This is a genomic window from Paracoccus sp. MA, assembly GCF_020990385.1.
GTDB lineage: Bacteria > Pseudomonadota > Alphaproteobacteria > Rhodobacterales > Rhodobacteraceae > Paracoccus.
Genome location: NZ_CP087598.1, coordinates 2,193,238 through 2,303,958, shown reverse-complemented (window position 1 = coordinate 2,303,958; position 110,721 = coordinate 2,193,238). Strand labels below are relative to the sequence as shown.

The window sequence follows — 110,721 nt, the reverse complement described above, 5'->3', positions numbered from 1 at the left end:
TCCCCGGCGGGCCGTGCCAATTCGGCCTGCCGGCGCGCGGGCGCCGGATGCCCGCCGGGAATGACGATGACCCTACCGAGACGCCGTATCCTGACCTTCGTTCTGGCCGCCTTGGGCGGCGCGGCCTTCCTGCTGCTGCATCTGCCGCTGCCCATGCTGCTGGGGCCGATGCTGGCCTGCCTGATCGCGGCGCTGGCCGGCGCGCCCCTGGCCGGGGCCGGCCAGTTCGGCATCTTCATGCGCACCATCCTGGGGGTGGCGGTCGGTGCCTCGATCACGCCCGGCGTGCTGGCGGAGCTGCCGGATGTGGCGGCATCGCTGCTGTTCGTGCCGGGCTTCATCGGCGTGATCGCGCTGGTCGGCTATCCGCTGTTCCGCCGCGCCTTCGGCTTCGACCATGCGACGGCCTGGTATGGCGCCATGCCCGGCGGCTTGCAGGACATGCTGGTCTTTGGCGAAGAGGCCGGGGGCGACATCCGCGCGCTGTCGCTGATCCATGCGACGCGGGTGCTGGTGATCGTCACCGTCGCGCCGCTGATCATGACCGGCTGGTGGGGCGTGGACCTGTCGCAGCCGCCCGGCGCGCCGATGCGCGCCACCGGCGCGGCCGAGATCGCGCTGATGCTCGCCGCCGGGCTGGTGGGCTGGAAGGGGGCCGAGCGGCTGGGCGTCTTCGGCGCCTCGATCCTGGGGCCGATGGTGCTGACGGCGGCGCTGTCGCTGTCGGGCCTGATCACCCATCGCCCGCCGGCCGAGATGATCCAGGCCGCGCAATTCTTCATCGGCATCGCCGTCGGGGTGAAATATGCCGGCATCACCCTGCGCGAGCTGCGGCTGCATGTCACGGCGGGGCTGGTCTATGCGCTGCTGCTGGCCGCGATCAGCCTGGTCTTCATCGAGGTGATCGTGCATCTGCGGCTGGCGCCGGGGCTCGACGCCTTTCTGGCCTTCCTGCCGGGCGGGCAGGCCGAGATGGTGGTGATCGCGCTGATCGCCGGGGCGGACCTGGCCTATGTGGTCAGCCATCACCTGCTGCGCATGGTCATCGTCATCGTGCTGGGGCCGGTGGTGGGCAAGGTCCTGGGCCGGCGCATCTAGGCCCCGTGCCGCAACCAGAGGAGGAGACGCATGAGCCATCGCATCCTGAAAGCCGCCGACCATCGCCGCATGCCGTGGAAGAACGGCCGCGGCGAGACGGTCGAGATCGCGGTTTACCCTGAAGGCGCGGGTCTGGCCGATTTCGGCTGGCGTGTCAGCATGGCGGGCGTGACCGAGGACGGCGATTTCTCGCTCTTCCCGCAGATCGACCGCACGCTGGCGGTGCTGACCGGCGAGGGGATCGAGCTGCAGGTGCAGGGGCAGCCCACGCAGCGGCTGACCCCGGAAGCCGAGCCGCTGGCCTTTCCGGCGGATATGCCGAGCTCGGCGCGGCTGCTGGCGGGGCCGATCACCGACCTGAACGTGATGACCCGGCGCGGCGCCTTCACGCATCGGCTGGTGCGGTCGACCGAGGCGGACGGGGGCGCGGCGGAATGGCGGCTGTTGCTGGCGACCGCGCCGGTGGTGCTGGATTTCGCAGGCGAAACCGTGGTGCTGGAGCCGCTGGACGCGCTGTTCTGCGAAGGCCCCGAGGCGGCGCTGCCCCTTGGCCCGGTCCCGGATGCCTGGCTGATCGAGATCGACCGCGCCTAGTCCCGGCGGTTGCCGAGCAGCAGGTCGCGGCCGGCGAACAGGCCGCCGACGCATTCCATCTGAAACCGCTCCATGTCGCGGCCGCGGATCTCGGCCATGACCTCCTCGACCTCGTCGGGGTCGTCGCCAAGCTGCAGCAGCGCCTCGCGGCCCATGGCAAAGGCGCTTTCCAGCGTCTCGCGCAGCTGGTAGTCGGCGCCGGCCTCGATCAGTTCCACCGCGTGCTCGCGATCGAAGGCGCGGGCGATGACCGGAACCAGCGGGAATTCATGCTTGATCAGCTGGACGATGCGGGTGGTGGCCTGCCGGTCGCCGGGCACGGCGACGATCAGGCTGGCATTGCCGGCCCCGGCGGCATGCAGGATGTCGAGCCGCGCGCCGTCGCCATACCAGACCTTGAAGCCGAATTCGTCGGCATCGCGGATGGTCTGCGGATCGCTTTCGATGATCGAGATGGAATGCCCGCGCGCGATCAGCGGCTGGCTGACGATCTGGCCCATGCGGCCGAAGCCGATCATCAGCACCCGCGCCTCCAGCCCCTCGGCCGCCTCGACCCCGTCGAGCGAGGGGGCGGGTTTCGGCGCCAGCCGGTCGTGGAGGATGATCATCAGCGGCGTCAGCACCATCGAGACGATGACGATGGCGGTCAGCACGGCATTGTCCTGGCCGCTGATGATGCCGAACTGCATGGCGCTGGAATACAGCACGAAGGCGAATTCGCCGCCCTGCGCCATCAGCACCGCGCGCTCCAGCGCCTCGGCGCGGCTGGCGCGCAGCACCCGGCCGACGGTATAGATCACCAGCATCTTCAGCAGCATATAGGCCGGCACGCAGATCGCGATCAGCGCCCAGTTGGCGGCGATGATCCGCAGGTCCAGCGCCATGCCGACGCCCAGGAAGAACAGGCCCAGCAGCAGGCCGCGAAAGGGTTCGACATCCGCCTCGAGCTGGTGGCGGAAGCTGGATTCCGACAGCAGCACCCCGGCCAGGAAGGCGCCCATCGCCATGGACAGCCCGCCCCATTGCATCAGCAGCGCCGCGCCCAGCACCACCAGAAGCGCGGCGGCGGCCATCACCTCGCGCCCGCCGAACCGGGCAAGCAGGCCGAACAGCGGGTTCAGCAGATAGCGCCCGGCCGCCACCAGCACGGCGATGCAGCCCAGCCCGACGGCGATGCCTAGAAGGCGCTGGGGCAGGGTGACCTCCTCTCCCCCCGGCGCGAGAAAGGCGACCAGCGCCAGCAGCGGCACGATGGCCAGGTCCTCGAACAGCAGGATGGCGATGATGCGGCGGCCCTTGGGCAGCGCCATCTCGCCCCGCTCGGCCAGCATCTGCATGACGATGGCGGTCGAGGTCAGCACGAAGCCGGTCCCCGAGACGAAGCTGGCGGCGACCGGAAAGCCGAGCGCCAGCCCGACGCAGGTCAGCGCCGCGATGGCCAGCAGCACCTGGGCAAGGCCCAGCACGAAGATCTCGCCCCGCATGGCCCAAAGCCGCGAGGGCTGCATCTCCAGCCCGATCACGAACAGGAACAGCACCACGCCCAGTTCGGCCACATGAATGATCGCCTGCGGGTCGTGGAAAAAGCCCAGCCCGAAGGGCCCGATCGCCAGTCCCGCCGCCAGATAGCCCAGCACCGAGCCCAGCCCCAGCCGGCGAAACAGCGGCACCGCCAGAACCGCCGCCGCCAGCAGCACGACCACGCTCAGCAGCGGCACCCCGCCGCCATGTGCCGCCGCCCCGGCGGCGGCCGTCACCTCTGTCGCCATCCGTCCCCCGTTCGCGCTGGTTTCCGGGGCAAAGCCTATACCCCGTCCCCGCGATCACAAAGCCCCCCGCTCAGCGCCAGCCGAGCGCGGGCGCGACGTGTTTCAGCATCGCCTCGATCACATGGGCGTTGTAATCGACGCCCAGCTGGTTCGGCACGGTCAAGAGCAGCGTGTCGGCCTCGGCGACGGCCTCGTCCTCGCGCAGCTCCTCGACCAGCCGGTCCGGCTCGCCGGTATAGCCGCGGCCGAAGATCGAGCGGGTCTCCTCGATGAAGCCGATCTGGTCGCCTTCCTTGCCGCCGCGGCCGAAATACATCCGGTCGCGGTCGTCCATCAGCGGAAAGATCGAGCGGCTGACCGAAACCCGCGGCGCGCGCTCGTGCCCCGCCGCCGCCCAGGCCTCGCGATAGGCGCGGATCTGCTCGGCCTGCTGGATGTGGAAGGGCCTGCCGTTCTCGTCCGTCTTGAGGGTCGAGCTTTGCAGATGCATGCCCAGCTGCGCCGCCCAGCGGGCGGTGGCGTTCGAGGCCGCGCCCCACCAGATGCGGTCGCGCAGGCCCGGCGAATGCGGCTCGATCCGCAGCAGGCCGGGCGGGTTCGGGAACATCGGCCGCGGGTTCGGCCGGGCGAAGCCGTGCCCCTCGATCACGTTCAGGAACACCTCGGCATGGCGCCGGGCCATGTCGGCGTCGCTTTCCCCCTCGGCCGGGGAATAGCCGAAATAGCGCCAGCCCTCGATCACCTGCTCGGGCGAGCCGCGCGAGATGCCAAGCTGCAGCCGGCCCTGCGCGATCAGGTCGGCCGCCCCGGCATCCTCGGCCATATACAGCGGGTTTTCATAGCGCATGTCGATGACCGCCGTGCCGATCTCGATGCGGCTGGTGCGCGCGCCCACCGCCGCCAGCAGCGGGAAGGGCGAGGCGAGCTGGCGGGCATAGTGATGGACGCGAAAATAGGCGCCGTCCGCGCCCAGTTCCTCGGCGGCGACGGCCAGCTCGATGGATTGCAGCAGCACGTCCTGGGCGCTGCGGGCCTGCGAGGCGGGCTCGTCCGACCAATGGCCGAAGGACAGGAAACCGATCTTCTTCACGCCAGGTTTCATCAGGGGGCGACCTTTGGGGTTGTGGGTTCCCGGGATATGGGGTCGCGGCGGCCCGTTCCCCAGCCCGCCTGCCAGGCCGGGCTGTGCAGTTCCGCGGCCAGATGGTCGATGAAGCGGCGCAGCTTGGCCGGCATGGGCTGGACCGGCGGCCAGACCGCGACGATGGGCAGCGGCCTGGTGCCGAAGCCGGTCAGCACCCGTTCCAGCCGCCCGTCGGCCAGCGCGGGCGCGACGATGAAGCCGGGCAGGATGGCCAGCCCCAGCCCCTCGATGGCCATGTCGCGGATCGCCTCGCCGTTGTTCATCGACAGCCGCCCCTGCACCAGGGGCGAAACGAAGTGGTCGCGGTCCTGGAACTGCCAGAGCTGGCTGTTCGGCAGGTGGCTGTAGCCGATCACCTCATGCTCGCGCAGGTCGGCCAGGGTCTGCGGGCGGCCCCTGCGGTCCAGATAGGCGGGGCTGGCGCAGGCGACGCTTTCATCCTCGCACAGCTTGCGCTGCATCAGTGCCTTGTCGCGCATCTTGCCGATGCGGATGCCGATGTCGAAGCCCTCGCGCGCCAGGTCGCGGCTGCGGTCGTCGTAATCGACGCTGATCTCCAGCTCGGGGTTCTGGGCGGCGAAGCGTGCGATGATCGGCCCCAGATGCAGCACGCCGAAGCTCATCGGCGCGGCGATGGACAGGCTGCCGCGCAGCGGCGCCAGCCCGTCCATGTCCCAGGCGGTGCTTTCGGCGGCCGCGATCAGCTCGGCCAGCGCCGGGCGCAGCCGCTCGGCCAGGCGCAGCGCCGCCTCGGTGGGGGTGATGCGGCCGGCATTGCGGCGAAACAGCGCCGCGCCCAGCGTCGCCTCCAGGTCGGTGATGCGCTTGCTGACCACGGATTTCGACAGGTTCAGCCGCGCGGCCGCGGCGGTGACGGTGCCCAGCTCCATCACCGTCAGGAAGGTTTCCAGATCGTTCAGGTCGTAACGCATGGCCCAAGCTTACCCGGTCCCGCGCCGTTCGCAATCGGCGAACGCAAGGTTCGCGGCCGCTCCGGTGGCGGAAACGGCCGCGATGCCCGATATTGATGCCAAGAGAAAGGAGGCCCATCATGGAGCTGACCGGAATTCATCACCTGACGGCGATCACCGCCGATGCGCCCGGCAACAAGCGGTTCTATACCGACACGCTGGGGCTGCGGCTGGTCAAGAAGACCGTCAACCAGGACGACACCAGCGCCTATCACCTGTTCTATGCCGACGGGCTGGCCCGGCCCGGGACCGACCTGACCTTCTTCGACTGGCCGGCGGCGCCCGAGCGGCGCGGCACCCATTCGATCAGCCGCACCGGGCTGCGGGTCGCCGGCGACAGCCTCGACTACTGGGCCGGGCGGCTTGCGGATCGCGGCCTGACCCTGGGGCGGATCGCCGAGATTGACACCCGCGCCAGTCTCGATTTCGAGGACCCCGAGGGCCAGCGTTTCCGCCTGACCGCGGATGCGCCCGACGCCGAGCCCGCGCCCTGGGCGAAAAGCCCGGTGCCGGCGCAGCACCAGATCCACGGGCTGGGGCCGATCACCATCTCGGTGCCGGACCTGGCCCCGACCGAGTCGGTGCTGACCCAGGTCATGGGCATGCGCAAGGTCCGCGACTATGCCAGCCCCGACGGGCATGGCACCGTCCATGTCTACGAGATGGGCCGCGGCGGCCCCGCGGCCGAGCTGCATGTCGCGGTCCAGCCCGACCTGCCCACGGCGCGGCAAGGCGCGGGCGGGGTGCATCACGTCGCCTTTCGCGTGCCCGACAAGCCGGCCATTCACGAATGGGCCAAGCGGCTGACCGGGATGCGGGTGCCCAATTCGGGCGAGGTCGAGCGTTACTATTTCCGCTCGCTCTATTTCCGCGAGCCGGGCGGCAACCTGTTCGAGATCGCCAGCGACGAGCCCGGCTTCGCCGTGGACGAGCCGCTGGAGAGCCTGGGCGAGACGCTGTCCCTGCCGCCCTTCCTGGAAGGGCAGCGCGCGCAGATCGAGGCGCGGCTGAAGCCGCTGGACTGAGCCCTGCCGAACCGAAGGAAAGGCCGCCGGAGCGATCCGGCGGCCTTTTCCCTGCGCGCGGGAATCCGCCCGCAGCCGGCGGGCCTGTTGCCGCATCGGCGATTTCGCCCCATGCTCCCGACCGCGGCAGGACGGAAGGGAGCGACACGGCATGAGCCAGCCGGAAACGGAACAGCCCGCCTCGCAGCTGATCGATGCGCGGATCAAGGAACTGGGCGATTGGCGCGGCGAGACCCTGGCGCGGCTGCGCGCCCTGATCCACGAGGCCGATCCCGAGGTGGTCGAGGAATGGAAATGGCGCGGCGTGCCGGTCTGGTCGCATGACGGCATCCTCTGCACCGGCGAGACCTACAAGCAAGTGGTCAAGATGACCTTCGCCAAGGGCGCGGCGCTGGAAGATCCCGCGGGCCTGTTCAACGCCAGCCTGGAGGGCAATACCCGCCGCGCCATCGACCTGCACGAGGGCGACCGGATCGACGCCGGGGCGCTGAAGGCGCTGATCCGCGCCGCCGTGGCGCTGAACACGGCCAGCAAGAAAAAGGGGCGGTCGAAATGACCGCCCCGTCCTGCCGGCTGAGCTGCTTGCTTCAGGCGGTCCTGGCGCGCTGCGCCATGGTCGCCTCGGCCCACCAGCGCAATTCGTCCAGCATGGCGTTCAGCGCCGGCAGCAGGTTCGCCTCGACCTCGGCCATCTCGCCATTGGCGCCCAGCGGCGAGACCTTGAAGAAATCGCCGCCGCCCAGATGCACGGCATTGCGCAGCGGCACCATCTGCAATTCGACGGCGATGCCGCGCAGGTGCTCGATGGCGCGGGCGGCGCCGACGCCGCCATAGCCCATGGCCGCCGCCGGCTTGTGGTTCCACTCCTTGTAGGCCTGGTCCAGCGCGTTCTTCAGCGAACCGCTGACCGAATGGTTGTATTCCGAGGTCAGGAAGACATAGCCGTCGAACCCGGCCAGCTTCTGCTGCCATTTCACCGCCCGCGGGTCCTGCGACGGCACCCAGAGGTTCGAGGCGACCTCGTCGAACAGCGGCAGGTCGTAATCGCGCAGGTCCACCAGCTCGAAGCTCATGTCCTCGCGCTTTTGCGCGTTTTCCAGCAGCCAGGCGGCGGGCTTGTCGGCAAAGCGCGCGGCGCGGGTCGAGCCGATGATGATGGCGATATGCGGTTTCTTGCTCATGGGGTCAGGTCCTTCGTGATGGTCTTGCAGGCCGTCGCGGCCTCGGGATCGGACGTCGTGCCCTCAAACTGGCCCTCGCGGGGCTTTCGGGCAAGCCAACCGGAATCGGAAGCGGCGTTCGAAAATCGGAAACAAGTCCTCGGAAAGGAACAGGCGGGCCTCGCGACCCGCCTGTCCGCCTTCTCTGTTTCACAAATACCCATGCGGCAGCGCCGAGGGTCGCCGCGCTGCCGGTCCGGCCCTCAACCGCGGCCCAGCCAGTCGGCGGCCAGCGTCAGGTCCTCGGGCTGAAGCTCATGCCCCGCCTCGACGGCCCTCGCCTCCAGCGCCGCGCCGCCGTCCTGCAAGGCGCGCTCCAGCGCCGGGGCCATGCGGGCGAAGGGATCGCGGGCGCCGGTCAGCATCAGCACCCGGCTGCCGGCCAGGGCCTGCGGCTCCAGCGCCGGCGGCTCCTCCAGCACCTGCACGGCGCGCAGCAGAACCGCGCGGCCGATCAGGCCGGGATGCAGCTGCATGACCGCGCCCAGCAGGTTCGCGCCGTTGGAATAGCCCAGATAGGTCAGCGCCGCGGGGTCCAGCCCGTAGGCCCGCGCCGCCTCGTCGATGAAGCCGGCAAAGGCCTCGGCCTCGGCGCGGATGTCGGCCTGGTCATAGGTCACCGCGTCATAGCGGCGGAACCAGCGGTTGATGCCTTCCTCGGTCGAGCGGCCGCGGACGCCCAGCAGCGTGGCGCGGGGCGCGATCCGATGCGCCAGCGGCATCAGGTCGGATTCGTTGCCGCCGGTGCCGTGCAGCAGGACGATGGTGCTGCCGTCCGGGTTTTCCGGCCGGTGGAAGCGGTGGATGAAATGCAACTCGCGCATCGGGCTCCTTTCCTCGCCCGGCAGGGCGAATTGCGGCAGGATCACGCGCAGGTCCTCGGCGCGGGCCGCGTCATGGGGCGGGACGAACAGCGTTTCGCCCAGGTGCTCGGCCGCCTCGTCCACGGTGAAGCCGGGGGCGTCGGTGGCATATTCCAGCAGCGTTCCCGCCGGCTCGCGCACATAGAGCGACAGGAAATATTTCCGGTCATGCACGCTGGTTGCGTCGGTATCCTTCAGCGCCAGCCGCATCCGGCGCACGGCATCGGCGTCCGGCGCCCGGAAGGCGACGTGATCCAGGATGCCGGTGCCGGGAATGCCCGGAAAGAAGCCGGTGGCGTCGCGGATGGCGACGACATCCGTGTCGGATTCCATGCGCTGCACCGCGCCCTCGGCCGCGCCGGGGCGATAGCCGAAGCGGGTCAGGAAATCGCGCGTCGCCGCGGGCTGCTCGGTCAGGATGGTGACGCCGCGCAGCCGCGTCGGCGCGATGGGATCGGGCAGGGGTGCCGCGGCCGGCAGATCCGCCCCCACCAGCTTGACGATCACGCCGTCGGGGTCCTTGAGGCGCAGCACCGTCTCGCCCCGCTCGCGCAGCGGCCCCTCGACCGGCAGGCGGGCGGTCATGGCGCGGGTCAGCCAGTCGCCGATGCTGGCGGGTGGCACGGCCAGCGCGATCTCGGCAACCTGGCCATGGCCGACCCGGCCCGGCGCCCCATCCTCCCACACCAGGAAGGTGACGAGCGAGCCGGGCGAGCCGAGCGCGTCGCCATAGAACAGGTGCAGTTGCTCGGCATCCTCGAAGCCGCCGGTGCGCTTGACCAGCCGCAGGCCCAGGAAGCCGGCGTAGAAATCGACATTGGCCTGCACCCGGCGGGTGATGCCGGTGACGTGATGGATGCCGGTGGGCATGGGTCTGTCTCCTTATGCGCCCTCTTCGCGGGCAAGGACGGTCTGCACGGCCGGATCGGCCGCGATGCGGTCATGCAGGGCCTGCACATTGGCCCAGCCTTCGGTCCCCTCGGGCAGCAGCTTCGCCGCCCAACGCAGCATCGGAAAGGCATAGGCGTCGATCACCGAGCGGCGGCCCAGGATCCAGTCGCGCCCCTCCAGATGCGCGTCCAGCAGCGCCAGCCGCTTGCGGACCAGCTTGCGCGCGGCCTCCTGCACCGCCTCGCGGTCGGCCTGCTCGCGGCTGGTGGTATAGCGCTGCGGCGTGAACAGCGGAAAGAAGGCCGGATGCAGGTCGCCGGTGAAGAAGCTCGACCAGCGGTCGAGTTCCGCCTGCGCCCGCAACTCGTCGCCGCCGGCCAGATCGGCCTCGGGATGCTTGCGCGCCAGGTGGTGCAGGATCGCGCCCGCCTGGGTCAGGATCCAGCCGTCATCCTCGCGCAGCACCGGCACGGCGCCGGCCGGGTTCACCGCCAGCAGTTCGGCCGAGCCGAATTCGACCGCCACCGCCTCATAGGGTGCGCCGGTCCATTCCAGCACGATATGGGGCGCGAGCGAGCAGGCCCCGGCATGGTAGAACAGGGTGGGCATGAAATCCTCCGTCTTGCGATGCGTCCAAGATAGCGCCGCGCCGCGTTTCCCCAACCGGCAAAGCCGGGAACGCGGCGTTCTGCACTGTCGAACGCGCCGGGCGGAGGATCGGTTCAGGCGCTATGCGCGCCGCGCGCCAGATCGGCGACGAAGGACAGGATCTCGGGCACCGGGCGGCCCTCGCCGATCAGCTTGACGATGGCCGAACCCACGACGCAGCCATCGGCCACGCCCGCCACCGCCTGCGCCGCCTCGGGGGTCGAGATGCCGAAGCCTACCACGACCGGCAGTTTCGCGCTGGCGCGGATGCGGGCCACCTCGGGCGCGACCTCGGCTGCGTTTGCCGCAGGACCGCCGGTGATGCCCGTGACCGAGACGTAATAGACGAAGCCCGAAGTGTTCTTCACCACCGCCGGCAGGCGGCGGTCGTCGGTGGTCGGCGTTGCCAGGCGGATGAAGTTCAGCCCGGCCTCGCGCGCCGGCAGGCACAGCTCGGCATCCTCCTCGGGCGGCAGGTCGACGACGATCAGCCCGTCCACCCCGGCCGCGGCGGCCTCGGACAGGAAGCGGTCGACACCGCCCGCGCGGGCATAGATCGGGTTGTAATAGCCCATCAGAACGATCGGCGTGGCGTTGTCGGTTTCGCGAAAGGCGCGCACCATGTCCAGCACCCGGCTGACGCTGCCGCCCGCCGCCAGCGCCCGCTGGCCCGCCGCCTGGATGGTGGCGCCGTCGGCCATCGGGTCGGTGAAGGGCATGCCCAGCTCGATGACGTCCACGCCCGCGCCGGGCAGGCCGCGCATGATCTGCAGCGAGGTGTCGAAATCCGGGTCGCAGCCCATCATGTAGGCGACGAAGGCCTTGCCGCCGGTTTCGGCCAGCCGCGCGAAAGTGTCGTCGATTCTGCTCATGCGCCCCGTTCCCTCTTGTTCCGCCAAGCCCTAGCCCGCGCCCGGGGCAAGATCAACGGCCCGCCACTGGACTCGGGCGACGCCGCCCCATAATAAGCGCGGAAATCCGGGAAAAGGGGTGCATCATGGGCTTTCGCATGGGGATCGTCGGCCTGCCGAACGTGGGCAAATCGACGCTGTTCAACGCGCTGACGAAAACCGCCGCCGCGCAGGCCGCGAACTTCCCCTTCTGCACCATCGAGCCGAACGTGGGCGAGGTCGCCGTGCCCGATCCGCGGCTGGACAAGCTGGCCGAGATCGCGGGCAGCAAGCAGATCATCCCGACCCGCATCACCTTCGTCGACATCGCCGGGCTGGTGAAGGGCGCGAGCAAGGGCGAGGGCCTGGGCAACCAGTTCCTGGCCAATATCCGCGAGGTCGATGCCATCGCCCATGTCCTGCGCTGCTTCGAGGATGGCGACGTCACCCATGTCGAGGGCCGCGTCGATCCCATCGCCGATGCCGAGACCATCGAGACCGAGCTGATGATCGCCGACCTGGAATCCGTCGAGCGGCGGCTGGCCAATATCCAGCGCAAGCTGAAGGGCGGCGACAAGGAGGCCGTGGCGCAGGAAAAGCTGCTCAGGGCCGCGCAGGCGGCGCTGGAATCCGGCGAGCCCGCCCGGACCGTGCAGGTCGCGGACGAGGACCGGAAAGCCTGGGACATGCTGCAGCTGCTGACCGCCAAGCCGGTTCTGTTCGTCTGCAATGTCGAGGAAGACAAGGCCGCCACCGGCAACAGCCAGTCCGAGCGCGTGGCGCAGATGGCGGCCGAGCAGGGCGCCGGCCATGTGGTGATCTCGGCCCGGATCGAGGAAGAGATCAGCCAGCTTCCCGCCGAGGAAGCGACGATGTTCCTTGAGGAAATGGGCCTGCACGAGGCGGGCCTCGACCGGCTGATCCGCGAGGGCTACAAGCTTCTGGGCCTGGAGACCTATTTCACCGTCGGGCCCAAGGAAGCGCGCGCCTGGACCATCCACAAGGGCACGCTGGCCCCGCAGGCGGCGGGCGTGATCCATGGCGATTTCGAGCGCGGCTTCATCCGCGCCGAAACCATCGCCTATGACGACTACGTCACCTACAGGGGCGAGGCCGGCGCGCGCGAGGCCGGCAAGTTCCGCGTCGAGGGCAAGTCCTACGAGGTCAAGGACGGCGACGTCCTGCATTTCCTCTTCAACGCCTGATTGCCCGGATTTCCAGAAGACGCCGCCTAGGACCGGTCCTGCAAGGACGGGTCCTGTCGCCGCGCGTCCCCCGGGCCGTTCAGTGCAGGCCGAACTTGCCCATCAGCCGCTTGCGCAGCTGCACGAATTCGGCCGAGTTGCGGTCGCGCGGCCTGGGCAGCTCTACCGGAATCGTCGTCGGGGCCGCGCCGTCGGTGGACAGCACCAGAACCCGGTCCGCCAGGAAGATCGCCTCTTCCAGATCGTGGGTGACCAGGATCGTGGTGACGTTCTCCTCGGCCCAGATGCGGGTCAGCTCTTCCTGCATGGTCAGCTTGGTCATCGCGTCCAGCGCGCCCAGCGGCTCGTCCAGCAGCAGGATCTCGGGGCGGATGGTCAGGGCGCGGGCGATGCCCACGCGCTGCGCCATGCCGCCGGAAAGCTGGCGCGGATAGGCGTTCTGGAAATCGGTCAGGCCGACCAGATGGATGTAATGCCGCGCCTGCTCGCGGGCCCGGGATGCGGGCAGGCCGCGAACGTCCAGGCCGAAAGCCACGTTGTCCAGCACCGTCAGCCAAGGCAGCAGCCGCGGCTCCTGATAGATCACGGCGCGTTCGGTGCCCACGCCCGAGACCGGGCGGCCGTCGATCAGCACCTCGCCCCGGTCCGGGGTCTCCAGCCCGGCCAGCAGCCGCAGCAGCGTGGTCTTGCCGCAGCCGCTGGGGCCGACGATCGCCAGCGCCTCGCCGCTGCGGATATGCAGCGAGAGGTCGCGCAGGACCGGCCGCATCGCGCCCTGCAGCGGAAAGGATTTCGACAGGTTGCGCACCGCAACCTCGCCGCGGATGCTTTCGGCCGCCCGGGTCATTTCGCCGCCACCGTGCTGCCCGGCGCGAAGAGCACCTTTTCGGCCGAGAGCTGGCCGGGTTGCAGCTTGCCCTCGCGTTCCAGCACCTCGATCCAGAACTCGACGTCTCGCGGCACGGCGCGGCCGCCCTCGCGCACGCCGAACCCGGCGAAGAAGGCGGCGACGGCGGGATTCTCGCCGCGCTCCTCCAGCGCCCTGGCGATCGCGGCGCGGGTTTCCTCGGGATGCTCGCGGGCATAGTCCAGCGCCCGGGCGGATTGCTCGACATAGGTGCGGGCGGCCTCGGGATGGGCCTCGACCCAGTCGCGCCGCAGCACGGTGAAGCCGCCGGCGATCTCGCCCAGCACGTCGGTGTCGTCGAAGATCGCCCGCAGTCCGCCGGCCTCGCGCGCCACGCCCTCGAAGGTGGTCTGCCAGTAGCCGAAGGCGGCCACGTCGACCTGCCCCGAGCGCAGCACCTGTTCCAGCTGCGGCCCCGGCACCGTCACCAGATTGGCGGCGTTCTGCGCCAGGCCCTTCTGATGCAGGGCCTCGCGCACGGTATAGTCCAGATGCGCGCCCAGCGTGTTCACGGCGACGGTCTTGCCGGGCAGGTCCTCGATGCCTTGGATCGGGCTGTCTTCGAGCACGTAGAAGATCGACTGGACCTGATCGTTGATGCCGTTCGTCGGATAGGCGGCGACGAAATCGTTGCCGCCGGCGATCGAGTTCAGCACCGCCGCGGTCGCCGCGCTGCCGATCTCGATCGAGCCGCCGGCCAGTGCCATCAGCGATTCCGGGCCGCCCGAGGCATAGCCGACGTTTTCCAGCGTGATGCCGGTGCCCTCGAAATAGCCCAGCTCCCAGGCCAGCTCATGGGCGTTCAGCCCGCCATGGCTGGCCATGAAGCGCATGGTGACCTCTTCGGCATGGGCGGCCGTGGACAGAAGCGCGGCAAGGGCAGAGCCCAGGGCGATGCGGGTAAGGGGATGGGTCATCGTTTCGTTTCCTTGGAATTGCGTCGCGAGAGGGGGGTCAGGCCTGGTCCAGCGACCAGCGGCACAGCCGCCGCTGCAGCCAGATCAGCACCGCATTGGCGGCCAGCCCCAGCCCGGCCATCAGGAAGATCGCCGCGAACATCAGCGGAATCTGGAAATTGTACTGGGCATTCATTACCTGAAAGCCGATGCCCTTGTTCGCGCCGATCATCTCGGCCGCGATCAGCAGCAGCAGGGCGGTGGTGGCCGACAGCCGCAGCCCGACGAAGATCGCCGGCACCGAGGCGGGCAGCACGACGCGGCGGAAGATCTGCAACTGGCTGGCGCCGTAGCTGCGCGCCATCTCGATCAGCTTGCGGTCCACCTCCTTCACGCCGCCGATGGTGGCCAGAAGGATCGGGAACAGCGTCGCCCAGAAGATGACAAAGACCTTCGAGGCCTCGCCCAGCCCCAGCAGCAGGATGAAGACCGGATAAAGCGCCAGCGCCGAGGTCTGGCGGAACAGCTGCAGGATCGGGTCCAGCGCGCGCTCGGCCGGGCGCAGCTGGCCCATCAGCAGGCCAAGCGGGATGCCCAGCCCCACGGCGCCGAAAAAGGCCAGCCCGGCGCGCTGCAGGCTGATGGCGATGTCGTCGACCAGCGCCCCGCTGGCCAGCCCCTGCCAAAGCGCGGCCGCGATCCGGTCCAGCGGCGGAAACACCGCCGGGCTGATCCAGCCCAAGGTGCTGGAGAGCTGCCACAGCACCAGGAAAACCAGCACGAGGCCATAGCGGGACAGGAAGCCGGCCACCGGCGGCATGGGCAGGCCGCGGCGCGGGCTGCCGCTGCGGCGGCGGGGCAGGTCCAGGGTTTCCAGGCTCATGGTGCTACTCCGCGGCATTGGCGGCCGCGCGGATGGCGGCGTGCCGGTTGACGGGGAAGGGCAGGCCCAGGTTCTCGCGCAGGGTCCGGCCCTCGTATTCGGTGCGGAACAGGCCGCGGCGCTGCAGTTCGGGAATGACCAGGTCGACGAAATCGCTCAGCCCGGTGGGCAGCCAGGGCGGCAGGATGTTGAACCCGTCCGCGCCCTCGTTCTCGAACCATTCCTGCAGCGTGTCGGCGATCTGCACGGCGCTGCCGATGATGGTGAAATGCCCGCGCGCCGAGGCGATCCATTGGTAGAGCTGGCGGATGGTGAAGCCGTTCTCGTCGGCGATCTGCCGGATCAGCGCCTGGCGCGACTTCATGCCCTCGGTCGGGTCCAGCGGCGGCAGCGGGCCGTCGAGATCCGCCCCGGTCAGGTCCAGCGTGCCGCCGGTCAGCCCCCTGATCAGCGCGGTGCCGTCCTCTTCCAGGATCAGGCTGGTGAGACGCTCGTATTTCTCGCGCGCCTCGGCCTCGGTCCGGCCGACGAAGGGCGCGACGCCGGGCATGATGAGCACATGCCCGGGATTGCGGCCCTGCCCGCGGGCGCGGGCCTTGATGTCGCGATAGAATTCCTGCGCGGTGTCAAGGCGCTGATGGGCGGTGAAGATCACCTCGGCGGTGGCGGCGGCAAGGCCGCGCCCGTCCTCGGACTGGCCCGCCTGCACGATGACCGGATGGCCCTGCGGCGAGCGCGGGACGTTCAGCGGCCCCCTGATCTTGAAATGCTCGCCCTCGTGATCGGTGAAATGCACCTTGCCGGTGTCGAAGAACACGCCGGTTTCCTTGTCGCGGATGAAGGCGTCGTCCTCGAAGCTGTCCCACAGCTTGCGGACCACCTCGACATGCTCGGCCGCGCGGCGATAGCGCCAGGCATGGGGGTGCTGCCGGTCGAGGTTGAAGTTATGCGCCGCGCTTTCCGTGGCGGTGGTCACCACGTTCCAGCCGGCGCGCCCGCCCGAGATCAGGTCGAGCGAGGCGAACTTGCGGGCCAGGTTGTAGGGCTCCTCATAGGTGGTCGAGGCGGTGGCGATGAAGCCCAGGTTGCGGGTCAGCGGCGCCAGCGCCGAGAACAGCGTCACCGGCTCGAACCCGGCGACCTTGGCGTTGCCGCCCTCGATGCCGCCGCCGAAGGCGATGGCCAGGCCGTCGGCCAGGAAATAGGCGTCGAACAGGCCGCGCTCGGCCTCTTGCGCCAGCTTCACATGGAAGTCGAAGCTGGTCGCGCCCTCGGCCGGCTGGTCGGGGTGGCGCCAGGCGGCGATGTGCTGGCCGCCGCCGGGAAGAAAGGCGCCTAGGCGGATCTTGCGGGTCATCTCGTCATCACTCCTTGCTGCGGCCTTGGGCGCGGGGTTTGGTCAGGGCGGTGCTGGGCCGGCCGTCCGGTCCGACCGGAATGTCGCCCTGGATCGTCACCCGGCGCACGACGCGCGGCGCATCGCCGTAGTCGTTCACCGCGACATGCTGGGTGGCGCGGTTGTCCCAGATCACCACGTCGCCGGCCTGCCAGCGCCAGCGCACGGTGTTTTCCGGCGCGGTGACATAGGATTGCAGGATCTCCAGGATCTTCTGCGATTCCTCGCGCGAGAGCCCGGCGATGCGCTGCACGAAGCTGCCCAGCACCAGCACCTTTTCTCCGGTCTCGGGATGGATGCGGACCACGGGGTGCTCGGTCTCGTAGACCTCCGAGGCGAAGACCTCGGCATGGTGCCGCCTGTCGGCTTCCGAGGCGCGGGGGCGTTGCCCGGCATAGTCATAGGCGTTCGAATGCACGGCGCGCAGCCCGTCGGCCAGCACGCGCAGCGGCTCGGGCAGGTCGGAATAGGCGGTGGCGGTATTGGCCCAGATCGTGTCTCCGCCCACCGGCGGGATGACGACCCCGCGCAGCACCGATGCCTTGGGATAGGCCTCGACGAAGGTCACGTCGGTATGCCAGCGGTCCGCGCGCCCGCCGCCGCGCCGGGAATCCAGCTCCAGCACCGAATCCGTGCCGGTCACCGCCGCCTGGGTCGGATGCGGGACCAGCGCGCCCAGGCGCCGGGCAAAGGATTCCTGCGCCGCATTGTCCAGATGGGTCTGCCCGCGAAAGAACAGCACCTTGTGGCGCAGAAGCAGGGCCTCGATGGCGAGGACGGTTTCTTCCAGCAGGTCGCCGGCAAGGGCGACGCCGCGGATCTCGGCGCCGATGCGCGGGGTGACGGGATGCACCCGCTCGGCGGGGATGGCGAGGCTGAAGGTCTCGTGGCGTGTCATGGGAAATCCTTTCCAAAGCCATGCAGGGGCCGGTCCCGGTCCGGCCGGGCCTTCCTGTCAGGGCTCGTGTCTGTCAGTGCGAGGAGGTGGCGGCTCAGCGGATGCGACACCGGCGCGGGCCGGCCGGCATGCAGGGCATGGCCGGCATCGCGGGGCGCGTGGCGGGGGCTGGCATTCGGATGGACATGTCCGTCTCCTTATCACGACTGCGTTGGTAGATATTTAGGCTGCTTTGCGGCTTTCGCCGATTCCAAACTTCGCCGGGAAAAGAGAAACGATTGCTCGCAGACCCCCGCTGCGCAGCATGAAATTTCCGCCGACCTTCCGGCAGGTCCGGCCGCCGCGCGGCAGGACCGGCCTGCCGGGAACAGGGGGCGGGGCTTCGTCTCACCCCCATTCCGGGCCGAGAGAACCGGGCGGACAAGGCCCCTGTCGCGGATTTTTGCGGCGCGGGCCGTCCGGGGTTTCCTGAAGCAGGCAGCGACCGGCGTCGCCGGCGCAGGCCGCCCGAATCGGACCTTGGGCGATGAGCCCGGCTGACCGCGCTGCGCGACGAGTTGCGGCGCATGCTGGATCATTGCGCCAGCCATACCATCGCCGATTGCCGGGTGATCGAAGTTCTGGGCGACCACGCGCTTTGCGCCCACCACCACGACATGCCGCAAGAAGAGGGCATGGCCGGGGATTGAGCGCGGCGCCGCCTCCGGTCGCCTCTTCCCCCCGTCGCGCCGAAGCCCTAGATTGCCGCCATGCGCTGGACCTTGCCCAATCTCCTGACCGTTCTGCGACTTGCGGCCGCGCCGCTGGTGCCGCTGATGTTTTTCTTCCTCAGCCGGCCCTTCGCCGATTTCGCGGCGCTGGCGCTGTTCCTGATCGCCGCCGTGACCGACTGGTTCGACGGCTACCTGGCCCGGGCCTGGGGGCAGGAAAGCCGCTTCGGCGCCGCCATGGACCCGATCGCCGACAAGGCCATGGTCATCATCGCCGTGGTGGTCATCACCGGCTATTCCGGCATGAACCCCTGGCTGATCCTGCCTGCGACGGTGATCCTGTTCCGCGAGGTCTTCGTCTCGGGCCTGCGCGAATTCCTGGGCGACAAGGCCCGGCTGCTCAAGGTCACCAAGCTCGCCAAGTGGAAGACCACGGCGCAGATGGTGGCCATCGCCGTGCTTTTCCTGGGCACCGGCCTGAACTATTATGAGACCGGCCACCCGCCCCTGGTGGGCGAGACCAGCCTGCCCTGGTCCGACAGCTGGTCGGATCTGGCGACGCAGGCCGGGCTGGCGCTGATCTGGATCGCCGCGGTGCTGACCGCGATCACCGGCTGGGACTATTTCGCCAAGGCCCGGCCCTTCCTGAGGGATGACCATGGCGCTTGACGTGCTTTACTTCGCCTGGCTGCGCGAGCGCATCGGCCAGCCGCGCGAGCGGATCGAGACCGAGGCCGCGACCGTGCGCGAACTGGTCGCGCAGCTTGCCGCCATGGACGAATGGCACGCCGCGGCGCTGGCGGATCTGTCTGCGGTGCGCGTCGCCGTCGATCAGGAGCTGGCCGATCTGGACGCGCCGCTTTCCGGCGCGCGCGAGGTCGCCTTCTTTCCGCCGATGACCGGGGGCTGAGATGTCGGCCCGGGTCCAGAGCGCGCCTTTCGACCTTGGCGCCGAACTGGCGGGTTTCGGCGCGGGCTCCGGCGCGGTCGTCACCTTCACCGGCCTGGTGCGCGACGAAGGCGGCCGGCTGCAGGCGCTGGAGATCGAGCATTACCCCGGCATGACCGAAAAGGCGCTGGCCGCCTATGGCGAGCAGGCGGCGCGGCGCTTCGGGCTGGACGACTGGCGCATCCTGCATCGCCACGGCCGGCTGGCGGCGGGCGAACCGATCATGATGGTCGCCACTGCGGCCCGCCATCGCGAGGCGGCCTTCCAGGCGGCGGAATACCTGATGGACTGGCTGAAATCCCGCGCGCCGTTCTGGAAGCGCGAGATCGGTCCGGACGGCCCCGGCGCCTGGGTCGAGGCCCGCGCCGAGGACGAGGATGCATTGTCGCGGTGGCAAGGCTGACGTTGCAATCCGGGACTGCCGCAAGCATATAGACCGCAACCAGACCGGATGACAGCGCGGAGCCCTGAATGACTTACCTGGAGTTCGAGAAGCCCCTTGCCGATCTTGAGGGCAAGGCCGAGGAACTGCGGGCACTGGCCCGGAAGGGCGAAGGCGTCGATCTGGAGAAGGAGGCGGCGGCGCTGGACCGCAAGGCCGAGGAGATGCTGCGCGACCTCTACAAGCAGCTCGATCCCTGGCGCAAGACGCAGGTCGCCCGCCACCCGGAACGGCCGCATTGCCGCGACTATATCGAGCAGCTCTTCACCGAATACACGCCGCTTGCCGGCGACCGCGCCTTTGGCGAGGACCACGCGGTGATGGGCGGGCTGGCGCGCTTCAAGGACCAGCCCTGCGTGGTGATCGGCCATGAGAAGGGCAACGAGACCAAATCGCGGATCTTTCACAATTTCGGCATGGCCCGGCCCGAGGGCTATCGCAAGGCGATCCGGCTGATGGACATGGCCGACCGCTTCCGCCTGCCGGTGATCACGCTGGTCGACACGCCCGGCGCCTATCCCGGCAAGGGCGCCGAGGAACGCGGGCAAAGCGAGGCCATCGCCCGCGCGACCGAGAAATGCCTGCAGATCGGCGTGCCGCTGGTCTCGGTCATCATCGGCGAGGGCGGCTCGGGCGGCGCCGTGGCCTTCGCCACCGCGAACCGCATCGCCATGCTGGAACATTCGATCTATTCGGTGATCTCGCCCGAGGGCTGCGCCTCGATCCTGTGGAAGGATGCCGAGAAGATGCGCGAGGCGGCGCATGCGCTGAAGCTGACGGCGCAGGACCTGAAGAAGCTGGAGGTGATCGACCGCATCATCTCCGAGCCGGTGGGCGGCGCGCAGCGCGCGCCGGCCGAGACCATCGCGGCGGTGGGCGAGGCGATCGCCGCCATGCTGGGCGAGCTGGCCGGCAGGAAGCCGGCCGAGCTGATCAAGGACCGGCGGCAGAAGTTCCTGAACATGGGCGCGAAGGCCCTGGGCTGAGCGCCCGGCCGCTCCCCTCGCACGGGGATTCGGGAAACGGAAAAAACGAACGACGCTGCCCGGCGCGGTTGCGCAAGGATCCGGGCCTTTGCGTCTTCTCTGTTGCCCAAATACCCCTGCGACGGTGCAAGTCGGCGCTGCCGCATGGGTCTTTGTGCAGCGAAGAAGCGCCGGGCGCGCCGCGGTTTGCGTGGCGGTTCTTTCCGTTCTCCGAATACCCAAGCGACGTTTCCCCTGGGCGCGGCCGCGGGAGTATTTGCGAAACGGTGAAGACGCGCGATCAGCCGCGGGCGGCCCGGATCGACTCCTCGAGGATGTCGAGCGCCTCGTCGAAGACGTCTTCCTGGATGGTCAGCGGCGCAAGAAAGCGGATCACGTTGCCATGGACGCCGCAGGTCAGCAGGATCAGCTTGCGGGCGAGCGCCTCTTCGCGGACGCGGTTGGCGAAATCCGGGCTGGGCCTGTCGGTGCCGGCGATGTTGAATTCCACCGCGTTCATGAAGCCGGGGCCGCGGATGTCGACGATCTCGGGCACCCCGTCGGCGATGCCGGCCAGGCGCTGCTTCAGCCGCTGGCCGAGGCGGGTGGCGCGGTCGCACAGCCCCTCGTCCTCGATCACGTCCAGAACGGCATGGGCGGCGGCGACGGCCAGCGGGTTGCCGGCATAGGTGCCGCCAAGGCCCCCGGGGGCCGGGCTGTCCATCACCTCGGCCCGGCCGGTCACGGCGCTGATCGGCAGCCCGCCCCCCAGCCCCTTGGCCATGGTGGTCAGGTCGGCCGCCGCGCCGTGGTGTTCCATCGCGAACAGCTTGCCGGTGCGGGCGAAGCCGGTCTGCACCTCGTCGGCGATCAGCAGGATCGAATACTGGTCGCAGATCTGGCGCAGGCGCTGGATGAAGCCGGCCGGCGCCTCGTAGAAGCCGCCCTCGCCCTGCACCGGCTCGATGATGATCGCGGCGACGCGCGAGGGGTCGATATCGGCCTTGAACAGCCGGTCGAGCGCCGCCAGCGCCTCCTCGGCCGTGACGCCGTGCAGCGGGTTCGGAAAGGGCAGGTGCCAGATATCGTTCATCATCGGCCCGAACCCGGCCTTGTAGGGCTGGACCTTGCCGGTCAGCGACATGCCCAGGAAGGTGCGGCCGTGGAAGCCGCCGGCGAAGGCCACCACCCCGGCGCGGCCGGTATGGTGGCGGGCGATCTTGACCGCGTTTTCGATCGCCTCGGCCCCGGTGGTGTAGAAGGCGGTCTTTTTCGGTCCCTCGCCGGGGACCAGCCGGTTCAGCCTTTCGGCCAGGGCCACGTAATTCTCATAGGGCACGACCTGGTGGCAGGTATGGGTGAAGCGGTCGAGCTGGGCCTTGACCGCCTCGATCACCCGCGGATGGCGATGGCCGGTATTGACCACGGCGATGCCGGCGGCGAAGTCGATATAGCGGTTGCCGTCCTTGTCCCAGATTTCGGCATTCTCGGCGCGCTCGGCATAGATCTGGGTGGTCATCCCCACCCCGCGCGAGATGGCGGCGTTCTTGCGGTCGGTCAGGCTGGTCATCGGCCCCTCCTCGATGCGATTCGGGGCCGATGCTATACGCGGGCCAGCGATCCGAACAGGGCCGCTTGCGCGCGCCCATGCGATGCTTCAGGCTGTGGCCATGTTCCCGATCCGCGACCATAATCCTTCCGAGCGCACGCCCTATGTGACCAACGGGCTGATCTTTCTGAACCTGGTCATGTTTCTGGTCACCATGCCCTGGGCCGGCGGCCAGGTCGGGCTGTGGGACCGGCTGGCGCTGTATCCGGTCGCAATCATGCATGGCGAATGGCTCTGGGGCCTGGCCACGCATATGTTCCTGCATGCCGGGATCATGCATATCGCCGGCAACATGCTGTTCCTGTGGGTCTTCGGCGACAATCTCGAGGACCAGATGGGCCATGCCGGCTTCCTGGTCTTCTATCTGGCCTGCGGGCTGGCGGCGGCGGCGGGCCAGATCGCCACCGATCCGATGAGCGACATTCCCATGGTCGGCGCCTCGGGCGCCATCGCCGGGGTGATGGGCGGCTATCTGCTGATGTTCCCGCGCGCCCGCGTCGACGTGATCGCGATCATCATCGTCATCATCCGCCGCTTTACCATGCCGGCCTGGGTGCTGCTGCTGGCCTGGTTCGGCATCCAGCTCTTGTCGAGCGCCGGCATGGTCGACGACGGCGTGGCCTATGTCGCCCATGCCGCCGGGTTCCTTGCGGGGATGGTGCTGGCGGTGCCGGTCTTCCTGCGCCGGGGCGGGCCGGATTTCTGGCGCCGCACCCATGGCCGCCCGCCGCATGCGCCGACCTATGCGCCCTCGCGCATCCCGCCGGTCCGGCGCTAGAGCCGGCCGCGGCTCATGTGGCGCTTGCCCGCGAAACCGGGCGCGCGCGTGACTTCGAACCCCGCCGCCGCCAGCGCCCGGCGCACATGGCCCGCTGCCGTATAGGTGGCGAAGGTGCCGCCCGGCGCGGTGTGGCGGGCGACCTCGGCCATCAGCGCCTCGCCCCAAAGCTCGGGGTTCTTGGCGGGGGAAAACCCGTCCAGGAACCAGGCATCGGCAAGGCCGTCCCAGCCGGGCAGCGCCTTGCGGGCATCGGCCTCGATGATCTCGGCCTCGACCAGGCCCACGGAAAGGCGGCGTTGCGGCCATCCGTCGCGCAGCTGTTTCGCCAGCGGCGCCAGCTCGGGGAAGGCGGCATGGGCCCGGGCCAGTTCCCCGACGCCCATCGGGAAGGCTTCGAAGCTGGTGAAACGGACCGGCACCGTGGCGACCTGCGCCAGCGCCAGCAGGTTCAGCCCGGTGCCGAAGCCCAGTTCCGCCACATGGAAGCCGGGCCGCAGCCGCGCCGGCAGGTCATTGCCGGCCAGAAAGACATGCCGCGTCTCGTCCAGCCCGCCGTTCAGGCTGAAATAGGGATCGTCGAAACGGCGCGAGACCGGAATCGCCCCCTCGCGCCAATCCAGGTCGGCGCTGCTCTGGTCGCGCTCATCCATCCGCGCTAACTCCTTTTTGCAGGCAGATGCGGCAAGGGGCGGCGGAATGGCAAGCGAAATCACGGTGGCGGGTGCGGGCATCTTCGGCCTTGCCTGCGCATGGGAACTGGCGCGGCGCGGCGCCCGCGTGCGGGTGTTCGAGGCCGAGCGGATCGGCGCCGGCGCCTCGGGCGGGCATGTCGGCGCGCTGGCCCCGCATGCGCCGGAAAACTGGAACGCCAAGAAGCAGGTGCAGCTGGAGGCGCTGGTCGCGGCGGCCGGTTGGTGGACCGAGGTGGCGGCGGCGGGCGGCATCGACCCCGGCTATGCCCGCCATGGCCGCATCCAGCCGGTGCCCGAAGGGGCCGCGCCGCGCATGGCCGAGCGCATCGCCGCCGCCCGCGCGCATTGGCCCGACTGGGCCGGGATGGAACTGACCGACAAGCCGCAGGGGACGCTGGTGCCGGCCTCGCCCTCGGGCCTGTGGCTGGTGGACCGGCTGACGGCGCGGATCAGCCCGCGCCGGGCCTGCGCCGCGCTGGCCGCCGCGATCCGCGCCCTGGGCGGCGAGATCGCCGAGGGGCGGCCTGCCCCCGATGCCCCGGCGATCTGGGCCACCGGCGTCGCGGGGCTTGCGCCCTTCGGCGGCAGCGGCGTCAAGGGCCAGTCGGCGCTGCTGGCTTTCGCCGCCCCCGACGCGCCGCAGGTCTTTGCCGATGGGGTCCATGTCGTGCCCCATGCCGACGGCACGGTGGCCATCGGCTCGACCTCGGAACGCGACGCCATGGACACCGGCACCGACGCGCAGCTGGAGGCGTTGATCGACAAGGCGCGCGCGCTGTGCCCGGCGCTTGGCGATGCGCCGGTCCTGGACCGCTGGGCCGGCATCCGGCCGCGCGCCCGCTCTCGTGCGCCGCTGGTCGGACCATGGCCCGGACGGCCCGGCCATTACGTCGCGAATGGTGGCTTCAAGATCGGCCTGGCCATGGCGCCGGCCTGCGCGGTCCTGCTGGCGGACCTGATCCTCGACGGGCGCGACCGCATCCCCGAGGGCTTCAGGGTGCCCGAGCCTAAGGCCGGGGACTGACCCCGATCACCAGCGGATGCAGGTGGAACAGCGCCAGCCAGACCAGCACCGCCAGGGCCAGCCGCGGCCAGGTCCAGCGCAGCGCCACGCCGCGGCGCAAGCCGACCGCCAGCCCGAACAGCGCATAGGCCAGAAGCAGGCCGAACAGGATCACATGCGCCAGGTCGCCATTCGCGACCAGATGCGCGCCGCCCCACAGCGCAAAGCCCGCCATCAGCCCCGCCATGCCGCCCACCGCCGCCGCCAGCACCGCGACGGGCATGGCGATATTCACCAGCCAGCGCATCCAGCCCCATTGCGGCCACAGCTCGACATGGGGCGCCCGCCCCGCCGCCAGGATCAGCCAGTAAAGCAGCGCCAGCGACAGCAGGCTGTAGCCGATGAGATAGCCCCGCCGCCCCAGCGCCGCGACCAGCGGCTCGCGGAACCGCGCCGGGATCACATGCGAGCCCAGGAAGGCTGCCAGCGCCAGGATGAATTCGCCCCATTCCATGCCGGCAGCCTAGCCCCGGCCCGGCGCGGCGGCAATCCGCGTTGACGCGGCGCCCCGCTGCGGCATGATGGCGCAAAGAGAGGATGCCATGACCCGCCTTCAGACCGCTTTCGACGCCATCGACAAGGCCAATTCCGCCGATCCGCACCTGGACCCCGAGGGCCGGCCCGAGGCGCTGCTCTACGGCCAGCGCATGACGGCCGAACAGCAGGCGCTCTATCCCGACGCCTCCGAGCCTCTGCGCATCGCCTGCCGCGGCCAGCATGTCGAGCGTTTCCTGCTGCCCCGCGACGCCTATCCGATGGACCGCGCCGGCTATCTGGCCTGGCGCACCGAACAGGGCCGCCGCCACGCCGCCCGCATCGCCGGCATCATGCGCGAGGCCGGCTATGGCGACGAGGACATCGCGGCAGCCGGGAAGATGCTGACCAAGCAGGGCATCAAGCGCGACGGCGAGGTGCAGGCGCTGGAAGACGTGGCCTGCTTCACCTTCATCCGCTGGTATATGGGCCCCTTCGCCGAGGGCCGCGACCCGGACGAGCTGCAGCGCATCGTGGAAAAGACCGCGCGCAAGATGTCCGCCATGGCCCGCGCCCGGGCACTGGAGGAATTCGCCATCCCCGAGCCCTTCGCCGCCGCCTTCCGTGCGTAACGTCCTTATCGTCGCCCATGGCCAGCCCGGCGACCCCGCCCCGCAGCAGCAGGCCATCGAGGCGCTGGCCGCCCGCATCCATGTCCCCGCTGCGCAGGTCAGGGGCGCGACGCTGGCCATGCCCGGCGCGCTGGACCGCGCCGATGACGAGACGCTGATCTATCCGCTGTTCATGGCATCGGGCTGGTTCACCCGCAGCGAACTGCCCCGCCGCCTGCGGCTGGCCGGCGCGCCGAATGCCCGCATCCTGCCGCCCTTCGGCAGCGATCCGCGCCTGCCGGCGCTCTGCCTCGCGCTGGTCGTGAAGGCGGCCGAGGCGCAAGGCTGGCGGCTGGCCGAAACCCATCTGCTGATCGCCGCCCATGGCTCGGGCCGTTCGCGCGCACCCTCCGAAGCGGCGCGCGAGATGGCCGCCGCCCTCGCCCCCCATGCCGCCGCGACAAGTTGCGGCTTCATCGAGGAAGCGCCCTTCATCGCCGAGGCCGCCCGCGACCTGCCCGCGCAGGCGATCTGCCTGCCGCTTTTCGCCACCCGGGCGGATCACGTCACCGACGACCTGCCCGCGGCGCTGGCCGATGCAGGCTTTCGCGGCCTCCTCCTGCCCCCGGTGGGCCTCGCGCCGGATGTTCCGGCGATGATCGCCGAAAGCATCAAGGCCGCCCTGTCCGAGCGGCCCTGATCTTCTCTGTTTCCCAAATACCCTTGCGACCGCGCCACCGGCACGGCGCAAAAGCCAGGGGTCACATTGCCGCCAGCTGCGCCAGCGCCGCGCGGATGCGGGCCAGGTCGTCCTCCAGCGCGGCAAGCTTCTCGCGCGTCTCCTCGATCACCTCGGGCTCGGCATTCTCGACGAATTTCGGATTGCCCAGCCGCCCGCGCAGGCCCGAGGCGTCCTTCTCGGCCTTCCCCGCCGCCTTTTCCAGCCGTGCCGTTTCGGCCGTCACGTCGATCATCTCGCCCACCGGCAGCGCGAAGCTCGCCCCCAGTGCCGCGACCGAGATCATGCCCGGCCCCATGGCACCCTCGGCAGGCGCGTTCACCCGCGCCAGCCGCTCGATCAGCGGCGCGTTGGCGGCCAGCGCCGCCCGCGCCGCATCGTCGGCCTCGGTCACGATCAGGTCGGGACGGGCGCCGGCCGGCACGCCGATCTGGGCGCGGGCCGAGCGGATGGCCTCGATGAGCTGGATCACCCAGTTCATCTGCCGGTCGGCCTCGGCGTCGATCAGCTCGGGCCCGTATTCCGGCCAGTCGCCATGCACCAGCATCCGCTGGCGATCCCCGGTCAGCGCCCAGAGCTCCTCGGTGACGAAGGGCATGATCGGGTGCAGCATCGTGTAGCACTGGTCCAGAACCCAGCCCATGGTGGCCCGGGTTTCCTCGCCATATTCGCCGTCGAACAGGGGCTTGGAGAACTCGACATACCAGTCGCAGACCTTGCCCCAGACGAAGGCGTAAAGCCCGGTCGCGGCGTCGTTGAAGCGGAACGTTTCCAGCGCCTCGTCGGTGGCCTGCCGGATGCGGGCGACCTCGCCGATGATCCAGCGGTTCACCACATGCCGCGGCTGGGGCCGCGCCACGCCGCCGCGCACGCCGTTCATTTCGGCAAAGCGGGTGGCGTTCCAGATCTTGGTGACGAAATTGCGGTTCGCCTCGACATGCTTCGGCCCCAGCTTGGGGTCGCGGCCCATGGCGGCCATGCTGGTCAGGGTAAAGCGCAGCGCGTCGGCGCCGTATTCGTCGATCAGGGTCAGCGGGTCGATGACGTTGCCTTTCGACTTCGACATCTTGGCGCCCTTTTCGTCGCGCACCAGCCCATGCACATAGACGGTGCGGAACGGCACCTGCCCGACCACGGCCAGCTGCATCATCATCATCCGGGCCACCCAGAAGAAGATGATGTCGAAGCCGGTCACCAGCACCGAGGTCGGGAAATACCTGCGCAGCTCGGCCGTATCCTCGGGCCAGCCCAGCGTGCCGATGGGCCAGAGCCCCGAGGAAAACCAGGTGTCCAGCACATCCGGGTCGCGCCAGACCGGATAGACCAGCTTCGTCGGGTCCTGGGTCAGGTTGTAATCGGCCAGCCCCTGGGCGAAGGCATCCACCGCCGCCTCGCGGTCGGCGACCTCGACCACCCGGGCCATTTCCAGCGGCACCGGCAGTTCGGCGATGGAATCGCGGAACTGTTCGGCCACCTCGGCAAAGCTCGGGGCGGCGTGGTGGATCTCGTCGCGATGCACCAGCCCTTCTTCCAGCAGGGCGAAGATCTCGACCTCGTCCAGCACGCCGTCATGGTCGTCCTCGACCTGGCCCTCCAGCCGCAGGTCGAGGCCGTACCAGACCGGGATCTGGTGGCCCCACCACAGCTGCCGGCTGATGGTCCAGGGCTCGATATTCTCCAGCCAGTGGAAATAGACCTTTTCATGCTGCTCGGGCAGGATGCGGGTCTGGCCCGAGCGCACCGCTTCCAGCGCCGGGCCGACGATCTTGGCGGTGTCCACGAACCACTGGTCGGTCAGCATCGGCTCGATCACCACGCCCGAGCGGTCGCCGAAGGGCTGCATGATCGGCTTGGCATCGACCAGCGGCCGGCGTTCCAGATGCTCGGCGCCGGTCTCTTTGTCGATGGACTTGTGCAGATAGGTGACCGCCAGCCCTTCCTCGGTGATCGCCTCGACCACCCGCGCCCGCGCCTCGTAGCGGTCGAGGCCGCGCAATTCCTCGGGCACCAGGTTCACGTTCGAGACGTCGCCCACATCCTCGCCCCGTGCCGCGCGGGTAGCGATCTCGGCGCTTTCCTCGTAGCTCAGCCCGTCGGCGCGCATCTGGCCCTTGCCGTCCATCAGCGCGTAAAGCGGGATGCCGTTGCGCATGGCGACGGCATAGTCGTTGAAGTCGTGCGCGCCGGTGATCTTGACCGCGCCCGAGCCGAAATCCGGGTCGGGATATTCGTCGGTGATGATCGGAATCAGGCGGCGGTGTTCCTTGGGTCCGACCGGGATCTCGCACAGCTTGCCGACGATGGGGGCATAGCGGGCGTCGTCCGGATGGACCGCGACCGCGCCGTCGCCCAGCATGGTCTCGGGCCGGGTGGTGGCGATGCTGATATAGTCCCGCATCTCGCGCAGGGTGACGTTGCCGTCGGCGTCGCGCTCGACATATTCATAGGTCTCGCCGCCGGCCAGCGGATATTTGAAATGCCACATATGGCCGGGAACCTCGCGGTTCTCGACCTCGAGGTCGGAAATCGCGGTCTCGAAATGCGGGTCCCAGTTGACCAGCCGCTTGCCGCGATAGATCAGGCCCTTCTCATACATGTCCACGAAGACCTTGATGACGGCATCGTGGAAATTGCCCTCTTCGCCCGCGGGGGCGCCGGGGGCGCCGGACATGGTGAAGGCATTCCTGGACCAGTCGCAGGAAGCGCCCAGGCGTTTCAGCTGCTCGACGATGGTATGGCCGGATTCCTGCTTCCAGGCCCAGACCTTCTGCAGGAAGGCTTCGCGCCCGATCTCGCGGCGGTTGGGTTCCTGCCGCTCGGCCATGCGGCGCTCGACCACCATCTGCGTGGCGATGCCGGCATGATCCTGCCCCGGCTGCCAGAGCGTGTCAAAGCCGCGCATCCGGTGCCAGCGCACCAAGATGTCCTGCAGCGTGTTGTTCAGCGCGTGGCCGATATGCAGGCTGCCGGTCACGTTCGGGGGCGGGATCACCACCGAGAAGCTTTCCGCCCCCGGCTTCGCATTGGCGCCCGCGGCGAAGGCATTGCTTGCCGCCCATTCCCGCGCGATCCGCGCCTCGGCGGTCCCGGCGTCGAAATTCTTGTCCATGGCCATGTCGCTTACCCCTCGAATCGAAAAGGGGATAGCGAAACCACGGCGAAAGGCCAAGAGGCGCTAGAGAAACCGCGCCGCGATCCCGTCCTTGAACGGGAACCAGCCATAGAAGGGCCGCGCGCCCTCGATCACCCGCTGGACCGAGGGCCGCGCCACCAGCCGCTCGAAATACCCGGTCAGGCGCGGATGATCCGCGAAGGGATGGATGGCGCCGGCATAGAACAGCGCCGGCATGGCGGCGCAATCCGCCAGGCCGAAGCCGCCCGCGATCCAGTCGCGCCCGTCCAGACGGCGGTCGAGCGCGGCATAGGCCAGGTCCAGCTTGCCGCGGGCAAAGGGCGCGACCCGCTCCTCGGCCCCTTCGGCCATGAAGATGCGGGCATCGACGATCTGCTGCATCATCTGCATCACCTGGAAATCCAGGAAGCGGTCCCATTGCCGCGCCGGCAGCGAGGCGTCGGGGTCGGGGTCCAGCAGGCGCTGCGGGCCGGGATGGTGCCGGTCCAGCCATTCGATCATCAGCGAGCTTTGCGACAGCACCAGATCGCCCTCGCGCAGCGCCGGCATCCGGCCCATCGGCTCGACCGAGAGCATCAGCGCCCGGTCGCCCTCGTCACCCAGGTCGATATGGCGAAACTCGAAATCCGTCCCCAGCTCGTAAAGCGCGATCAGCACCTTCTGCGTATAGGAGGACAGCGGGTGGCCATAGAGCGTCAGCATCACGCGGCCTGCGCGAAATGCGCGAGCTGCGCGGCATGGGCGCGCCGGAAGGCCGGGCGGGTGGTGATGCGGTTCATGTAGGCGGAAAGCTCCGGATGGGCGGCCAGTTCGCCGACGCTGTCCACCACGCGCAGCACATCGGCCAGCAGGAGGTCGGCGATGGTGAAGCGGCCGGCGGCGATGAAGTCCCGCCCTTCCAGCACCGGGACCAGCTGCCCCAGACGCTCGTGCAGGCGCGGCAGGGCCAGTTCCTCGGCCCTTGCGTCCTGATCGAAGATCCGCGCCAGCACCATGGCCATCACCGCCGGCTCAAGGCTGTTGAGCGCGGCGACCAGCCATTGCTGCGTTTCGGCCCGCGCGGCGGCCTCGCGCGGCATCAGCGCCTCGGAGCGTTCGCCGAGATAGAGCAGGATCGCGCCGCTTTCGAACAGCGACAGTTCGCCGTCCCGCAGGATCGGCACCTGCCCGAAGGGTTGGCGGGCGAAATGCTGCGGGGTCTTTTCGCGCACGCTGGTGGTCTCGATTTCATAGGGCAGGCCGGCTTCCTCGCAGGCCCAGCGGATGCGCAGGTCGCGGACATAGCCGACGGCAAAGGGCGGCACCCAGTCATAGGTGGTGATCACGAATGTCATGGCTTACTCCTGCCGGGCGAACTCGGCGTCGATTTCGATGGTGATCGGATCGGTGAAGAATTCGTTCATGCCATGGGCCTGCGGGTCGATCTCGGTCCGGGCATGGATGCCGATCAGGTCGCGGATGATCGGATTGCCGGCTTCGTCGCCGGTATAGCCCTTGCCCGCGCCGATCAGCGTCACCTCGAATGTCGCGGGCTGGGTCTTGCCCAGCAGGGTCAGCTGGCCCGAAACCGTGCCCTTGGTCGGGCTTTCCGCCGTGAAGCTGTCAGCGGTGAAGCGCGCGGTGGGGTTCGCCGCGCTGTCCAGATAGTCCGGGCCGGTCAGGATCTCGGCAAAGCCCGCGACCGGGGTCATGACCGAGGCGATCTCGACCTCGGCTTCCAGCCGGCTTTGCGCCGGGTCGTCCGGGTTCCAGTCGAGCTGGCCCGAGACGGTGCCGAAGCGGAAGACGCTGACCGAAAAGCCCATATGCGGCACGCGGGCCTGCACCGCCGAATGCGCCGGGTCCAGGCGATAGGCCCCGGCGGCTGCGGCATGATAGTCCTGCTGGCCGCGGGGGATGCTCTCTGGTGTCACCTCCTGGGCCGCAGCGGGTGCGGCCCAGAGGGCGAGCGCGATCAGGGATGCGCGGATCATGACATTTCGTCCTTGGGCCCGACCACGGCGAAATGCGCGCCCTGCGGGTCGCGCGCCACCGCGATGAAGGCCGGCCCCGGCACCTCCATAGGGCCGTGCAGCACCTCGCCGCCGCCGTCGCGGATGCGGGCGATGGCGGCATCGACGCCGTTCACGCCGAAATAGGGCAGCCAGCAGGGCACCGGCGCATCGCCCAGGCCCATCATGCCGCCGATATCGGTGCCCTGCCAGGCGAACAGCTGGTAGGTGCCCATCTCGCCCATGTCCATGGCGGTGGACTTCGTCCAGCCGAACAGCTCGGCATAGAAGTCGAAGCCCGCGCCGGGATCGGTCGACATCAGCTCGATCCAGTTGCCGCGGCTTTCCTTGCCCTGGTTCCAGGCCCCGGATTCGACAGGGGGCTGGGGGTCCATCGGCGCCGGCTGCAGGATGCCGAAGGTGGCGCCCTGCGGGTCGGTGACGACGGCGAACCGCCCGGTGCCGGGAATGTCGGCCGGCTCGCGGAAGACCGAGCCGCCCAGCGTTTTGATCTTGGCCGCCGTGGCGTCGGCATCGTCCACGTCGAAATAGATCATCCAGAAGGGCGGCACCTCGGCGCAGTCCTCGGGCATCTCCATCAGCCCGGCGATCATGTCGCCGCCATGGCTGGCCAGGTGATAGGTAAAACCCTCCATCCCGGAATCGGCGGTCGTCCAGCCGAGCACCTTGTCATAAAAGGTCCCGGCCGCGTCGAGTCCGCCCCTTGCAGTGGAGAGCTCGAACCAGCAGGGTTTGCCGTGATACATGGCCGCCCCCTTCAGGCTTTCTCGTCCACGATGGGCTCGAAGCCGCCCCACATCATCCGCATGCCGTCGAAGGGCATCTCGGGCGGCCCCTGCATCTCGGGGTCGGACATCATCTTTTCGAAGCCCGCATCCGCGGTCGCCTTGTCGGGCCATTCGATCCACGAGAACACCACGGTCTCGTCGTCCTTGGCCTGGGTGGACATGTAGAAATCGTTGACCTTGCCGCGGGGCACGTCCACCCCCCATGCCTCGACCATGCGCAGCGCACCGTAACGCTTGAACATGGACCAGGCCCCCTGGGCCATGTCGATGTATTTCTGCTTGTTCGCCGTCGGAACCGGCAGCAGGAAACCGGAGTAGTAGGTCATGTCTCTTCCTCCTCATCGGGCGCGGCATGCGCCAATGAGTCGCAGGCTGACAGTTGCAGTATGAAAAAGCAACTGTTAATATCGAAACATGACTGACACTGGCAAGATCTCGCGACTGCGCTATGAAGAAGGGTGCCTTGGCGCCCATGCGCTGAATTTCATCGGCGACCGCTGGGCGCTTCTGGTGGTGCGCGAACTGATGTTCGCGCCCAAACGCTTCCAGATGATCCGCGCCGGGCTTCCCGGCGTCACGGCCAGCGTGCTGACCCAGCGCCTGACCCAGCTGGTGCAGGCGGGGGTGGTGACGCATGACGATGTGCTGGGGGTCTACGCGCTGACCGAGGCCGGCCGGGCGCTGCATCCGGTGCTGCGCGAGCTGTGCCGCTGGGCGCTGGTGATGCCGGGGCACGATCCGCGGAAATTCATCAGCCTTTCCGCGCTGATGATCTCGATCTCGGCCACGGTGGACCGCACGGCCGCCGCCGGGTCACCGCTGCGCGCCGGCTTCGTTTCGGGCAAGGAGGGGTTCGAGGTCACGCTTTCCGCGGACGGGATGCCGCTGGTCCGGGCGGCGCGGGCGCCGGCGGCGGATTTCGTGCTGGAGGGTTCGGGCAATGCGCTGGCGGCGGCGGTCTATGGGCCGGGGCCGGTGGCGCTGGCCTCGGCCGGGCTGATCGCGCTGCGCGGCGACCGCAGCGCCGCGCAGCAGTTCACGGCGCTGTTTTGCCTGGCGACTCAGACGAGGTCCAGGAGCGAATCGCCCGAGGAGACCGAGCAGGCGCCGGGCGTTTCCTCGACCTGAAGCTCCTCCACCGTGCCGTCATTGACCAGCATGGCATAGCGTTTCGAGCGGCCGTTGACCCAGCCCGCGCCCTCGATGTTCATCCCCAGCGTCTTGGTGAAGCTGCCATCGGCATCAGCCAGCACCTCGATCCCGGCATCGGTCGCGCCGGTATCCGCGGCCCATTTCCCGGCGACGAAGGGATCGTTCACCGTGATGCAGACCACGCGCGACACGCCCTTGTCGCGGAACTTGTCGGCGTTCTTCACGAAGCTGGGCATATGGGCATTGGTGCAGGTCGGCGTATAGGCGCCCGGCACGGCAAAGATCGCCACGCGGCCCTTGGCCAGATCGGCGGTGGCCACTTCCTCGGGGCCGTTGGCGCCCGGTTTCAGCAGCTTGCCTTCGGGCAGCTTGTCGCCTTTCGAGATGGACATGCGCGGTTCCTCCGTCAATTGCATCGTTCCGGGGGCGACTATAGGCTCTGCGCCGCAGGCAAACCAGCGAGGGCGAAGAATGAACATCGTGATCCTTGGCGCGGGACAGGCGGCGGCCTCTCTGGCGGCGAAACTGCGCGCGCTGGGGCACGAGGGCGGCATCGCCGTCATCGGCGACGAGCCCGCGCCGCCCTATCAGCGCCCGCCGCTGTCCAAGGCCTATCTGCTGGGCCAGATGGGGCTGGACCGGCTGACCCTGCGCACCGCGGACTGGTGGGAGGAGCAGGGCATCGCCCTGCATCTGGGCGAGCGCGCGACCCGCATCGACCGCGACCGCCGCGTGGTGGTGACGGATCGCGGCGAGCATCCCTATGACCAGCTGGCCCTGACGCTGGGCGCCGCGCCGCGCCGCCTGCCTGCCGCGATGGGCGGCGACCTGCCCGGCGTGCATGTGGTGCGCAACCTGGCCGACATCGCGGGGCTGCGGCCGGCGCTGGTCGCCGGGCGCCGTCTGGTGGTGATCGGCGGCGGCTATATCGGGCTGGAGGCCGCCGCGGTGGCCCGCAAGCTGGGGCTGGAGGTGACGCTGGTCGAGGCGGCGCCGCGCATCCTGGGTCGCGTCGCCGCGCCCGAAACCGCGGAGATGATCCGCGCCCTGCACCGCGCCCATGGCGTCGAGATCGTCGAGGGCACCGGCATCGCCCGCATCACCGGCGACACGGCTGCCGATGGGGTGGAACTGGCCGACGGCCGCCGCCTGCCGGCCGATCTGGTGATCTGCGGCATCGGCATCGCGCCCGAGACCGCGCTGGCCGAGGCGGCGGGGCTGGCCATCGACAACGGCATCGCCACCGATGCGCTTGGCCGGACCTCGGACCCGGCGATCTGGGCGGCGGGCGATTGCGCCAGCTTTCCGGCAGCGGGGGGAAGGCTGCGGCTGGAAAGCGTCGGCAATGCCATCGACATGGCCGAGGCGGTGGCGGCGAACATGCTGGGCGCGAACGCCGCCTATGTGCCGAAGCCGTGGTTCTGGTCGGACCAGTTCGACGCGAAATTGCAGATCGCCGGGCTGAACCTGGGTTATGACCGGGTGGTGACGCGGCCGGCGGCGAATGGCGGCTCGGTCTGGTATTTCCGCGACGGCCGGCTGATCGCCGTGGACGCGCTGAACGACGCCCGCGCCTATATGATCGGCAAGCGGCTGATCGAGGGCGGCCGCTCGCCCAGCCCCGGGGCCGTGGCCGAGGCGGTCGAGTTGAAGGCGCTGATGGCATGAGAATCGTGGGCGGCACCCTGCGCGGGCTGAAACTGGCCGAGATCGGCGCCGGCGATCCGGCGGCGCATCTGCGCCCGACCACCGACCGGGTGCGCGAGTCGATCTTCAACCTGCTCATCAACGGCACGCATGGCAATCCGATCCCCGGCGCGCGGGTGCTGGACCTGTTCGCCGGCACCGGCGCGCTGGGGCTGGAGGCGCTGTCGCGCGGCGCGGCCCGCGTGGCCTTCGTCGATGACGGCGTGGCGGCGCGCGGGCTGCTGCGCATGAATATCGAGAAGGCCCGCGCCATGGGCGTGACCGATGTCTGGCGCCGCGACGCGACAAGCCTGGGCGAGAATCGCGGCGCACCCTATGGGCTGGTGTTCCTGGACCCGCCCTATGGCAAGGGGTTGGGCGAGCGCGCGCTGGAATCGGCGCTGGCCGGCGGCTGGATCGCCCCGGGCGGCATGGTGGTCTGGGAGGAATCGGCCCCGCCCGGCCCGGTCGCGAGGCTGGAACGGATCGACCAGCGCAAATACGGCGACACGTTTGTCACATTGTTGCGCGCGGGACACGATCAGGTGGCGCGATCCAGCTTCGTGGACAGGTGAATCAGGCTCTCGCTGGAGCGCACGCCGGTCAATCCGCCGATCTGATCCAGCACATCGTCCAGCTGGCTGGTCGATATGGCGGCCAGTTGCAGCAAAAGATCGACGCGGCCGCTGGTGGTATGGATGCGCTCGACCTCGGGCAGGCTGCGCAGCCGGGCCAGGATCGCGGCCTGGGCGCGGGGTTCGATGGTCAGCATGCAGGTGGCGCGGATGCGATGCTCGCGCGCGGAATCGCCCAGCCGCAGGGTGTAACCGGCAATGGCGCCCGAGGTTTCCAGCCGCTCCAGCCGCGCCTGCACGGTCGAGCGCGCCACCTTCAGCCGCCGCGCCAGAACCGCGACCGACATGCGCGCGTCCTGCGCCAGATGGGCCAGAATGCCGCGATCAAGTTCGTCCACCTGGCCACCCGTCGATTTGCCGAAACTTTCGTCATATTAACGAAGCTGCGGCCCATTTCCACCCTTTTCATTGCAGCAATCGGAACCCATAGGGCGCAGACTTGTTTCCACCCACACGCGCACAGGAAGGATATGCCGATGGGACTGACCGAGGGCCGCGGCCCCAAGACCGTCTGGAACAATCCCGCCGAGATCATCCGCAGGCTGAGCCCGGAAAATCCGGTGATGGTCTTTGCCCCCTCGGTCCTGCGCGCCACGGCGCAGCGGTTCCTGCAAGGCTTTCCCGGCCTCGTGACCTATGCGGTCAAGTCGAACCCGGACGAGGCGGTGATCCGCACGCTTTCCGCTGCCGGGATCAAGGGTTTCGACGTGGCCTCGCCCTATGAGATCGACCTGATCGGCCGGCTGGCCCCGGATGCGGCGCGCCATTACCACAACCCCGTGCGCTCGCAGGCCGAGATCGTCCATGCGGTCGAGGCGGGGATCAAGTCCTGGTCGGTGGACAGCCGCTCGGAGCTGGACAAGCTTTTCGCCCGCGTGCCGGCCGAGAATTGCGAGATCTCGCCGCGTTTCAAGCTGCCCGTGCTGGGCGCGGCCTATGACTTCGGCTCGAAATTCGGGGCCACGCCGGAACTGGCGGCGGAGTTGCTGCGCGCGGTGGCGGATCGCGGCTACATCCCTTCGCTGACCTTCCACCCGGGCACGCAATGCACCGATCCGCATGCCTGGGAAAGCTATATCACCACCGCGGCCGAGATCTGCGCCATGGCGGGCGTCAAGGCGCGGCGGCTGAACGTCGGCGGCGGCTTCCCCTCGCATCGCGTGACCGGGGTCGAGCCCGACCTGGCCGCGATCTTCGCGCTGATCCGCCGCGTGACCGACGAGGCCTTCGGCCCCGAGGCGCCGCAGCTGGTCTGCGAGCCCGGCCGCGGGCTTTGCGCCGATGCCTTTTCGCTGATCACCCGCGTCAAGGCGGTGCGCGACGGCCAGAACGTGTTCCTGAACGACGGCGTCTATGGCGGGCTGTTCGAACTGCCCATCGTCGGCAATCTCGACCGGCTGCAGGTGCTGACCCCCGAGGGCACCCCGCGCGAGGACGAGCCGATGCCCCGCATCATCTTTGGCCCGACCTGCGATTCGGTGGACCGCCTGCCGGGCGAGCTGACTTTGCCCGCCAATATCCGGGAAGGCGACTATGTCGTCTTCCACGGCGCCGGCGCCTATTCGACCGTCACCAACACCCGCTTCAACGGCTTCGGGCTGATGGCACACCTGACCGTGAACGCGCTTGAATAGGCATTAATCGACGCTTCGCTTTTCCGTGCTAGCGTCGGCGCATGGAATCAACGCCTCCGCCGATATGCCAGATCGTCCTGATGGACGGCACCTTCGCCTCGCTGACCGAGGGGCGAAGGTCCTCCATCGCCCGCATCCATGCGATGCTGTCGGGCGAATACGGGGCGCTGCCGGCGCCGGTCCGGATGCATTACGCCCCCGGCCAGCAATGGGACGCCTGGCGCACCCTGCCCGAACTGACCATGGGTTCGGCGCTGGAGCGGCATATCTGCAACGCCTATGCCTGGCTCGCCCGCGAATGGCGGCCGGGCAATCCGCTGTTCTTCTTCGGCTATTCGCGGGGGGCCTTCGCGGTACGGTCGCTGGCCGGGATGATCGGCCGGGTGGGGCTGCTGACCCATGCCCATGCGACGCGCCGCAACGTGCAGCTGGCCTGGCAGCTTTACCGCAACGGCGGCGACAGCTTGGTGCGAAGGCTGGATCCCGGGCTGTGCCATCCGACGGTGCCGATCCGGATGATCGGGGTTTTCGACACGGTGATGGCGCTGGGGATCCGGCTGCCGCTGCTGTGGATCCTGACCGAGCCGCGCTTTCGCTTTCACGACGCGCATCTGGGGGCCGAGGTCGAGCACGGCGTCCAAGCGCTGGCGCTGGACGAGACGCGGGCCGCTTTCCAGCCCCTGATCTGGGACAGCGCCTCGGCCCCCGGCCGGGTCGAGCAGATGTGGTTTCGCGGCTGCCACCCCGATGTGGGGGGCCAGCTTTCCGGGCTGGAATATGCCCGGCCGCTGGCCAATATCCCGCTGGTCTGGATGATGACGCGGGCCGAGGCATTCGGCCTGCCGCTGCCCGAAGGCTGGGGCCGGCATTTCCCCTGCGACGCCACCGCGCCCTCGGTCGGGTCCTGGCGCAGATGGGGCAAGGCGTTTCTGGCCCGCGCGCCGCGGCTTGCCGGCGCCGACCCCTCCGAGATGCTGCATCCTTCCGTGCCGCGGCCCTATACCGGCCCGGCGCTGCTGGCGGGGGCGCTGGCCGAGGCGGCACCGCCGCGTCCGCATCGCCGGCGGCGGCTGGTGCGGTTCGGATCGCCTGCTCCGCCGGTTCCCGGACCTCCGATGCCGGGGCTGGGCGGGGAATCGGCCGGGGCTGCGCTGCCGGTCATGGTGCAGCCCGAAGGAATGGCTTCCGCCGGGCCGGCCGTTTCGCCCGCTCTGCGCCCCGAGCCTCCGGCGCAGGGCAGGGACGGACCCGAGCCGGCGGCGCCGGCCGACGGCATGGCGCAGACCGGCCGGAACGGCGATGGCTGATCCGTTGCCGGCACAAGGGACCACTGCGGGCCGGGAAACGCCTGCCGCTCCTGCCGGCCCGCGGCCCGACCCGGGGACGCTGGCGGCCCTGGCCGATCGCGGCCGGTCAGGCCACGCGCGAGAATTCGCCCTTGGGCTCGATCCCCAGCGCGGCGCAGACCTTCAGAACCAGTTCGGGCTTGTTCAGCGTGTAGAAATGCAGCCTGTCCACGCCGCCCTCGACCAGCCGCTCGCACAGGCGAACGCAGATATCCAGCGCCAGCTGGGCCTCGCCCTCCTTGCCGGCGGCGGCGAAGGCCTCCTCGGCCCATTGCGGGACCGAGGTGCCGCAGCGTTCGGCAAAGCGGCGGGTGCCGGCCCAGCTCTGGATCGGCAGGATGCCGGGGATGATCGGCGCCTCGATCCCCGCCGCGACACAGGCGTCGCGAAAGCGGAAATAGGTCTCGGCGTCGAAGAAGAACTGCGTCATTGCCGAGCTGGCGCCGGCATCCACCTTGCGCTTGAGCCAGGCCACGTCGGCGGCGGTGTCGGGGCTTTCCGGATGCGGCTCGGGATAGGCGCCGCAGCGAATGGTCATGTCGCCGCGGGCCGCGATGGCCTCGATCAGCTCGACCGAATTGGCGAAACCGTCGGCATGGGGGGTGAACCGCTCTTGCCCCTGGGGCGCGTCGCCGCGCAGCGCCACGATCTCATGCACGCCGGCGGCCGCGTATTCCTGGACGATCTGCAGCGTCTCCTCGCGCGTGGCGTCGACGCAGGTCAGATGCGCGGCCACGTTCAGCCCGTAATGGCTGGCCAGCGCCGTCACCGCCTCATGCGTCAGCTGCCGGGTGGTGCCGCCGGCGCCGTAGGTGACCGAAACGAAATCGGGACCCAGGGGGGCAAGCGCGCGCGCCGTTTCCCACAGTCGGAACGACTGGTCCAGGTTCCGGGGCGGAAAGAATTCGAAGCTGGTCGCGGGCACGGGCATGGCACTCATCCTTTTGTCGCAGGACTTGTGACATGCGCCGCGACGTGAGACAAATTCATAATCTTCAAGATCGTGATGAGCGCCAATCAAGATGCACCTCGAGCTTCGCCACCTGCGCAGCCTGCGCGCCATCCATGAGCAGGGCGGCCTGGCCCGCGCCGCCGAGGTGCTGAACCTGACGCAATCGGCGCTGTCCCATCAGATCAAGGCGCTGGAAGAGCAGGCGGGGGTCGAGCTTTTCCTGCGCAAGACCAAGCCCTTGCGGCTTTCGGCGGCGGGCATGCGGCTCTTGCGCACCGCCGAGCAGGTGCTGCCGCTGGTCGAGGCCGCCGAGGCCGAGTTCCGCGCCGTCGAGCTGGGCCGCGCCGGCCGGCTGCATATGGCGATGGAATGCCATCACTGCTTCGACTGGCTTCTGCCGGTGCTGGACCAGTTCCGCCGCGCCTGGCCCGAGGTCGATCTGGACATCCGCTCCAGCCTGGCGCTGAAGGCGCTGCCGGCGCTGGAGCGGGGCCAGGTCGATATGGTGATTTCCTCTGACCCCGAGGAGATCGCCGGCATCACCTTCCAGCCGCTTTTCGACTATGCCCCGACCATGGTGGTCGGCGCCGGCCATCCGCTGGCCGCCAAGGGCTATGCCGAGCCGGCGGATCTGGCGGGCGAGACGCTGATCACCTATCCGATGGACCGGGCGCGGCTGGACGTGTTCTCGCAATTCCTCGATCCCGCCGGGGTCGAGCCCGCCCATGTCCGGCAGGTCGAGCAGACGGCCATCGCCCTGATGCTCATCGCCTCGGGGCGCGGGGTGGCGGTGATGCCCGACTGGGTGCTGCGCGCCCAGGCCGGCAATCCCGAGCTGGCGCTGCTGCCGCTGGGCCGGCAGGGCATGCTGCGCCGGCTTTACGCCGCGCTGCGCACCGAGGATCTGCAGCAGCCCTATATGGCGCATGTGCTGCGCCTGGCCCGGACCGAGCCGGTCAGGATGATGCGGGCGCTGGCGCAGGGCTGAACGCGGCGGCGCAGGGGGCGGTCATCCTCGGGATCATCGTTACAATGGCACTCTTTGAGCCAGATCCCGAGGAGTCCTTCCCCAGGCAGGGCCTTGACCGGGCCATGCCGCAAGCGATTTTCTTCATCACGACGCGCGCCAGGATGCGTATCCGAAGCGGTTTCCGGGCCGGTCTGACCGGATGGCTGCCGCCATTCCTGCATGAAGAAGCAATGCGTGGCTAACTAAACCTTAACGTGCATTTGGTCAATATATCCAATGCGAAAATCTGTAACAAAAATCGTTGTAAATCCGCCCGCCCTCCGGGTTCCGGCAGCGGGCCTTCAGCTCGGCCCGCATGTTGCGGCGGGGGGCCGATCCGCCACAGCGGCGGGGCGGAAATGCTGCGCGGATTTGACAAACCCCCGCAATCGCCGGATGAATCCGATTCATCCGTTGCGATCAGGACCGTCATGGCCAGCCTTCCCGACGACCCCAAGCTTAGCGCCACCGTTTCGGACGGCGTGCTGCGGCTGTCGGGAGAGTTCAGCGTCTGGACGCTGGGCCAGCTGCCGCCCGAGGCCGGGACCGCGCCCCGGCTGGAGCTGTCGGGGCTGACCCGGCTGGACACCGCCGCCGCCTGGTATCTGACCGGGCGCGAGCGCGAGGGCGCGCGGCTGGACGGGCTGACCGAGGCGCAGGCCCGGCTGCTGGACACCGTACGGCAGGCGCTGCCCCGCCGCGATGCCGAGGCCGGGGGGCCCGCGGGCTGGCGGCTGATGCTGGAACAGACCGGCCGCCGCGTGGTCGCCGCGCTGGTGTTCCTGCGCGAGATCGCCGAGTATCTGGGCCGCTTCCTGGCCGCCCTGGCGCGCGGCCTGCTGCATCCGCGCGATTTCCGCTTCACCTCGCTGGTGTATCATTGCCAGGAAACCGGGCTGCGCGCCGTGCCCATCGTGGCGCTGATGTCCTTTCTGATCGGCGTGGTGCTGGCCTTCCAGGGCGCGGCGCAGCTGCGCCAGTTCGGGGCCGAGGTCTTTGTCATCGACCTGATCGCCATCTCGATCCTGCGCGAACTGGGCATCCTTCTGACCGCGATCATCGTCGCCGGACGCACCGCCTCGGCCCTGACCGCCTCGATCGGCTCGATGAAGATGAACGAGGAAATCGACGCCATGCGCACCCTGGGGCTGGACCCGGACATGGTGCTGATCCTGCCGCGGGTGCTGGCGCTTGTGATCACATTGCCGATCCTGGGGCTGGTCGCCAATCTTGCCGGGCTGGTCGGCGGCGCATTGATGTCCTGGATCGAGCTGGGCATCTCGCCCTCGATGTTCCGCTATCGGCTTTTGGCGGATACCAGCGTCGACCATGTCATCGTCGGCCTGTCCAAGGCGCCGGTCTTTGCGCTGATCATCGGCGTCATCGGCTGCCATGCCGGGATGAAGGTCGGCAAGGATGCCGAATCGCTGGGCGCCGAGACCTCGCGCGCCGTGGTCAACGCCATTTTCGCGGTGATCGTGGTCGATGCGCTGTTCTCGGTCTTCTTCGCCGAGGTGGGGCTGTGAGCGAAAACCTCATCGAGGTCAGGGGCTTGCGCACCCAGTTCGGCCGCCATGTCGTGCATGACGGGCTGGACCTCGACTTGCGGCGGGGCGAGATCCTGGGCGTGGTCGGCGGCTCGGGCACCGGGAAATCGGTGCTGCTGCGCACCATCGTCGGGCTGAACCGGCCGACCGCCGGGACGGTGCGGGTCTTCGGCCAGGACGTCGGCGCGCTGACCGGCCCGGCGCGCGAGGCGCTGGAGCGGCGCTGGGGCGTGATGTTCCAGGGGGGCGCGCTGTTTTCCTCGCTGACCGTGCGCGAGAATGTCGAGGTGCCGCTGCGCGCCGTGCCGGATCTTTCGCCCGAGGCGCGGCAGGGGCTGGCCGAGCTGAAGGTCTCGATGGCCGGGCTGCCGTGGAGCGCGAATGACAAATACCCCTCGGACCTGTCGGGCGGCATGAGAAAGCGCGCCGGTCTGGCGCGGGCGCTGGCGCTGGACCCCGAAATCGTGTTCCTGGACGAACCTACCGCCGGGCTCGATCCCATCGGCGCCGACGCCTTCGACCGGCTGATCGTCGAGCTGCGCGATGCGCTGGACCTGTCGGTGTTCCTGGTCACGCATGACCTGGATACGCTGCATGCCTGTTGCGACCGCATCGCGGTGCTGGCGGAAAATCGGGTGCTGGTGACCGGCACCATGGCCGAGATGCTTCAGGTCGATCACCCTTGGGTGCATGAATATTTCCACGGCCCGCGCGCCCGCGCCGCCATGACCACCGGCCGCGCCAAGGAGTAGCCCTATGGAGACCAAGGCCAATTACGTCCTGATCGGAGCCTTCACCATCGCCGGCTTCCTGGGGATGCTGCTGTTCCTGATGTGGTTCGCCAAGCTTCAGCTGAACCGGCAATTCGCCTATTACGACATCTATTTCCCGGAAGTGTCGGGGCTGGGCGTGTCTTCCGAGGTGCTTTTCGCCGGGCTTCCCGTCGGGCGGGTCGTGGACATGCAGCTGTCGCCCAGCATCAACGGCGCCGTGCGGGTGCGGGTCGAGCTGGCCGAGGACACGCCGGTGCGCACCGATTCCCGCGCCGCGATCGAGATCCAGGGCGTCACCGGCGTCTCGAACGTGGCGATCTCTGCCGGCCGGCCGGATTCGCCGCTGCTGCGCGATGCCGACCCGGATTCGATCCCGGTGATCGCCGCCAGCCGCTCGGCCCTGCAGACGCTGTCGGAGCAGGGCCCCGAGATGCTGTCGCGGCTGAACACCGTGGCCGAGCAGCTGACCCAGCTTCTGGGCGACGAGAACCAGAGCCGGGTGCGCAACATCCTGGACAATGTCGAACGCTCCAGCGCCAATCTGGACAAGGCGCTGGCCGACGTGACCACGGCCACCGAATCCATCGCCTCGGCCGCTTCGGACATCTCGGGTTTCGGCGAGCGGCTGGACGGGCTCAGCGCCGCGGCCGAGGCGACGCTGGGCAATGCCGACACGGCGCTGGCCAAGTTCAACGAAAGCGCCGCCAAGGTCGACACGGCGCTGGATTCCGGCACCGCGACGCTGGACGAGGTGCGCGCCTATGTCTCGGGCGACCTGAAGGCGCTGACGCAGCGGCTGGACCAGACCGCCGCCACGCTGGAATCCGACCTGACCCGGCTGGCCGGGCGCGCGGACCAGAGCCTCGACAATCTCGACGCCGCGCTCGCGGTCGGGCAGCGGACGCTGGCCTCGGCCGAGCGGGCCTTCGACGGCGCCGACCGGGTCATCAACAGCAATGTCGAGCCGGTGGTGGCCGACCTGCGCGTGACGCTGGGCAAGGCGAACGAGGCCATCGACCGCGTGGTCGCCGACCTGCCCGAGATCACCGACCGCCTGCGCAATGCCGCCGACAGCGCCGATACCGCCTTTGCCAGCCTGCGCGGCATGCTGGACAGCGCCCGCGCCCCGGTGCAGGCTTTCACCCGCGAGGGGCTGCCGCAATTCACCCGCATGGCCAGCGATCTGCGCGGGCTGGTGGGCAATGTGAACGAGCTGGTCTCGGCGCTGAGGCGCAATCCGTCGCAAGTCCTCTCGGGCCCGCGCGTGCCCGAGTTCCGCCGCTGAGGGAGTCCATGATGCGCATCACCGCCGCCCTGCTTGCCCTGACCCTGACCCTGCCGGGTTGCGCCGCGCTGCGGGTGCTGGAGGGCGAGCCCGACCGCGACGTCTTCGAGCTGCGCCCGCCCTCGGACGTGCCGCGGAGCTGCGGCCGCGGCCGGCTGGCCGAGCTGGTGATCGAGCCGCCCAAGGCGCGCGGCACGCTGGACACCGACCGCATCATGATCCGGCCGAACGAGCTGCAGACGCAATACCTGCCCGATGCGCGCTGGGGCGACACGGTGCCGGTGACGCTGCAGACACTGCTGGTGCGCGGCTTCGGGGTCTATGACGCCTTCACCCATGTCGGCCGCGCGCCGCTGGGCACGGCGGGCGATTACGCGCTGATCAGCGAGATCAACGATTTCAACGCCGAGGTGGCGGGCAAGGGCGCGATCATCAAGCTGACGGTCGATGCCCAGATGGTGCGCGAGATGGACGCCCGCGTGGTGGCGCGCGGGCATTTCGCCGCCACGGCCCAGGCGCCGACCACCCGGACCGCGGATCTGGTCCCGGCCTTCGACGCGGCCGGGCAGCAGCTTGTCGCGCAGATGACCGATTGGGGGCTGCGCGCGGTGGGCGTGAACCCGGCGCGCTGCCGCTAGGGCCGCCGCGCCTCGGAGGGACGGCCGCGGCGGAACAGGCTGGCGCGGTCGTAAAGCTCTTCCAGCCGCTTCATGCGCGGCTCGGTCTCGGGCCAGGTATGTTCCAGAACCGCGGCCAGCAGCGTCTCGACCAGCAAGAGGGCCGCCAACGTGCTGTCCCAGGGCGAGGGCACCTCGACCTGCGCCGAGAAGCGGAAGCGGGCATGGGCCGAAACCGGGCTGACCTAGGGATCGGTGATCAGCACGATCTCGGCGCCCTGCTCGGCGGCCAGTTCCGCCAGCTGCAGGATGGCGCCTTCATAGCGGCGGATGTCGAAGACGATCAGCACGTCGCCCGGCCGCAGCTCCAGCAGCGCCGGCGGCCAGGCGCTGGACAGGACGGGCAGCGCCGTGACGCCCGGGCGCACGATGCCCAGCTGCGTGACCAGATAATCCGCCAGCGCATGGGTGATGCGGCCGCCGATGACCAGCACGCGCCGCGCCGGATCGGCCAGAAGCGCGGCGCAGGCGTCGAATTCGGCATGGTCGATCCGCCCCAGCGTCACCGACAGGTTGGTCAGCACCGCATCGGCAAAGCGGTTCAGGATATGGGTGCGCGGCACGCCCTGGGTCCAGCGCGCTTGTTTCGACAGCGGCGATTCCAGCCGGGCCTCGACCTCGGCGCGCAGCTGGGTCTGGAAGTCGGGATAGCCGCGAAAGCCCAGCTTCTGCACCAGCCGCAGCACCGTGGGGGTCGAGACCCCGGCCTCTTTCGCCAGTTGCGGCATCGACCCCAGGCCCGCCACCGGGTAGTGCCGGGTCAGGTGGCCGGCCAGCAGCCGCTCGGAAGGGGTCAGGGCCTCGAACCGCTGCGCCAGGCGGTCCTCGATCATCTCTGGCGCGGCCGATTGCTGCGGCATCTGCCCGTCCCCCCCTCCCGCATTGTTTCTGCGAGTGGTAACCATTGCGGCAGGCTGCGTCCATGGCGGAATATTATTGACAGAATCCAGCGCCTTGCCGCAGCCTGTGATCACAGGGCGCGCAGGGACCGCCCGTCCTGCCGGAGTAGGCCATGCCCGCGAACCTGACTTTCGAGGCCCTGGAAACCGCCGTGCTGTCCGGCGAGATCGACACCGTCGTCGTGGCGCTGGCGGACATGCAGGGCCGGCTGATGGGCAAGCGCTTCCACGCCGCGCATTTTCTGGAGAATCCGGGCGAGACGCATTGCTGCAACTATCTGCTGGCCACCGATCTGGAGATGGCGACGGTGCAGGGCTATCGCGCCACGGGCTGGGCCGCGGGCTATGGCGATTACGCCCTGAAGCCCGACCTTTCGACCCTGCGGCGCCTGCCCTGGGCACCGGGAACCGCGCTGTGCATGGCCGATCCCCGCGACCATGATGGCCACCAGCCGGTGCCGCATGCGCCGCGCAACATCCTGCGCCGCCAGATCGCGCGCGCCGCCGCCCTGGGTTTCCAGCCGATGATGGCGACCGAGCTGGAGTTCTTTCTGTTCGAGGGCGATTACCGGCAGCTGCACGATGCCGGCTATCGCGGCCTGGTGCCCACGGCGCGGCACAATATCGACTATGCCCTGACCGGCACCGCCGCCGACGAGCCGGTGATGCGGGCCTTGCGCAACGGGCTTCACGGCGCCGGCATCCCGGTCGAGAATTCCAAGGGCGAGGCCGAGGCGGGCCAGCACGAGATCAATGTCCGCTATTCCGACGCGCTGGACACCGCCGACATGCATGTGCTGGTCAAGGCCGCCACCAAGGAAATCGCGCAGGCGCATGGGCGGTCCGCGACCTTCATGGCGAAATACGCCCATGGCCGCGCCGGCTCTTCCAGCCATGTGCACCAGTCGCTGTTCCGCGACGGGCTGAACGCCTTCCACGATCCGGGGGCCGAGCATGGCATGTCGGCGCTGATGCGGCACTATCTGGCCGGCCAGCTTGCCCATGCCGGGGCGCTGACCTATTTCCTGGCGCCCTATGTCAACAGCTACAAGCGGTTCGTGACCGGGCTGTTCGCTCCGACAAGGGCAGTCTGGCGCTGGACAACCGCACCGCCGGTTTTCGCGTCTGCGGCGCGGGCAGCGGCGCCATCCGCATCGAATGCCGCATCGGCGGGGCGGACCTGAACCCCTATCTGGCCTGCGCGGCGCTGCTGGCGGCCGGGCTGGACGGGGTCGAGCGCCAGCTGGAGCTGGGCCCCGCCTTTGCCGGCGACGCCTATGCGGCGCGGGACCTGCCCGGGGTCCCCCGCACGCTGGGCGATGCGGCAAGGGCGCTGGACGCGTCGGCCATGCTGCGCGCGGCCTTCGGCGATGCGGTGATCGAGCATTACCTGCACGCCGCCGCGTGGGAGCTTGAGGAACAGAATCGCGTCGTCACCGATTGGGAGCTCGCCCGCGGCTTCGAACGCGCCTGACAGCCCAGAGAGGAGCAGATGACCCAGACCATCCGGCTGATTTCCCCCGTGGACGGCGCGGTCTTTGCCGAAAGGCCGCTGCTCTCTGGCGAAGAGGCCCGGGCCGCCGTGACCCGCGCCCGGGCCGCGCAGCCCGCATGGGCCCGCCGTCCGCTGGCCGAGCGAACCGCCCGGGTCCGGGCCGGGATCGAGGCGCTGAACGCGATGCAGGACCGGATCGTGGCCGAGCTTGCCGGGCAGATCGGCCGCCCGGTGCGCTATGGCGGCGAGCTGTCGGGCGTGAACGAGCGCGCGGATTACATGGCCCGGATCGCGTCCGAGGCGCTGGCCCCGACCGAGATCGAGGACAGCGACCGCTTCCGCCGCGAGATCCGGCGCGAGCCGCTGGGCGTGGTGCTGGTCGTCGCGCCCTGGAACTATCCCTATCTCACCGCGATCAACACCATCGTCCCGGCGCTGATCGCCGGCAATGCGGTGGTGCTGAAACATGCCAGCCAGACCCTGCTGGCCGGCGAGCGGCTGGCCGAGGCCATGGCGCGGGGCGGCGTGCCCGCCGACGTGTTCCACAACCTGGTGCTGGACCACCCCACCACCGAGGCGCTGATCGCCGAGCGCCGCTTCGGCTTCGTCAACTTCACCGGCTCCGTCCGGGGCGGGCGGGCCATCGAGCGCGCCGCCGCCGGCACCTTCACCGCCATCGGGCTGGAGCTGGGCGGCAAGGACCCCGGCTATGTCCGCGCCGATGCCGATCTGGATGCGGCGGTCGAGGGGCTGATGGACGGCGCCATGTTCAACTCGGGGCAATGCTGCTGCGGGATCGAGCGGATCTATGTCCATGCCTCGCTGTTCGACGCCTTCGTCAGGCGGGCAGTGGACTGGGTGCTGCGGCAAAGGCTGGGCGATCCCTACGATCCCGGCACCACGCTGGGCCCGATGGCGCAGCGCCGTTTCGCCGATGCGGTGCGCGGCCAGATCGCCGAGGCGGTGGCGCAGGGCGCGCGGCCGCTGATCGACCCGGCCGCCTTTCCGCAGGACGACGGCGGCGCCTATCTGGCGCCGCAGCTTCTGGTCGGCGTGACCCATGACATGCGGGTGATGCGCGAGGAAAGCTTCGGCCCCGTCGTCGGCATCATGCCCGTTCGCGACGATGACGAGGCGGTGGCGCTGATGAACGATTGCGACTACGGGCTGACCGCCTCGATCTGGACCGCCGATGCCGATGCCGCCATGGCCATCGGCGCGCGGCTGGAAACCGGCACCGTCTACATGAACCGCTGCGACTATCTGGACCCGGCTTTGTGCTGGACCGGCTGCAAGGATACCGGCCGCGGCGCGGCGCTGTCCGGGCTGGGCTATCTGGCCGTGACCCGACCGAAATCCTATCATCTGCGAAAGGTGCAGAAATGACCCTGCGTGCCGACTGGTCCTATCCGACCGCGATCCGCTTCGGCGCCGGCCGCGTCACCGAACTGGCCGAGCATTGCCGGGCCGCGGGCATCGCACGTCCCCTGCTTGTAACCGACAAGGCACTGGCCGGCCTGCCGATCACCGCGCAGGTCCTGGATATCCTCGAGGCCGGCGGGCTGGGCCGCGCGGTCTTTTCCGAGGTCGATTCGAACCCGCACGAAGGCAATATGGAGACCGGCATCGCCGCCTACAAAGCCGGCGGGCATGACGGGGTGATCGGCTTTGGCGGCGGCTCGGCGCTGGATTTGGGCAAGATGATTGCGCTGATGGCGGATCAGACCGTATCGGTTTGGGATCTGGAAGACATCGGCGACTGGTGGACCCGCGCGGATGCCGACAGGATCGCGCCCATCATTGCCGTGCCGACGACGGCGGGCACGGGCTCCGAGGTCGGGCGCGCCGGGGTGCTGACCGATGCCCGGACCCATCGCAAGAAGATCATCTTCCACCCCAAGCTGATACCTACGGTCACGATCTGCGATCCCGAACTGACCGTGGGCATGCCGAGGCCCATCACCGCCGGCACCGGCATGGACGCCTTTGCCCATTGCCTCGAAGCCTTCTGCTCGCCCCATTACCATCCGATGAGCCAGGGCATCGCGCTGGAGGGGATGCGGCTGGTCAACGAATACCTGCCGCGCGCCTATGCCGTGCCGGACGATCTGGACGCCCGGGCGCAGATGATGAGCGCCGCCGCCATGGGTGCCGTCGCCTTCCAGAAGGGGCTGGGGGCGATCCACAGCCTCAGCCATCCGGTCGGCGCGGTCTATGGCACCCATCACGGCACCACCAATGCCGTGGTCATGCCGATGGTGCTGGATTTCAACCGACCGGCCATCGAGGACCGGCTGGCCCGCGCCGCCGCCTATCTTGGCATCGGGGGTGGTTTCGACGGGTTCCGCGCCCGGGTGATCGAACTGCGCGCCCTGCTGGGCATCCCCGGAACCCTGACCGCCCTGGGCGTCGGGCGCGACCGGCTGGACGAGCTGACGGCCATGGCGCTGGAGGACCCGTCCTGCGCCGGCAACCCGGTCGCGATGACGCGCCAGAACACCCGCGCGCTGTTCGAGTCCTGCCTGTGACCGCGGCGGGTCAGATGATGCCGTGCTGCTTCAGCAGCGCCTGCTCGTCCCCCGCCACCCAGCCAAAGACCCTGGGCGTGCCGTCGAGGACCTGCACGAGGTAATGCACCTCGAACCCGATCGCGATCTCGGGCGCGTCGCCCCGGTCATAGGTCGCCGTCCAACCGACATGCGCAAGGCAATGCAGCGCGTCCATCGGCGACAGCCGGATCTCGCGGATCGTCATGTTCCTGGTGCCGATGGCGCGGTAATGCGCATAACCCTGGGCCATGGCCTGCCGGAAGGCGTCGTCGTTGCGCCCCGCCCTCACCCCGGCCGGAGAGGCGGCGATGAATTCCGGGGCGTAGAGCGCGGCGACCTCCTCCATATCCGCCTCGCCGGCCAGCGCCCGCGCGAACAGTTGCTCGTAGCGGGCGAAGAATGCGCGAATGATGTCCTCCATGCTTCCCTCCTGTCAGCCCTTGTGGAAATGGTCGACGATCTTCTGCGCCATGGATTCGCTGATGCCCTCGACCGCGACCAGATCGGCGAGCCCGGCGCGGCTGACCGCCTTGGCGCTGCCGAAATGCTGCAGCAGCGCGCGCTTGCGGGCGGCGCCGATGCCGGGGATCTCGTCCAGCGGATTGGCCATCACGGCCTTGGCCCGCTTGGCGCGATGGGTGCCGATGGCCCAGCGATGCGCCTCGTCCCGCAGGCGCTGGACGAAATACAGCACCGGGTCGTTCATGCGCAGGGCGAAGGGCCGCTGGCCGTAGCGGTGGAACTCTTCCTTGCCGTGGTCGCGGTCCTCGCCCTTGGCGACGCCGACCATGGGGATGTCCTCGACCCCCATCTCGGCCATGATCTCGTGCACGGCCGAGACCTGCCCGGCGCCGCCGTCGATCAACAGAAGGTCGGGCCAGGTGTCGGTCTGGCGGTCCGGGTCCTCTTTCAGCAGGCGCGAAAAGCGGCGGGTCAGCACTTCCTTCATCATGCCGAAATCGTCGCCCGGCGTGATCTCGGTGCCCTTGATGTTGAACTTGCGATACTGGCTCTTGATCCAGCCCTCGGGGCCGGCCACGACCATGCCGCCGACGGCATTGGTGCCCTGGATATGGCTGTTGTCATAGACCTCGATGCGCTGCGGCACGGCGGGCAGGTCCAGGGCCTCGGCCAGCCCCTCCAGCAGACGCTGCTGGGCCGCGCTTTCCGACATGCGGCGCGCCAGGCTTTCGCGGGCGTTGCGCAGGGCGTTTTCGACCAGCTCGGCCTTTTCGCCGCGCCGGGGCACGCCCAGCGTGACCTTGCGCCCGGCCTTTTCCGACAGCGCCTCGGTCATCAGGTCGGGATCCTCGATGCCATGCGACAGCAGGATCAGCCGCGGCGGCACCTTGCCGTCGTAGAACTGCGCCAGGAAGGCCTGCATCACCTCGTCGGCCGATTCAACGCCGTTGAGCTTGGGATAGAAATCGCGGTTGCCCCAGCTCTGGTTGCCGCGGATGAAGAAGACCTGCACGCAGGCCTGCCCGCCCTCCATGTGCAGCGCGATCACGTCGGCCTCGGGCACGCCGCGCGGGTTGATCGCCTGCACCGATTGCACGGCGGTCAGCGCCTTGATGCGGTCGCGCAGGGCGGCGGCGCGTTCGTATTCCATCGCCTCGGCCGCCTCGGCCATCTCGCGCGCCAGGTCGGCCTGGATGCGGGTGGTCTTGCCCTGCAGGAACAGCTCGGCATCGGCGACCAGGCTGTTGTATTCCTCCAGCCCGATGCGGCCGACGCAGGGCGCGCTGCATCGCTTGATCTGGTAAAGCAGGCAGGGCCGCGTCCGGCTGGAGAAGGTCGCGTCCGTGCAGCTGCGCAGCAGGAACACCCGCTGCAGCTGGTTCAGCGTCCGGTTCACCGCCCCGGCGCTGGCGAAGGGGCCGTAATAATCGCCCTTTTCCGCCTTGGCGCCGCGATGCTTCTTGATCTGCGCAAAGGGATGCGACTTGGCGACCAGGATGTTCGGAAAGCTCTTGTCGTCGCGCAAGAGCACGTTGTAGCGCGGCTTGAGCTGCTTGATCAGGTTCTGCTCCAGCAGCAGCGCCTCGGTCTCGGTGCGCGTGGTCAGGAACATCATCGAGCAGGTCTCGCGGATCATCCGCGCGATCCGCGCCGAATGCCCGCTGCCGCGCGCATAGTTCGAGACCCGCGCCCGCAGGTTCCGCGCCTTGCCGACGTAAAGCACCGCCCCCTGCGCATCCAGCATCCGATAGACCCCCGGCGAGCCGTCGAGCGTCTTCAGATAGTCCTGGATCAGCGCATGGCCCGTCTTGGCGGGCCGCTTTTCTGGGGTGGAGTCGGTCATGCTGCTAACGAAATGATTCTCGGGCTCGGCTGCAAGTTCGGACGCGAAAGTTCAAGCTGAATCCTGTCCACGGAATCTGTGGATAACTCTGTGAATCAGCTTGGGAGTATCACGCGTTCAATTAGCGTTTCTTGGGGTTTCATTGCTTTGCACAAATTCTAGGCAGTATTGCAAGGCGTTGATTGCAGGAGATATTTTTTCTCTCTTGCGCAATCCCCTGAATTTCTTGCCAGAATCGTGAAGATTGCGTGAACGCCTTGCGCAAGGTGGACAACTTGGCGGGGACCGGCGGTTTTTTGCTCTATTCGACGCCCAGCACGTCGGGGGTGCGCCAGGCCAGATGCTGGCCTCCGTCCACGCAGATCAGCTGCCCGGTGACCGAGGGCGCGTCGATCAGATAGCCAAGCGCGGCGCAGACATCCTCGGGCCCGGCGCCGCGTTGCAGGATGGTCGCGGCGCGCTGATTGGCGAAATGGCTGTCGGACTGGCGGATGCCCTGCATGGTCGGGCCGGGGCCGATGGCGTTGACGCGGATGTCCGGCGCCAGCGCCTGGGCCGAGGTGCGCGTCAGCCACCACAGCCCGGCCTTGGCCAGGGAATAGGTCATGAATTCCGGCGTCGGTTTCAGCACCCGCTGGTCGATCATGTTGACGATCAGGCCGCGGGCCACCGGCTCGACGCCGCTGCGGTCGGCCCGGGGCGCCTGGCGGGCAAAGGCCTGGGTCAGCAGGAAGGGCGCCCGCAGGTTCGAACCCATATGCCGGTCCCAGCTGTCGCGCGTCGCCGTGGCGATATTGTCGTATTCGAAGATCGAGGCGTTGTTCACCAGCAGCGTCAGCGGCCCCAAGGCGGCATGGGCGCGATCCACCAGCCTCTCGCTCTGGTCCAGATCCAGAAGGTTGGCGCCGAAGATCTCGGCCCGGACGCCCAGGGCGCGGGCTTCGGCCGCGGTGGCCCGGGCCTCCGCCTCCGAGCTTTGGTAATGGATCGCCACATCCAGCCCGCGCCGCGCCAGATACAGGGTGATGGCCCGCCCCAGGCGGCGGGCGCCTCCGGTCACCAGCGCCGTCATTTCCGCCCGATCCCCAGCAGCCTGGCGATGATCCGCCGCACCCCGGGTCCGGCGGCCAAAGCCAGCGCGCAGATGATGAGCAGGCACAGGATGACGACCTTGATCATCCGCGTCCCGCCCCGAAGCGCGCAAAGGCGGCGCGTTCCTCGATGCCGTCGATGAAATCATCGGCGGACAGGCCGAAGCGGCGCAGCAGCGGCACGCGCTGACCATAGGTCAGGAAGCGCACCTTGTCGCCGTAAAGCTCGCGCATCTTCGGCACCAGATGGGCGATGCCGTCCGCCAGCCCCAGCCCGACCGCCTCGCGGCCGGTCCAGATCTCGCCGGTGAACAGGTCGCGATCCTCGGGCAGGCGGCTGCCGCGGCGGCTGCGCACCTGTTCCTTGAAGGCTTCGTGGATCGGGCCCAGCAAGCGGTTCAGCCGCTCGATATCCTCGGGGGTCTGGGGTCGGAACGGGTCCAGCATCGATTTCGAGCGGCCGGCGGTATGCACGCGGCGCTCGATGCCGTGGCGCTGGATCAGCTCGACGAAGCCGAAGCCCGAGGAAATCACCCCGATCGAGCCCAGCACCGAACTGTCGTCGGCCCAGATGTAATCCGCCGCCGTCGCCAGCCAGTAGCCGCCCGAGGCCGCCACATCCTCGACGAAGGCATGGACCGGGATCTCGCGCTCTTCGGCGAGGCGGCGGATGCGGGCGCCGATCAGGCTGGACTGCACGGGCGAGCCGCCGGGCGAGTTCAGCGCCAGCGCCACGGCGGCGGGCTTGCGCCGCTTGAAGGCGCGTTCCAGCAGCGGCGCCAGCGCGGCATCGGACAGGCCGGGGCCGCCGCGGCCGGCAACCCCGATGGCGCCTTGCAGGCGCAGGACGGCGACGGTGGCCGGGCGGTTCATGAATGGAATTCTCATGGGCTCCAGATAGGCGGATGCGGGGCTGCGGGCAAGCTCTCAGCCGCGGGCTTTCAGAAAGGCCAGCACCTCGGCGCGGTCGGGCATGGCGTCGCCGGCGCCCCGGCGGGTGACCTGCAGCGCGGCGGCGGCGGCGGCGTGGCGCAGCGCGGTCGGCGGGTCCTCGCCCCGCGCCAACCCGGCGGCGAACCAGCCGGCAAAGCAATCCCCGGCGCCGGTCGTGTCCACCGCCTGCACCGCGAAGGCCGGCTGGCGCCAGACCTGGCCGCCGCGCAGGTCGCGGAACTCGGCGCCATCGGCGCCGCGGGTGATCAGCAGCGCCTCGACCGGCAGGTCCTCGCCCAGGGCGGCGAAGGTATCTCGGGCCTCGATCGCGTTCACCGCCAGGATCGAGACCTGCGGCAGGACCTCGCGCAGCGCGGCGATGCTGAAGGGCGCGGCGGAATAGATCACCCGCGCCCCGGCCTCGCGGGCCAGCGCCGCCGTCTTGGCCTGCAGGCTGGTTTCGTTCTGCATCAGCAGGATGTCGCCGGGGCGGAAATCCGCGCGCTCCGCCAGCTCGGGCGGCAGGGCCAGGTTCGCGCCGCCATGCAGCACGATCGAGTTCTCGCCGTCGGCATCGACCAGGATGATGGCATGGCCGGTGGCCACGTCCGGCAGCCGAAGAATGCCGCCGGTCTGCACGCCGGCGGCGGCCAGCCGCTCCAGCACCCAGTCGTCGCCCATGCCCATGGCGCCCAGATGCACGACGCTGGCCCCGGCGCGGGCGGCGGCGACTGACTGGTTGGCGCCCTTGCCGCCCAGGCCCAGGGCATGGGATCGCGCGTGCAGCGTCTCGCCGGCGCGGGGCAGGGCCGGCAGGCGGTAGACATGGTCGATGTTGATCGAGCCGAGATTGTAGATCGTCATGTCCGTCCCCGTCCTGTTCTGCCCATCTGAGCGGGGCGCGGCCGGCTTGTCCATATCGGGCGCGGCGAAACCGGCGGCCGCGAACGAAAAACGCGCCCCGGGGGGGGGCGCGCTTCAAGGTCAGGTCCGGCGGATCAGTCCGGCTTGCGCCGATGCTTTATCGGCCACCACAGCTTCTTGTTGGTCAGGTAGAGCAGCACCGTCAGCACGATCAGGAAAAGCACCGAGACGAAGCCGACCTGCTTGCGGTCCATCATCTTCGGCTCGGCGGTCCACATCAGGAAGGCGGCCACGTCGCGGGCCATCTGGTCGACGGTGGCCTCCGTGCCGTCCTCATAGGTGACCTGGTCGTCGCTGAGCGGCGGCGGCATCTGGATCCAGCCGCCCGGGAAGGCGGTGTTGTGATAGAGCACCGCGCCCGCCTCTTCCTTTTCCTCGCCGTCATAGCCGGCCAGGATGGCATGGATGTATTCCGGGCCGCCGATGCCGTTGAACAGCTGCGAGATGCCGGTGCCATAGGGCCCGTGGAAGCCGGCGCGCGCCTTGGCCATCAGCGACAGGTCCGGACCCATGCCCTCGCCCGAGACGGTCGGGAAATGGTCGGTCGGAACGCGCGGACGATCCTCGCCGGTTTCCGCATCGGTGATGTCGAAATTCGCGGCATAGGCGCGGACCTGATCCTCGGGCAGCTGCGGGCCGCCCTCGTCCGCCAGGGTGCGCAGCGGCACGTAGCGCAGGCCGTGGCAGGCGGCGCAGACCTCGGTATAGACCTGCAAGCCGCGCTGCAGCTGGAACTGGTCGAACTTGCCGAAGGGACCCTCGAAGCTGAACGAGATGTCCTCGATATGCCCGGCGGCATGGCTGTCGCCGGCCTCTTCGGCCGCGGCATCGCCGTGGCCTTCTTCGGCGGCGGCCTCGGCCTCCTCGACGGGCGCCTCCTCGGCCGGGGCTTCCTCGGCTGCCGCGTCCTCCGCCGGGGCTTCTTCCTCGGCAGCTTCCGGTTCCTCGGCGGCCGGCTCTTCGGCGGCCTCTTCGGCCGGCGCTTCCTCGGCCGGGGCGGCGGCTTCTTCCGCCGCAGGCTCGTCGGCGGCCGGCTCGTCGGCGGCCGGAGCAGCCTCCTCCGCCGGTTCCTCCGCGGCAGGTTCTTCCGCAGCGGGTTCCTCTGCCGCCGGCTCCTGTGCCGCGGGTTGCTCGGCGGCCGGCTCTTCCGTCGCCTCGGCCGCGGGTTCGGCCTCGCCCTCGGCCGGCTCGGCCTCGGTGGCGGCCGGCTCGTCGGCCGGTTCGGCGGCGGTTTCAGCCGCCGGGGCCGCATCGGCCGCCGGGGCGGCCGTGTCGTTCGCTTGATAGCTCGAGCCCGCAGGGGCTGTGGTGCCGGGCGCGGTGCTTGCGTCCTGCGCCACGGCGCCGCCTGCCAGGGCAACGGTCAGGGCCGCAACAGCCGTGAGCGATGCGTTTCTCAGGGTCATTGTTGCCTCTCCTTACTCGGCAGGATGGGTTTCGGGCCCGTAATGGGCGTTGAAGTCTTCCTCGATGGTCTGCGGCATCGGATCGGGCTTTTCGATGATGCCCAGCAGCGGCAGGATCACCAGGAAATAGGCGAACCAATAGGCCGAGCCGGCCAGCGCGATATAGGGATAGATCCCCTCGGCCGGCATGGCGCCCACCCACATCAGGACCACGAAGTCCACCGCCAGCAGCCAGAACCACCACTTGAACTGCGGCCGATACTGGCCCGACCGCACGCGCGAGGTGTCCAGCCACGGCACCAGCGCCATGACCAGAATGGCGCCGAACATCGCGATCACGCCGAAGAACTTGGCGTCGATGATGCGGAAGGACAGCCAGTTCACCAGCTGCACCAGCCAGACATCGGCGGTAAAGGCGCGCAGGATGGCGTAGAAGGGCAGGAAATACCATTCCGGCACGATATGGGCCGGGGTCGCCAGCGGGTTCGCCTCGATATAGTTGTCGGGGTGGCCGAGATAGTTCGGCATGAAGCCGACGACGGCGAAGAACACCACCAGCACCACGGCCAGCGCGAACAGGTCCTTGATTACGAAATAGGGCCAGAAGGGCAGGGTGTCCCTTTGCGCCTCTTCCTTCGAGCCGCGGCGGACCTCGACGCCGGTCGGGTTGTTGTTGCCGGTGGTGTGGAAGGCCCAGATATGGACGATCACCAGCGCGGCGATGACGAAGGGCAGCAGGTAATGCAGCGAGAAGAAGCGGTTCAGCGTCGCGTTGTCCACGGCCGGGCCGCCCAGCAGCCAGGTCTGGATCGCTTCGCCGACCCCCGGGATGGCGCCGAACAGGCCGGTGATCACGGTGGCGCCCCAGAAGGACATCTGGCCCCAGGGCAGCACGTAGCCCATGAAGGCGGTGCCCATCATCATCAGATAGATCAGCATGCCGACGATCCAGGTCACCTCGCGCGGGGCCTTGTAGGAGCCGTAATAGAGGCCGCGGAAGATGTGGATGTAGACGGCGAAGAAGAACAGCGAGGCCCCGTTCGCATGCAGGTAGCGCAGCATGTAGCCGCCGTTCACGTCGCGCATGATATGCTCGACCGAGGCGAAGGCCAGGTCGACATGCGGCGTGTAATGCATGACCAGCACGATGCCGGTCGCGATCTGCAGCACCAGGCAGAAGGCCAGCACGATGCCCCAGATCCACCACCAGTTCAGGTTCTTGGGGGTGGGGATCATCAGGGTGTCGTAAAGCAGGCTGACGATGGGCAGGCGGCGATGCAGCCAGCGCTCGAAGCCCGTCTTGGGCTCGTAATGGTCGTGGGGAATACCGGCCATGTGCGCCTCCTCAGCCCAGCTTGATGGTGGTTTCGTTGACGAATTCGGCAACGGGAATGTGCAGGTTCTGCGGCGCCGGCCCTCTGCGGATGCGGCCCGAAGTGTCGTAATGCGAGCCGTGGCAGGGGCAGAACCAGCCGCCGAAATCGCCGGCGCCGTCGCCGATCGGCACGCAGCCCAGATGGGTGCAGACGCCGATCATCACCAGCCATTCGCCGGCCTCGTCCAGGCTGCGGTTTTCGTCGGTGGCGGGCTCGCCCGGCTTGTTGGCGTTCTCGGCGTTCTGGTCGATGAGCTCGCCAAGCTGCACCTCGCGCGCCGCGGCGATCTCGTCCTCGGTGCGGCGGCGGATGAACACGGGCTTGCCGAGCCATTTCACCGTCAGCTGGGTGCCGGTTTCGACGCCGCTGACATCGACCTGGATCGAGGCGAGCGCCTGGACGTCGGCCGAGGGGTTCATCTGGTTGACAAGGGTCCAGGCGGCGGCCCCGGCCGCGACGGTGCCGGCTCCGGCCGTCGCGTAATAGAGGAAGTCCCTCCGGGTGGCGCCGTGATCGCCTGCGTGTTCGTCTGCGTGGGACACGGGTCTGATCTCCATTTATGCCCCGGAATCGGGGCGATACGACGGAACGGGCCGTGTCGTTGCACAGCCCTCGCCGGGCGGTTCTAGCGATCAAATCCCCGTCAGTCCAGCGGGCCCGGCGCGGCCGCGCGCCGCAAATCGCCGCAGGTGTGGGATTTTGGCTGCGCGATTAGAGGCGCCTTTTCGGGTGATTGCGCTAAAGCAGCCCCTCGCTGCGAAAGCTGAGCTCGCGCGACCGGCCGATGATCAGGTGATCGTGGACCGCGATTCCCATCACCTCGGCCGCGGCGACGATGCGGGCGGTCATGCCGATATCGGCCTGCGAGGGGGTCGGGTCGCCCGACGGGTGGTTGTGGACCAGAATCAGTGCGCTCGCCGTCAGTTCCAGCGCCCGGCGCATGATCTCGCGCGGATAGACCGGGACGTGGTCGACGGTGCCGCGCGCCTGCTCCTCATCCGCTATCAGCACGTTCTTGCGGTCGAGATAGAGCACGCGGAACTGTTCGATCTCGCGATGCGCCATCGCGGTGTGGCAATAGTCCAGCAGCGCGTCCCAGCTGGTCAGCACCGGGCGGTGCATGACGCGCGAGCGCGCCAGCCGCTGCGCCGCGGCCTCGACGATCTTCAGCTCCTGCACCACGGCGGGGCCGACGCCCGGAACCTCGGCCAGCCGGGCGGGCGGGGCCGAGAGCACGCGATTGAAATCGCCGAAACGGTCGAGCAGCCGCCGCGCCAGCGGCTTCACGTCCTGCCGGGGAATGGCGCGGAACAGCACCAGTTCCAGCAGTTCGTAATCCGGCATCGCCCCGGCGCCGCCCTGCATGAAGCGGTCGCGCAGCCGGGCGCGGTGATCGGCAATGTAGCTGGGAAGGCGGTTGCCGCGCGCCGGGCAGGCGGTCCCGGCGAGCGGCGCCTCGTCCCCCGCGGCGGTCGGGGCGGGGGCGAAAAGCGGCAGCGGTGCTTCGTGAAAGGCGCGATTCGGTTCCATGCCGCCAGACTGGCACAGCAGGGGTAAAGGCCGGGTTAACGCGCGCGACCCCGCCCTCCTCGGCCTTCTCTGTTGTCCAAATACCCAAATCCCAAGGCGGCCAGGGGCGCCGCCCTGGCCGGTTCAGCCCTTCATCTCGTCCCAGAAGCCCTTGATCTTGTGAAAGAACCCCTGGGTCTGCGGGTTGTTGTCGGCGCTGATCGCCTCGAATTCGCGCAAAAGCTCTTTCTGCCGCGCGGTCAGGTTCACCGGCGTCTCGACCGTCAGCTCGATCAGCATGTCGCCCGATTCGCCGTTCATCCCCGGCCCGTGGCGCAGCGGCGGCATGCCCTTGCCGCGCAGCCGCAGCTGCTTGCCGGATTGCGTGCCCGGCGGAACCTTGACGCGCGAGCGGCCGCCGTCGATGGTCGGCACCTCGATCTCGCCCCCCAGCGCGGCGGTGGCCATGCTGACCGGCACCTGGCAGGCCAGCATCCGGCCGTCGCGCAGGAAGATCGGGTGTTCCTTGACCTCGATGAAGATGTAGAGATCGCCCGCCGGGCCGCCGCGCATCCCGGCCTCGCCCTCGCCGGCCAGGCGGATGCGGGTGCCGGTCTCGACGCCGGCGGGGATGTTCACCGACAGGGTGCGTTCCTTCTGGACGCGACCGGCGCCACGGCATTCCTGGCAGGGATTCTTGACGATCTGGCCATGGCCGTTGCAGGTCGGGCAGGTGCGCTCGACGGTGAAGAAGCCCTGGGTGGCGCGGACCTTGCCCATGCCGGAACAGGTGGGGCAGGTGGCGGGCTCGACCGCGCCTTCGGCGCCGGTGCCGTTGCAGGCGCCGCAGGCGACCGAGCCGGGCACGGTGATGGTCTTCTGCACGCCGCCATAGGCCTCTTCCAGCGAGACGCGCAGGTTGTAGCGCAGGTCCTGGCCGCGGCTGGCGCGCGAGCGGCCGCCCGCGCCGGGCCGGCGGCCCATCATGTCGCCGAACAGGTCCTCGAACACATCGGCGAAGGCCGAGCCGAAATCGCCATGACCGTTGCCGCCGCGCCCGAAGCCGCCGCCGCCATTCTCGAAGGCGGCATGGCCGAAGCGGTCATAGGCGGCCTTCTTCTGGTCGTCCTTCAGGCAGTCATAGGCCTCGTTCACTTCCTTGAACGCCGCCTCCGAGACCTTGCAATCCTTGTTGCGGTCGGGGTGCAGCTGCTTTGCCTTGGCGCGGTAGGCCTTCTTGATCTCGTCGGCCGAGGCGCCCCGTGCAACGCCCAGCACCTCGTAATAGTCACGTTTCGCCATGTCGATCGCGTCCGGGGTCTTTCAAGACAGGACCGGCCCGTGCGGGTCTGCAGCGGGCCGGCCGGTGGGTTTACATCGCGCTCACTTGCGCTTGTCTTCGCCGAGATCCTCGAAATCGGCATCGACGATCTCGTCATCCACGTCGCGCGGACCGGCTTCGCGCTCGGCATCGCCGGCGCCCGCCTCGGCCTGGCTGGCCTTGTAGATGGCCTCGCCCAGCTTCATCGAGGCGTCCATCAGGTTCTGGATGCCGCCCTTGATCTTGCCGGCATCCTCGGACTTGACCGCCTCTTCCAGCGCGCCGACCGCCAGCTCGATCGCCTCGACGGTCGAGCCGTCCACCTTGTCGCCATGCTCTTCCAGCGATTTCTTGGTGGTGTGGATCAGGCTTTCGGCCTGGTTCTTGGCCTCGACCAGCTCCTTGCGCTTCTTGTCGGCCTCGGCATTGGCCTCGGCGTCCTTGACCATCTTCTCGATCTCGTCGTCCGACAGCCCGCCCGAGGCCTGAATGGTGATCTTCTGCTCTTTCCCGGTGCCCTTGTCCTTGGCCGAGACCGAGACGATGCCGTTGGCGTCGATGTCGAAGGTCACCTCGATCTGCGGCATGCCGCGCGGCGCCGGCGGGATGTTTTCCAGGTTGAACTGGCCCAGAAGCTTGTTGTCCGCGGCCATCTCGCGCTCACCCTGGAAGACCCGGATGGTCACGGCGTTCTGGTTGTCCTCGGCGGTCGAGAAGATCTGCGACTTCTTGGTCGGGATGGTGGTGTTGCGGTCGATCAGCCGGGTGAACACGCCGCCCAGCGTCTCGATGCCCAGGGACAGCGGCGTCACGTCCAGCAGCACCACGTCCTTGACGTCGCCCTGCAGAACGCCGGCCTGGATGGCGGCGCCAAGCGCCACGACCTCGTCCGGGTTCACGCCCTTATGCGGCTCCTTGCCGAAGAAGGCGGTCACCTCCTCGACCACCTTGGGCATCCGGGTCATGCCGCCGACCAGCACGATCTCGTCGATGTCGCCTTTCGACATGCCGGCATCCTTCAGCGCGTCCTGGACGGGCTTCATGGTGCGCTTGATCAGGTCGGCGACCAGGCTTTCCAGCTTGGCGCGGGTCAGCTTCATCACCATGTGCAGCGGCGTGCCCGAGTCCTTGTCCATCGAGATGAACGGCTGGTTGATCTCGGTCTGGCTGGAGCTCGACAGCTCGATCTTGGCCTTCTCGGCGGCTTCCTTGAGCCGCTGCAGCGCCATCTTGTCCTTGGTCAGGTCGACGCCATGCTCTTTCTTGAACTCATCGGCCAGGTAGTTGACGATGCGCATGTCGAAGTCTTCACCGCCCAGGAACGTGTCCCCGTTGGTGGATTTCACCTCGAAGAGGCCGTCGTCGATTTCCAGGATGGTGATATCGAAGGTGCCGCCGCCGAGGTCATAGACCGCGATGGTCTTGCTGTCCTTCTTGTCGAGCCCATAGGCCAGCGCGGCCGCGGTCGGCTCGTTGATGATGCGCAGCACTTCCAGCCCGGCGATCTTGCCGGCATCCTTGGTGGCCTGACGCTGGGCGTCGTTGAAATAGGCGGGCACCGTGATCACCGCCTGGGTGACCGGTTCGCCCAGGTAGGATTCTGCGGTTTCCTTCATCTTCTGCAGGATGAAGGCGGAAATCTGGCTGGGCGAATACTTGTCGCCCCGGACCTCGACCCAGGCGTCGCCATTGCCGCCGTCGACGATGGCATAAGGGACGAGCTTCTTGTCCTTCTCGACTTCCGCGTCGGTGGTGCGGCGGCCGATCAGGCGCTTGACGGCAAAGATGGTGTTCGAGGGGTTGGTCACCGCCTGGCGCTTGGCGGGCTGGCCGACCAGACGCTCGCTGTCGGTGAAGGCAACGATCGAGGGCGTGGTGCGCGCGCCTTCCGAATTCTCGATGACCTTGGGCTGGCTGCCATCCATGATGGCGACGCAGCTGTTGGTGGTTCCGAGGTCGATGCCGATGACTTTGGACATGCAATAACCTTTCTTGCGGCGATATTCTGGGCCTCGGGTCCTCAATCGGCCCCCGAAAGCCCGATCCCTGGATTGACCGAAGGGACCCTGTTCAGGGCCCTCCGAGCTTCATGGGCCTATATAGGAAGGGGTCTGGCGGGCTGCAAGCAGACCGGATGGCAGAAAACATCCCGCCTGCGCCTGCGCTTGGCATGCCTGCGCCAGGGCGGGCGGAACGCCGCGCGCGGGCACAGAGGGGGCGGGGGGCGGGACACGCTCACCGGCCGGCCGACCAGCTGATCGAGACCGCCTTGCGGGTCACGAATTCCGCCATCAGCCCGATCATCAGCAGCGTCAGCGTGGCATAGAGCGGATAGTCCAGCGACGAGTTGCGCGGCGAGTAGTTGATGAAGGCGAAGCCGCGCGTCTGGTCGATGACATGGAACAGCGGGTTCCACGAGAACATGTGCAGCATCACCGTCGGCATCATATTGGCCACGAACATCTTGCCCGAGAACACCATGTTGATGCGCTGGTAGAACTGGGTCAGCACCTGCGCCGCCTGCGGCCACCACGGCCGGATCGACAGGAAGATCAGCCCGATGCAGCAGCCCGAGAACCAGGCCAGCAGCAGCATGGCATAGCAGGCCAGCGGCCGGTCGATCTGGATCGGCTGGATCAGGTAGTGATAGCCGGTCAGCACCACAATGCTGGAGAAGGTCTGCCGGTAAAGCGAGGCCAGCGCCGCGGCCGAGATCATCACTGCGGTGTTCATCGGCCCGTGCTTCATCATCTGGTTGCTGGGGCTGCCCGCCCCCGCCACCGCGCCGATGGCCTGGGAATGGGCCATGAACATGAAGATGCCGGACATGATATAGACGATGTAGTCGCCCCGGATCGGCGCCCGGCGCACCCCCATCATGGCGAAGATCAGGTAGAAGCCCGCGATCATGGCGATGGCCTGGGTGACCGTCATGATCAGGCCGACCACGGCGTTGCGCTGGCCCTTGCGCAGGTTGTTCACCGTGACATGATAGATCAGCGACAGCGTGGTGAACGCGGCCTCGACCATGTTGCGGTTGCGGCGCTGGGTGAACATCGGCGGGTCGGTTCCTGCCTAGGGGTTAGGGGCCCGGGGGTTTCTGTTGCGGCTTTCGCGGGGCGCTTGCCCTGCGCGATCCGCCGCATCATAAGGAAGCCGACAGCCGTATTCAATCGGCGCCGCATCCCCGAGGCTTCGGGACGGAAAGGAAAAACCATGCAATTCGATCGAATGATTGCCGAAATGCGCCGCCTCGCCCTGCGGGCCGGCGACGAGATCATGCAGGTCTATGGCGCCGAGGATTTCGACGTGCGCGCGAAATCCGACGCCTCGCCGGTGACCCAGGCCGACGAGGCCGCCGACGCGCTGATCTCGGCCGGGCTGCGCGCCGCCTTTCCCGACATCCCGCTGGTGACCGAGGAGCAGGCCGAGACCCACGGCCAGAGCCTGTCCACCTTCCTGATCGTCGATCCGCTGGACGGCACCAAGGAATTCGTGCAGCGCCGCGGCGACTTCACCGTCAACATCGCCTATGTCCAGAACGGCGTGCCGCGGCTTGGCGTCGTCTATGCCCCGGCCAAGGGCCGGCTGTTCTATACCAATGCCGAGGGCGGCTCGGTTGAGGAACATGGTCCCTTCGGCGACGAGCCGGGCGAGGTCACGCCGATCGGCGTGACCTCGACGCCCGACAACCGGGCGCTGATGGTCGTCGCCTCGAAATCGCATCGCGACGCCGCGACCGACGACTATATCGCCCGCTACGGGGTGCGCGACATGACCTCGGCGGGCAGCTCGCTGAAGTTCTGCCTGGTGGCGACGGGCGAGGCCGACCTCTACCCGCGGCTCGGCCGCACCATGGAATGGGACACCGCCGCCGGCGACGCGGTGCTGCGCGGCGCGGGCGGCGAGGTGGTGCGCTTCGACGACCACACGGCGCTGAAATACGGCAAGCCCGGCTTCGAGAACCCGTTCTTCATCGCCTTCGCCCCCGGCGTGCTGCTGGTCAAGGACTGATCCCCATGTCGGTCGTCATCGTCATTCCCGCCCGCCACGCCTCGACGCGCTATCCCGGCAAGCCGCTGGTCGAGCTGCGCGGCGCCACCGGCGAGGGGCTGAGCCTGATCCGCCGCAGCTGGGAGGCGGCGCGCGCCGTCCGGGGCATCGACCGGGTGATCGTCGCCACCGATGACGAGCGCATCCGCGACCATGCCGAGGGCTTCGGGGCCGAGGTCGCCATGACCTCGACTGCCGCCCGCAACGGCACGGAACGCTGCGCCGAGGCGGTGGCGAAGCTGGGGCTGACGCATGAGATCGTGGTGAACCTGCAGGGCGATGCCCCGCTGACCCCCGCCTGGTTCGTCGAGGAGCTGGTGGCCGGGCTCAAGGCCGATCCCGGCGCCGACGTGGCGACCCCGGTGCTGCGCTGCTCGGGGGCCATGCGCTCGGACCTGATCGCCGACCGGGTGGCGGGCCGCGTCGGCGGCACCACCGCGGTCTTCGGCCATGACCGCCGGGCGCTGTATTTCTCGAAGGAAGTGATCCCCTATGCCGGCGCGGATTTCGGTCCCAGCGACCCGACGCCGGTCTATCACCATGTCGGCGTCTACGCCTATCGCCCCGGGGCGCTGGCCGAATACCCGACCTGGGAGGAGGGCCGGCTGGAGGCGCTGGAAGGGCTTGAGCAGCTGCGCTTCCTGGAGCGCGGCCGCCGCATCCTTTGCGTCGAGGTCGAGGCGAAGGGCCGCGAGTTCTGGGAACTGAACAACCCCTCGGACGTGCCCAAGCTGGAGGCGATGATGAGCCGCATGGGCATCGCCTGATGCCGCAGCGGCCCGGCCGGGCGCCCAGGACCAGCATCGTCGTCGTCTCGCGCCACCGGCCGCAGGCGCTGGAGCGTTGCCTGACCGCGCTGGCCGGCCAGACCCACCCGGATTTCGAGATCGTGCTGGTGGCCGATCCGGCCGCGGCCGGCATCCGCCCCGACCTGCCGCTGAAGCGGCTGGCCTTCGACCGCGCCAATGTCTCGGCGGCCCGCAACGAGGGGCTGGCGCTGGCGGCGGGCGAGGCGGTGCTGTTCATCGACGACGACGCGCTGGCCGAGCCGGGCTGGGCCGAGGCGCTGGCCGCGCCCCTTGCCGATCCGCGCGTGATCGCCGCCACCGGCTTCACCCGCGGCCCCGACGGCCTGCGCTGGCAGGTCCGGGCCGAGCGGATCGCGCCCTCGGGCCGCGCCCTGCCGCTGGAAGTTGCCGGAACCGCCCTGCTCGGGCCGAAGGACGGCTGCCCGGTCAGCACCATCGGCACCAATTGCGGCTTTCGCCGCGAGGCGCTGGTCGCCATCGGCGGCTTCGACCCGGCCTTTGCCTATCATCTGGACGAAAGCGACGTGAACCTGCGCATGGCGGCGCGCTTTCCGCAGGGGCTGACGGCGGTGGTCCCGGCGGCGCAGGTTATCCATGGCGTCGCGCCCGGCGCGGACCGGGGCGAGGCGGGCGTGCCGTGCGACCTGACCGCCATCGGCCGCTCTGCCGCGATCTTCGCCGCGCGGCATGGCGGCGATCCGGGCTGGCTGCGCGACAGCCAGCGGCGGCGGCTGCTGCGGCATATGGTGGCGGGGCGGCTCGATCCCTTCAGGGTCCGGACGATCCTGGCGACGCTGGATCGCGGCCTGGCCGAGGGGCAGGGCCCGGCGCCCGCGCCGCCGGTCTGGGACCGGGCCGCGCCGCCGGCCTTCCGGCCGATGCCCCGCGTGGCGGCGGGCCTGGCGGAGGAGCCGCTGTTCCTGGCCGGTTGGCACTGGCAGGCCCGCGCCCTGCGCGCCCGCGCGGCGCGGGCGGTGGCCGAGGGGCGGCTGGCGGCGCTGCTGCTGCTGACGCCCAGTTTCCTGCCGCATCGGCTGACTCTGGTCCCGGGCGGCTGGTGGGAACAGCGCGGCGGGCTTTGGGGCGCGTCGCGCCCCGGAGATTCGCCTGTCATATTTCTGAGCAAGACCGCGCGCATTTTGCGCGAGCGGGGAAATTTGCCTAGACGCCGGGGGTGAACAAGCAGAATATTGCCGCAAACGGCAGAATTGACTCGCTTTAACATTTTTTAGGAACGACTGGGCCAACCAGGCGCTTGTTGCGCAGGCGTCGACAAAGAGGGATAACCTCCGGGCCGTTGGCGCAGAAATCAGGAGACCGAATTCATGACGCGCAAAGTCACCAAGGCCATCTTCCCCGTGGCTGGACTGGGCACCCGCTTTCTACCCGCCACGAAGAGCATTCCCAAGGAGATCATGACCTTGGTGGATCGCCCGTTGATCCAATACGCCATCGACGAGGCGCGCGCCGCGGGGATCGAGGAGTTCATCTTTGTCACCTCGCGCGGCAAGGGCGCGCTCGAGGATTATTTCGACCATGCCCATGAGCTGGAATCGAGCCTGAAGAAATCCGGCAAGACCGAGCTTCTGGACATCCTGCGCTCGACCAACATGGATTCGGGCGCCATCGCCTATGTGCGCCAGCACAAGGCGCTGGGTCTTGGCCATGCCGTCTGGTGCGCCCGCCGCCTGGTCGGGGACGAGCCCTTCGCCGTCATCCTGACCGACGACGTCATCATGGGCGAGCCGCCCTGCCTGCAGCAGATGATCGAGGCCTATCAGGAAACCGGCGGCAGCATGGTCGCCACCATGGAAGTGCCGGCCGAAAAGACCCAGGCCTATGGCGTTCTGGACGTGGCCGAGGACATGGGCGCCATCGTCCGCGCCCGCGGCATGGTGGAAAAGCCCAAGGAAAACCCGCCCTCGAACCTTGCGGTGATCGGCCGCTACATCCTGGCGCCGTCGGTGCTGGCCAACCTCAACAAGCTCAAGCAGGGCTCGGGCGGCGAGATCCAGCTGACCGACGCCATCGCCGACGAGATCGCCGAGGGCCGCGACGTCTATGGCCTGCGCTTCCGCGGCCAGCGGTTCGACTGCGGCTCGAAGGCCGGCTTCCTGCAGGCGACCGTGGCCTTCGGCCTGGCGCGCGACGACCTCAAGGGTGAATTCGCGGATTATCTTTCCGACGTCCTGGCGATGCGCAAGGCGGCGGAATAACCCGAATGGCCGACAGGGTTCTGGTGACGGGCGGCGCGGGCTATATCGGCTCGCACGCCTGCAAGGCGTTGCGGGCGGCGGGCTTCGAGCCTGTGACCTACGACAATCTCTGCACCGGCTGGCGCCAGGCGGTGAAGTTCGGGCCTTTCGAGCAGGGCGACCTGCTGGACCGTGCCCGGCTGGACGAGGTTCTGGCCCGTCACCACCCTGTCGCCTTGATGCATTTCGCGGCGCTGAGCCAGGTCGGCGAGGCCATGCGCGAGCCGGGCAGGTATTGGCGCGGCAATGTCTGCGCCTCGCTCAACCTGATCGAGGCGGCGCTGGCGGCGGGGGTGCGGAACTTCGTCTTTTCCTCGACCTGCGCCACCTATGGCGACCATGACGGCGTGGTGCTGGACGAGACGACGCCCCAGACGCCGCTGAACGCCTATGGCGCCTCCAAGCGCGCCATCGAGGATATGCTGAAGGATTTCGGCGCCTCGGACGGGCTGCGCTCGGTGATCTTCCGCTATTTCAACGTGGCCGGCGCCGACCCGGATGCCGAGGTGGGCGAGTTCCACCAGCCCGAGACGCATCTGATCCCGCTGATCCTCGACGCCATCGACGGCAAGCGCGCGGCGCTGACCATCCACGGCACCGACTACCCGACGCCGGACGGCACCTGCATCCGCGACTATGTCCATGTGATGGACCTTGTGGACGCGCATGTGCTGGGGCTGCAATACCTGCTGGACGGCAAGGTCGCCGATGGCGGGCAGGAGGTGTTCTGCCTGGGCACCGGCAACGGCTTTTCGGTGCGCGAGGTGATCGACCATTCCCGGCATGTCACCAACCGCGCGGTGCCGCTGACCGAGGGGCCGCGCCGCGGCGGCGATGCGGTCAAGCTGGTCTCGGGCAGCGAGAAGGCGGTCTCGGTGCTGGGCTGGAACCCGGCGCGCTCGACCCTGCCGCAGATGATCGGCGACGCCTGGCGCTGGCACCAGAACGGCGGATATGAGGCCTGATCCGGCGATCGTGCTGGATGTCTCGCGGCTGATCTCGCGGCTTGGCGGCGGCCCGGCGACGGGCATCGACCGGGTAGAGGCCGAATGGCTGGCCCATCTGCAGGACCGCCCGCATCTGCTGCTGTGCCGGGTGCGGCGCGGCCAGCTGCTGCTGCCGCCCCGCGCCGGCGCGGCGATCCTGCGGTGGCTGGGCGGGGCGCTGGACGATCTGCCGCCGCCGGACCTGCTGGACCGGCTGCGCGGCCGGCGCACCCTGCCCGCGCGGGCTGAGGCGGCGCTGCGCCGGATGGCGCTGGTGCGGGCCGGGCGCCAGGGCAGGGGCCTTGGCCGCGCGGCGCAGGCGCATCTGGGGCCGGCAGCCTATGTGAATGTCGGCCATGCCAATCTGCTGCCGGGCCTGCTTGCGAACCTGCGCCCTCTGCGGCGGGCGGTGCTGATCCACGACACCATCCCGCTTGATCATCCCGAATTCACCCGCGCCGGGCAGGCGGAGAAGTTCCGCGCCCGCTTCACGGCCGCGCTGGAACAGGCCGAACTGATCCTGACCGTCTCGGCGGCGACGCGCGCCGACGTGCTGCGCTGGCGCGGGCGGCTGGGGCTGCCGGGGCGCGCGGCGATCATCGCCGCGCCCATCGGCACCCGGCTGGCGGCGCCCGACCCTGCCGGGCTGCCGGCGGATCTGGACCTGTCGCGCCCGTTCTTCGTCACCCTGGGCACCATCGAGCCGCGCAAGAACCACGCGCTGCTGCTGGACGCCTGGCAGATGCAGGCGCGGCCGCCGCAGCTGTTCATCATCGGCCGCCGCGGCTGGGAGAACCGCGAGGTCTTTGCCCGGCTCGACCGCCTGCCGCCCGGCGGCCCGGTGCGCGAGCTGCGCGACCTGGACGACGGCGCGGTGGCCGCGCTGATCGGCCGCAGCCACGGGCTGCTGATGCCCAGCCGGGCCGAGGGCTTCGGCCTGCCCCTGACCGAGGCCGCCGGCCGCGGCGTGCCGGTCATGGCCAGCCCCCTGCCGGCGGCGCGCGAAATGCTGGGCGATTACGCGACCTGGCTGTCCCCGGACGCCCCGGCCGACTGGGCGGCCGAGGTGGCGCGGCTGGCCGGCGCGCCGGCCCGGCGGCTGCCGCCCCTGCCGGTGCCGGACTGGCAAGGGCATTTCCGGCTTTGCTACGCTGGGTTGTGTCACACATTGCGCGACCTGACCGTTGCCGCTATGTGACGCCGGTAAAAGGTAAAGAAGGTCCGTGCCGCGCCCGTTCAGGATTATCAGGCGAAAGCTGATGCTTCGCGCCCGCCGTCAATGGCTGCTGGGGCGCGCGATTCGCCGTCGCCGCCGGCTGCGGCCGGTATGGGACCGCACCGCGCGCATCCGGCCGGGCGATATCCTGCTGTTCATGGTCATGCGCAACGAGGCGCCGCGCCTGCCCTGGTTCCTGGACTACTACCGGGCGATGGGTGTCCGGCATTTCCTGGTGGTCGACAACGGCTCGGAGGATGGCGGGCGCGACTATCTGGGCCAGCAGGAGGATGTCTCGGTCTGGCTGACCCGCGCCAGCTACAAGGCCTCGCGCTTCGGCATGGACTGGATGAACGGGCTGCTGCGCCGGCATGGCAGCGGGCATTGGTGCCTGACCGTCGATCCCGACGAGTTCCTGGTCTATCCGCATCACGACACCCGGCCCCTGCAGGCGCTGACCGACTGGCTGGATGCCAGCAACATCCGCTCGTTCTCGGCCATGCTGCTGGACATGTATCCCAAGGGCTCGCTGGCCGCGCAGCCCTATCGCGCCGGACAGGACCCGTTCCAGATCGCGCGCTGGTTCGATCCGGCCAATTACGCCATCCGCAAGAACGGCGAATACGGCAATCTCTGGATCCAGGGCGGGCCGCGGGCGCGGGCTTTCTTCCGGGACGACCCCGAAAGCGCCCCGGCGCTGAACAAGATCCCGCTGGTCCGCTGGGAAAGGGGGCATGCCTATGTCAGCTCGACCCATATGCTGCTGCCGCGCTCGCTGAACATGGTCTATGACGAGAATGGCGGCGAAAAGGCCTCGGGCTGCCTGCTTCACGCCAAGTTCCTGTCGACCTTCGTCGAGAAATCCGCCGAGGAACTGACCCGGCGCCAGCATTACGCCAACAGCCAGGAATACCTAGCCTATCACGCCGGGCTGCGGGACGACCCGGATTTCTGGTGCGAGGAATCCTGCGAGCTGCAGGACTGGCGCCAGCTCGAGGATCTGGGGCTGATCTCCAAGGGGAACTGGGCATGAGCGGCGGGACGGTCAGGCTGGGCGTGGTCATGCTGTGCCATGACGAATTGCCCATCGCCGCGCGCATGGCCCGGGTCTGGGCCCAGGGCGGGGCGGCGGTCGCGGTCCATGTCGATGCCAAGGCGCCTGCGGATGCGGTCGAGACCATGCAGGCCGACCTTGCCGACCTGCGGCAGGTGCTGTTCAGCCGGCGCCATCCCTGCGAATGGGGCACCTTCAGCCTGGTGCGCGCCACCCAGGACGCCGCCGGCCTGCTGCTGGACAGGTTCCGCGAGGTCACGCATGTGCTGGTCGTCTCGGGCGCCTGCCTGCCCCTGCGGCCGGTGCAGGATCTTTGCGCCTATCTGGCGCTGCATCCGACGCGCGACTTCATCGAAAGCGTCACCGCCGAGGATGTCGGCTGGACCGTCGGCGGGCTGAACGAGGAACGCTTCACCCTGCGCTTTCCCTTCTCGTTCCGGCGCCGGCGCAAGCTGTTCGACCGCTATGTCGAATTGCAGCGCCGGCTGGGCTACAGGCGGCGCATCCCGCAGGGGCTGGTGCCGCATCTGGGCTCGCAATGGTGGTGCCTGACCCGGGCCACGCTGCAGGCCATCCTGACCGACCCGCGCCGGGCCGAGTTCGACCGCTATTTCGCCCGGGTCTGGATCCCGGACGAGAGCTATTTCCAGACCCTTGCCCGGCGGCATTCGATGAGGATCGAAAGCCGCTCGCTGACGCTGGCCAAGTTCGACAACCAGGGCAAGCCCTATATCTTCTACGACGACCACCTGGAGATCCTGCAGCAATCGCGCTGCTTCATCGCCCGCAAGATCTGGCGCGGCGCCGGTCGGCTGCACGACCATTTCCCCCCTGGCGACGGCGCGCAACCGTCCGCCGCCGAGCCGCGCCCCGAGCGGGTGGACCGCATCATCAGCCATGCAGTCGCGCGCCGCCGGCTGGGCCGGCCCGGGCTTTACATGCAGAGCCGCTTTCCGCTGAAGGACCGCGAGAACGGCAAGACCTCGGCACCCTATGCCATGTTCCAGGGCTTCACCGACCTGTTTCCCGGCTTCGAAACCTGGCTGGCCAGCCGGATCGACGCCGATGTGCATGGCCATCTTTTCGCGGTGCATGGCGTGGAATTCGCCGGCCGCCGGCCGATCGGGCCGGGGGCGCTTTCGGACAGCGCCCCGCTGCGCGACCTGGACCAGCGCGGCTTTCTGGCCAACCTGATCCGCATCGCCACGCGCATGCAGGTCTGGCAGTTCAGCCCGCGCGACGGGCAGGAGATGAACTGGTTCCTCGCCACCGATCCCAATGCGCGCATCTTCGTGGTCACCGGTGCCTGGGCGGTGCCGCTTCTGCATTCCGACATGCCATTCGACGACATCCGCCGCGTCGCGGCCATCCTGCAGCGCACCGAACTGGCGCAGATGGAGGCGCTGAATTCGGTCTGGCTCAAGGCGCAGACGCAGATCTGGGACCTGGCCGATTTCTGCGCCCGGCCCTCGGCCGTGCTGGGCAGCATCCTGCAGCGGCTGGGCGGCGAGCCCGAGGCCGCGGCCGACCTGCCGCCGATGCGCGACATCGCCGGCATGGGGCGGTTCCTGCAAAGGCTGCGCAATGCCGGGCTGCGCCCGCAGCTGATGGGGGATTTCCCCGCCACCGATCCCGACCCGCCGACCGCCGCCGTCCATGAAAGAACCGCGCCATGACCCAGTCTTTCCGCAGTTTCGTGATCTTCGCCGAGATGCGCACCGGCTCGAACCTGCTCGAGGCGACGCTGAACGCCATCAAGCGCGTCACCTGCTTCGGCGAGGCCTTCAACCCCTACATGATGGGCTGGCCCGACAAGGACGAGCTCAAGGGCATCACCATGGCCGAGCGCGAGGCCGATCCGCACCGGCTGCTGGCGGCGATCTTCGACAAGCCGAACCACCTGCCGGGGTTCCGCTATTTCCACGACCACGACCCGCGGGTCTTCGACGCGATCATCGAGGACCGGGCCTGCGCCAAGATCATCCTGACCCGCAACCCGGTGGACAGCTATGTCTCGACCGCGCTGGCGCGGGCCACCAACCAGTGGAAGCTCAACGAGACCGAGACGCCGATTCCCGCCGCCGTGCGCTTCGACGGCGCCGAGTTCCGGCAGGTGGCGGGCGAGATCGAGGAGTTCCAGCTGAAGGTCATGCACCGGCTGCAGGTGACCGGCCAGGCCGGTTTCTGGCTGGGCTACGAGGACCTGCGCGATGCCGAGGTGATGACCGGCCTGTTGCACTGGCTGGGCCGCACCGACCTGAAACGGGTCGAGCCGGCCAGCGACCAGGTGCCGCAGAACCCGCGCGAACTGTCCGAGAAGGTCGAGAATTTCGACGAGATGCAGGCGGAACTGGCGCGGCTCGACCCGTTCATGCTGCGCAAGATCCCGAATTTCGAGCCGAGGAAGGGCCCGGCGGTGCCCTCGTTCCTGGGGGCCGAGGCGGGCAGGGGGCTGATCTTCATGCCGGTCAAGGGCGGGCCTGCGGACAGCGTGACGCGCTGGCTGCGCGGCATGGGCGAGGTCGTCGGCGACTTCAACCAGAACAGCCTGCGGCAATGGAAGCGGCAGCATGTCGGCCATCGCAGCTTCACCGTGCTGCGCCACCCGCTGCTGCGCGCCTGGGCGGCCTTCGAATCACTGATCGGCGGCCGCAATGCCGAGCTGCGCCAGCTGATGCGGCAGATCCATCGCGTCGCCCTGCCGCCGGATCCGGAGCTGGGCGCGCTGGACCAGGGCCGCAAGGCCGAGCTGTTCGCGGCCTTCCTGGACTTCCTGCGCCGCAACCTGAACGGCCAGACCACGCTGCCGACCTATCCCGGCTGGGCCAGCCAGTCCGAGGTGCTGGCGGGTTTCGCACGCTTCGGCGCCCCCGACATGCTGCTGCGCGAATCGGACCTGCCGCGCGACCTGTCCTGGCTTGCCGCCAGCGCCGGGATCAAGGCGCCGGCCGATTTCCCGGACCCGGAGCCCTTCCCGGACTTCCTGAACGAGCAGGAATTGCGCGGCGCGGCGAAGAAGGCCTATCTGCGCGATTACGTCGCCTTCGGCTTCGGCGGCCAACCCTGACCCGGCCCCGCCCTGACCCGGCCCCGCCCTGATCAGCCCTGCGGGGTCATGGCCTTGCGCTGGCGGTTGCGCTCCAGCCCCAGCTGTCGCTCGCGCCAGATGATCAGGATGCCGGCGGTAATGACCAGCGCCGCGCCGGCCAGCATGACCAGCGTCGGCGCCTCGTCGAAGATGGACCAGCCGATCAGCAGCGCCAGCAGCATCGAGGCATATTCGAAGGGCGCCACCAGCGAGGCGTCGGCATAGCGATAGGCCGAGGTCAGCAGGATCTGCCCCAGCCCGCCCAGAAGGCCGATGGTCACCAGCAGCGCCGCCGTCCCGGCATCCGGCATCACCCAGCCGAAGGGAATGGTCAGCAGTCCGAGCAGCGTCGATGTGACCGAGAACCAGAAGACGATGGCCGAGGTCCGCTCCTCCTGCACCAGCTTGCGCACGAAGATCTGCGCCAGCGCCGCGCAGGCGGCGCCGGAGAGCGTCACCATGGCGCCCAGGCTTTCCTTGTAGCCCATGTCGGCGCCGAAGCTCAGCCGCGGCGACAGCACGATGACCACGCCGACCAGTCCCAGCACCACCATGGACAGGCGGAACAGCCGCACGTCCTCGCCTAGGAACATGGCGGCGAAGATCACCGTCAGCAGCGGCGCGGCATAGCCGATGGCCGTGACCTCGGGGAAGGGCAGCAGCGCCAGCGCCCAGAAGCCCAGCCCCATCGCGGCGGTGCCGATGATGCCGCGATAGAAATGCCCCATCGGCCGAAAGGTCTTCAGCCCCACGCCCAGCTCATGCCGGAAGGCCAGCCAGAGCAGGATCACCGGAATGGCGAAGAACGAGCGGAAGAAGACCTGCTGGCCCGGCGGCACGCCCAAGCCGCCCTCGGCGGTCGCCTTGACGATCGAGGCCATGATGGTGAACACCAGCACGCTAAGGCATTTGAGCAGGATGCCGCGCAGCGGGCTTGGGTGCGTGTGGATCATGGCAATCGTTCGCAGGCCCAGCGTGCCGCATCGGCAACGGCGGGGTCGGGGTCATGCTGCAAGGATTCGGCCAGCGGCCGCAGATGCGCAAGCCCCGAATTGCCGATGGCGTAAAGAACATTGCGCACCATGCGGTCGCGGCCGATGCGCTTGATCGGGCTGCCCGAGAAACGCTCGCGGAAGCCCGCATCGTCAAGCTGCGCCAGCTCGGCCAGCGCCGGGGCGCCGTGCGGGCCGTGATAGCGCAGCTCGGTCGCGGCCTGGGCGAACTTGTTCCAGGGGCAGGCGGCCAGGCAATCGTCGCAGCCATAGATGCGGTTCCCGAGCATCGGGCGCAGTTCGGGGTCCACCGGCCCCTTGTGCTCGATGGTCAGGTAGGAGATGCAGCGCCGCGCGTCCAGCTGGTAGGGCGCCGGAAAGGCCCCGGTCGGGCAGGCGTCGAGGCAGGCCCTGCACGAGCCGCAATGCGAGCGTTCCGCCGCATCCTTCGGCAGGTCCAGCGTGGTGAAGATCGCGCCCAGGAAGAACCAGCTGCCCAGCTCGCGCGACAGCAGGTTGGTGTGCTTGCCCTGCCAGCCCAGCCCTGCCGCCTGCGCCAGCGGCTTTTCCATCACCGGGGCGGTGTCGACGAAGACCTTGATCTCGCAGCCGGTCAGCCCGACCAGCCAGCCGCCAAGGCGCTTCAGCCGCTTCTTGACCAGGTCGTGGTAATCCTTGCCCTGGGCATAGACGCTGACCGCGCCGCGATCCTTGCGGCGGATGGCCTCCATCGGGTCGTGTTCGGGCGTGTAGAGCTCGGCCAGCATGACGACCGAGCGCGCCTCGGGCCAGAGGCTGGCGGGCGAGGCGCGCCAATGCGCGCGCTCGGCCATCCAGCCCATCTGGCCGTGCCGGCCCCGTTCCAGGAAGGCGGCCAGCCGCTCGGGCAGTTGCGGGTTGGCGTCGGGGGCGCAAATGCCAAGGGCCGAGAAACCCTCGGCCCGCGCCTGCTGTTCCAGCCGGGAACGGATCTCCGCCGGGTCGGTCGGCCTAGAAGTCGAGCAGCGCATAATGCGGCGCCGGGTGGACGCCCGGCAGGTGGTCGGCCAGAAGGCTGCGGAAGGCCGGCCGCGACTTGATCTTGGCATACCATTCCTGCACCTCGGCCGAATGGGTCCAGTCCACGTCCGAGATGTAGTCGAGGCAGGACAGATGCGCCGCGGCGGCGAAATCGGCCAGCGTCATCACGTCGCCCGCCAGCCAGCGGCGGTGTTCCAGCAGGCTTTTCATGTAGTCGAGATGATAGCGGATCGCCGACAGGCCGGCCTTGACGGTGCGGCTGTCCGGGTAGCCCAGGCGCATGACCTTCTTCCAGACCCGTTCGGTCATCACCGGGCGGGTCACCTCGGCGTTGAACTTGTCGTCGAACCAGGCGCAGAGCCGGCGCACCTCGTAACGCTCGGCCGGCAGGGACGGCATCAGCGAGGGCTGCGGCTGGATCTCGTCCAGGTATTCGCAGATCGCCTGGCTTTCCGCCAGAAGCCGCCCGTCCATGCGCAGGACCGGCAGCTTGCCTGCCGGGTTGCGGCGCATGATTTCCGAGCCCGGTTCCCAGAAACGGTCCTCGACCAGCTCGACCTCGATGCGCTTTTCGGCCAGCACCAGCCGGACCTTGCGGCAAAAGGGCGACAGGGCGACATGGTAAAGGCGGATCGTGGAACTGGGCGAGGGCGTGTTCATCAGGGGAAAACCGGTTCGTTCTCGGGCTTCCGGTTGATACGCCCCGGGGCGCCCGGTTTCAACCGCCATGGCGGGCATGGGCGGATCAGCGCGGCAACCTCAGGCAGAAATCGCGGCCATCCGCCCGGATCGTCTCGGCGCCGCTGACGATCGAGCGGGTGCGGGCCGAGCCAGTCTGCGGGTTGCGCGTTCGCGGCGCCGGCAGGATCGAGGCCAAGGCCGCCGACTGGCGCAGGGTCAGCTTGTCGGGCGTGGTCTGGAAGTAATGCTCGGCCGCCGCCTTGATGCCGAAGACGCCGCGGCCGAATTCGGCGATGTTCAGATAGACCTCGACGATGCGGCGCTTGGACCAGAGCGCCTCGATCATCGGCGTATAGACCGTCTCCATCACCTTGCGCGGCCAGCTGCGCCCCTGCCACAAGAACACGTTCTTGGCCGTCTGCTGGGTGATGGTCGAGGCGCCGCGCGACGAGCCCGAGGCGATGACCCGGCGGATCTCGACCATGTCGAAACCCCAGTGGTTGCAGAAATTGGCATCCTCGGCGGCGACCACGGCGCGCACCATATGGGGCGAGATGCGATCCAGATCGACCCATTGCCGCGCCGCCCGGCCGGGAAACTCGCGCTGGCCCTGGATGATGGTCCAGGTGGTCGGCGGGTTGACGAAGGAGAACAGCAGCACCAGCACGGCCATCAGCCCCAGAAGCCGCAAGCCGATCCAGCGCAGCCAGGACCCCAGCCACAGCGCCGCGCGGCGCAGCGGCCGCCAGCGCCGGCGGGCGCGGGTCGTCGGCGCCTCGGTCAGCGCCTCGGGGTCGTCAAGGGTTTCCATGCGTCGGGGCATGGAGGCGTCCTGTCACGCCCATGCCCCTTGCGTCAAGCGTCAGGCCGAGCCCGGGGGCGCCGTCGTGCCCGCGGGCGCGGGATGATCGATCTGCGGCACGCCGAGCGCCGCGCCCAGCCTGCCGCCCGCGAAGGCCTCGCGCAGGCGCTCTTCCTCGGCCTCGGGCAGCGAGGTCTGCAGCACCCGGCCGCGCAGGTGGAAGCCTTCCAGCCGCGCCAGCACCTTGTCGGCGGTCATCTTGCGCACCAGGATGAACACGGCCGAGCCGCCCGGCGGGATGGACTGGCCCAGATCGCGCATGAAATCGTCGTTGATGCCGATATCCGAGAGCTTGCCGGCGATGGCGCCGGCGCCCGCGCCCACCGCGGCGCCCAAGAGCGGATTGAGGAAGATCAGCCCGACCAGCGTGCCCCAGAAGCCGCCGCCAAGCGCGCCCGCGGCGGTCAGGTTCACGGCCTGATGCAGCTGGATGTCCTCGGCCGAGGGGCGGGTGACGACCACCGCGTCCTCGAGCTCGATGAGGTATTCCTTCTGCATCTTGACCAGTTCGGTGCGCAGCTCGAAGCCGGTCGCCTCGTCGTCGAAGGCGATGACAAGCAGGTCGGACATGGCGGGATCCTTGTTGACTGATGACGGGGCGCAACGCCGGCGCGGGCTGGCGGGTTCCCGCCGCGACGCGGGGTCACGAAACGGCCTTACGCGCGCGCGGGCCTTGGCCGGAACAGGGGCCTGACAGGCAGGGAGGAAGCCGGTAATGGGCATTCCGCTTTACGGTGCCCTGATGGCGCTGCTGGCCGGGCGCGGAACTGCCGCGCAACGGCAAGGGCGAGGTGCGGAAGAATCTGCTGCGCCAGGATTTCGCCCGCGTCCTTGCCTGAACCGCCGGACCGGGGGCCGTCTGCCCCCGGACCCCCGAGGATATTTCTCAAGAAAGAAGCGCAGCCAGGCCGGGGTCCTGGCCCGGCGGCGGCTATTCCTGTCCGGCGGCCGGCCGGATGACCAGCTCGTCATGGCCGGAAAGCGGGCAGGGCGCGCGGCTGAAGGTGAGGTCGTCGAGGATCAGCACCACGATCTCGGCCGTGGTATGGACCGCCGAGCCCGGCAGGAGGTGGCCGCCGAAGGCCCGCCCCTCGCCGTCGGCGATGGTCAGATGCAGGTGCTGGCCGGCCGGGTCGATGGTGCCGGTCAGCGCGGTGATCTCGAAATGGCCCTGGTGGCAGGTGCCTCCCGGCCGGTTGGCGTGGCGGATCATGGCGCGGGTCAGGCTGCCGACGCAGGTGACCAGCGCCATGGCCGGCGCCCCGGTCCGGCGCTGCAGGGCGCGCAGGGCCGCCAGCGGGTCCTCGCCCGGCCGCAGGCGGATCGTGGCATAGCGGCCGGAGGAGAGCGGGACCATCATTCGCCCCGCGGGAATCGCTTGGATTCCTCGAGCACGTTCAGGTCCATGTGGTTGCGCATGTAGCGTTCCGAAGCCTTCATCAGCGGCTGGTAATCCCAGGGGAAATAGGCGCCGTTGCGCAGCGCCTCATAGACCACCCAGCGCCGGGCCTGGCTTTCGCGCACCTCGGCGTCATAGGCGGCGAGGTCCCAGCGTTCGCCGGCCATGGCGCGCATCCGTGCCAGCACCTCGGCCGCCGCCGGGTCGGTGGCGCGGTTCTGCCGTTCCTCGGGATCCTCGGCCAGGTTGTAGAGCATTTCCGGGTCGGCGGCGCAGGCGATGTATTTCCAGTCGCCGTCGCGCAGGCAGACCAGCGGCGCGACGCTGCCCTCGGCCGCGTATTCCATCGCCACCGGCCCGCGCCCCTCGGCGCCCCGCGCCAGCGAGCGGCCGTCGGTCCAGGGCGCGACCTCGGCCATCGAGATCCCCGCGAGGTCGCAGATCGTCGGCAGCACGTCGATGGTCGAGACCGGCGTCTCCACGCGGCCGGGTGCCATGGCAGGGGCCGCGATCATCAAGGGCACCCGCGCCGAGCCCTCGAAGAAGCTCATCTTGAACCACATGCCGCGGCTGCCCAGCATCTCGCCATGGTCGGAGAGGAAGACCACGATCGCCTCCTGCCGGGTGCGCTCCAGCACGTCCAGGATCTCGCCCAGCTTGTCGTCGATATAGGAGATGTTGGCGAAATAGCCCTGGCGGGCGCGGCGGATGTGATCCGGCGTGACCTCGAGGCCGCGCCAGTCGCTGGCATCCATCAGCCGCTGCGAATGCGGGTCCATCCGCTCGTAGGGGATCGCCTCGGGCGGTCCCAGTTCCGGGATGCCCTCATAGAGATCCCAATATTTGCGGCGGGCGACGAAGGGGTCGTGCGGATGGGTGAAGCTGACGGTCAGGCACCAGGGCCGGTCGTCGCCGCCGCGCGCCAGGTCGTAGAGCTTGCGCGTCGCGTGATAGGCGACCTCGTCGTCATATTCGTACTGGTTGGTGATCTCGGCCACGCCGGCGCCGGTCACGGAACCCAGGTTGTGATACCACCAGTCGATGCGCTCGCCCGGCTTGCGGTAATCCGGGGTCCAGCCGAAATCGGCCGGGTAGATGTCGGTGGTCAGCCGTTCCTCGAAACCGTGCAGCTGGTCGGGGCCGACGAAATGCATCTTGCCCGACAGGCAGGTGTGATAGCCGGCCCGGCGCAGGTGATGGGCATAGGTCGGGATGTCCGAGCAGAACTCGGCCGCGTTGTCATAGACCCGGGTGCGGCGCGGCAACTGCCCGGACATGAAGCTGGCGCGTCCGGGCGCGCAAAGCGGGCTGCCGGTGTAGCAGTTGGCATAGCGGGTCGAACGCTCCGCCAGCCGGCGCAGATGCGGCACATGCAGGAATTCGGCCGGGCCGTCGGGGAACAGCACCCCCGACAGCTGATCGGCCATGACGACCAGAATATTAGGTTTCTTCAATCAGTTCACCGATGCCATGACTGCTTCCGCACCGGGTTTTCCGTCCAGCGTGGTCACGCCGTCAAGCCATTTCGCCACCGTCTCGGCATTTTGGCTGATCCAGTCCTTTGCGGCTGCGGTGGCATCCGCGCCCTCGTCGAGGATATTGGCCATCAGCATGTTTTCCTGATCGACGGTAAAGACCAGCTGGCTGAACAGCTTCGCCGCATTGGGGCAGGCGGCGACCCATTCCTTGCGGGCCAGGGTGTGGACGGTGGCGCCGCCGTAATCCGGGCCGAACTCCTCGTCGCCGCCCGACAGGTAGGTGATGTTCAGCGTGACGTTCATCGGATGCGGCGCCCAGGCCAGGAAGACCGAGGGCGTCCTGACGGCATCGTTGCGCTGCACCTGGGCAAGCATGCCCTGTTCGCTGGATTCGACCAGCTCCCAGTCGCCGAGGCCGAACTTGTCGGCTTCGATCATGGCCTGGATGGTCTGGTTGGCAGGCGCGCCGGGTTCGATGCCGTAGATCTTGCCCTGGAAGGCGTCCCTATGCGCATCGAGATCGGCGAAATCCGCGACGCCCAGCCCGGCGGCGGCATCGGTCACCGCCAGGGTGAACTTGGCGCCTTCCAGGTTCTGCACCAGCTCTTCGGTCTTGCCCGAGGCTTCGAGGTCGTCGCGGAACCTCTGCTGGGCCGGCATCCAGTTGCCCAGGAAGACATCGGTATCGCCGTTCTTCAGCGCCTCATAACCCACGGGCACCGAGAGCGTGCGGATATCGGGCCGGTAGCCCAGTCCCTGCAGCAGGGCGGTGGCGACGCCATTGGTGGCGGTGATATCGGTCCAGCCCGGATCCGAGAAGCGGACCGTACGGCAGCTGGCGGGATCCTCGGCCAGGGCGGGCGTGGCGGCCAGGGCAAGGGCGAGCAGGGACAGCGGCGTGGTTCTTGACATGATCGGAACTCCGGTTTCGTGCTGCGGGCGGGCCGCGGCTTGCGGCTTCATGCGCTATCAGCCCACAGGTGCTGCGCCGGATCAAGGGGTTTGCCGAAGGCGCGGGTTGCGGCATTTTCCGGCTGGCCGGGGCGATCCGATCCTTGACGCGGGCGGCCGGCTCGATCAATGGTGTCGCCGGTCAGGGCCTGTAGCTCAATGGTCAGAGCAGGGCGCTCATAACGCCTTGGTTGGGGGTTCGAGTCCCTCCGGGCCTACCATTGCTTTCCTTCCAGATCGCCAGAGGGTTTCGATGGGCCTTCCGGTCTTGCCCGCCCTTTTCCAATTTCCGCGCCGGCCGGGTGAATTTATGGGCGGCTTTGCAATGGAAGCGGTCGAGGTGTTCCTTGGCGTCCGTCAGGGCTCGGGCGATGCGCAGGACGGCCGATGCAGAGCATCTGCCCCAGGAATTTTGCGCGGTTGCTCCATCTCCCGATGGGCCGCCGCTTCACGCCTTTGACCGTCAGCGTGCCAAGGCCACCCGGTCCGCTGCAAGGCTTATGGCTTCCGGCGGAGCGATCCGCACCGGATTGCGCTGCCTGCTGGGCCGGAACCGATGCAGCCGGCGGGCCGGGTAGCTGGCATGATCGTCGCGTCGCGCCCTCACTGTTGTTGGCAGGGGCATGGCGCCCCCGCCGAGAAGGCTTTCGCGGAGCCTTGTCACCTGCCCAGCGCGTCATAGCGACGCTCCCAGGTTTCCGTCAGGCGCAGGACGGCCAGTTCCTGACGTTCGTCGATGGCGGCGCTGTCGTCCAGCATATTGGCCGCCCCCCTGAGCTGGCGGCGCTCGTCAAACACCGCCTGTTTCACTTGGCTTCTGTCTGGCTTGCTAGTCATTTCAGATCCTCCGAAACCGGCAGCGCGTGGGCTGCGCGACGAATTCATCATAGCGGATTCCAAGCGATTTTTACACGATAAAAACTAGCGAGTTTTCCGTAAATTAACGATGCAGGCGATTCGGAACCAGGACCGGGCCTTTGCCTGCTGATTTCCCCTGAGAGGCGACCCGGCTTTCTCACCGAGAACTGCCCCATCTTGAGAATATGGTTGGCGGGTGATGGCTGGGCGGCTGTTTTCCTGCTTCTGCGGGCGGCGGCTTCAGGGCTGGCCTTGACGCGGAAGCTGCCGTCGCCCGATCAACCGCGGGAAACGTTGGAGGTGAGTGGGTTTGCGTCGCCATTGATGTTGCTTCGGGATGCATCCTCGGCCTGCGGATCGCTGCCGCACCATCGGCGGAAGAGTTCAGGAAACTGCTGGAAATGGTCGTTTCCGACAAGTCCGCTCTGGCGCGCGCCTGCGGTGCTCAGGGGGCATGGCATCAGTGTGGTCGCCCGATGACCATCGCCACCGATACCGGTTCCAACTTCATCGCGACCGGATCCATCGAGCGGGCCAATGATATGGCAGCGGCCATGGAATCTGCCCCGGTAAAATGCGCCGAACTGCGCGGTACCGATGAGCGGCTCTTTGGTACGTTTGGGCGGATGCTGATGCCCCGGCTGCCCGGCCATACGCAGCCCGATCCGGTAAAATGCGGCGATTACGACCCACGTCCTAGGTCGTGTTGACAAAAGGGATTCCTCTGGCAGTCGTCCTATGATTCAAGCTCATCTCTACGTGGGAGATGAACTTGGCACGCAACCTGATATCCGACGATGAGTGGACCTTCTTCGAGGGCTTCATTCGTGCCGTCCGGCACCCTAACGGGCGGAAACCTGCGGACCATCGTCTTGTTCTGAATGGTATATTCTGGATCGCAAGGACTGGTGCGCCATGGCGCGATCTGCCCGAAGAGTTTGGCAAGTGGTCCTCGGTCTACCGTCAGTTCCGCCGCTGGACTTTGGCGGGACTGTGGGAGGATATCCTGGATGCGCTGAACCACGCTGGGATCGCGCCAGACAAGCTCCAGATGGTTGATAGCACTGTGATCCGCGCCCATCATCATGCGGCGGGCGCAAAAGGGGGACTCCGAAAGAGGCTCTTGGCCGTTCGAGAGGTGGCTTCTCGACCAAGATCCATCTCCGCGTCAACGGCGCAGGCCTCCCGATGAGGACCGAGATCACGCCGGGGCAGGATTCCGACTACACCGGCTATGATATGGTGATGGCCGACAACCTGCCGCAACCAGCAGTTCTGGTCGCCGACAGGGGCTATGACTCTGATAAAATTCGGGAAGACATCGAGAGCCGCAACGCCCTGCCCATGATACCGATGCGAAGGAACCGAAGGGTGCGCAAGGCTGTCGACATGACCATCTACACCCTGCGCAACATGGTCGAGCGCTGCTTCAACAAGCTGAAAAATAGCCGCCGCCTTGCAACCCGCTACGACAAAACCGCCGAAAGCTTCCTTGGCTTCGTCGACGTCGCCTGCATCAGGCTCTGGCTCCGCCATTTGTCAACATGACCTAACCCGGCAATCCCCGAGGGTGTCTGGGACAAGCTGCTTGCACTTCCGTCACAGACGCTGCCGAAGCGGCATGCGCGCCCTGTAAAGCGGCTGACTTCTCTCGCACACGAGTTGGCGGTCGATGGCCTGCTGCCAGATGCGGGGAAGCTGGCCCATTCAGAAATGCACAAAGTGCTGAACGGCATCCGCGCGCGCTTCAAGACCGAAATTGAGGCCGCCCGAAAATCTGTCATGACAGTCGAGGGCAAGAGCCTGAAAGCCGACCTGAAGGGCGGCGCGATGACCTTCGACGACTTTCTGGAAGAGGCTGACTACGCCGTCATCGAGGACGCCTACCGCCGTGCCGGTCGGGCGATCAGCCCCGATCTTGCAACGACATACAGCGATTACCTCGCTCGGAACGAAGGCAAAACCGACGACATGGAAACGGCGCTCATGGACGCGCATGTCAGTATCGCAGCCTTGGGCCTGGTCCCACAGGTTCGTGAAACGCTCGAGGCTGAAGCCGAGAAGCTCGCCAATCAGTGGCTCACCCGGTTCCGCGTCGAGATCAAGGATCTGTCCGACGAACGCCAGGACGTCTATCGCCAGATCAGAGAGATGAGCGCCAATCCGATGGATGTGGACCTCGCTCGCCCGACATCATGGATGCAGGCGACCACAATCCGCGAGGCGAACGGCACCGAAACACCCCTCCCGACCTTCGAGAGACATCTTCTCTGTGATGAGCAGGGCTTGTTCCCCGAGGATTTCAATTCCTGGGAGGGCGAAGTGGTCCGAGCTGAGCTTGGGCGTTCAGGCACCGTCGCATGGTATCGTAACCCGTCGCGCGCCAGCCAGGACTCGCTTGGGATCATCTATGATGATGGCGGGGAGCCGAAGATCGTGCGGCCAGACTTCGTGTTTTTCGGTCAACAAGGCGACGGCACATTCACGGCAGACATCGTTGATCCGCACGGCATCCAGTTCGGTGATGCCATCCCAAAGTTGAAGGGCCTTGCCCAGTATGCAGAACGCTTCGGCGACCAGTATAGACGGATAGATGCGGTCGCGAAGATCGGCGATACATTCAGGGTCCTTGACCTGAAGGAAGCGGCAACGCGTGCAGCAGTCTTGGCTGCCACATCCATCAAAGCGCTATATGAGGGGGCGCATGCGTCGGACTACTTGGTCTGAGCCGTTCTTTTTTCGATTTGAGCGGCGCGCGGCAGGCGTGTGCCATTCCAAAGGTTAAGTGTCAGCGCGGGCGCAATATATCACAAAAACGGACACTTACACGGCATAACCGGAAAGTGTCCGGTTAACAGGTCCGGAGAATATCGGCCCGGAGAGAACGCGTGCGCGCCCGTTGGGGCGTTGGCCGGTTAAGAGCCCCTCCCGCATAACCCTCGAAAACAACGGAAAAATCCGGCCGCAGCCGGATCGGGAGAACGCTTTCGCGAGGGCAAGTGGCGGAGGGGATGGGCCTCAAATCCAACCTTCTCCACCCAGAAACCCAATAATTGCTACCCAACCGTGACGCCAAACACCGCTCCCACCGCTGCTGTCGCAGCCATTGCGAGAGCGCCCCAGAGGGTGACCCGCGCGGCGCCCCGAACGACACCAGCGCCGCCGGCGGAGGCGCCCAGACCGCCGAGGACCGCAAGGCCGACGATCGTCGATGCCGCCACGAACAGCGCGATCGACGTTTCGGGCGCCAATAGAACGACGATCAGCGGAACGACCGCACCCAGGGCGAATGTTAGAGCCGAGACCAGCGCCGCCTGGATCGGGCGTGCCGTCACGGTCTCGGAGATGCCGAGTTCGTCGCGGGCATGCGATCCGAGCGCGTCGCGTTCGGTCAGCTGGTGGGCCACCTTCTCCGCCAGGTCGCGATCCAGCCCCCGGTCAACGTAGATCCGGGTGAGCTCCTCGAGCTCTGCCTCAGGCGTTTCCGCCAGCTCGCGGGTCTCGCGGGCAAGATCGGCTTGTTCCGCATCGGTCTGGGAACTGACCGAGACGTATTCTCCTGCCGCCATGGACATCGCACCGGCCACGAGGCCAGCCAGCCCCGCGATCAGGACCTCCGGCTTTCCCGATCCTGCCGCGGCGACGCCGACAACGAGGCTCGCAGTCGACACCAGTCCGTCGTTGGCTCCGAGAACGGCGGCCCGCAGCCAGCCGATGCGATGCACCATGTGGATTTCGGAATGCGAGAGGCGGCTCATGGCGTGGCTCCTTGCGCGATGTCGGCCTGCCCGGAGGAGACAGCCTTTGGATTCGGGATAGTGGGCTCATGGGGCGCGATGCGCAGCGCGCGCAGGGCGTTCAGGATCACGGCGACGTCGATGATCTCCTGCAGGAGCGCCCCCTGCACCGGAGTGAGATAGCCGAAAGCCGCGGCGATCATGCCCATGACCGACAGGCCGATTCCGGCGACAACGCTTTCGACAGCGATGCGGCGCGCACCGCGCGCAATCTCGATCCCCGGCCCGAGCCGGTCGATACGGTCGACGAGCAGCACGACGTCTGCCGCCTCCGCCGATGCAGCGGCTCCGCGTGCGCCCATCGCGACACCCACATCGGCCGCTGCGAGAGCCGGCGCGTCGTTGACGCCGTCGCCCACCATCATCACGGGCCCGCGCTTGCGCTCGGAGAGAACCAGCAGAACCTTCTGGTCGGGCGTGAGCCCGGCGCGCAGCCCGTCGAGGCCAAGCCCCTCGGTCACGCGCTCAGCCACGTCCGCGCGGTCGCCGGTGGCGAGCAGGATACGCGCGATGCCCTCGCGGCGCAGACCGTCGAGCATGGCGCCCGCACCCTCGCGCAGCGGATCGGACATCACGAGGTGCCCTGCCATTTGCCCGTCGACGGCGACGGCGACGAGAACCGAACCGGCGGCAATGGCGGAATGATCGCCCGGCTGGCGCCCCACGCGCGCGGCCACGAAGCCGTCGCCACCGACGATGACCTTCCGGCCCTCGACATGGCCCACGACGCCTTCACCCGGGATCTCAGCCACGTCCGACGGAACCGGCAGCGTGAAGCCGCGCGCCTTCGCGGCCGCAACGATGGCCTGCGCCACGGGGTGCTTGGACGCCTGGTCGAGCGCTGCAGCGAGGCGCAGTATGTCGTCCTCCGCCATCCCGTCGTGGCTATCGATCGAGACGATCTGCGGCCGGCCGTCCGTCAGCGTGCCGGTCTTGTCGAGGATCAGCGTTCGGATGCGCGCCATCGTCTCGAGCGGTCCCGCGCCCTTGATCAGCACCCCGAAATGCGCGGCACGCGACAGCCCGGCCACCAGCGCCACCGGCACGGCGAGGATCAGCGGACAGGGCGTGGCGACAACGAGCACGGCGACGGCCCGGATTGGATCGCCGGTGAACCACCAGGCCGCGAAGGCGATGCTGACCGTGACCGCGAGAAAGCCCAGCGACCAGCGGTCGGCCAGCCGCGACATCGGCGCCTTCGAGGCCTGCGCCTCCTCGACCAGCCGGACGATCCCGGCATAAGTGCTGTCCTTGGCTTCTCTCGTCGCCGTCAGATCGAACGCCTCGCCTGCGTTTGTGGAGCCGCTCATGGCTTCGGCGCCGTGGGCGAGGCGCACTGGCAGGGACTCGCCCGTCAGCGCTGAGGTGTCGACGAAGGCCGTCTCCGAGGCCACCGTGCCGTCCACCGGCACCACGTCGCCCTGACGTATCAGGAGGCGGTCGCCGGGCGCGATGTGGTCGAGCGGGATCTCCTCCAGCCCGCCGTTGCGGTGCCGGGTCGCGGTCCGCGGCACGCGGGAGAGGAGGTCGTGCATCTCGCGCCGGGCGCGGCCTTCGGCGAAGGCTTCGAGGAATGTGCCGCCGGAATACATCACCGCGACCACCGCCGCGGCGAGGGTCTCGCCGAAGACGAGCGCCGCCGACATCGACAGCGCTGCGACGATATCGAGGCCCACCTCGCCGGAGCGCAGGCTGCGCAGGATCTCGACCACGAGCGCGGCGAGCGCTGGAACGACGCCGGCGATCCAGATCAGGTTCGCAGCGTTGGGTCGGCCGGAAAAGTAGAACGCAAGTCCCGCAAACAGGCCGGTCGCGGCAATGAGCAGGATAGCGGTCTTGAAGCGGTCAGTCCTTGTCGTCTCCATGCGGCCTATCTCCCCTCTGCAGGGGTAATCGCCGCTGGCTCTTCGGAAAAAAGTCGTCCGACTCCCACGCCCCTCACGCTCCCGCAATCTTCGCGCAAGAGGAACAGGGCGTCGAGCCCTTCTTTTCTTGCGAGTTCGGCCCCTTTGCCGAGACCGAGCACCATGAGCGCCGTCGCCCAGGCATCGGCCTCGGCACAGCTGCGGGCAACGACGGTGACGGAGGCCGGCGATGCGATCAGCGGCGCACCGCGCCTCGGGTCCATTGTGTGCGACAGGCGTCGTCCCTGAACCTCGACCCAGTGGCGATAATCGCCGGAGGTGGCGACGGCGGCATCCTGCAGCGCGAGGATCGAATGCGGCGTCCGGCGTTCCGCGTCCGGCGCCTCGACCGCAATGCTCCAGGCCTCGCCGTCAGGCCGGAGACCCATCGCGCGCATCTCGCCATCGACCCCGACGAGGGCGTCGGCGATCCCGTAATCGCGCAGGGTTTCGGCCAAACGGTCCACGCCGTAGCCCTTGGCTATGCCGTTCAGATCCAGCGCTATGGGAGCGACCTTGCAGATGCGGTCGCCTTCGAACTCCAGAGCCTGATCCGCCGGGCGGCGCGGGGTTTTCATCGCGGCGCGGATGCCCTCGGGCGCGGCCGTCTTCGGCCCGAACCCCCAGGCCGTCACCGCGTCACCCATGCCGATGTCGAACGCGCCGCCGGATATGCGCCCGATCTTTAGGCCGAGTCGCAGCACCTCGGCGAGCCGCGCGGGAAGCGCGATCCATTCGCCCACCGGCGCCGCGTTGAGCCGCATCAGGCCGCTGTCGGGCTTCCAGGTCGACATCTGTCCGTCCACTTCGTCCACGGCCGCCTGCAGCGCCGTGCGGATCGCCGCCGTGTCGAGACCGGGCCCTGCGAAGAACAGCGCCGACCAGCGCGTGCCCATGGTCGCCCCATTCAGGGCGTGCCTCGTCAGCTCAGTAGACATCTTCGACATACCGCCCCTCCGCCTTCAGGACCGCCGGCGTCAGCCCGGCCGGTGCGAGGATCTCGGCCAGCGCCTCGGCCACGCCGGCGGCCATGTCCCGTCCGCCGCAGACCATCACGCGCGCGCCATTGCGGATGAGCTCTGCGACCTGAGTGGCCTCGCTGCGCAGCGCGTCCTGGACGTAATGGGGACGCGCCCCGCGCGAGACGGCGGTGACCAGCCGGCTTACACGCCCTTCGTCCTGCCATCCGGGGAACTCCTCGCCGTAGAAGAAATCGCTGTCGGGATGGCGCATGCCGAAGAACAGGTGGATCGGCCTGCGGCGCGTATTGCCGCGCACAAAGCCCGCTAGCGGCCCGATGCCGGTCCCTGCGCCGATCAGGATCAGGGGCGCCCGGCTCCGCCCCGGACGGAAACCGGGGTTGGGGCGCAAGAAGGCGCTCACCGTGTCGCCAGGTTCCAGCGCTGTGAGCTGACCCGAGCAGAGGCCGCCGGGATGCTTCTTGACCACGATCTCGATGAAGCCGTCGCGGCGCCCAGAGGCGAGCGAATAGAGCCGCGGGACGGTCCCGCCTTCGGGCAGAATGCCGATCAGGTCACCCGCCTGGAACCGTGCGAACCCGCCCCCGAGCAGCCGTTGCCCGAGCGAGACGCGGGGAAACGCGAAGCGGAGGATCGCCGTCGGGGCCTGCACCTCAGCGCCGTAGTCGCGCCGCGAGACGAGGGTCAGCGTGGTCGTTTGCGGCTGGACCGGCTGGTGCGTCAGTTCGAGCGCAATGCCGAGCACGTCTCCGAGCGCCCGGCCCCAGCGCGCGAAATCCTGCGGCGATTGCCGGTCGATTGTGTCGAGCGGCAGAAGCTCGGGCCAACCCTTCGCCTGCGCCGCTGCCGCGACGTCCCTTGCGAAGGCGCAATAGGCCGGAAAGCTGCGGTCGCCGAAGCCGAGCACCGCCAGAGAAATGTCCGGCGCCCTGTCGGAAGCGTTTAGCCGCTCGAGAAAGCCCTTCGCCGAGGCGGGCGCCGCGCCGTCGCCATAGGTTGCGGCGAGCAGGATGATCCGCTGGGCCGTAGCGTAGCGTTCTGGCGCGAAGGCCGACATCGGTGCTGTGTGTACCTTCTGCCCGGCTTGCGTCAGTGCGGTGTGGAGCGTGGCCGCAAATCCCCAGGTGCTGCCGCCCTCGCTGCCGACGAGCAGGATCGTCTCGGCACGTCCCGCGGGCTGATTGCCTCGGATGCGCGGCCGACCGCGCCGCCCGGCGAGCCAGATCAGCACGCCGGTCGCGCCCATCGCGGGCACGCCGAGCGCCATGAGGCCGAGCACCAGGCCGAGCGTCGCCGCGCCCTGTCCGGTGTGCAGCATGTAGATGGTCTCCGAGACGCGCTCCCATCCCGTGAGGTCGGCCCAGGCCAGGAGGTCTCCGTCGCCCTGGTCGAGATAGCCGGTGCCCCGGTCGGTCTTGAGCGTGAACACGTCCGTCGCGTCGCCGGGATAGGGAAAGCTCAGTTCGCGCAACTCGGCGACGGGCGTCTGCTGCAGCGTGGCCATTCGGTCCGGCGCAAACCCCGTCGCTCCACTGACCTCGGTCGGCATGGCCGGGATGGCGCTGCCATCCGGCAGGAGATCGAAGGTCGACGCCGTCATCCAGAGGGCGGTCGTGGAAGACAGAACGAAGCCGACGACGGCGATCCGGGCGATCTCGACGTGCAGCCTGCCCGCGAGCGGACCGCGCAGGCGCGCGAACCAGTGCCGCCAGCCGCCCGTCCGCCGCGCGACCAGCGCCGCACCGGAGAGCGAGAGGATCAGCATCGCGGCAGCCCCTGCAGCCATGGCTATGCGCCCGCCGTCCCCGAGGAACAGCGACCGGTGCAGGTTGGTGAGCCAGCGTTCGGCCTGGTTCGGGTCGGCCGAGGCCACGCCCTCACCGGTCACCGGGTCAATCACGGCAGCGCCCGGCGCGCCCTGGTCGAACCAGTAGGCGGTGATCCGGCCCGAGGGTGATCGGCGGATCTGCTCGACGCCCGGATAGACCGTCTGGATGCGGTCCGCGAGGGCGGCGACGGTCAGTCCGGCTTCCGCCTGCGGTGCGGCAAGCCGTTCGGCCGCTGGGAAGACCGACAGCGCCGCGCCGCTCAGACTCAGGATGGTGACGAGCGCAAGGGCCAGAAGACCCGGCCAGCGATGGAGTGCACGGATCATGGCCCCGCTCCTCACATGTCGTAGGCGAAGCTGGCGATGTAGCGGCGGCCCTGCACCGGCGTGCCGGCGCCGTCGGTCGTGAGCGGGACGGCCACCTCGTTCGGGCTGTCGCGCATGTCCTCGACGGCCGCGTCGATGTGGAGCGTGTAGCCCGCGTCGAAGAGCGCGTCGGCCAGGTCGAGCGTGATCTCGAGCGTGCGGCCCGCGCCGACGCTGGCGCCGGTGATGCCGTTCACCTGCGCGGTGTCGCCGCCGGTGGCGCGGTACCAGTCGCTGAGGTGCTCGTAGTACTTGGACTTGCCGCCAGCCATCCAGAGACTGCCGACATAGGCGCCCGAGGTGTCGGTGACGTAGAGCGCGAGATAGGCCCCGTCGCCGCCGTAATTGTTGAGGATCGTGGTGAGCGTCACCGGACGCGCCATGGCGAGGCCGGGGAGCGTCAGCGCCGTGGTCAGCGCGAGCGTGGCGAGAAGCGATTTCATCGTATGGATCCTTGTTCGGAGAGGAACTTCGGAGCGGTTCAGTTCACCTGAACCTGCGGCGGCGCACCGTTGCCGAAGAGGCCGTTCTGCGGAGGGGCGACCGTGCCGGCGGGCGCGGGATTGCGAGCGCCGCCCTGACAATCGTCGTCGTCATCATCGTCGTCGCAGTCATCGTCGTCATCGTCGTCATCGTCGTCGTCGTCGTGGCCGCGACGAGAACCGTCCCGCCAGCGGTCGTCATCGTCGTCGTCATCGTCGCTTGCGAGAACGAGCGGCATCGCTTGCGGGGCGTCATCGAAGAGAGCGGCGACGGGCCGAAGGACGCCGGGCGGGGATTGCATCGCGCTCCAGGCGGGGACGCCGATCGCGGCGGTCAGCGCCGTGGACGCAACCAGAAGTGTCAGGGTCTTCTTCATGGCAGGGTCTCCTTGTCATCTGCTGAGGACAATCTGGAGACACGACCTGAGGGCTTCCTGACGCGTCGGCGATTCCCGCTTCAGCTTGCCGTCAGGAAGAGAGCGGCTTCGGACGAAAAAGGCCCCGCCCGTGAGGGCGAGGCCAGGCGGGACCGAAGGGACGGTCGGCCTTGGGGTTAGGTGCCGTCAGGCGATGTCGCCGGGACCGGCGCCGCGCTTGTCGCCCGTCACCATGGCGCGCGCCAGGTTCTCGTGGTGCCTGAAGGAGGCTAGGACGACGCCGCCAACATGCAGCGCGGCAAGCAGCAGCATCAGGTTGGCGAGCGTCTCGTGGACCTCCTTCAGCGGTCCCTCGATCTCGCCCCGCCCGCCGTATTCCCGCTCGTCGCCGTCGTCGTCGGCCCAGGCGAGCGCCACAATTGCGGGCATGGACGGAAGTATCGCCAGACGGGCCTCATCCTCCATGAGCCAGCCGGTGAAAGCCGTCCCGGACAGCGTGACCAGCAGCGCCACGACCATCGCCGCGCCCGCCGGGTTGTGGCCGAGGTGGCGCCGCTCGCGTCCGCGGGTCATGTCCCCGAGATAGGCCAGCGTCTCGCGGGGGCCTTTCAGGAACTGGGCGAAGCGCGCGTAGCGACTGCCGATGAGGCCCCAGACCAGCCGGAAGGCCACAAGTCCGGCGACGGTATAGCCTGCGACCTCGTGGACAGGTTGCAGCTCGTCCGCAGTCAGCCATGCGGTCGCGAAGGCCGCGACCAGACCCCAATGGAAAACCCGGACCAGCGGATCCCAGACACGGACCTTGCTGCTCGGCGCCGTGTTCATCTCTGGCGCCTGGTGTGAGATTGCGTCAGTCATCGTCGCCTGCTTCGCGATCCCGGCGGGGGCGATCGCCGTCGTCCTTGTCCTCGTATTCGAACTCGATCACCTGGAGCGTCGCCGGATGAACGGTCACCTCGATCCGGCGCCCCTCGGCGTCGCGGCCGTCGATTTCGTAGCAGCCGTCGTCGATCTTGATCCGGCGCACCGTCCAGCCGTTCTCCTCGGCCAGCCGGGCGACGGCGTCGCGCGGCTGCCAGTCGGCCATCGGCACGAAGCAGTCGTCGTCCGCCAGCGCGGCACCGGCCGGAAAGACCGCGAGAAAGCCGAGAATTGTCAATGTCTTCTTCATGGGCCAAACTCCTCGCTGCGGCCATCTTGACGAAATTCATGCGCGGCGAAGCTGACGGCAGCCTGAAGGGACGCAGCCACCCGCTTCAGCTTCTTGTCAGCCAGACGGATCATGGAGGGTCATCGGAAGAGGACGGGGACGAGGATGCGCATCCTGCTGATCGAGGACGACACGGTGCTTGGCGCGGCGGTGCGCGACCAGATCACGGCCGATGGGCAGTCGGTCGATTGGGTGATGCGCCTCGATGCGGCCGGCGGCGCTGCGAAATCCACGTCTTACGACCTGATCCTGCTCGACCTGATGCTGCCGGACGGTCGCGGGATCGGGTTCCTCAAAGGCTTGCGCGCGCAGGGCGACGTGACGCCGGTCATCATCCTGACCGCGCTCGACCAGGTGTCGGACCGGATCGAGGGGCTGAACGCGGGCGCCGACGATTATCTCGTGAAGCCCTTCGATCTCGCTGAGTTGTCCGCGCGGATCGGGTCTGTCGCTCGACGCTACAGCGGCAACCCGAACCCCATCGTCACCCACGGGCCGCTGGAAATCGATCTTGCCGCCCGCAGCGTTCACCGCGACGGCAAGCCGGTGCAACTGACCGCAAGGGAATGGGCGCTGTTCGAAGCCTTTCTCGCGCGCCCCGGTCAGCTGCTGTCAAAGGCACAGCTGGAGGAGAAGCTTTACGCCTTCGACGCGGAGGTGGAGAGCAACACCATCGAGGTCCATGTGAGCCGCCTGCGCAAGAAGCTCGGGGCTTCGGTCATCGAGACCGAGCGCGGCATGGGCTACAGGCTCGGCAAATCATGAGATGGCCCGCGAGCCTTCAGGGCCGACTCGGCCTGTCGCTCGGCCTGGCGCTGACGGTGCTGTGGCTGCTCGCTGCGACGGTGACGGCCGTAATCGTCCGGGGCGAGCTGGACGAGGTCTTTGACAGCGCCCTGCAGGAGACAGCGGAACGCATCCTCCCGCTGGCGGTGACCGATATCGTGGGCCGCGAAGATCAGGGCGTGACGCAGCGGCTCGCGCCCATCCGGGAGCACGACGAGTTCTTCACCTACCTCGTGCGCGATGGCGAGGGGCGCATCCTGCTGCAATCTCATGCGGCCGACCCTGCCGTGTTCCCGCCTTGGGACGGACCCGGTTTCCGTCAGACCGCCACCCACCGGTTCTACAGCGATGCAGCGCTTCAGGACACGATCCGGATCACCGTGGCCGAGCCGCTGGCCCATCGCGCGTCGGTTGCGCGGGAGATCCAGATGGGCCTCGGCCTGCCGCTGCTCATCGTGCTGCCGATCGCGCTGGTGGCGATCATTCTTGCCGTTCGCTTCAGCCTCGATCCGCTGCGTCGGTTCCGTGCTCGGCTGGAGGCGCGCGGCGCCCGCGACCTGTCGGAGGTTCCTGCCAGCGATCTGCCGACGGAGATTGGTCCACTGGCCAAGACGCTCAACGGCCTTCTGGCCCGCTTGCGCGCGGCGTTCGAGGCCGAGCGCAGTTTTGCCGCGAACGCGGCCCACGAGTTGAGAACGCCGCTGGCCGGAGCAATCGCTCAGGCGCAGCGGCTGAGGGCGGAGACGCACGAGCCGGCCACCGAAGTGCGTGCCGCCGAAATTGAGGCGACGCTCAAGCGCCTGACCCGGCTTTCCGAACGCCTCATGCAGCTTGCGCGGGCCGAAGGCGGGCGGCTGCGGATGGACCGGAGCGCCGACCTGAGGGCGGTCGCCCGTGTGGTGGTGGACGATCTCGGACGCGCGACCGCGCCTGGCCGCATTGGGCTCACTCTTCCCGACGCGGCTGTCCAGTCGGACATCGACCCCGATGCCTTCGCCATCCTGTGCCGGAACCTTGTGGAGAACGCCCTCCGTCACGGGGCGGAGAATCTGGCAGTCGAGGTGACGCTGACGGCGGACGGCCGCCTCGTTGTCGCTAACGATGGTCCCGTGGTGCCGCGCGAGATGCTCGACCGCCTGACGGCACGTTTCGAACGGGCGAACGCAAGCACCGATGGCAGCGGGCTTGGCCTCGCCATCGTCGCCGCCATCGCCAACCGGATCGGAAGCTCGCTCGTTCTGAAATCGCCGCGACCTGGCGCAACCTCCGGCTTAGAGGCATCACTCATCTTGCCGACCGATAGCCCCAGGTTCGGCGCCGGGCGCGACGCGTAATCCGCGACAAGTGCCGGAGGATCAGCACACCCGCGCCTGTTCCCGCAACACCGCATAGTCGCTCATCATCTCTGCGATCGCCGAGCCCTCCGGCAGGAGGTCCAGCTCCCCTGCCGCTCGCGCCTGGAACTTCCTACTGTACTCGACGACCGGCGGACACGCCCCTGGCCCGCTACCGTCAGAACCGACCGTCGCGCAGCCGCTCAGCCAGATCGTCGCGAGAACGAGGACGGCGCGCCGCTGCCTCGAGCATTCGCTTTTGGGCGTCATAGGTTTTCTCCATGGTTTCGAGCTGCTCGGTCAGTCGGCCGGCGCGCTCGCCGGAGCGGCGCAGGGAAAGCAGGAACAGCAGGATCGCGAGTGCGATGACGCCGTAGCGGAGCCCAATGCGCGCCCATGCCTGTGAACCGGCGTGCAAAATTGACCCCGTAACGGGGTAATCGGCTTCCAAAAATGACCCCCTTACGCTGATGGTCATGATGCCTCCGAGGCTATCGGGGGGCACAGTGTGGGATGCTGGTTGTGGAGACGATTGCGAAGATCCGCCGGGCGTATTTCCAGGACAAGAAGTCGATCAAGCATATCTGCCGAGAGCTGCGGGTATCGCGGAACACGGTTCGGAAGGTGATCCGGTCCGGCGCAACGGAGATGACTTACGAGCGAACCGTCCAACCGCAGCCGAAGATCGGTCCCTGGAAAGGCAAGCTCGACGAGATGCTGGCGGCGAATGCGCGCAAGCCGAAGCGCGAGCGGCTGACCCGCATCCGGATTTTCGAAGAGCTCAGGGCCCTCGGATATGACGGCGGCTACGACGCGGTCCGACGCTATGCGGCTTCGTGGTCGCAGGCGGAGCAGGAAGCGTCAGCCGCCGCCTATGTGCCACTGAGCTTCGATCCGGGTGAAGCCTACCAGTTCGACTGGAGTCACGAGGTCGTTCTGATCGACGGCGTGACCACCACGGTGAAGGTGGCTCACGTCCGGCTTTGTCATAGCCGGATGCTGTTCGTCCGGGCCTACCCGCGAGAGACGCAGGAAATGGTGTTCGATGCCCATGACAAGGCCTTTGCCTTCTTCGGCGGCGCCTGTGCGCGTGGGATCTACGACAACATGAAGACGGCGGTGGACACGATCTTCGTCGGCCGCGACCGCGCGTATAATCGCCGGTTCCAGCAGATGTGCGGACACTACCTTGTCGATCCCGTCGCCTGCACCCCCGCGTCCGGCTGGGAGAAGGGACAAGTAGAGAACCAGGTTGGCGTTGTCCGGCGGCGGTTCTTCGTGCCGCGGCCGCGCTTCAAGAGCTACGCGGAACTCAACGCCTGGCTTCAGGATCGCTGTATTGCCTGGGCCAAGGCCCATCCGCACCAGGAATTGCGTGATCGGACAATCTGGGACGTGTTCCAGGATGAGCGGGCGAGCCTGGTGCCCTACGTCGGCCCTTTCGACGGATTCCATGCCGTGCCGGCCTCGGTGTCCAAGACCTGCCTCGTTAGGTTCGACAAGAACCGCTACTCGGTCGATGGTCGCGCCGTCGGCCGTCCGGTCGAGATCCGCGCCTATGCCGAGCGGGTCGAGGTCTGGCAGGACGGCAAGATCGTCGGCCGGCACGACCGCGCCTTCGGGCGCGACAAGGCCATCTATGACCCGCTGCACTACATCCCGGTGCTGGCCCGCAAGCCCGGCGCCCTTCGAAACGGCGCTCCCTTCAAGGAATGGGAACTGCCGCCGGCGATACGACGCGTCCAGCGTAAGCTGGGGCGCGTGCCGAACGGTGACCGTCAGATGGTCCAGATCCTGAGCATGATCCCAACGGATGGACTGGAAGCCGTCGAGGCTGCCTGCGTCGAGGCCCTGACCGAAGGCGCCCCGGCGGCATCGGTCGTTCTGAACATCCTGGCCCGACATCGCGAGCCACCACCTCCGTTGACCATCGCCACGCCGGACGCGTTGCGCCTGACCTGCGAGCCCGTGGCCGACTGCAAACGCTACGACAGCCTCAGGAGACCCCGCCATGGAAAGATCACAGGTGCTGGACGCGATGGGCCAGTTGAAGCTCTACGGCATGAAGGCCGCCTACGATGAGATCATCGCCACGGCGGTGAAGCGACAGCACGAACCGCAGCAAATCGTGGGCGACCTGCTGAACGCCGAGATCAGCGAGAAACAAGCTCGCTCGATCAAATACCAGATGACCATCGCCAAGCTGCCCTTGGCCAAGGAAGTCGACGAGTTCAGCTTCGAAGACACGCCCGTAAACGAAACGCTGGTGCGCGATCTGGCCTCCGGAGAGTTCCTCGAGCATCAGCGTAACGTCGTCCTCATCGGCGGCACCGGGACCGGCAAATCCCACCTTGCCGTCAGCATCGCCCGGGCCTGCATCCGCCGTGGCAAGCGCGGCCGCTTCTTCAACGTCGTGGACCTGGTGAACAAGCTGGACGCCGAAGCCCGCGCCGACCGACAGGGACGCACTGCGGATCTCCTGTGCCGCCTCGACTTCCTGATCCTCGACGAGTTGGGATATCTGCCGTTCGCCCAGACGGGTGGCCAGCTCCTGTTCCACCTCATCAGTCGCCTTTACGAACGCACCTCGATCATCGTGACGACGAACCTCGACTTCGGCGAATGGCCGACCGTCTTCGGAGACGCGAAGATGACAACGGCGCTCCTCGACCGACTGACCCATCACTGTGACATCGTCGAGACCGGCAACGAGAGCTGGCGCTTCAAGACGCGGGAATGACCGAGACGCCGCTGGCCCGATCCGGTTGCGCTGTATGGAGGCTACACCGCATCGGGCCAGCTACCCGTGCTGACCAAGCGGGGTCATTATTGGGCGCCGAAAGGGGGTCAAAGTTGCGTGCCGATTGACAATCCGGGCCTCGCACCGCCGTCTCGCGCGGCTGATCCAGAGGCCCAGGCGACTGCTCCTGCTTCTTGGCGAATCGGCGGAAAGCCGCTTATCAGGAAAAGGTTAACAAATCGTTAAGAAGTCCGATGCGCCCTTTCCTCATTGCTTTCCTCGTCTCCTTTTCCCTTCCCTCCTTCGCGAATGACGGCGCCGCGCCCGTCCTCGGGGCCCTTACGGCAGAGGACATCCAGGACGCCCGGCAACGCCTGCTGGACCTCAGAGGCCCTGATGCGGCCCTTCTGGATGCCGCCTGCTGTAAGATGTGCAGCAAGGGCAAAGCCTGCGGTGACAGTTGCATCAGCCGGGACAAGCAATGCCGCAAAGGCGTCGGCTGTACCTGCGATGGTTGATCGACGGGCCACGCTCTCCGCCGCAATCCTGGCGGCGGGCCGTTGCGATTATCGCTATTCTCGCGATTTTTCCTCTGATGCGCGCGGCAGAATCGCGACAATCGCGGGAATCGCAGCGGTTAGGGCTTTGGTCGTTGGCGCGCTCCTGGCGATGCCCGCCGTCACCTGGGCCGCGACTGACGATAGCCCTTTGATTGTCGGCCGTGCCGCGGTGGTGGACGGCGACACGCTCAAGATCGGCCCGGTTGCCATCCGCATTCACGGCATCGACGCACCCGAGCAGGGCCAGCAGTGCAGCAAGAGCGGCGGACGGAAATGGAACTGCGGCGAGGTTGCCACCGAGGCCATGGCCGAGATGGTCAGGGATCAGGTCGTGGAATGCGTGCCGCTCGATATCGATGCCTACCGGCGGATCGTTGCGCGTTGCCATGCCGCGGGTATGGATCTGGGCGGCGAGATAGTCGGGCGAGGCCTCGCTTGGGCCTACCTGCGCTATTCCGACGACTATGCCGATGCTGAGCGCATGGCCCGCGCCGCCGGGCGGGGCGTCTGGCAGAGCGAATCTCTGCCCGCCTGGGAGTATCGCGCCGACCGCTGGGCGCGGGCTGCCGCAGAGGCGCCCGAGGGCTGTCCGATCAAGGGCAACATCTCGAACAAGGGCGAGCGGATCTATCACACGCCCTGGTCGCCAGCCTATGCCAAGACCCGGATCGATGAGAGCAGGGGCGAGCGCTGGTTTTGCGACGAGGCCGAGGCTATCGCCGCCGGTTGGCGCGCGACGCGATGGCGGTAGATTCGAGCCAGGGCATCGCCGTGAAAATGTCCGCTGGCTGTCCGCTGGCACATTGTTAGCGCAGAAACCGCCTCGCAGGCAATTTCTCGTAACCGCTTGTCATGTAAGGAAATTCAGTGGTGAGCCCGACAGGATTCGAACCTGTGACCCACTGATTAAAAGTCAGTTGCTCTACCAACTGAGCTACGGGCCCATCGCACGGGGGGCTAACTACGGTCGGCGGCGGACAGGGTCAAGCGGAAAAATCGCCGCCTCTGGCAGAATCTTTCCGGCAGGAGTATGTCACCGCCATGGAACACCAGCAAAACCCCGGCCAGAGCGCCCCTCTGCCCTTCATGAAGATGCACGGGCTCGGCAACGACTTCGTGGTGATCGACGGCCGCCGCTCGGGCGCGCTGCCCGATGCCGCGACCGTGGCCGCCATCGCCGACCGCCATCGCGGCGTCGGCTTCGACCAGATGGCCGTCATCCTCCCCGGCGAGAATGCCGATGCGCGGCTGGTGTTCTTCAACGCCGACGGCTCGCTTTCGGCCGCCTGCGGCAATGCCACGCGCTGCGTGGCCCGCTTCCTGATGGACGAATCGGGCGCCTCGGCCCTGCGGCTCGCCACCGACCATGCCGTGCTCGCGGCCGAGGATGCGGGCAATCGCCTGACTCGCGTCAATATGGGCGCGCCGGTCCTAGACTGGGCCCGGATCCCGCTGGCCGAGGATGTCGATACGCTGCACCTGCCCATCGAAGGCGATCCGGTGGCGACGGGGATGGGCAACCCGCACATGACCTTCTTCGTGCCAGACGCCGCGGCGGTCGACCTGGAACGCTTCGGCCCCGCGCACGAACATCATCCGCTTTACCCGCAACGCAGCAATGTCGAGCTGGTGCAGGTCGTCTCGGACAGCGAGATCGTGCTGCGCATCTGGGAACGCGGCACCGGCATCACGCTGGCCTCGGGCTCGTGCTCCTGCGCGGCGGTGGTCGCGGCGGCGCGGCGCGGGCTGACCGGGCGGCGGGTCAAGGTCAACGTGCCGGGCGGCGTGCTGGAGATCGACTGGCGCGAGGACGGGGTCTGGATGACCGGGCCGACCGCGCATGTCTTCGACGGGGTCTGGCGGGGATGAAGGACCTGAAGCCGCCCGTTTTCGCGACCCTCGGCTGCCGGCTGAACGCCTATGAGACCGAGGCGATGCGCGAGATGGCCGAGGCCGCCGGGCTGCAAGGCGCGGTGATCGTGAACACCTGCGCGGTGACCGCCGAGGCGGTGCGCAAGGCCCGGCAGGAGATTCGGCGGCTGGCGCGCGAGAATCCCGGCGCCCCGGTCATCGTCACCGGCTGCGCCGCCCAGACCGAGCCCGAGACCTTCGCCGCCATGGCCGAGGTCAGCCGCGTCATCGGCAACCATGAAAAGATGCAGCCGGCGACCTGGGCCGCGATGCAGGCCCCCGACCTGATCGGCGAGACCGAGAAAGTGCAGGTCGACGACATCATGTCCGTGCGCGAGACGGCGGGCCATCTGATCGACGGCTTCGGCCGGCACCGCGCCTATGTGCAGGTGCAGAACGGCTGCGATCATCGCTGCACCTTCTGCATCATTCCCTATGGCCGCGGCAATTCGCGCTCCGTGCCCGCGGGCGTGGTGGTGGACCAGATCAAGCGGCTGCGGGACCGCGGCTTCAACGAGGTGGTGCTGACCGGTGTCGACCTGACCTCTTGGGGGGCCGACCTGCCGGGGACGCCGCGGCTGGGCGACCTGGTCATGCGCATCCTGCGGCTGGTGCCGGACCTGCCGCGGCTGCGCATCAGCTCGATCGATTCGATCGAGGCGGATGAGAACCTGATGCTGGCCATCGCCAGCGAGCCGCGGCTGATGCCGCATCTGCACCTGTCGCTGCAGGCCGGCGACGACATGATCCTGAAGCGGATGAAGCGCCGCCACCTGCGCGACGACGCCATCCGCTTCTGCGAGGATGCGCGCAAGCTGCGGCCGGGAATCGTCTTCGGCGCCGACATCATCGCCGGTTTCCCGACCGAGACCGAGGCGATGTTCGAAAACAGCCTGAAACTGGTCGAGGATTGCGGCCTGACCTTCCTGCATGTGTTTCCCTATTCGGCGCGCAAGGGCACCCCGGCGGCGCGGATGCCGCGCGTGCCGGGCCCGGCGATCAAGGAACGTGCGGCGCGCCTGCGTGCGGCGGGCGACGCGGCGCTGGCCCGGCATCTGGCCGCGCAGGTCGGAGAGATGCGCATGGTGCTGACCGAGGGGCCGCGGTTGGGGCGGACGGAGCATTTCACCGAGGTGGCCTTCCAGCGCGACATGCCCGAGGGCACGCTGATGGAGCTGCGCATCGCCGGCCATGACGGTCAGCGGCTGACGGTCTGATCCTTCGCCGTTGCGCCGGGGGCTGTCTGCCCCCGGACCCCCGAGGGTATTTGTAAAACGGAGAAGGACGGGGTTTCCGGCGGGGTGGTCGCCATGGGATCGGGCCGGTCGCGCAAGATTGGCTTGCCGCGCGGGAAAGCCGCACATAATCCTTGGCCGATGACCTTGCTTTATACGCACCCCTCGGGGCTCTTGCATGTGACGCCGCCCAGCCATCCTGAACAGGTGGCGCGGCTGGATGCCGTCCTGGACGCATTGGGAGGGCTTGACCTGGTCCGGGGCGAGGCGCCGGAGGCGGCGGAGGCGGACATCCTGCGCGCCCATCCGCCGGAATACCTGTCCGGGCTGCGCCGGAAATCGCCGGCCGAGGGCTGGATGATGCTGGATTCCGACACCTATCTGTCGCCCGGCAGCCTGGAAGCCGCGCGCCATGCCGTCGGCGGGGTCTGCGCGGCGGTCGATGCGGTGCTGGCGGGCGAGGCGCCCAACGCCTTCGTCGCCATGCGCCCGCCGGGACATCATGCCGAGCGGGCGCGGGCCATGGGCTTCTGCATCTTTTCCTCGGTCGCCATCGGGGCCTTGCGGGCGCTGGACCATCACGGGCTGGACCGCGTGGCGGTGCTGGATTTCGACGTGCATCACGGCAACGGCACCCAGGACGTGCTGTGGGAGGAGAAACGCGCGCTCTTCGCCTCGACGCATCAGTTTCCGCTTTATCCCGGCACCGGCGCGGCCTCGGAGCGGGGTGCGCATGGCCAGATCGTCAACATGCCGCTGGCGCCGGGCAGCGGCGGGGACGAGGCGCGCGCGGCCTGGCGGGCGATCTGCGACCGGGTCGCGGCCTGGCGGCCGCAGCTGGTGCTGGTCTCGGCCGGGTTCGACGCCCATGCCGACGATCCCCTCGCCGCGCTGATGTGGCGCGAGGCGGATTTCACCGCCATCACCCGGATGATCTGCGACACGGCGGCGGCCTGTTCGGCCCCGGTGGTATCGGCGCTGGAAGGCGGTTATGATCTCGCCGCTCTGGGCCGCTCGGCGCGCGCCCATGTCGATGTGCTGAGGGAGACTGCCGCGTGACCGAGATCGAGAACATGTCCTTCGAGGAGGCGATGAAAGAGCTTGAGGCGACGGTCGGCCGGCTGGAGCACGGCGAGGCGACGCTGGAGGAATCGATCAAGCTCTACGAGCGCGGTGCGGCCCTGCGGGCGCATTGCGACAAGCGCCTGCGCGAGGCCGAGGAGCGGGTGGAAAAGATCACTTTGGCGGCCAACGGCCAGCCCGACGGGACCGTTCCGGCCGAGGGGCTGTGATGCGGGACCGCCTTGCCGAGGTGAAGGCGCAGGTCCAGACCGCGCTGGACGAGGCCATGGCCGGCCTGCCCGAGGGGGAGCTGACCGATGCGATGCGCTATGCCTGCACCGGCGGCAAGCGCATCCGTGCCTTCCTGGTGATGGAATCGGCGCGGCTGTTCGGCCTGGCCGACCCGGCGGCGCTGCCCGTCGCGGCGGCGGTCGAGGCGCTGCATGCCTATAGCCTGGTCCATGACGACCTGCCCTCGATGGACGACGACGACCTGCGGCGCGGCCTGCCCACCGTGCATCTGCGTTGGTCCGAGGCGACCGCGATCCTGGCCGGCGACGCGCTGCAAGCCCTGGCCTTCGGCCTGCTGGCCGATCCGCGGATCGGCGCGCCCGAAAGGCGGCTGGCGCTGGTGCGCGGCTTCGCCGAGGCGGTCGGCGGGGGCGGCATGGTCTGGGGCCAGGCGCTGGACATCGCCGCCGAGACCGCCGCCGAGCCCTTGGACCTTGCCGCCATCACGCGGCTGCAGCAGGCCAAGACCGGCGCGCTGATCCAGTTCTCGGCCACTGCCGGCGCGGTCATGGCCGGCGAGGATCCCGGCCCGCTGGCGGATTATGCCCGCCGCCTGGGCCTTGCCTTCCAGATCCAGGACGACATCCTGGACGTGACCGGCACCGAGGCTGAGACGGGCAAGCGCACCGGCAAGGACGGCGCCGCCAACAAGGCGACCTTCGTGTCGCTGCTGGGCCTGCAGGGCGCGCAGGACCAGGCGCGCCAGCTGGTCCGCGATGCCGAAACCGCCCTTGATCCCTATGGCGAGGCCGCAGGAAACTTGCGGCAGCTCGCGCGTTTCGTTATCGAGCGCGACGCCTGACAGCCCGCCCGGAGAGGGGCAAGCCATGACCCAAGAGACTTCCGACCGCCCTTCGACGCCGATCCTGGACCGGGTGGCCTTGCCGTCCGACCTGAAGGATCTGTCGGATCGCGAACTGCGGCAGCTTGCCGACGAGCTGCGGGCCGAGACGATCAGCGCCGTTTCCGTCACCGGCGGCCATCTGGGCGCCGGGCTGGGCGTGGTCGAGCTGACTGTGGCGCTGCATGCGGTCTTTGACGCGCCGCGCGACAAGATCATCTGGGACGTGGGCCATCAGTGCTATCCGCACAAGATCCTGACCGGGCGCCGCGACCGCATCCGCACGCTGCGTATGGAAAACGGCCTTTCCGGTTTCACCAAGCGGTCGGAAAGCCCCTATGACCCGTTCGGGGCCGGTCATAGCTCGACCTCGATCAGCGCGGCGCTGGGTTTCGCCATGGCGCGCGAACTCGGCGGCGATCCGGGCGACGCCATCGCGGTGATCGGCGACGGCGCAATGAGCGCGGGCATGGCCTTCGAGGCGCTGAACAATGCGGGCGACCTGGGCAAGCGGCTGTTCGTGGTGCTGAACGACAACGAGATGTCCATCGCGCCGCCCACCGGGGCGCTGTCGCGCTATCTGACCCGGCTTTATGCTGAGGGGCCGTTCCAGGACCTGAAGGCCGTGGCCAAGGGCGCCGTGGGTTTCCTGCCGCCCTCGCTGCAGGAGGGGGCGCGCCGCGCCAAGGAGATGCTGAAGGGCATGACCGTCGGCGGCACTCTGTTCGAGGAGCTGGGCTTCTCCTATATCGGCCCGGTCGATGGCCACGACCTCGACCAGCTTCTGCCGCTCTTGCGCACCGTCAAGGCACGGGCCACCGGGCCGGTGCTGATCCATGCCGTGACGAAGAAGGGCAAGGGCTACGGCCCGGCCGAACGCGCCGCCGACAAGGGCCATGCCACGGCGAAATTCGATGTCGAGACCGGCGCGCAGGCCAAGGCCAAGTCGAACGCGCCCAGCTATACCTCGGTCTTTGCCCGGGCGCTGGTCGATCAGGCCAGCCGCGACGCCCGCATCGTCGCCGTCACCGCCGCCATGCCGGACGGCACCGGGCTGAACCTCTTCGCCGAGCGTTTTCCGCGCCGCTGCTTCGACGTGGGCATTGCCGAGCAGCATGCCGTGACCTTCTCGGCCGGGCTGGCGGCGGGGGGGATGAAACCGTTCTGCGCGCTTTATTCGACCTTCCTGCAGCGCGGCTACGATCAGGTCGTCCATGATGTGGCGATCCAGCGCCTGCCGGTGCGCTTTGCCATCGACCGCGCCGGTCTGGTCGGGGCCGACGGCGCCACCCATGCCGGCGCCTATGACATTGCCTTTCTTGCGAACCTGCCCGGCTTCGTGGTCATGGCCGCCGCCGACGAGGCGGAGCTGGTGCATATGGTCGCCACCGCCGCCGCCCATGACGAAGGCCCCATCGCCTTCCGCTATCCCAGGGGCGAGGGCACCGGGGTCGAGATGCCCGAACGCGGCGAGGTGCTGGAGATCGGCAAGGCCCGCGTCATGGCCGAGGGCAAGCGCGTCGCCATCCTGTCCTTCGGCACCCGGCTGGCCGAGGTCATGCGGGCGCGCGAGGCGCTGCTGGCGCGCGGGATCACGCCCACGGTGGTCGATGCCCGCTTTGCCAAGCCGCTGGACCGCGTCCTGATCCTGCGCCTTGCCCGCACGCATGAGGCGCTGATCACCATCGAAGAGGGTGCGGTCGGCGGTTTCGGCAGCCTGGTCGCGCAGCTGCTTGCCGACGAGGGCGTCTTCGACGGCGGGCTGCGCTTCCGCCAGATGGTGCTGCCCGACACATTCATCGACCATGCCAGCCCCGAGGCCATGTATCGCTGCGCCCGCATGTCCGCCCCCGATATCGAGGCCAAGGTGCTGGAGGTTCTGGGCGTGGCGCTGGCGAAACGTGCCTGAGAGGTGACAATGCTGCGTATCCTTCTGACCGGCCTCGTGCTTGCCGCCCCGCTGGCGGTGCAGGCGCAGGACTATCTTCCGAACCTGTTCGACGTCACCGTGGTCGAGACCTGGGACAAGCTGAACGTGCGCGAGGCGCCGCATGGACAGGCCAAGATCATCGGCCGGCTCGCCTCGACCGCCAAGGGGGTCGAGCTGCTGGACCGCGACGCCTCGGGCAAATGGGGCCTCGTGAACGTGGGCGAGACCACGGGCTGGGTGGCGTTGCGCTTTCTCAAGCCGCAGGCCACGGTCTGGAAGCCAGCCGAGCTGCCGCTGTCGCTGCAATGCAGCGGGACCGAGCCCTTCTGGTCGGTCAAGACGGTCCAGAAGGGGCTGGTCTTCAGCGAGCCCGACCAACCCGAGCGCCAGCTTTCGCTGCGCAAGGTCATGGATCGCGGCATCGAGGGGGAGCCGACGCGCGGCATCATCGCCGGCGACGACAAGGGCCGGCTCACCGCCTTCCTGCGGCCCGAGCAATGTTCGGACGGCATGTCGGACCGCGGCCATGCGCTGGCGGTCAGCGTGATCCTGGACGGGCAGGAGCAGCCCTCGCGCATGCTGACGGGCTGCTGCACGATCGCCCGCTAGGCGGGGGTCCCCTCGGCGCGGGCCAGCGCGGCCAGCCCGGCGCGATAGTCGGGATAGCGCAGCCTCACGCCCAGCTCGCGCTTGATGCGGTCGTTCGCGACGCGCTTGTTCTCGGCATAGAAGCTGCGCGCCATGGGGGTCATCTCGGCATTGGCGTAATCCTCGGCGGGCGGCAGGGGCAGGCCCAGCAGTTCCGCCGCATGAGCGATCACCGCCTCGGGTGGGGCCGGGTCGTCATCGCAGACATTGTAGATCGCCCCCGGCCGGGGGGCGCGGATCGAGGCCAGCAGCACCTGCGCGATGTCCTCGGCATGGATGCGGGAAAACACCTGTCCCGGCTTGACGATGCGCCGCGCCGTGCCCGCACGGACCTTGGCGAAGGGGCCGCGCCCCGGCCCGTAGATCCCGGCGAGGCGGAAGATATGCAGCGGCAGCCCATGCTGGGCGGCCAGCCGCTGCCAGCCCTGCTCGGCGGCGACCCGTTCGCGCCCGCGCCGGGTCGAGGGGGCGCAGGGCGTTTCCTCGTCGACCCAGCCGCCCTCGCGGTCGCCATAGACCCCGGTGGTGGAAAGATAGCCCAGCCAGCGCGGCCGCGCCGCGGCGATCTCGGCGCCGAAAGCCGCCAGAACCGGGTCCGCGCCCCGGTCCGGGCCGACCGAGACCAGGATCGCGTCGGCTTGGGCGATGGCCTCGCGCAGCGCCTCCTCCTGCCCCGGCCAGCGCAGCGGCTCGGCCCCGGTCTGCGCGACGCGATCCGTCGCCTCCCGGGTGGTGCCGGCGACCTGCCAGCCCTCGGCCAGCAGCAAGGGCGTCAGGAAACCGGCCGAATAGCCGTGACCGAAGACCAGCATCCTCATGCGCGCCCCCGCAGGATCTCGGCCGCGATGGCAAAGGAACGGTGCCGCGCGGCCTGGTCGTGGATATTGCCGACGAGGATCAGCTCGTCGGGGCGGTGGCGGGCGATCAGCTCCTCCAGCCGGGCTGCGACGGTTTCCGGCGCGCCGACCGCGCTGACCGAAAGCGCATGCTCGACGGCGGGCAGGATGCGCACCGGGATCGCGTCCAGCACGTCCTCGACCGGCGGCGGCAGCAGGCCGGGCATGCCCAGCCGCAGCCGGGCGAAGCTGATCATCTGGCTTGTGCGCAGGCGCTGCGCCTCGGCATCGGTCTCGGCCGCGATGACGTTCACCGCCAGCATGAAGCGCGGCCGGGTGCCGAATTCGGTCGGCTCGAAGCGGTCGCGGTAAAGCTGCACGGCCTGGTCGAGATCGCCCGGCGCGAAATGGCTGGCAAAGGCATAGGGCAGGCCAAGCGCGGCGGCGAGGCTGGCGCCATAGAGCGACGAACCGAGGATCCAGACCGGCACGTTCGTGCCTTCGCCCGGATGCGCCGCCACCGGGGCGCCGGGGCGCGGCGGGCCCAGATAGCGCAGCAGCTCGACCACGTCGTTGGGGAAATCCTCGTTGCGCTGCATCGAACGGCGCAGCGCATGCATCACCGCGCCGTCGCCGCCCGGCGCGCGGCCCAGGCCCAGATCGATGCGGTCGCCGTGGATCGTCGCCAGCGTGCCGAACTGCTCGGCGATGGCCAGCGGCGCGTGGTTCGGCAGCATGACCCCGCCGGCGCCGACGCGGATGGTTTGCGTATGATCGGCGACATGGCCGATCAGCACCGCGGTGGCGGCGCTGGCGATGCCGGGCATGTTGTGATGCTCGGCCAGCCAGAAACGGCTGTAACCCCAGCCTTCGGCGGCTTGCGCGAGCGCGACGGAATTGGCGATGGCCCGCCGCGCGTCCGAGCCTTCGGCCACCACCGCCAGGTCGAGAATGGAAAATTCCATGCGGATCACTCCTTTGCCCCTGTCAGATAAGGCCTGCGCTGCCGGCTTGCCAGCCCGCGGCGGCGCTGGCACTCTCCGCCGAAACTGGAGAGCGCGCATGATGACCGACCGCCGGAGACTTCCCATCGAAACGCCCGAGCCTGCCGAGCGGGTCTATTTCGACGACCCGGCCGCCGCCGTGGCCCAGCTGATCGCGCTTTACGAGCGGGCGTCGCATTTCCTGCTGGACCGGTTCCTGGCCACGCTGCAGGGCGGCCGGCCGGCGGCGCGCTATCGCGCCTTCTACCCGGAACTGCGCATGACCGTGCCGGTGCATTCCAAGACGGATTCGCGCCTGTCCTTCGGCCATGTCGCGCTGCCCGGCACCTATTCGGCCTCGATCACCCGGCCCGACCTGTTCCGCGGCTACCTGACCGAGCAGATCGGCCTGCTGATGCGCAATCACGGCGTGGCGGTGGCGATCGGCGACAGCGGCACGCCGATGCCGGTGCATTTCGCCGTGGCGACGCAAAGCGACCTGAACGTCCCGCAGGAAGGCGTGCTGGACTATTCGCTGCGCGACGTCTTCGACGTGCCGGACCTGAACACCATGAACGACGATATCGTGAACGGCACCGCGGGGCCGAACCCGGACGGCAGCCACCCGCTGGCGCCCTTTACCGCGCAGCGCGTCGACTATTCGCTGGCCCGGCTGGCGCATTACACCGCGACCCTGCCCGAGCATTTCCAGAATTTCGTGATGTTCACCAACTACCAGTTCTATGTGGACGAGTTCGAGGCCTTCGCCCGCCGCGCGCTGGCCGATCCGGATTCGGGCTATACGGGCTTCGTCGCGCCGGGAAACCAGATCCTGGAACGCCCCGAGGATATCATCGCCACCGGCGCCAAGATGCCGCAGATGCCGGCCTATCACCTCAAGCGCCCGGACGGCGACGGCATCACGCTGGTCAATATCGGCGTGGGACCGTCCAACGCCAAGACCGCGACCGACCACATCGCCGTGCTGCGCCCGCATGCCTGGCTGATGGTCGGTCATTGCGCCGGCCTTCGCAACAGCCAGTCCCTGGGCGATTTCGTGCTCGCCCATGCCTATCTGCGCGAGGATCACGTGCTGGACGACGATTTGCCGGTCTGGGTGCCGATCCCGGCCCTGGCCGAGGTGCAGGTCGCCCTGCAGGAGGCGGTGGCCGAGGTCACGCAGCTGGACGGCTACGAGCTCAAGCGCATCATGCGCACCGGCACGGTGGCCACCATCGACAACCGCAACTGGGAATTGCGCGACCAGTCCGGCCCGGTGCAGCGCCTGTCGCAGTCGCGCGCCATCGCGCTGGACATGGAAAGCGCCACCATCGCCGCGAACGGCTTCCGCTTCCGGGTGCCCTATGGCACGCTGCTTTGCGTCAGCGACAAGCCGCTGCACGGAGAGCTGAAGCTGCCCGGCATGGCCACGGATTTCTATCGCACCCAGGTCGCGAACCACCTGCTGATCGGCATCCGCGCCATGGAAAAGCTGCGCGCGACACCCCTGGAACGCATCCACTCGCGCAAGTTGAGGTCCTTCAACGAGACGGCCTTCCTCTAGAACCGCGCTTTGGCGGCGAATTTCGCAGCGTTTGCTGGGGAAAACCGCCGAAAAAGCTTGATCTGCGCCGAAAAAGCTTGTGTAGCGGCAGGCGTGCCGCCAAGGTGGCGTCCGAAAATTTCCCGAACGGGGAACAACGAGGAGACAGAATATGGCCCAGGCCGCTTCGAAACCGATGACCAAGACTCAGCTCGTCGCCACGCTGGCCGATGAAATGGGCAGCGACAAGAAGACCGCCGCCGCGGCTCTTGACGCGCTTTCGGCCGTCGTGTCGCGCACCGTTGCCGAAGGTGGCGCCGTCACCCTGCCGGGCATCGGCAAGGTCGCCTGCCGCGCCCGCCCCGAGCGTCAGGTCCGCAACCCGCAGACCCAGGAAATGATGACCAAGCCGGCCGACAAGGTGGTCAAGGTCACCATCGCCAAGGCGCTGAAGGACAGCGTGAACGCCTGAGTTTCGGCTTTCGCCGCATAAGGGGCCGCGCATGACCTGCGCGGCTTCTTTCTTTTCCGGCCGCCGATCCGGCGCCGATCCGGTCCGGGCCCTTGCGCCCGCCGGCCCATCTGCTAGCCCATGGGGGGCAAGG

The 110,721-nt window shown here is 68.5% G+C and carries 109 protein-coding genes, 2 tRNA genes and 3 pseudogenes; 55 read left to right on the top strand and 59 right to left on the bottom strand.

Translation table 11 applies throughout. The features are described 5' to 3' along the window. The first annotated feature begins 66 nt into the window (after positions 1–66). On the top strand, positions 67–1,098 hold the full coding sequence (locus LOS78_RS18575; protein WP_230377740.1) for an AbrB family transcriptional regulator: 1,032 nt from the start codon (positions 67–69) through the stop codon (positions 1,096–1,098). A 30-nt stretch (positions 1,099–1,128) separates the two neighbouring features. Then, on the top strand, positions 1,129–1,692 hold the full coding sequence (locus tag LOS78_RS18570; protein ID WP_230377739.1) for a HutD family protein: 564 nt from the start codon (positions 1,129–1,131) through the stop codon (positions 1,690–1,692). On the opposite strand, the gene LOS78_RS18565 is transcribed toward LOS78_RS18570, so the two are convergent. From LOS78_RS18565 to LOS78_RS18555, 3 genes are all read right to left on the bottom strand, one after another. After that, a complete protein-coding gene (locus LOS78_RS18565) occupies positions 1,689–3,461 on the bottom strand; it encodes a monovalent cation:proton antiporter-2 (CPA2) family protein (RefSeq protein ID WP_230377738.1) in 1,773 nt (590 codons plus the stop codon). The two genes, LOS78_RS18570 and LOS78_RS18565, sit on opposite strands and share 4 nt — an antisense overlap. 70 nt (positions 3,462–3,531) lie before the next feature. Next, positions 3,532–4,551, bottom strand: a complete 1,020-nt coding sequence (locus LOS78_RS18560; RefSeq protein ID WP_230378541.1) for an LLM class flavin-dependent oxidoreductase — start codon at positions 4,549–4,551, stop codon at positions 3,532–3,534. Positions 4,552–4,562: 11 nt separating this feature from the next. Next, complete coding sequence (locus LOS78_RS18555; protein WP_230377737.1) at positions 4,563–5,537, bottom strand: LysR family transcriptional regulator; 975 nt, start codon at positions 5,535–5,537, stop codon at positions 4,563–4,565. A gap of 119 nt (positions 5,538–5,656) precedes the next feature. Between LOS78_RS18555 and LOS78_RS18550 the strand changes: the two genes are divergently transcribed. After that, a complete protein-coding gene (locus LOS78_RS18550) occupies positions 5,657–6,601 on the top strand; it encodes a ring-cleaving dioxygenase (protein WP_230377736.1) in 945 nt (314 codons plus the stop codon). A gap of 151 nt (positions 6,602–6,752) precedes the next feature. Further along, complete coding sequence (locus tag LOS78_RS18545; RefSeq protein WP_230377735.1) at positions 6,753–7,157, top strand: DUF1801 domain-containing protein; 405 nt, start codon at positions 6,753–6,755, stop codon at positions 7,155–7,157. Positions 7,158–7,188: 31 nt separating this feature from the next. On the opposite strand, the gene LOS78_RS18540 is transcribed toward LOS78_RS18545, so the two are convergent. The 4 genes from LOS78_RS18540 to trpA form a co-directional block, all read right to left on the bottom strand. Continuing rightward, positions 7,189–7,782: an NADPH-dependent FMN reductase gene (locus LOS78_RS18540; protein ID WP_028711525.1), complete on the bottom strand. Its 594-nt coding sequence runs from the start codon at positions 7,780–7,782 to the stop codon at positions 7,189–7,191. 242 nt (positions 7,783–8,024) lie between these two features. Further along, positions 8,025–9,554 (bottom strand): VOC family protein, encoded by a 1,530-nt coding sequence (locus tag LOS78_RS18535; RefSeq protein WP_230377734.1) that lies wholly within the window; start codon positions 9,552–9,554, stop codon positions 8,025–8,027. A gap of 12 nt (positions 9,555–9,566) precedes the next feature. Further along, on the bottom strand, positions 9,567–10,184 hold the full coding sequence (locus LOS78_RS18530; protein WP_230377733.1) for a glutathione S-transferase family protein: 618 nt from the start codon (positions 10,182–10,184) through the stop codon (positions 9,567–9,569). Between the two features lie 113 nt (positions 10,185–10,297). Next, positions 10,298–11,095: a tryptophan synthase subunit alpha gene (gene trpA, locus LOS78_RS18525; RefSeq protein ID WP_028711522.1), complete on the bottom strand. Its 798-nt coding sequence runs from the start codon at positions 11,093–11,095 to the stop codon at positions 10,298–10,300. Between the two features lie 125 nt (positions 11,096–11,220). Here trpA and ychF point away from each other — a divergent pair, with 125 nt between their 5' ends. Next, positions 11,221–12,318: a redox-regulated ATPase YchF gene (gene ychF / locus LOS78_RS18520; protein ID WP_230377732.1), complete on the top strand. Its 1,098-nt coding sequence runs from the start codon at positions 11,221–11,223 to the stop codon at positions 12,316–12,318. Between the two features lie 79 nt (positions 12,319–12,397). On the opposite strand, the gene LOS78_RS18515 is transcribed toward ychF, so the two are convergent. The 5 genes from LOS78_RS18515 to LOS78_RS18495 are packed head-to-tail and all read right to left on the bottom strand — an operon-like array spanning position 12,398 to position 17,298. Further along, positions 12,398–13,165 carry an ABC transporter ATP-binding protein gene (locus tag LOS78_RS18515; RefSeq protein ID WP_230377731.1) on the bottom strand — a complete coding sequence of 256 codons (768 nt, stop codon included), beginning with the start codon at positions 13,163–13,165 and terminating at the stop codon, positions 12,398–12,400. Beyond that, positions 13,162–14,142, bottom strand: a complete 981-nt coding sequence (locus tag LOS78_RS18510) for an ABC transporter substrate-binding protein (protein WP_028711519.1) — start codon at positions 14,140–14,142, stop codon at positions 13,162–13,164. The genes LOS78_RS18515 and LOS78_RS18510 overlap by 4 nt, the downstream gene beginning before the upstream one ends. Positions 14,143–14,179: 37 nt before the next feature. Beyond that, positions 14,180–15,004 carry an ABC transporter permease gene (locus tag LOS78_RS18505; protein ID WP_028711518.1) on the bottom strand — a complete coding sequence of 275 codons (825 nt, stop codon included), beginning with the start codon at positions 15,002–15,004 and terminating at the stop codon, positions 14,180–14,182. 4 nt (positions 15,005–15,008) lie between these two features. Beyond that, a complete protein-coding gene (locus LOS78_RS18500; RefSeq protein WP_028711517.1) occupies positions 15,009–16,361 on the bottom strand; it encodes an LLM class flavin-dependent oxidoreductase in 1,353 nt (450 codons plus the stop codon). A gap of 7 nt (positions 16,362–16,368) precedes the next feature. Next, positions 16,369–17,298, bottom strand: coding sequence for a TauD/TfdA family dioxygenase (locus LOS78_RS18495; RefSeq protein ID WP_230377730.1), 930 nt, complete (start codon positions 17,296–17,298; stop codon positions 16,369–16,371). 533 nt (positions 17,299–17,831) lie between these two features. Here LOS78_RS18495 and LOS78_RS18490 point away from each other — a divergent pair. From LOS78_RS18490 to LOS78_RS18470, 5 genes and pseudogenes are all read left to right on the top strand, one after another. After that, a pseudogene (locus tag LOS78_RS18490) lies at positions 17,832–17,987 on the top strand (MerR family transcriptional regulator); the annotation flags it as partial. A gap of 60 nt (positions 17,988–18,047) precedes the next feature. Next, on the top strand, positions 18,048–18,677 hold the full coding sequence (gene pgsA / locus LOS78_RS18485) for a CDP-diacylglycerol--glycerol-3-phosphate 3-phosphatidyltransferase (protein ID WP_028716170.1): 630 nt from the start codon (positions 18,048–18,050) through the stop codon (positions 18,675–18,677). After that, positions 18,667–18,918, top strand: a complete 252-nt coding sequence (gene moaD, locus LOS78_RS18480; protein ID WP_028711514.1) for a molybdopterin converting factor subunit 1 — start codon at positions 18,667–18,669, stop codon at positions 18,916–18,918. Before pgsA ends, moaD begins: the two co-directional genes overlap by 11 nt. A 1-nt stretch (position 18,919) precedes the next feature. Then, positions 18,920–19,360: a molybdenum cofactor biosynthesis protein MoaE gene (locus tag LOS78_RS18475; protein ID WP_028711513.1), complete on the top strand. Its 441-nt coding sequence runs from the start codon at positions 18,920–18,922 to the stop codon at positions 19,358–19,360. A 68-nt stretch (positions 19,361–19,428) separates the two neighbouring features. Next, positions 19,429–20,385, top strand: a complete 957-nt coding sequence (locus LOS78_RS18470; protein WP_028711512.1) for an acetyl-CoA carboxylase carboxyltransferase subunit alpha — start codon at positions 19,429–19,431, stop codon at positions 20,383–20,385. 280 nt (positions 20,386–20,665) lie between these two features. Here LOS78_RS18470 and LOS78_RS18465 read toward each other — a convergent pair whose 3' ends face one another. After that, positions 20,666–21,934: a 4-aminobutyrate--2-oxoglutarate transaminase gene (locus tag LOS78_RS18465; protein ID WP_230377729.1), complete on the bottom strand. Its 1,269-nt coding sequence runs from the start codon at positions 21,932–21,934 to the stop codon at positions 20,666–20,668. 100 nt (positions 21,935–22,034) lie between these two features. Between LOS78_RS18465 and LOS78_RS18460 the strand changes: the two genes are divergently transcribed. Beyond that, positions 22,035–22,751, top strand: a complete 717-nt coding sequence (locus LOS78_RS18460; protein ID WP_028711510.1) for a rhomboid family intramembrane serine protease — start codon at positions 22,035–22,037, stop codon at positions 22,749–22,751. Here LOS78_RS18460 and mnmD read toward each other — a convergent pair. Further along, positions 22,748–23,404, bottom strand: coding sequence for a tRNA (5-methylaminomethyl-2-thiouridine)(34)-methyltransferase MnmD (gene mnmD / locus LOS78_RS18455; protein WP_028711509.1), 657 nt, complete (start codon positions 23,402–23,404; stop codon positions 22,748–22,750). The genes LOS78_RS18460 and mnmD overlap by 4 nt on opposite strands. Before the next feature lie 46 nt (positions 23,405–23,450). Between mnmD and LOS78_RS18450 the strand changes: the two genes are divergently transcribed. Beyond that, a complete protein-coding gene (locus LOS78_RS18450) occupies positions 23,451–24,470 on the top strand; it encodes an FAD-binding oxidoreductase (RefSeq protein WP_230377728.1) in 1,020 nt (339 codons plus the stop codon). On the opposite strand, the gene LOS78_RS18445 is transcribed toward LOS78_RS18450, so the two are convergent. Next, positions 24,454–24,963 (bottom strand): NnrU family protein, encoded by a 510-nt coding sequence (locus tag LOS78_RS18445; RefSeq protein WP_230377727.1) that lies wholly within the window; start codon positions 24,961–24,963, stop codon positions 24,454–24,456. The two genes, LOS78_RS18450 and LOS78_RS18445, sit on opposite strands and share 17 nt — an antisense overlap. 88 nt (positions 24,964–25,051) lie before the next feature. Between LOS78_RS18445 and LOS78_RS18440 the strand changes: the two genes are divergently transcribed. Beyond that, complete coding sequence (locus LOS78_RS18440; RefSeq protein WP_230377726.1) at positions 25,052–25,615, top strand: DUF4202 domain-containing protein; 564 nt, start codon at positions 25,052–25,054, stop codon at positions 25,613–25,615. Further along, positions 25,608–26,294: a sirohydrochlorin chelatase gene (locus LOS78_RS18435; RefSeq protein WP_230377725.1), complete on the top strand. Its 687-nt coding sequence runs from the start codon at positions 25,608–25,610 to the stop codon at positions 26,292–26,294. The genes LOS78_RS18440 and LOS78_RS18435 overlap by 8 nt, the downstream gene beginning before the upstream one ends. 61 nt (positions 26,295–26,355) lie before the next feature. Here LOS78_RS18435 and LOS78_RS18430 read toward each other — a convergent pair whose 3' ends face one another. Genes LOS78_RS18430 through LOS78_RS18405 form a run of 6 tightly spaced genes read right to left on the bottom strand, consistent with a single transcriptional unit; the run spans position 26,356 to position 32,592 of the window. Beyond that, entirely contained in the window at positions 26,356–29,448 is a 3,093-nt protein-coding gene (locus tag LOS78_RS18430; RefSeq protein WP_028711504.1) for a valine--tRNA ligase, read from the bottom strand. Between the two features lie 60 nt (positions 29,449–29,508). Next, complete coding sequence (locus LOS78_RS18425) at positions 29,509–30,168, bottom strand: glutathione S-transferase family protein (protein WP_051416131.1); 660 nt, start codon at positions 30,166–30,168, stop codon at positions 29,509–29,511. Next, positions 30,168–30,800 (bottom strand): glutathione S-transferase family protein, encoded by a 633-nt coding sequence (locus tag LOS78_RS18420; RefSeq protein ID WP_230377724.1) that lies wholly within the window; start codon positions 30,798–30,800, stop codon positions 30,168–30,170. Before LOS78_RS18420 ends, LOS78_RS18425 begins: the two co-directional genes overlap by 1 nt. 3 nt (positions 30,801–30,803) lie before the next feature. Beyond that, positions 30,804–31,439 (bottom strand): YceI family protein, encoded by a 636-nt coding sequence (locus LOS78_RS18415; protein ID WP_230377723.1) that lies wholly within the window; start codon positions 31,437–31,439, stop codon positions 30,804–30,806. Beyond that, on the bottom strand, positions 31,436–32,224 hold the full coding sequence (locus tag LOS78_RS18410) for a VOC family protein (protein WP_230377722.1): 789 nt from the start codon (positions 32,222–32,224) through the stop codon (positions 31,436–31,438). The genes LOS78_RS18415 and LOS78_RS18410 overlap by 4 nt, the downstream gene beginning before the upstream one ends. Before the next feature lie 11 nt (positions 32,225–32,235). Beyond that, a complete protein-coding gene (locus tag LOS78_RS18405) occupies positions 32,236–32,592 on the bottom strand; it encodes a DUF1428 domain-containing protein (protein WP_011748611.1) in 357 nt (118 codons plus the stop codon). Positions 32,593–32,680: 88 nt separating this feature from the next. On the opposite strand from LOS78_RS18405, the gene LOS78_RS18400 reads away from it, so the two are divergent. After that, entirely contained in the window at positions 32,681–33,394 is a 714-nt protein-coding gene (locus LOS78_RS18400) for a helix-turn-helix domain-containing protein (RefSeq protein ID WP_230377721.1), read from the top strand. Here the strand turns inward: LOS78_RS18400 and LOS78_RS18395 are convergent. Next, complete coding sequence (locus LOS78_RS18395; RefSeq protein WP_230377720.1) at positions 33,328–33,810, bottom strand: peroxiredoxin; 483 nt, start codon at positions 33,808–33,810, stop codon at positions 33,328–33,330. The two genes, LOS78_RS18400 and LOS78_RS18395, sit on opposite strands and share 67 nt — an antisense overlap. Positions 33,811–33,889: 79 nt before the next feature. On the opposite strand from LOS78_RS18395, the gene LOS78_RS18390 reads away from it, so the two are divergent. Beyond that, entirely contained in the window at positions 33,890–35,086 is a 1,197-nt protein-coding gene (locus LOS78_RS18390) for an NAD(P)/FAD-dependent oxidoreductase (protein ID WP_230377719.1), read from the top strand. Beyond that, positions 35,083–35,679: a 16S rRNA (guanine(966)-N(2))-methyltransferase RsmD gene (gene rsmD / locus LOS78_RS18385; protein WP_230377718.1), complete on the top strand. Its 597-nt coding sequence runs from the start codon at positions 35,083–35,085 to the stop codon at positions 35,677–35,679. Before LOS78_RS18390 ends, rsmD begins: the two co-directional genes overlap by 4 nt. Here the strand turns inward: rsmD and LOS78_RS18380 are convergent. Continuing rightward, on the bottom strand, positions 35,646–36,077 hold the full coding sequence (locus LOS78_RS18380) for an Lrp/AsnC family transcriptional regulator (protein ID WP_028711495.1): 432 nt from the start codon (positions 36,075–36,077) through the stop codon (positions 35,646–35,648). The genes rsmD and LOS78_RS18380 overlap by 34 nt on opposite strands. A gap of 138 nt (positions 36,078–36,215) precedes the next feature. On the opposite strand from LOS78_RS18380, the gene LOS78_RS18375 reads away from it, so the two are divergent. Together LOS78_RS18375 and LOS78_RS18370 are read left to right on the top strand one after the other, a co-directional pair. Further along, positions 36,216–37,373 carry a type III PLP-dependent enzyme gene (locus LOS78_RS18375; RefSeq protein WP_028711494.1) on the top strand — a complete coding sequence of 386 codons (1,158 nt, stop codon included), beginning with the start codon at positions 36,216–36,218 and terminating at the stop codon, positions 37,371–37,373. Positions 37,374–37,453: 80 nt separating this feature from the next. Next, positions 37,454–38,680, top strand: coding sequence for a DUF2235 domain-containing protein (locus LOS78_RS18370; protein WP_230377717.1), 1,227 nt, complete (start codon positions 37,454–37,456; stop codon positions 38,678–38,680). 106 nt (positions 38,681–38,786) lie between these two features. Here LOS78_RS18370 and metF read toward each other — a convergent pair whose 3' ends face one another. Beyond that, positions 38,787–39,650, bottom strand: coding sequence for a methylenetetrahydrofolate reductase [NAD(P)H] (gene metF, locus LOS78_RS18365; RefSeq protein ID WP_028711493.1), 864 nt, complete (start codon positions 39,648–39,650; stop codon positions 38,787–38,789). A 91-nt stretch (positions 39,651–39,741) separates the two neighbouring features. Between metF and LOS78_RS18360 the strand changes: the two genes are divergently transcribed. From LOS78_RS18360 to LOS78_RS18340, 5 genes are all read left to right on the top strand, one after another. Continuing rightward, the gene (locus tag LOS78_RS18360; protein WP_230377716.1) at positions 39,742–40,659 is read left to right on the top strand and encodes a LysR family transcriptional regulator; all 918 of its coding nucleotides are present in this window, start codon (positions 39,742–39,744) and stop codon (positions 40,657–40,659) included. Positions 40,660–41,111: 452 nt separating this feature from the next. Further along, a complete protein-coding gene (locus LOS78_RS18355) occupies positions 41,112–42,206 on the top strand; it encodes an ABC transporter permease (protein ID WP_028711491.1) in 1,095 nt (364 codons plus the stop codon). Then, positions 42,203–42,979, top strand: a complete 777-nt coding sequence (locus tag LOS78_RS18350; protein WP_028711490.1) for an ABC transporter ATP-binding protein — start codon at positions 42,203–42,205, stop codon at positions 42,977–42,979. Before LOS78_RS18355 ends, LOS78_RS18350 begins: the two co-directional genes overlap by 4 nt. Positions 42,980–42,983: 4 nt before the next feature. Further along, positions 42,984–44,285, top strand: coding sequence for an MlaD family protein (locus tag LOS78_RS18345; RefSeq protein WP_028711489.1), 1,302 nt, complete (start codon positions 42,984–42,986; stop codon positions 44,283–44,285). Between the two features lie 8 nt (positions 44,286–44,293). Next, positions 44,294–44,923 (top strand): ABC-type transport auxiliary lipoprotein family protein, encoded by a 630-nt coding sequence (locus LOS78_RS18340; RefSeq protein WP_028711488.1) that lies wholly within the window; start codon positions 44,294–44,296, stop codon positions 44,921–44,923. On the opposite strand, the gene LOS78_RS18335 is transcribed toward LOS78_RS18340, so the two are convergent. After that, on the bottom strand, positions 44,920–45,072 hold the full coding sequence (locus LOS78_RS18335; RefSeq protein ID WP_230377715.1) for a hypothetical protein: 153 nt from the start codon (positions 45,070–45,072) through the stop codon (positions 44,920–44,922). The genes LOS78_RS18340 and LOS78_RS18335 overlap by 4 nt on opposite strands. 75 nt (positions 45,073–45,147) lie before the next feature. Further along, on the bottom strand, positions 45,148–45,822 hold the full coding sequence (locus tag LOS78_RS18330) for a MurR/RpiR family transcriptional regulator (RefSeq protein WP_230377714.1): 675 nt from the start codon (positions 45,820–45,822) through the stop codon (positions 45,148–45,150). A 152-nt stretch (positions 45,823–45,974) separates the two neighbouring features. On the opposite strand from LOS78_RS18330, the pseudogene LOS78_RS18325 reads away from it, so the two are divergent. From LOS78_RS18325 to LOS78_RS18315, 3 genes and pseudogenes are all read left to right on the top strand, one after another. After that, a pseudogene (locus LOS78_RS18325) lies at positions 45,975–47,335 on the top strand (glutamine synthetase family protein). Between the two features lie 18 nt (positions 47,336–47,353). Beyond that, positions 47,354–48,742 carry an aldehyde dehydrogenase family protein gene (locus LOS78_RS18320; RefSeq protein ID WP_230377713.1) on the top strand — a complete coding sequence of 463 codons (1,389 nt, stop codon included), beginning with the start codon at positions 47,354–47,356 and terminating at the stop codon, positions 48,740–48,742. Next, a complete protein-coding gene (locus tag LOS78_RS18315; protein WP_230377712.1) occupies positions 48,739–49,884 on the top strand; it encodes an iron-containing alcohol dehydrogenase in 1,146 nt (381 codons plus the stop codon). Before LOS78_RS18320 ends, LOS78_RS18315 begins: the two co-directional genes overlap by 4 nt. A 10-nt stretch (positions 49,885–49,894) precedes the next feature. On the opposite strand, the gene LOS78_RS18310 is transcribed toward LOS78_RS18315, so the two are convergent. The 12 genes and pseudogenes from LOS78_RS18310 to LOS78_RS18255 all read right to left on the bottom strand — a co-directional run bounded on the left by LOS78_RS18310 (position 49,895) and on the right by LOS78_RS18255 (position 63,827). Continuing rightward, complete coding sequence (locus LOS78_RS18310; RefSeq protein ID WP_230377711.1) at positions 49,895–50,326, bottom strand: DUF4440 domain-containing protein; 432 nt, start codon at positions 50,324–50,326, stop codon at positions 49,895–49,897. Between the two features lie 12 nt (positions 50,327–50,338). Continuing rightward, positions 50,339–52,210: an excinuclease ABC subunit UvrC gene (uvrC, locus tag LOS78_RS18305; protein ID WP_028711482.1), complete on the bottom strand. Its 1,872-nt coding sequence runs from the start codon at positions 52,208–52,210 to the stop codon at positions 50,339–50,341. Positions 52,211–52,511: 301 nt separating this feature from the next. Then, positions 52,512–53,282: an SDR family oxidoreductase gene (locus tag LOS78_RS18300; protein ID WP_230377710.1), complete on the bottom strand. Its 771-nt coding sequence runs from the start codon at positions 53,280–53,282 to the stop codon at positions 52,512–52,514. A gap of 103 nt (positions 53,283–53,385) precedes the next feature. Next, positions 53,386–54,189 carry a S49 family peptidase gene (locus tag LOS78_RS18295; RefSeq protein WP_230377709.1) on the bottom strand — a complete coding sequence of 268 codons (804 nt, stop codon included), beginning with the start codon at positions 54,187–54,189 and terminating at the stop codon, positions 53,386–53,388. 39 nt (positions 54,190–54,228) lie between these two features. Next, on the bottom strand, positions 54,229–55,098 hold the full coding sequence (locus LOS78_RS18290) for a ribokinase (RefSeq protein WP_230377708.1): 870 nt from the start codon (positions 55,096–55,098) through the stop codon (positions 54,229–54,231). A gap of 134 nt (positions 55,099–55,232) precedes the next feature. Next, a pseudogene (locus tag LOS78_RS22160) lies at positions 55,233–55,985 on the bottom strand (cytochrome c1); the annotation flags it as partial. 591 nt (positions 55,986–56,576) lie between these two features. Beyond that, positions 56,577–57,899 carry a cytochrome b gene (petB, locus tag LOS78_RS18280; protein WP_028711477.1) on the bottom strand — a complete coding sequence of 441 codons (1,323 nt, stop codon included), beginning with the start codon at positions 57,897–57,899 and terminating at the stop codon, positions 56,577–56,579. A 10-nt stretch (positions 57,900–57,909) separates the two neighbouring features. Continuing rightward, a complete protein-coding gene (petA, locus tag LOS78_RS18275; protein ID WP_036696959.1) occupies positions 57,910–58,497 on the bottom strand; it encodes a ubiquinol-cytochrome c reductase iron-sulfur subunit in 588 nt (195 codons plus the stop codon). Positions 58,498–58,678: 181 nt separating this feature from the next. Next, on the bottom strand, positions 58,679–59,470 hold the full coding sequence (gene radC / locus LOS78_RS18270; RefSeq protein WP_028716185.1) for a DNA repair protein RadC: 792 nt from the start codon (positions 59,468–59,470) through the stop codon (positions 58,679–58,681). A gap of 123 nt (positions 59,471–59,593) precedes the next feature. Next, a complete protein-coding gene (gene dnaJ / locus LOS78_RS18265; RefSeq protein WP_230377707.1) occupies positions 59,594–60,751 on the bottom strand; it encodes a molecular chaperone DnaJ in 1,158 nt (385 codons plus the stop codon). A gap of 81 nt (positions 60,752–60,832) precedes the next feature. Beyond that, positions 60,833–62,749: a molecular chaperone DnaK gene (gene dnaK, locus LOS78_RS18260; protein ID WP_028714051.1), complete on the bottom strand. Its 1,917-nt coding sequence runs from the start codon at positions 62,747–62,749 to the stop codon at positions 60,833–60,835. Positions 62,750–63,005: 256 nt separating this feature from the next. Then, complete coding sequence (locus tag LOS78_RS18255; protein WP_028714050.1) at positions 63,006–63,827, bottom strand: ABC transporter permease; 822 nt, start codon at positions 63,825–63,827, stop codon at positions 63,006–63,008. Between the two features lie 159 nt (positions 63,828–63,986). Here LOS78_RS18255 and cysQ point away from each other — a divergent pair, with 159 nt between their 5' ends. From cysQ to LOS78_RS18210, 9 genes are all read left to right on the top strand, one after another. Further along, positions 63,987–64,784 (top strand): 3'(2'),5'-bisphosphate nucleotidase CysQ, encoded by a 798-nt coding sequence (gene cysQ, locus LOS78_RS18250; RefSeq protein ID WP_230377706.1) that lies wholly within the window; start codon positions 63,987–63,989, stop codon positions 64,782–64,784. A 5-nt stretch (positions 64,785–64,789) separates the two neighbouring features. Then, positions 64,790–65,590 (top strand): 3-deoxy-manno-octulosonate cytidylyltransferase, encoded by an 801-nt coding sequence (locus LOS78_RS18245; RefSeq protein WP_230377705.1) that lies wholly within the window; start codon positions 64,790–64,792, stop codon positions 65,588–65,590. Beyond that, a complete protein-coding gene (locus LOS78_RS18240) occupies positions 65,590–66,810 on the top strand; it encodes a glycosyltransferase family 2 protein (protein WP_028714047.1) in 1,221 nt (406 codons plus the stop codon). Before LOS78_RS18245 ends, LOS78_RS18240 begins: the two co-directional genes overlap by 1 nt. Before the next feature lie 147 nt (positions 66,811–66,957). Next, positions 66,958–67,848: a UTP--glucose-1-phosphate uridylyltransferase gene (locus tag LOS78_RS18235; protein ID WP_028714046.1), complete on the top strand. Its 891-nt coding sequence runs from the start codon at positions 66,958–66,960 to the stop codon at positions 67,846–67,848. Between the two features lie 5 nt (positions 67,849–67,853). Beyond that, positions 67,854–68,852 carry a UDP-glucose 4-epimerase GalE gene (gene galE, locus LOS78_RS18230; protein ID WP_230377704.1) on the top strand — a complete coding sequence of 333 codons (999 nt, stop codon included), beginning with the start codon at positions 67,854–67,856 and terminating at the stop codon, positions 68,850–68,852. After that, a complete protein-coding gene (locus LOS78_RS18225; protein WP_230377703.1) occupies positions 68,842–70,071 on the top strand; it encodes a glycosyltransferase family 1 protein in 1,230 nt (409 codons plus the stop codon). Before galE ends, LOS78_RS18225 begins: the two co-directional genes overlap by 11 nt. Before the next feature lie 61 nt (positions 70,072–70,132). Further along, positions 70,133–71,122, top strand: a complete 990-nt coding sequence (locus LOS78_RS18220) for a glycosyltransferase family 2 protein (RefSeq protein WP_036696963.1) — start codon at positions 70,133–70,135, stop codon at positions 71,120–71,122. Further along, the gene (locus LOS78_RS18215; RefSeq protein ID WP_230377702.1) at positions 71,119–72,819 is read left to right on the top strand and encodes a beta-1,6-N-acetylglucosaminyltransferase; all 1,701 of its coding nucleotides are present in this window, start codon (positions 71,119–71,121) and stop codon (positions 72,817–72,819) included. Before LOS78_RS18220 ends, LOS78_RS18215 begins: the two co-directional genes overlap by 4 nt. Beyond that, positions 72,816–74,210, top strand: coding sequence for a sulfotransferase (locus LOS78_RS18210; RefSeq protein WP_230377701.1), 1,395 nt, complete (start codon positions 72,816–72,818; stop codon positions 74,208–74,210). The genes LOS78_RS18215 and LOS78_RS18210 overlap by 4 nt, the downstream gene beginning before the upstream one ends. A 32-nt stretch (positions 74,211–74,242) precedes the next feature. Here LOS78_RS18210 and LOS78_RS18205 read toward each other — a convergent pair whose 3' ends face one another. The 8 genes from LOS78_RS18205 to choX all read right to left on the bottom strand — a co-directional run bounded on the left by LOS78_RS18205 (position 74,243) and on the right by choX (position 81,575). Next, positions 74,243–75,184: a DMT family transporter gene (locus tag LOS78_RS18205; protein WP_028714040.1), complete on the bottom strand. Its 942-nt coding sequence runs from the start codon at positions 75,182–75,184 to the stop codon at positions 74,243–74,245. Then, entirely contained in the window at positions 75,181–76,233 is a 1,053-nt protein-coding gene (gene queG, locus LOS78_RS18200) for a tRNA epoxyqueuosine(34) reductase QueG (RefSeq protein ID WP_230377700.1), read from the bottom strand. The genes LOS78_RS18205 and queG overlap by 4 nt, the downstream gene beginning before the upstream one ends. Then, positions 76,214–76,903 (bottom strand): glutathione S-transferase family protein, encoded by a 690-nt coding sequence (locus LOS78_RS18195; RefSeq protein WP_028716188.1) that lies wholly within the window; start codon positions 76,901–76,903, stop codon positions 76,214–76,216. Before LOS78_RS18195 ends, queG begins: the two co-directional genes overlap by 20 nt. A gap of 85 nt (positions 76,904–76,988) precedes the next feature. Beyond that, positions 76,989–77,747 (bottom strand): monofunctional biosynthetic peptidoglycan transglycosylase, encoded by a 759-nt coding sequence (gene mtgA / locus LOS78_RS18190; protein WP_230377699.1) that lies wholly within the window; start codon positions 77,745–77,747, stop codon positions 76,989–76,991. Positions 77,748–77,786: 39 nt separating this feature from the next. Next, complete coding sequence (locus LOS78_RS18185) at positions 77,787–78,356, bottom strand: DUF1269 domain-containing protein (RefSeq protein WP_028714036.1); 570 nt, start codon at positions 78,354–78,356, stop codon at positions 77,787–77,789. A gap of 361 nt (positions 78,357–78,717) precedes the next feature. Then, a complete protein-coding gene (locus LOS78_RS18180; RefSeq protein WP_230377698.1) occupies positions 78,718–79,143 on the bottom strand; it encodes a PPC domain-containing DNA-binding protein in 426 nt (141 codons plus the stop codon). Further along, on the bottom strand, positions 79,143–80,639 hold the full coding sequence (betC, locus tag LOS78_RS18175) for a choline-sulfatase (protein WP_230377697.1): 1,497 nt from the start codon (positions 80,637–80,639) through the stop codon (positions 79,143–79,145). The genes LOS78_RS18180 and betC overlap by 1 nt, the downstream gene beginning before the upstream one ends. Continuing rightward, positions 80,640–81,575, bottom strand: a complete 936-nt coding sequence (gene choX, locus LOS78_RS18170; RefSeq protein WP_230377696.1) for a choline ABC transporter substrate-binding protein — start codon at positions 81,573–81,575, stop codon at positions 80,640–80,642. A gap of 184 nt (positions 81,576–81,759) precedes the next feature. Between choX and LOS78_RS18165 the strand changes: the two genes are divergently transcribed. Continuing rightward, positions 81,760–81,835: transfer RNA gene (locus tag LOS78_RS18165), tRNA-Ile, on the top strand. 439 nt (positions 81,836–82,274) lie between these two features. Here the strand turns inward: LOS78_RS18165 and LOS78_RS18160 are convergent. Next, positions 82,275–82,451 carry a hypothetical protein gene (locus tag LOS78_RS18160; protein ID WP_156933613.1) on the bottom strand — a complete coding sequence of 59 codons (177 nt, stop codon included), beginning with the start codon at positions 82,449–82,451 and terminating at the stop codon, positions 82,275–82,277. Between the two features lie 497 nt (positions 82,452–82,948). On the opposite strand from LOS78_RS18160, the gene LOS78_RS18155 reads away from it, so the two are divergent. From LOS78_RS18155 to LOS78_RS18145, 3 genes are all read left to right on the top strand, one after another. After that, the gene (locus tag LOS78_RS18155) at positions 82,949–83,182 is read left to right on the top strand and encodes a hypothetical protein (protein ID WP_230377695.1); all 234 of its coding nucleotides are present in this window, start codon (positions 82,949–82,951) and stop codon (positions 83,180–83,182) included. A gap of 56 nt (positions 83,183–83,238) precedes the next feature. Beyond that, positions 83,239–84,020, top strand: a protein-coding gene (locus LOS78_RS18150; RefSeq protein ID WP_085999836.1) for an IS5 family transposase whose coding sequence is annotated in 2 segments (ribosomal slippage) — positions 83,239–83,581 and positions 83,581–84,020 — 783 coding nt in all. Because the reading frame shifts where the segments join, the coding sequence is not laid out codon by codon here. 114 nt (positions 84,021–84,134) lie between these two features. Further along, positions 84,135–85,199, top strand: a complete 1,065-nt coding sequence (locus LOS78_RS18145; RefSeq protein WP_230377694.1) for a hypothetical protein — start codon at positions 84,135–84,137, stop codon at positions 85,197–85,199. Between the two features lie 329 nt (positions 85,200–85,528). Here the strand turns inward: LOS78_RS18145 and LOS78_RS18140 are convergent, their stop codons facing one another. The 8 genes from LOS78_RS18140 to LOS78_RS18105 form a co-directional block, all read right to left on the bottom strand. Continuing rightward, positions 85,529–86,230, bottom strand: coding sequence for a VIT family protein (locus tag LOS78_RS18140; RefSeq protein WP_216034681.1), 702 nt, complete (start codon positions 86,228–86,230; stop codon positions 85,529–85,531). Next, positions 86,227–88,134 (bottom strand): heavy metal translocating P-type ATPase, encoded by a 1,908-nt coding sequence (locus tag LOS78_RS18135; protein ID WP_230377693.1) that lies wholly within the window; start codon positions 88,132–88,134, stop codon positions 86,227–86,229. Before LOS78_RS18135 ends, LOS78_RS18140 begins: the two co-directional genes overlap by 4 nt. 5 nt (positions 88,135–88,139) lie before the next feature. After that, entirely contained in the window at positions 88,140–89,120 is a 981-nt protein-coding gene (locus LOS78_RS18130) for an FAD:protein FMN transferase (protein WP_101753526.1), read from the bottom strand. After that, complete coding sequence (locus LOS78_RS18125) at positions 89,101–91,308, bottom strand: PepSY domain-containing protein (RefSeq protein ID WP_230377692.1); 2,208 nt, start codon at positions 91,306–91,308, stop codon at positions 89,101–89,103. Before LOS78_RS18125 ends, LOS78_RS18130 begins: the two co-directional genes overlap by 20 nt. An 11-nt stretch (positions 91,309–91,319) precedes the next feature. Then, positions 91,320–91,790 carry a DUF2271 domain-containing protein gene (locus LOS78_RS18120; protein ID WP_094022008.1) on the bottom strand — a complete coding sequence of 157 codons (471 nt, stop codon included), beginning with the start codon at positions 91,788–91,790 and terminating at the stop codon, positions 91,320–91,322. Between the two features lie 38 nt (positions 91,791–91,828). Then, positions 91,829–92,206, bottom strand: a complete 378-nt coding sequence (locus LOS78_RS18115; RefSeq protein ID WP_094022009.1) for a hypothetical protein — start codon at positions 92,204–92,206, stop codon at positions 91,829–91,831. Positions 92,207–92,392: 186 nt separating this feature from the next. After that, the gene (locus tag LOS78_RS18110) at positions 92,393–93,064 is read right to left on the bottom strand and encodes a cytochrome b/b6 domain-containing protein (protein WP_230377691.1); all 672 of its coding nucleotides are present in this window, start codon (positions 93,062–93,064) and stop codon (positions 92,393–92,395) included. Next, positions 93,057–93,377, bottom strand: a complete 321-nt coding sequence (locus LOS78_RS18105; RefSeq protein ID WP_094022011.1) for a PepSY domain-containing protein — start codon at positions 93,375–93,377, stop codon at positions 93,057–93,059. The genes LOS78_RS18110 and LOS78_RS18105 overlap by 8 nt, the downstream gene beginning before the upstream one ends. A 144-nt stretch (positions 93,378–93,521) precedes the next feature. Between LOS78_RS18105 and LOS78_RS18100 the strand changes: the two genes are divergently transcribed. After that, entirely contained in the window at positions 93,522–94,181 is a 660-nt protein-coding gene (locus tag LOS78_RS18100) for a response regulator transcription factor (protein ID WP_094022012.1), read from the top strand. Next, positions 94,178–95,536: an ATP-binding protein gene (locus LOS78_RS18095; protein ID WP_094022013.1), complete on the top strand. Its 1,359-nt coding sequence runs from the start codon at positions 94,178–94,180 to the stop codon at positions 95,534–95,536. The genes LOS78_RS18100 and LOS78_RS18095 overlap by 4 nt, the downstream gene beginning before the upstream one ends. 178 nt (positions 95,537–95,714) lie before the next feature. On the opposite strand, the gene LOS78_RS18085 is transcribed toward LOS78_RS18095, so the two are convergent. After that, entirely contained in the window at positions 95,715–96,014 is a 300-nt protein-coding gene (locus tag LOS78_RS18085; protein ID WP_230377690.1) for a hypothetical protein, read from the bottom strand. A gap of 35 nt (positions 96,015–96,049) precedes the next feature. On the opposite strand from LOS78_RS18085, the gene istA reads away from it, so the two are divergent. From istA to LOS78_RS18065, 4 genes are all read left to right on the top strand, one after another. After that, positions 96,050–97,618, top strand: a complete 1,569-nt coding sequence (gene istA / locus LOS78_RS18080) for an IS21 family transposase (RefSeq protein ID WP_028717560.1) — start codon at positions 96,050–96,052, stop codon at positions 97,616–97,618. Next, on the top strand, positions 97,548–98,276 hold the full coding sequence (gene istB, locus LOS78_RS18075; protein WP_024843951.1) for an IS21-like element ISPkr1 family helper ATPase IstB: 729 nt from the start codon (positions 97,548–97,550) through the stop codon (positions 98,274–98,276). The genes istA and istB overlap by 71 nt, the downstream gene beginning before the upstream one ends. 254 nt (positions 98,277–98,530) lie before the next feature. Next, positions 98,531–98,794, top strand: coding sequence for a hypothetical protein (locus tag LOS78_RS18070; protein WP_230377689.1), 264 nt, complete (start codon positions 98,531–98,533; stop codon positions 98,792–98,794). After that, a complete protein-coding gene (locus tag LOS78_RS18065) occupies positions 98,787–99,587 on the top strand; it encodes a thermonuclease family protein (RefSeq protein WP_230377688.1) in 801 nt (266 codons plus the stop codon). The genes LOS78_RS18070 and LOS78_RS18065 overlap by 8 nt, the downstream gene beginning before the upstream one ends. Positions 99,588–99,704: 117 nt before the next feature. Here the strand turns inward: LOS78_RS18065 and LOS78_RS18060 are convergent. Beyond that, positions 99,705–99,780 (bottom strand) — tRNA-Lys (locus tag LOS78_RS18060). A gap of 97 nt (positions 99,781–99,877) precedes the next feature. Between LOS78_RS18060 and dapF the strand changes: the two genes are divergently transcribed. The 7 genes from dapF to LOS78_RS18025 all read left to right on the top strand — a co-directional run bounded on the left by dapF (position 99,878) and on the right by LOS78_RS18025 (position 106,715). Continuing rightward, entirely contained in the window at positions 99,878–100,705 is an 828-nt protein-coding gene (gene dapF, locus LOS78_RS18055; protein WP_230377687.1) for a diaminopimelate epimerase, read from the top strand. Next, the gene (gene mtaB / locus LOS78_RS18050) at positions 100,702–101,964 is read left to right on the top strand and encodes a tRNA (N(6)-L-threonylcarbamoyladenosine(37)-C(2))-methylthiotransferase MtaB (RefSeq protein ID WP_028713321.1); all 1,263 of its coding nucleotides are present in this window, start codon (positions 100,702–100,704) and stop codon (positions 101,962–101,964) included. Before dapF ends, mtaB begins: the two co-directional genes overlap by 4 nt. 159 nt (positions 101,965–102,123) lie before the next feature. Next, the gene (locus LOS78_RS18045) at positions 102,124–103,041 is read left to right on the top strand and encodes a histone deacetylase family protein (protein ID WP_230377686.1); all 918 of its coding nucleotides are present in this window, start codon (positions 102,124–102,126) and stop codon (positions 103,039–103,041) included. Further along, positions 103,038–103,274, top strand: coding sequence for an exodeoxyribonuclease VII small subunit (locus LOS78_RS18040; RefSeq protein WP_028713323.1), 237 nt, complete (start codon positions 103,038–103,040; stop codon positions 103,272–103,274). The genes LOS78_RS18045 and LOS78_RS18040 overlap by 4 nt, the downstream gene beginning before the upstream one ends. Next, the gene (locus LOS78_RS18035; protein WP_230377685.1) at positions 103,274–104,137 is read left to right on the top strand and encodes a polyprenyl synthetase family protein; all 864 of its coding nucleotides are present in this window, start codon (positions 103,274–103,276) and stop codon (positions 104,135–104,137) included. The genes LOS78_RS18040 and LOS78_RS18035 overlap by 1 nt, the downstream gene beginning before the upstream one ends. 25 nt (positions 104,138–104,162) lie before the next feature. After that, positions 104,163–106,085: a 1-deoxy-D-xylulose-5-phosphate synthase gene (gene dxs, locus LOS78_RS18030; RefSeq protein ID WP_230377684.1), complete on the top strand. Its 1,923-nt coding sequence runs from the start codon at positions 104,163–104,165 to the stop codon at positions 106,083–106,085. Between the two features lie 9 nt (positions 106,086–106,094). Beyond that, a complete protein-coding gene (locus LOS78_RS18025; protein ID WP_028713327.1) occupies positions 106,095–106,715 on the top strand; it encodes a COG3650 family protein in 621 nt (206 codons plus the stop codon). On the opposite strand, the gene LOS78_RS18020 is transcribed toward LOS78_RS18025, so the two are convergent. Then, positions 106,712–107,572 (bottom strand): SDR family oxidoreductase, encoded by an 861-nt coding sequence (locus tag LOS78_RS18020; RefSeq protein WP_230377683.1) that lies wholly within the window; start codon positions 107,570–107,572, stop codon positions 106,712–106,714. The two genes, LOS78_RS18025 and LOS78_RS18020, sit on opposite strands and share 4 nt — an antisense overlap. Then, entirely contained in the window at positions 107,569–108,555 is a 987-nt protein-coding gene (locus tag LOS78_RS18015) for an LLM class flavin-dependent oxidoreductase (protein WP_230377682.1), read from the bottom strand. Before LOS78_RS18015 ends, LOS78_RS18020 begins: the two co-directional genes overlap by 4 nt. Positions 108,556–108,652: 97 nt before the next feature. Here LOS78_RS18015 and LOS78_RS18010 point away from each other — a divergent pair, with 97 nt between their 5' ends. After that, positions 108,653–110,137, top strand: a complete 1,485-nt coding sequence (locus LOS78_RS18010; protein WP_028713330.1) for an AMP nucleosidase — start codon at positions 108,653–108,655, stop codon at positions 110,135–110,137. Positions 110,138–110,288: 151 nt separating this feature from the next. After that, complete coding sequence (locus tag LOS78_RS18005) at positions 110,289–110,588, top strand: HU family DNA-binding protein (protein ID WP_019352361.1); 300 nt, start codon at positions 110,289–110,291, stop codon at positions 110,586–110,588. Positions 110,589–110,721: the final 133 nt, after the last annotated feature.

Excerpts from the sequence above, each read along its gene's own strand:
- LOS78_RS18340 (WP_028711488.1), top strand. The coding sequence starts at position 44,294 with ATGATGCGCATCACCGCCGCCCTGCTTGCCCTGACCCTGACCCTGCCG.
- LOS78_RS18355 (WP_028711491.1), top strand. The coding sequence starts at position 41,112 with ATGGCCAGCCTTCCCGACGACCCCAAGCTTAGCGCCACCGTTTCGGAC.
- dnaJ (WP_230377707.1), bottom strand. The coding sequence starts at position 60,751 with ATGGCGAAACGTGACTATTACGAGGTGCTGGGCGTTGCACGGGGCGCC.
- LOS78_RS18370 (WP_230377717.1), top strand. The coding sequence starts at position 37,454 with ATGGACGGCACCTTCGCCTCGCTGACCGAGGGGCGAAGGTCCTCCATC.
- choX (WP_230377696.1), bottom strand. The coding sequence starts at position 81,575 with ATGTCAAGAACCACGCCGCTGTCCCTGCTCGCCCTTGCCCTGGCCGCC.
- LOS78_RS18295 (WP_230377709.1), bottom strand. The coding sequence starts at position 54,189 with ATGAGAATTCCATTCATGAACCGCCCGGCCACCGTCGCCGTCCTGCGC.
- LOS78_RS18400 (WP_230377721.1), top strand. The coding sequence starts at position 32,681 with ATGACTGACACTGGCAAGATCTCGCGACTGCGCTATGAAGAAGGGTGC.
- LOS78_RS18105 (WP_094022011.1), bottom strand. The coding sequence starts at position 93,377 with ATGAAGAAGACATTGACAATTCTCGGCTTTCTCGCGGTCTTTCCGGCC.
- LOS78_RS18005 (WP_019352361.1), top strand. The coding sequence starts at position 110,289 with ATGGCCCAGGCCGCTTCGAAACCGATGACCAAGACTCAGCTCGTCGCC.
- uvrC (WP_028711482.1), bottom strand. The coding sequence starts at position 52,210 with ATGACCGACTCCACCCCAGAAAAGCGGCCCGCCAAGACGGGCCATGCG.
- LOS78_RS18390 (WP_230377719.1), top strand. The coding sequence starts at position 33,890 with ATGAACATCGTGATCCTTGGCGCGGGACAGGCGGCGGCCTCTCTGGCG.
- LOS78_RS18290 (WP_230377708.1), bottom strand. The coding sequence starts at position 55,098 with ATGACGATCTACAATCTCGGCTCGATCAACATCGACCATGTCTACCGC.
- mtgA (WP_230377699.1), bottom strand. The coding sequence starts at position 77,747 with ATGCCCCGACGCATGGAAACCCTTGACGACCCCGAGGCGCTGACCGAG.
- LOS78_RS18565 (WP_230377738.1), bottom strand. The coding sequence starts at position 3,461 with ATGGCGACAGAGGTGACGGCCGCCGCCGGGGCGGCGGCACATGGCGGC.
- LOS78_RS18535 (WP_230377734.1), bottom strand. The coding sequence starts at position 9,554 with ATGCCCACCGGCATCCATCACGTCACCGGCATCACCCGCCGGGTGCAG.
- LOS78_RS18530 (WP_230377733.1), bottom strand. The coding sequence starts at position 10,184 with ATGCCCACCCTGTTCTACCATGCCGGGGCCTGCTCGCTCGCGCCCCAT.
- LOS78_RS18125 (WP_230377692.1), bottom strand. The coding sequence starts at position 91,308 with ATGATCCGTGCACTCCATCGCTGGCCGGGTCTTCTGGCCCTTGCGCTC.
- LOS78_RS18500 (WP_028711517.1), bottom strand. The coding sequence starts at position 16,361 with ATGACCCGCAAGATCCGCCTAGGCGCCTTTCTTCCCGGCGGCGGCCAG.
- LOS78_RS18570 (WP_230377739.1), top strand. The coding sequence starts at position 1,129 with ATGAGCCATCGCATCCTGAAAGCCGCCGACCATCGCCGCATGCCGTGG.
- LOS78_RS18510 (WP_028711519.1), bottom strand. The coding sequence starts at position 14,142 with ATGACCCATCCCCTTACCCGCATCGCCCTGGGCTCTGCCCTTGCCGCG.
- dapF (WP_230377687.1), top strand. The coding sequence starts at position 99,878 with ATGGAACACCAGCAAAACCCCGGCCAGAGCGCCCCTCTGCCCTTCATG.
- LOS78_RS18445 (WP_230377727.1), bottom strand. The coding sequence starts at position 24,963 with ATGGAATGGGGCGAATTCATCCTGGCGCTGGCAGCCTTCCTGGGCTCG.
- LOS78_RS18065 (WP_230377688.1), top strand. The coding sequence starts at position 98,787 with ATGGTTGATCGACGGGCCACGCTCTCCGCCGCAATCCTGGCGGCGGGC.
- LOS78_RS18320 (WP_230377713.1), top strand. The coding sequence starts at position 47,354 with ATGACCCAGACCATCCGGCTGATTTCCCCCGTGGACGGCGCGGTCTTT.
- petA (WP_036696959.1), bottom strand. The coding sequence starts at position 58,497 with ATGGAGATCAGACCCGTGTCCCACGCAGACGAACACGCAGGCGATCAC.
- LOS78_RS18130 (WP_101753526.1), bottom strand. The coding sequence starts at position 89,120 with ATGTCGAAGATGTCTACTGAGCTGACGAGGCACGCCCTGAATGGGGCG.
- LOS78_RS18085 (WP_230377690.1), bottom strand. The coding sequence starts at position 96,014 with ATGACCATCAGCGTAAGGGGGTCATTTTTGGAAGCCGATTACCCCGTT.
- LOS78_RS18540 (WP_028711525.1), bottom strand. The coding sequence starts at position 7,782 with ATGAGCAAGAAACCGCATATCGCCATCATCATCGGCTCGACCCGCGCC.
- LOS78_RS18115 (WP_094022009.1), bottom strand. The coding sequence starts at position 92,206 with ATGAAGAAGACCCTGACACTTCTGGTTGCGTCCACGGCGCTGACCGCC.
- LOS78_RS18505 (WP_028711518.1), bottom strand. The coding sequence starts at position 15,004 with ATGAGCCTGGAAACCCTGGACCTGCCCCGCCGCCGCAGCGGCAGCCCG.
- LOS78_RS18095 (WP_094022013.1), top strand. The coding sequence starts at position 94,178 with ATGAGATGGCCCGCGAGCCTTCAGGGCCGACTCGGCCTGTCGCTCGGC.
- LOS78_RS18110 (WP_230377691.1), bottom strand. The coding sequence starts at position 93,064 with ATGACTGACGCAATCTCACACCAGGCGCCAGAGATGAACACGGCGCCG.
- rsmD (WP_230377718.1), top strand. The coding sequence starts at position 35,083 with ATGAGAATCGTGGGCGGCACCCTGCGCGGGCTGAAACTGGCCGAGATC.
- LOS78_RS18195 (WP_028716188.1), bottom strand. The coding sequence starts at position 76,903 with ATGAACACGCCCTCGCCCAGTTCCACGATCCGCCTTTACCATGTCGCC.
- LOS78_RS18215 (WP_230377702.1), top strand. The coding sequence starts at position 71,119 with ATGAGCGGCGGGACGGTCAGGCTGGGCGTGGTCATGCTGTGCCATGAC.
- mtaB (WP_028713321.1), top strand. The coding sequence starts at position 100,702 with ATGAAGGACCTGAAGCCGCCCGTTTTCGCGACCCTCGGCTGCCGGCTG.
- LOS78_RS18245 (WP_230377705.1), top strand. The coding sequence starts at position 64,790 with ATGTCGGTCGTCATCGTCATTCCCGCCCGCCACGCCTCGACGCGCTAT.
- LOS78_RS18235 (WP_028714046.1), top strand. The coding sequence starts at position 66,958 with ATGACGCGCAAAGTCACCAAGGCCATCTTCCCCGTGGCTGGACTGGGC.
- dxs (WP_230377684.1), top strand. The coding sequence starts at position 104,163 with ATGACCCAAGAGACTTCCGACCGCCCTTCGACGCCGATCCTGGACCGG.
- LOS78_RS18415 (WP_230377723.1), bottom strand. The coding sequence starts at position 31,439 with ATGATCCGCGCATCCCTGATCGCGCTCGCCCTCTGGGCCGCACCCGCT.
- LOS78_RS18210 (WP_230377701.1), top strand. The coding sequence starts at position 72,816 with ATGACCCAGTCTTTCCGCAGTTTCGTGATCTTCGCCGAGATGCGCACC.
- LOS78_RS18140 (WP_216034681.1), bottom strand. The coding sequence starts at position 86,230 with ATGAGCCGCCTCTCGCATTCCGAAATCCACATGGTGCATCGCATCGGC.
- LOS78_RS18255 (WP_028714050.1), bottom strand. The coding sequence starts at position 63,827 with ATGTTCACCCAGCGCCGCAACCGCAACATGGTCGAGGCCGCGTTCACC.
- LOS78_RS18495 (WP_230377730.1), bottom strand. The coding sequence starts at position 17,298 with ATGACACGCCACGAGACCTTCAGCCTCGCCATCCCCGCCGAGCGGGTG.
- LOS78_RS18220 (WP_036696963.1), top strand. The coding sequence starts at position 70,133 with ATGCTTCGCGCCCGCCGTCAATGGCTGCTGGGGCGCGCGATTCGCCGT.
- LOS78_RS18045 (WP_230377686.1), top strand. The coding sequence starts at position 102,124 with ATGACCTTGCTTTATACGCACCCCTCGGGGCTCTTGCATGTGACGCCG.
- pgsA (WP_028716170.1), top strand. The coding sequence starts at position 18,048 with ATGCGCTGGACCTTGCCCAATCTCCTGACCGTTCTGCGACTTGCGGCC.
- LOS78_RS18405 (WP_011748611.1), bottom strand. The coding sequence starts at position 32,592 with ATGACCTACTACTCCGGTTTCCTGCTGCCGGTTCCGACGGCGAACAAG.
- LOS78_RS18575 (WP_230377740.1), top strand. The coding sequence starts at position 67 with ATGACCCTACCGAGACGCCGTATCCTGACCTTCGTTCTGGCCGCCTTG.
- LOS78_RS18475 (WP_028711513.1), top strand. The coding sequence starts at position 18,920 with ATGTCGGCCCGGGTCCAGAGCGCGCCTTTCGACCTTGGCGCCGAACTG.
- LOS78_RS18205 (WP_028714040.1), bottom strand. The coding sequence starts at position 75,184 with ATGATCCACACGCACCCAAGCCCGCTGCGCGGCATCCTGCTCAAATGC.
- LOS78_RS18310 (WP_230377711.1), bottom strand. The coding sequence starts at position 50,326 with ATGGAGGACATCATTCGCGCATTCTTCGCCCGCTACGAGCAACTGTTC.
- LOS78_RS18180 (WP_230377698.1), bottom strand. The coding sequence starts at position 79,143 with ATGGTCCCGCTCTCCTCCGGCCGCTATGCCACGATCCGCCTGCGGCCG.
- LOS78_RS18240 (WP_028714047.1), top strand. The coding sequence starts at position 65,590 with ATGCCGCAGCGGCCCGGCCGGGCGCCCAGGACCAGCATCGTCGTCGTC.
- LOS78_RS18315 (WP_230377712.1), top strand. The coding sequence starts at position 48,739 with ATGACCCTGCGTGCCGACTGGTCCTATCCGACCGCGATCCGCTTCGGC.
- LOS78_RS18555 (WP_230377737.1), bottom strand. The coding sequence starts at position 5,537 with ATGCGTTACGACCTGAACGATCTGGAAACCTTCCTGACGGTGATGGAG.
- LOS78_RS18100 (WP_094022012.1), top strand. The coding sequence starts at position 93,522 with ATGCGCATCCTGCTGATCGAGGACGACACGGTGCTTGGCGCGGCGGTG.
- LOS78_RS18035 (WP_230377685.1), top strand. The coding sequence starts at position 103,274 with ATGCGGGACCGCCTTGCCGAGGTGAAGGCGCAGGTCCAGACCGCGCTG.
- LOS78_RS18120 (WP_094022008.1), bottom strand. The coding sequence starts at position 91,790 with ATGAAATCGCTTCTCGCCACGCTCGCGCTGACCACGGCGCTGACGCTC.
- LOS78_RS18025 (WP_028713327.1), top strand. The coding sequence starts at position 106,095 with ATGCTGCGTATCCTTCTGACCGGCCTCGTGCTTGCCGCCCCGCTGGCG.
- LOS78_RS18375 (WP_028711494.1), top strand. The coding sequence starts at position 36,216 with ATGGGACTGACCGAGGGCCGCGGCCCCAAGACCGTCTGGAACAATCCC.
- LOS78_RS18395 (WP_230377720.1), bottom strand. The coding sequence starts at position 33,810 with ATGTCCATCTCGAAAGGCGACAAGCTGCCCGAAGGCAAGCTGCTGAAA.
- LOS78_RS18360 (WP_230377716.1), top strand. The coding sequence starts at position 39,742 with ATGCACCTCGAGCTTCGCCACCTGCGCAGCCTGCGCGCCATCCATGAG.
- LOS78_RS18420 (WP_230377724.1), bottom strand. The coding sequence starts at position 30,800 with ATGACATTCGTGATCACCACCTATGACTGGGTGCCGCCCTTTGCCGTC.
- LOS78_RS18300 (WP_230377710.1), bottom strand. The coding sequence starts at position 53,282 with ATGACGGCGCTGGTGACCGGAGGCGCCCGCCGCCTGGGGCGGGCCATC.
- LOS78_RS18185 (WP_028714036.1), bottom strand. The coding sequence starts at position 78,356 with ATGTCCGACCTGCTTGTCATCGCCTTCGACGACGAGGCGACCGGCTTC.
- LOS78_RS18345 (WP_028711489.1), top strand. The coding sequence starts at position 42,984 with ATGGAGACCAAGGCCAATTACGTCCTGATCGGAGCCTTCACCATCGCC.
- cysQ (WP_230377706.1), top strand. The coding sequence starts at position 63,987 with ATGCAATTCGATCGAATGATTGCCGAAATGCGCCGCCTCGCCCTGCGG.
- LOS78_RS18515 (WP_230377731.1), bottom strand. The coding sequence starts at position 13,165 with ATGACCCGGGCGGCCGAAAGCATCCGCGGCGAGGTTGCGGTGCGCAAC.
- metF (WP_028711493.1), bottom strand. The coding sequence starts at position 39,650 with ATGCCCGTGCCCGCGACCAGCTTCGAATTCTTTCCGCCCCGGAACCTG.
- LOS78_RS18010 (WP_028713330.1), top strand. The coding sequence starts at position 108,653 with ATGATGACCGACCGCCGGAGACTTCCCATCGAAACGCCCGAGCCTGCC.
- LOS78_RS18070 (WP_230377689.1), top strand. The coding sequence starts at position 98,531 with ATGCGCCCTTTCCTCATTGCTTTCCTCGTCTCCTTTTCCCTTCCCTCC.
- radC (WP_028716185.1), bottom strand. The coding sequence starts at position 59,470 with ATGGAACCGAATCGCGCCTTTCACGAAGCACCGCTGCCGCTTTTCGCC.
- LOS78_RS18410 (WP_230377722.1), bottom strand. The coding sequence starts at position 32,224 with ATGTATCACGGCAAACCCTGCTGGTTCGAGCTCTCCACTGCAAGGGGC.
- mnmD (WP_028711509.1), bottom strand. The coding sequence starts at position 23,404 with ATGGATGAGCGCGACCAGAGCAGCGCCGACCTGGATTGGCGCGAGGGG.
- LOS78_RS18430 (WP_028711504.1), bottom strand. The coding sequence starts at position 29,448 with ATGGCCATGGACAAGAATTTCGACGCCGGGACCGCCGAGGCGCGGATC.
- LOS78_RS18465 (WP_230377729.1), bottom strand. The coding sequence starts at position 21,934 with ATGACCAGCCTGACCGACCGCAAGAACGCCGCCATCTCGCGCGGGGTG.
- LOS78_RS18135 (WP_230377693.1), bottom strand. The coding sequence starts at position 88,134 with ATGGAGACGACAAGGACTGACCGCTTCAAGACCGCTATCCTGCTCATT.
- queG (WP_230377700.1), bottom strand. The coding sequence starts at position 76,233 with ATGCGCTGCTCGACTTCTAGGCCGACCGACCCGGCGGAGATCCGTTCC.
- trpA (WP_028711522.1), bottom strand. The coding sequence starts at position 11,095 with ATGAGCAGAATCGACGACACTTTCGCGCGGCTGGCCGAAACCGGCGGC.
- petB (WP_028711477.1), bottom strand. The coding sequence starts at position 57,899 with ATGGCCGGTATTCCCCACGACCATTACGAGCCCAAGACGGGCTTCGAG.
- LOS78_RS18450 (WP_230377728.1), top strand. The coding sequence starts at position 23,451 with ATGGCAAGCGAAATCACGGTGGCGGGTGCGGGCATCTTCGGCCTTGCC.
- LOS78_RS18015 (WP_230377682.1), bottom strand. The coding sequence starts at position 108,555 with ATGGAATTTTCCATTCTCGACCTGGCGGTGGTGGCCGAAGGCTCGGAC.
- LOS78_RS18160 (WP_156933613.1), bottom strand. The coding sequence starts at position 82,451 with ATGACTAGCAAGCCAGACAGAAGCCAAGTGAAACAGGCGGTGTTTGAC.
- LOS78_RS18225 (WP_230377703.1), top strand. The coding sequence starts at position 68,842 with ATGAGGCCTGATCCGGCGATCGTGCTGGATGTCTCGCGGCTGATCTCG.
- istB (WP_024843951.1), top strand. The coding sequence starts at position 97,548 with ATGGAAAGATCACAGGTGCTGGACGCGATGGGCCAGTTGAAGCTCTAC.
- istA (WP_028717560.1), top strand. The coding sequence starts at position 96,050 with ATGCTGGTTGTGGAGACGATTGCGAAGATCCGCCGGGCGTATTTCCAG.
- moaD (WP_028711514.1), top strand. The coding sequence starts at position 18,667 with ATGGCGCTTGACGTGCTTTACTTCGCCTGGCTGCGCGAGCGCATCGGC.
- LOS78_RS18470 (WP_028711512.1), top strand. The coding sequence starts at position 19,429 with ATGACTTACCTGGAGTTCGAGAAGCCCCTTGCCGATCTTGAGGGCAAG.
- LOS78_RS18330 (WP_230377714.1), bottom strand. The coding sequence starts at position 45,822 with ATGCCGCAGCAATCGGCCGCGCCAGAGATGATCGAGGACCGCCTGGCG.
- LOS78_RS18155 (WP_230377695.1), top strand. The coding sequence starts at position 82,949 with ATGACCATCGCCACCGATACCGGTTCCAACTTCATCGCGACCGGATCC.
- LOS78_RS18550 (WP_230377736.1), top strand. The coding sequence starts at position 5,657 with ATGGAGCTGACCGGAATTCATCACCTGACGGCGATCACCGCCGATGCG.
- LOS78_RS18545 (WP_230377735.1), top strand. The coding sequence starts at position 6,753 with ATGAGCCAGCCGGAAACGGAACAGCCCGCCTCGCAGCTGATCGATGCG.
- dnaK (WP_028714051.1), bottom strand. The coding sequence starts at position 62,749 with ATGTCCAAAGTCATCGGCATCGACCTCGGAACCACCAACAGCTGCGTC.
- LOS78_RS18425 (WP_051416131.1), bottom strand. The coding sequence starts at position 30,168 with ATGCTGACGCTCTATGGCCACCCGCTGTCCTCCTATACGCAGAAGGTG.
- galE (WP_230377704.1), top strand. The coding sequence starts at position 67,854 with ATGGCCGACAGGGTTCTGGTGACGGGCGGCGCGGGCTATATCGGCTCG.
- LOS78_RS18020 (WP_230377683.1), bottom strand. The coding sequence starts at position 107,572 with ATGAGGATGCTGGTCTTCGGTCACGGCTATTCGGCCGGTTTCCTGACG.
- LOS78_RS18440 (WP_230377726.1), top strand. The coding sequence starts at position 25,052 with ATGACCCGCCTTCAGACCGCTTTCGACGCCATCGACAAGGCCAATTCC.
- ychF (WP_230377732.1), top strand. The coding sequence starts at position 11,221 with ATGGGCTTTCGCATGGGGATCGTCGGCCTGCCGAACGTGGGCAAATCG.
- LOS78_RS18460 (WP_028711510.1), top strand. The coding sequence starts at position 22,035 with ATGTTCCCGATCCGCGACCATAATCCTTCCGAGCGCACGCCCTATGTG.